The following is a 115,019-nucleotide window of genomic DNA, read 5'->3' as shown; positions in this document are numbered from 1 at the left end:
TCTTCAAGAACTTTGTCGAAGCATTCGGCTTTATGACTCGCGCCGCGATCTGGGCCGAAAAATGGAACCACCATCCCGAATGGTCCAATGTCTACAAAACTGTCGAGGTTACCTTGACGACCCATGACGCAGATGGCCTAAGCGCGCTTGACGCCAAACTGGGCGCAAAGCTGGACGCACTCGCCGGGGGATAACGTGCAAGAGTTGATGAATACCGTGATCTGGGATGGGCGCACCGTCGCAGAGATTCTGACGATTGAGTTTCTGGCCTCTGCCGTGGGCAGTGTGCTGGCCGCGATTGCGATCATCATCGTGGGCTTCGTCATCGGAGGCTGGATCCGGCGCAGGCTCGTCTCGCTCGGCGGCAAGCATGCGCATCTGGACATCACGCTCTTCAACTTCCTCGGCAATGTCGCGCGCTATGTCATCATCGGCTTTGCGTTCCTCTTTGTGCTCAATACGTTCGGGGTGCAGACAACCTCGGTCGTCGCGGTCATTGGTGCCGCGGGTCTCGCCATCGGTCTGGCCCTGCAGGGCACGCTGTCCAATGTGGCCGCCGGGGTCATGATCGTGTTTTTCCGGCCCATCAGGATCGGCGATTTTGTCGAGGTCAGCGGACAGATGGGCACGGTGAAGCAGATCACGTTGAACTTTATCGAGCTTGCTTCGGTCAGCAATGTGCAGATCATCATCCCCAACGCGCAGGTCTGGGGCAACACGATCGTCAACTATTCAAGCTATGATACCCGCCGGGCCGAATGGACCTTTGGGGTGGGTTACGGCGCCAATCTGAAACTGGCTGAAGACACGATCCGCGCCACGATCATGGCTGATCCACGCGCTAAGACAGAGCCTGCGCCGTTCATTCAGGTGAACAATTTGGGCGACAGCTCTGTCGATTTCCTCGTGCGGGTCTGGTGTGACAGTGCCGATTTCTTCGGCTTTCAGACCGATATGAAACGGCAGGTCAAAGAGGCACTGGATGACGCGGGCGTCGAGATACCCTTCCCGACGCGCACTGTCATTCAGGTGCAGGAGTAGGGGCGCTTAGCCCATCGCCTCTAGAAGCGTCTCACCCGCCGAAATCTCGCATTCGCCGGGATTCGTCTCGGCATTCAGGATCTTCACAACGCCGTTTTCGACCAGCATCGAATAGCGCTTGGAGCGGTTGACGAAACCAACTGGTGGCGCGCTGAAATTCATGCCAATCGCCGTGGTGAACTGGCTTTCCGCATCGGCAAGCATGGTGATGCCCGTCTCAATCGCACGGGTGCTGTCGCCCCAGGCCTTCATCACGAACGGGTCGTTCACGGCGACGCAGATAATCTCATCCACGCCCTTTTCCTTGAAGTCGTCAAACGTGATCATAAAGCTTGGCACATGGGCCGTCGAACATGTCCCCGTATATGCGCCGGGCAATCCAAAGATCACCACCTTGCGGTCTTTCAGCTTGTCAGCAAGCGCGACTTGTTGCGGTCCGTCTTCCGCCATCTGCAACAGCGTCGCCTCTGGCAGAGTGTCACCGGTCTTGATTGTCATGAACATAGCCCCTGTTCGGAATTGTATCCTTTGAGCCTTCCCATATAGAGTGCCGCAAAACAAGAGGCCTCGCAAAGCAAAGGGATGTCACCCATGACCCACGTTGTCGTCGTTGGCGCCGGACAGGCGGGTGCATCGCTTGTGGCCAAGCTGCGGGCTGACGGGTTTGACGGCAGGGTCACATTGATCGGGGCAGAGCCCGTGCCGCCCTATCAGCGCCCGCCGCTGTCCAAGGCTTATTTGCTTGGGGAAATGGCCGAGGAGCGCCTTTATCTGCGGCCAGCCACCTTCTACGCCGACAACGACATTTCCTTGCGGCTGGACACGCGTGTTGCTGGCATTGATGCGGGGGCGAAGGCGGTTCTGCTCGATACCGATGAGCGATTGATCTACGATGAACTGGTGCTGACTGTCGGCGCCAATCCGCGCATGTTACCCGACGCGATTGGTGGCGGCCTGAAGGGCGTGTTCGCGGTCCGCGATCTGGCAGACGCGGATGCGATGGCACCGGCCTTTGCGCCGGGCAAACGCGTGCTGATCATCGGGGGGGGGTATATCGGGCTGGAGGCCGCCGCCGTCGCCGCCAAGCGCGGATTGCAGGTCACTTTGGTCGAGATGGCGGACCGTATTTTGCAACGTGTCGCGGCCCCTGAAACCTCCGACTATTTCCGCGCCCTGCATGAGCGGCATGGCGTGACGATCCGCGAGGGCGTTGGTCTTGAGCGTCTGTTGGGCGAAGAACACGTGACCGGTGCGAAGTTGACTGACGGGACGGAGATCGCCATCGACTTTGCCGTTGTCGGGGTCGGCATCACGCCCGCAATGGCACTTGCCGAAAGCGCCGGGCTGACGGTGGAGAACGGGATCGTGACGGACGCGCAGGGCCGCACCTCTGATCGGCATATCTGGGCGGCAGGCGATTGCGCGACCTGCCAGTTTGACGGCCAGACGATCCGCCTCGAAAGCGTCGGCAACGCAATTGATCAGGCCGAGGCCGTCGCGGCCAATATTATGGGTGCTGACAAACCTTACATGCCCAAGCCATGGTTCTGGTCGGATCAGTATGATTGCAAGTTGCAGATTGCGGGACTGAACCTTGGTTACACAGATGTATATGTCCGCAAAGGGACCGAACCTGACGTGCAATCGCATTGGTACTACCGCGACAACACTTTGCTGGCTGTCGATGCGATGAACGACCCGCGCAACTACATGATTGGCAAACGTCTGATTGAGGCCGGGCGTAGCCCTGATCCCGCAGCGATCACCGATCCAGCCACAGACATGAAAGCTCTGCTGAAACCTTGAGGATCATTGGTGGCACCCATCGTGGCAGCGCCCTGGCCTCGGTTGGCAAAGGCGATGTGGCCGCGCATCTGCGCCCCACCTCTGACCGGGTACGCGAAAGCCTGTTCAACATCCTGCAAGGTGGCCGCTTTGGTGACCCGATCAGCGGTGCGCGGGCGCTGGACCTGTTTGCAGGGACAGGCGCGTTGGGACTAGAGGCACTTTCTCGTGGGGCGGCGCATGTTACCTTTGTTGATAGCGGGCGGGTGGCCCAAAAACTCATTCGAGAAAACATCGGCAAGTTAGGTCGGCAGGCTGACACGACATTGCTTCAGACCGACATCACTCGCCTACCACTCGGTGCACCTTGCCAACTCATCTTTCTGGACCCGCCATATGGGCAGGGCCTGGGCATCAAAGCCCTCACCACGGCGCGAGCACAGGGGTGGATCGCCCCGGATGCGTTGATCGTCTGGGAAGAAAACACCGCCCAACCTGCCCCTGACGGATTTACCAGCCTCGATCATCGCCGCTATGGCGACACGTGGATCAGCTTCCTGCGCCATGACGCGTAAGCTTGTGATCTTTGACTGCGACGGCGTGCTTGTGGATACAGAGATGGCCACGAATACAATCATAGCTGAAAACCTTCAACGCCACGGTCTGTCCATCATGCCGGACGAGGCGCATACACTCTTTGCAGGCGGGACGATGAAATCTGCCGGGGAGGAGGCCACACGCCGCGGCGCCACATTACCTGATAATTGGTTGAGCGAGATCTACGCCCAAGTTTTCAGCCGGCTGCGGCAAGGGGTGGATGTGATTGACGGGGTCTGGGAGTTGCTAGAATTGCTTGCGGATTGCCAAATCGCCATCGCATCGAACGGGCCAATGGAGAAGATGGCCATCACGCTCAAGCCGTCGGGTCTTTGGGATCATTTTGCGGGGCGCATCTATTCCGGCCACGATCATGGGCCAAAGCCCGCCCCAGATATGCTGTTCAAAATCATGCAGGACGCAGGTGTCACAGCTGCAGAAACAATCATGATCGACGACATGCCGTCTGGTTGCCGGGCGGCGCAAGCGGCAGGCATCCGGTGTTTTGGTTATGTGGCGGACGGTGATCCAACGCGGATTGCCGGCACGGGCGCCATCCCAGTGCAGTCCCTTTCGGCAATTGCCAGCGCATTGGATTTGCGCTGAAGGCTAGGCGCCATTACGCTTAGCTGCATGAGCGATGCGACTTATTTCACCCAGGCACCGCGCGTCGCGAAAGTGCCTGAGGCAGACGTCACCTTACCTGCACCGGTGCCTTTCAGCGCGCCGGTGTTGATAGGGGATTGTGTTACACCGCTGGCTGGCGAAACGGTCCTGAGCCTTTTGTGGAAACGTCTCGACGAGGCAATTCCTGCCACAGGAATTGATGACAAATAATCATCGATTATTTGGAATCAGACTTTCGCTGAAAGTCTGGCTACAGGACCATAGCGGGGGCCACCCACCAATTCATCTGTGACACTTGAACGATGCGCGCCACATGGCGGGCGGCAGCCATGTCTTTGACAAGGCCGAAGCAGGTGGCACCCGAACCTGACATACCGGCAACACTGACCGCTGGAAGAGACTTCAGCTTTGCAAGCGCCTCGCTCACTTCGGGGGCGATTTTTTCGGCAGGCGCTTGCAGATCGTTGCGTTGTCGCGCAAGCCAACGGGCAAATCCATCAAAGTCGAGCCCTTCCGGCAACGGCTCCATCGGGGAGCCGGCTTTGGTCTGGAGCGACTTGAAGACCGCCGCAGTCGGCACGTCGACGGGTGGGCGGACCAGAACCAGCGCGCATTCGGGCAACCGCGCAACAGCGGTCAGCACGTCGCCAATTCCCGACATACGCGTGGGTGTTGGCGCACGCAGGCAAACGGGCAGATCAGCACCCAAAGCCAGGACTTCCGGTGCGGTCGCGGGCAGCGGCGGCACACTCCATAATTCAGCGAGCATGGCCAAGGTCACCGCAGCATCCGAGGACCCGCTGCCAATGCCAGCCGCATGGGGCAGATGTTTTTCAAGCGTGAGCGCAGCACCTTGTTTCACACCGCGCACAGACCGCAACGCTTCCGCCGCGCGCATCATCAGATTGGTAGGGTCGGTTGGAATCCCACCTGAGAATGGACCGGAGACCGAGATGCGCAGATCAGGGGCAACAGTTGCTCCAAGCTGATCCGCCACATCTGCAAAGACAACCAGACTGTCGAGCAAGTGGTAGCCGTCGTCGCGTTGCCCTGTCACATGCAGGGTCAGGTTCACTTTTGCGGGTGCAATGGCCTTAATCGTTGCCACGGGCAACACGGATCGGGTCTTCGCCCTCGTCCTTGAGCACCAGATCCAAACCACGGGAAAGCTTGTCGCGGATCCGCCGGGCATCATCTGCTTCGGGATCAAAGGACAGGGCCCGCTGCCATTGGAACCGGGCCTCGGTCATGCGTCCGACGACCCAGAACACGTCACCCAAATGATCGTTGATTACTGGGTCAGTCGGAAGGAGTGATGAGGCGCGTTCAAGATGCACAAGCGCCTCGTCATAGCGGCCAAGTTGGAAATAGACCCAACCAAGGCTGTCGATGATCGCGCCATTATCGGGGCGCGCTGCGGCTGCGGTTTCAATCATCTCCAGCGCTTCGTCCAGCTTCTCGCCCCGCTCAACTAGCGAATAGCCCAGATAGTTCAGCACCTGCGGATGATCGGGGTTGAGCGCGAGGGCCGCGCGAAAGTCAGCTTCTGCTGCCGGCCAAAGGTTAAGCGCATGGTTGGTGATACCGCGTGTGTAATGAACAAACCATCGCGCGGCACTCTGGTCGTCGTAAAGATCAAGCGCGCGTGTGTAGGCTTCGTTGGCCTGGCTGTAACGCTCCGTCTGACGGAAAGTGTCGCCCTTGGTGGCCCAGACCTGCGGCAGATCGGGGTGCGTGCGCGTCAGCGCCTCCAACACCTCAATCGCGGCGTCATCGCGCCCGGCACTGCGCAGAGCCTCAGCACGGCCGAGTTCGGCGGCGTGGAAAGATGGATCAGTGGTGGCGACGCTGGAGAACGCCGCATTGGCCAGATCATATTGGCCCATATCGTCAAGCAAACCTGCCGTCATCAGAATGGCAGGCGTGTTGGTCGGATCAAGATACATCGCGGCACGCGCGTACATCAGTGTGAAGGCGGCGGGCGCCTCTTCCTCAACCAACCCTGCGATCATGTGATAGAGATCGGCCATCCCAGCCGATGGCGTGGGCACGGCGTCGTAGGCCACCGCGTCACCAGCCTCCAGCGCATTACGGATCTGGGCTACCGCCGGGTCCATTTGCCGCCCAAAGATCGCTTCGATGATCGCTAGCGCATCGCTGTTGCGGCCCAATTGGCTAAGGATCTGGGCATGCGCGATGGCACTCGTCCGGCTATACCGCATGCCACCCGCCACCGGACGTGCAAACAGGGCCGCTGCCGCTTCAAAATCACCGACTGAGGCCAGCGCATAAGCCTTATGCGTCATGCCATAGATTTCCATGCCGCGGCTTTCGATCACCTGATCAAAGCTGGCAAGGGCGCGCGTCATATCGCCTTCACCCAGATGGGCCCAACCTTGCGCCAGGCCATCGACCAGCGGACCGACCGTGCGCCCCTGTTCCAACGCACTGAAAATGTCTGACCAGTGACCGGTCTTCGCATCATCGACACTCAGCACCAAATGGGCGATCTGGCTGCTGAACCCCTGATCGACCATCACTTGCGCAACAGGTACTGCACGACTGAACTGGCCCAGCGCAATAAAGGACGTCATCGCGTTTTCCAGCATGTAGCTGTTCGAGGGGTCCCGCAGAAGAGCCTTGGTGTAGTAGCGCGCGCTGTTCGCAAAGTCGCTATGTGCGCCAGCCTGACGTGCGGCAAGATACGAACCCGCATCGATATCCGCGATCACAGAAGTTGCAGGGGTAATCATGCACAGACAAGCGACAGCGGACAGGGTACGTTTCAACACGAGTCAGAGATACCTTTGTAAGATTTTCATGCAGCGTAGATTGGCCGAGGCTTGCATGTAAATATGACAATGTCGGGGCGGCAAATTGTTGCGGATAAGGGGATGTGAAGGAAGGGGTCGCGACCCTGCGTTCAGACACAAGAAGACAGGCCCGAAAGCCCGCCCACTCGCCCTGCCAAGACTGCTCGCGCGCGCCTATTTTTATAGCGCTTTGCGTTGCCTGCGACACTAAGCGAAGTGGTGATTCGCAGTCAATAGAATGATTCGCGAATCGATCAACTTGAATTGGATTTGTGCGACCAAAAGGAGCAATCTCAGATCAACGACACGGCAGTGTGCATTCGAAAACGCTGACGCATGTCAATTCAGCAGGAGATCCGCGCGAAATCCACCCGTCCGCCAACCGACCAGTGCCAGTTCCATATCCTGGTTGAATGCACCATCGATCGGGCCGGCGTATTGATTTGCGGCCGTCAGGATTGTTTGCACGTCGCGCAGGGTCTCAGCGCTCCACTGACCAGCCTCTCCTTCTGCGAAGAAGGCGGTCACTAATCCACTGTCGCCTTCGGCAATGCCCATCAACAGCAATTGCGAAGCCCGGTTTGCGGCCTTTGGCATGATCTCACCATCATCGAGGATGGTTGCGGCCAGATAGTATCCCTGCGCATGACCAGCGACGCCTGCGCGTTCAAAATATCCCAGTGCCGCGGCAGGCGTGTCGCCCAGGTTTTCCAAGGCGAATGCGCCGAGATTGAACAGGGCGAGCCTATGGCCTTGTGCAGCTGCCCTTTGCATGAGTTCGACGGCCATCATCCGGTCCTGAGGGATGTTCTGACCGGCATAAAACTCCAGGGCCAGATTGACCTGCGCATCGGCGAGCCCGCCTTCTGCCGACTGACGATAATATGCAATCGCCTGATCAAAGTCGCGATCAACGCCAGTGCCGGTTTCATACAAGACACCCAAACTGAACAGGGCACGCAGATCACCCATGCCGGCGGCGGCGTTGTATTGCTCAAGCGCCAAGGCGTGATCCCCGCGCGCCAGATAAGCGCGCGCCAAAAGCGTGCGGTAATGGGGGAGTCTTGGAGACTGCGCTATCGCATCGCGGCAGGTATTGATGGCAAGCGATGCGTCATTGGCCAGCGCGGATAGGCTGACGCCCACGGTGTTGGCGGTCGAGTCGTCCGGATGTGTGGCAAGCAGTTCGCAAAGCCGGCCTGAACTGATGTCTTCCGCACGCGGCAAGGAATCCAGAAGAAGCTGTGCATCTTCGGCATTCTGCCCGTCCGGATATTGCTCCAGATAAACCTCAACAAGCTGCCGCATCCGGGTCCTGCGGGCAAGCGCCCAAAGATCGGCGGCCTGTGCGGCCACCCTGTCAGGCGAAGTAATGACGGATTGACGTGTTACCGGGCTTTGCAGGATCGCCTGGACCGAACCGGTATGTTTGCCTTCGGGGTAACGCTGCAAATAGATGTTCAGAAGCTTCGGATCGCGCCCGCTCGCCGCGACCTGCCAAAGCAGCGTTTCTTCCGACACGGTCTGCGGGCTTTGGTCAAAAAGGAACTGGCGTGTCAGCGATGAACTGTCCCAGGGGATCTGCCGCCCGCCAGTCGCGGCGAGCACATCGCGCCGCACGTTGATCATCATGTCCGAGATGTTTTGTCCGGGTGTGAAGATATGGCTCAGAACGGCTTCGGTAAAAAAGCTGTTCCGCCCGACACCGTCATAAGCGACATTGTCGGGCTGTGTCGCGTAAACGATCATCAGGTCGGCGTCGCTGCCCAATCGTGCCAAACCGTCATTGCCGTCCGGCAGATCATCCAATCCGCCGCCAAACGGGTTATCGCGGCAGGCATCCAGCATGATGATCTTGAGCCCCGGCGCCCCATCAAGCGCGTCAAGAACGGTTTGCATCGATATTGTCTGGGAAGGGACATCCGCCGTGGTCGCAATCGCCCCGTCCACCGGCAAAAGGTAATTGGTCCCCGACACCTGAAAGCCGTGGCCTGCATAAAAGACCAGTGCCACATCAGCACTTTGCGCCTGTGCGCCAAAATCCGCGATGAGCGCTGCCATGTCGTCATGGTTCATATCGAAGCCGGCGAGCACGTCGAAGCCCAGATTCTCAAGCGCCAATGTCATATCGGTGGCGTCGTTGACCGGGTTCGGCAAGGCGGCGGCGACGCTGTAATCGCCGTTTCCAATGACAAGCGCCACGCGTTCCTCGGCCCAGGCGGCGCCCGTACAGATCAGCGCCGTCAGAATTGCCAGATATCTTGCCAAAGCCCTGATCATGCGCCTGTCCGTTACAAGTCCGTCGCGCGGGCCAATTCCACACCAACCGTTTCAACCGCTGTCGCGACGACCGATATCGTTGCCTGTTGTACGGCAGCAAGATCGGGGTCTTGGGCACGCACAAGGGCCACACGCTGGCGCAGACGGTTCGCAGCAATATCAATCGATGCGCGCGCTTCGATCAAGGCCTCATTGCGGATCTGCGCGCGCTCTGCCTCGGTTGTTGCAGTCGCCAGGCGGGCCTGTGCACGGCGGCGCGCCGCCTCAACCCCATCGCGGGCATCTTCGATGATCCGCGCGACATCTCCCAGTTCCGGCGGCAGTTGCAACAGGATTGTGTCAAGCTCTGTCCCGAACGCATCAAGCGCATCCGAAAGACAGGCCAGCACCGTCTCAACATCTTCGCCGCCCGCACAGGCTTCGGCCACGGTGACAAGACCATTGGCCGCCACTTGCGCCTGCGCCTGACCTTCCAGTGCATCGGCAACCGCACCACCAGTCGCGGCACCGTCGCCGCCAGAGGAAGCAGCGGCGGCAGGGCTCAGATCCAGATCGCCGAGCGTATCGGGCGGATTGGGCAATGTGATGATGGTCACCGGCACGAGGTCGGGGATTGGCACAGGATCAGGGTCAGGCTGTGGAAGCGGATCGGCGATGGTAAATGTCGCGCCTTCGACGGTCACCTCATAGTTTTCGGAGCCGGAACCAGTGACCTCATCGCTGGCAAGCGTGATCGTCTCACCAGCCAGGATCGCATCGCGCAACTCACTTGGCCCGCTCAGGAGGATGGTTTCGATCTGATCCGTGCCGATCAACTCGGTCGAAAGCACGAAATCATCATCGAAGAGCACCGTCTGCTCGAAAGCAACAACCATATCCGACCCGGTTACGGAAACGGCCAACGGCGTAACCGTCAGGGTGCCATCCACGAATGTGATCTCATAATTGCCCAATCCGTCGCCACTGGCATTCGATGCGGTGACAACATAGGGAGAATCGGCGACGCCTGCACCGGCATCTGCCCCCGCACTGGTCAGAGTGACGGCATCAACACTGTCGCCTTCAATCAGACCAGATGCATCAACGCCATTGTCAATCTCGACCGTGATATCGCCCAGGCCGAAATCGAAGTTGTCGCCATAGGTCTTGTCGACATCATTGGCGGTAATGGTCAACGGACGTGGGGTGATCTCGGCATTTCCGACACCGCTGACGATATCGTAGACTTGGCCGGCATCATCGGTCACCGTTGCTTCAACATCGAAACCATAGGTTGTCTCACCGACATTTGTGTCTTCAAAAGTCAGGCCGCTGACCTCGGTATCTCCATCAAATGGTGTCGCTGACGGGTCTGCGAATGCATAAAGGTCTGGGCCACCCGTAATCGCCCCGGACGCCGCAGTTCCGTCAGTTTCGCCGTAAACAACTTCAATATCGACCGGCGCGATAAAGAGCACAGGCGAAGTTGCATAAAGCCGGGCATATTGTCCTTCGGTACCCGGTGCCCAAGTGGCGCCGCTCCCCGTGAACACCCACCCTTCAGCCTCGGCGAGGCGCAGGAACGTATCTGTGTCCTGGAACTGAGCGGTGGTGAGGCCCGTGCCAAACGCGCTCGTTGTCAATCCGGACGTGTTCACATCCCAGAAGTTTGACGCATCACCAGTTCCATTACCAGCAAAACCACCAATCGCAACAACCGCCCCCGTCGTATCGGAAACTGCCACTGCGCCAACCGAATAAGATCTTGAAATCGTTCCGCTGCGCTGATCGCCGACAAAACCGCCCGCGTTGATCTCATTCGGGATCGTCGGGCCAGTACCCATCGCATTAACAGAGACATCGCCAAGGGCATACGAATCCGAGATGGTGCCTGCATTGTTCCCAACAAAGGCGCCCGCATCCATACGCAGCGTGCCTCCTGACAAATCCCAATCGACACTCACATTGCCGGTGGAATGGCTTCTGCTGATTGTCCCGTTGTTCTGGGCGGCCAGTCCGCCGACAGACAAGTCTCCGACGGTCCTGTCACTCACGAATGACACATCGACCGATGCAATGCTGTTGGAGAGTACACTCCTGTTCTGCAATGTGATCCCGCCAACCTGCACGCTCCCGATCACTTGACCAGTCACCTCTACAGCGTCGATTCTGCCATCATTGAATGTGACGAGGCCCGCCGCCCTTTGACTCGTGACATCGACGTTCTGAAGGATAAGCGACGAGATCGTACCGCTACTGAACTCTATCATTGCACCATTTCTGACGGTGCCCGTGACAGAGTTATCGATAAACAGGTTACTGATTGAGTGCAGATCGCCATCCAGCGTGCCGACAAATACATTGGAGTTATCTCCGATGGGGTCGAAACCACGCACCACAAGCCCATCGTCATCGTCTATGCGGCTCCAATTACGTGTCCCACTGGCATCAATATCCGTGCCCAGTACAAAATTGCTTGACAGCATCCGGTCAGAAGAACCGATGCCCTGAAGGCCAAAGATATCAACAATCTCAAAGGGCGACGCCGCATCGCCGGTCCCGCCAGCGGCGCGCAGGAATTCCCCACTTTGAACAATGAAGTTGCGCGCGAAAAATACCGGCAGCGTGCCAACCTGTTGCCAGTTTCCCGATCGCTGAATGAACAAATCCACATTGACCGCATCATTAGCGATAATGTCTCCGGCGGCGCTCAGGCTAAGCGTACCGTTTACCCCATTCAAAGCGCCGTTCAAGACGATGTCATTATCCGCGATCAGGATCAAACTGGTCTGGTTGGTCCAATCAATGTCGCGTGAAATGATAATATTGCCGTCGTCCGCCCCGGCGGAGGCGGTGTTTAACGTCACATTGGTCGTCGCGAGATCGGCCTCAAGCGCCTCCTCTTCGGCCAAAGTGTCGATGATGATATCTGTGGGGTCGAGTAGCAATGTGCCGGTTTCGCCCAATGCGGCCGTGGTGTTGGTGCGCCCGGTGTAGTTCAGCGTCTGCGCGCTTGAGACCTCGACAAAGCCGCCATCGCCACCTGCACTACCGCCTTTCGCCGAAATGGTTCCGGCAAAATCTGTGCGAATGTCGGACCAGACGGCGATGCGACCCCCATCGCCGGCGTCTAGCGCGTCGGAGGTGATCGTTGTGGCCGCATCGACGACGACTGTTTCGGCGCGTTGCAGATCACCTGCTCCAGCAAAATCACCACCGATCCTGATCCGGCCGCCGCCATCGGCGCCGCTTGCATCGATCTCGGCGCCAGTGAGAGCGATATCCACGCCAGTGACCGTGATATCACCGCCGCGCGCTTGTGGACGGATGGATGTCTCTACCGCTGTGACAACTTCGGCGCGGGCGCTCACCCGGCCGGTAACCTGCACTTGACCGCCGGCGCCACCGCCAAGGAAAATCGTGCCGCCACGCTGCTGCACGGATGTCGCCTCGGCCACACCGCTCAGGTTCACGGCCTGGCGCACAGCCTCGCGCGCCGTGGCCGCCTTCATCTCGATCATGCCACCTTCGGCTGCGACCGACCCCGAATGCTCGATCAGGGCCTGACCTTCTTCGCTGATCGCATCGGTCGGCACAGCCACCTGCAAGAAGCCGTCGCCAGAGAGATCAAGCGTGATCCGCTCACCCGACCCAAAGGCCACGCGGCCCATCGGCACGGAAATCGTGCCGGAATTGTCAACATGGCCGCCCAGGAGCGCGGCATAGCCACCGCGCCCAACGGTGATCGTGCCCGCATTCTCGACCTTTGCCGATTGCCCGTTTCCCTCAAACCGGAGCCGCCCATTCTGAAAATCGTCATTGGATATATCAAGGGTGGAGGCCACAAAGCCGCCGCCGGTCTGAATATTGCCGTCAGCGCCGATAAAGATGCCGTTCGGGTTCACCACGAAGACCGAGCCATTTGCTGTGATCTGCCCGTGGATCTCGGATCCGGTTGATCCATTCACGCGGTTCAAAGTCGCACTTGACGTACTGGGTTGGTTGAACTGCACCTGCGCGCCGGAGCCGACATTGAAACTGTCCCAGTTGATCACAGCATTGTTTGTCGACTGGTTGATGGTCATCTGGCTGGTGGACGGTGAGGTGATCTGCGCCTGACCGGCAACCACGTTCCCTCCGGTCGGTAAATCCTGCGCCATCAGCGCGATTGGCGAGGCGCAAGATGCAAGGATCGCCAGCAGCCGAGCGCTGCGGCGGCCCCTAGAATCTGAGACTTGCCGAAATGCTGAGCCGGTTCTGATTTCCATCATTTTCACTAAACCCTCTCCCAAATTCGATGCGCATATTGTCCGCGCGGAACGGCGTATCGCCCAAAACAAAGTAATCAAATCCGATCCCGACGGAGGCAGCACTGTCTTCGCTTTCCTCGACCCCTGTCGGGTTGTTGAGCCGCAATGCACCCGCTGCCGCGAATATGTACGGTGCGATCACAAATGGCTCGCCACCCAGTTGGCCATTAAAGCCGCGGCTGAATTCCGTACGCAGGGTGGCGCCGCTGTCACCACGCAAAGACCCGCTATCAAATGTCGATAAATCACCGGCGCCAACAGCACTGAATTGCTCGGACGCGACAACGGTATCGCCGAAAGATGCCTGCGCACGGGCATTGATTGAAAGTGCATAGTCGTTGTCGAAACCACGCTGGAACCGGTACGACCCACTGAGCGTGGTGAAAACAGGTTCGGCCCCGTCGCGTGACAAAGGCAACTCCGTGGTACCTTCACGCGCATCAAGGATATCGAGACCCCGCGAGACCGTTAGCCCCGCCTCGGACGTGGTGCGGTCGTTATGTTGATAGCTGCCATTGGCCGTGAGGCGCAGGACGTTGATATCGTCCTCGTAAATCTGGGCAAACTCAGTCTCCTGCTCATCCGTCTGATGATCAAACGCGATTTGCGCATTCAGATTGATGTTGCGCGACCGGATCCATGGATAAATCAAACGGAGTGATTCCCGACCAAATGATGAACTGGTTGAGACCACGGTATCTTCTGTATCTTCAGGATTTGTGACACTGCGTGTGACTTCCAGATTGGCGGTCAGACCTGACCGCCCGACCGGAAAGATCGCTCCGACGGCGCCCACGCGATAAAGCGGGTCGTCCGAAAAACCGCGTTGTGGGGTCGCTGAAACTCTGAGGTATAATGTCTCGCCAAAACCCAGGGCCGAGTTGACCTCGGTGCCAAAGTTCAGCGTGGGTTCGCCCAGAGCCTTATCGGGAAAATTGTCGTAAGAGAAAAAGCTGGTGACGCGCTGGTATTGCACGTCCAGCGCCAGAACGGTCCCGCCTTGTGTCTCGCCCGTCGCCAGCGCCGTATTCAGTGCCACGCCAGAGACATCGCCTGCCAGAAGAAGCTGCCGCTCAAGCTCGGCCAGCGTCACACCGGGCCTGCCGACGAGCGGTTCAACAAGGCGGCCCACCCGCGTGCGCACCTCATCCGGCACGGCGACATCGTCAATAGTTTCGACAAACCCATTGACGACTTCGACACGCAGAACGCCGCCATCGCGCAAGGCTTGTTGCGGCAGAACCACGCGTGTCAGCACGAGGCCGGCATTTACATAGGCCTCTTCCAGATCAGAGGTCGCCTCAAACAGCTCCGAGACGGGGATCTGCCGTCCCGTCAACCGCTCTTCCAAGGCAGCGTTGGCTTCGGCAAGCTCAGCCCGCGCGCCTGTGATCTGCACGCCAGACAAAGTAATTCCAATGCTTTCCGAACCAGGAGGTGCTTGCGTGCCGGGCTCGCCGCTAAAGACAATCGCACCGGTCAGTGTGCGCAGCTCTGGGCGAAAACTACCCGGTGTCACTTCGCTTGCCGTTTGCGCAGCAGCCTGCGATCCAAACAGCAGGACGGCACCGAGAAATGCGGCTCTTCTTATGACACGACATGGCATGTTAGTCATTGAAAAGTCAGCCAAGTAAGAGATTAACAATATGTTAACACGCTAACGCGAATCCCTTTGACGGATCAAGTCAGACAAACCTTACCCAAGGGAATTCAGCGCGGCACGAAACCCGCCCTCTGTAGGCCCTGACAGGCAATATCGTTTGCGGTACACCCTGACTTCGCTTAGGCTTCCCGGCATATTGTACTTGAGACATTGCGGGGGCGTCATGCTTGCAAATGATACCGTCGGCGGCGTTGTTATCGGCATATTCATGGGGCTGAAGGACGGTCAGCCGCTAGTGGTGTTCGCGGGCAATCCAGCGCCCGAGGCGATCCCGGCGCGCTCTCTTGTCACACTCCCCAGTTCCGCGATTGGCTGTGAGGTGGCGCTCTTGTTCGAGGATGAAGCTCGCGACAAGCCGCTGATCATCGGGCGCATTTTGGCATCCGCGCCCCAGACCGATACACCGAAGGTGATCAGCGATGGAGAGACGGTGACGGTGAAGGCCGATGAGCGGATTGAGCTGCGCGTCGGCAAAGCCTCGATCATCATGGAAAAAGACGGGCATATCACGATCCGGGGGACGTATCTCGTCAGCCAGGCCTCAGCTAGCAACCGCATCCGTGGTGGATCGATCAATCTGAACTGAATGTCCGTCCCCATCCTCGAAAACATAGTGCGGCAACACGCCGAACAGGCTGCGTTCCTGTGGACGGTCTATGACCGCGCCCTCCTGTACCCCGACGAAAACCCCGACATGGACGCCGACAGGTTGGCGCGGGTGGTGGAACGGCTAGAGGCACATCTCGACGGACTAAGGGTCGCGGGTGCCGATGGTTTACGCATTGCCGAAGAACGGCTTGCGGAATACCGCGAGCCGGGTGAGCTGTTCGTGGTGCGGATGCTGCAGCCTGGTGCTGAGGGGATGACGGTGGAGGAGTTGGATTTGGAGAAGGTACGGGGGTACATTTCGCAGAGTCTATAGCGGCGTGAAGTCTAAAGGCACTCTAGTTACGATGTTTTCGATAGACGGAGACACGTGCAGTTGAATCCAGTCCGTTCCATCAAACATATAGACCTCGGCGCCCACGACGGTGCACATCACATTGTCTGTCGAATTTAGTTTAAAGGCACCCTCTGTCTCGAACTTCTCGGAGAGTTCGTCACCCTCGCGAATGTAGATTCCAAAATCGTCGTCGCCCCAATACTCGATGCCCTGAAATACCGTGATGGCCTGAATGCCTCCGTCCGCCTGACCGATGCGAACCACTTCGTCGTTTCGAAAAACAATTCCAGTGCCGTCATTCACCCCGAGAAGCAAGGTCCCATCATCCCTACTGAATACGGCCTCGAATTCATCATGACCACCAAGATCAATTGCCCGTAATTGCTGACCATCCCAGCTTACAAGCGCACCTCCTGTGCCACAGACATGGCCCTTGTCCGAGGCAATAAAGTGTCCATCGAGCATTTCGTCATCCAATGGGCTCGCTAGCTTTTGAGCATTGCCTGCATTGAACGAAAAGACTGCACCATCTTCTCCGAATAAGAACAATTCTTCCATCTTACCTTTTGCGAAGCCGCGTAAGTAGAGATCAGTTATCGGGTCGTAGAATTGCTCATTTCCGCCATGTATATGATGAATGAAACCACCACTTACTAACAGCCAATGATCATCAGCGCTGGACGCAACATAATCAAGAGCGCCAAAATCGATTGCCTGGATTGTTGCGACGACGGGGGTTTTTGAGGTCAAATCGACGCGCAGAAGTAGGGAAGCATGCTTGTCCGCCTCTTCACTTGCCATATCGAGATATAGAAAAACCTCATTCATGGAAAACGCCCAAGCGCTCGTCACTTCGCACCAAGAATCATTCGCTGAAAAAATCTCTCTAATCGTCTCCATCCGCTTTCCTTGCTAGCAACCGTGGCACTTCTTGCTCTTTGGCGCTCGACAGATCCCTTTGGTACATATTTTTTTCTTTTTTGCCGCTGCCACCTTCTTACGCGCCTGTGCAGGCGTATCGTCCTTCGTCACACCGGCCACGTAGGTAAGGTTTATCAATTCTAGGCACTCGGAGACCTGCTTCTGTTTTTTTGTCTTCTTCTTTGCCTTACTCTTTGTCTTTGGGTGTTCTTCAACCGTTGCATCGGCAGATTTCTTTGCCAACGCACCCACTGTTGGTACTTTGCAGTTTTGTGAACATTTGATTTTTGAGCCCGACTTGCAACCTGCGCGTCCTTTGTCCAAAAAATCATCTATTTTTTTGGTCTTATTGTAGTGTGGCATTCCCTTGATCGAAGGTTCCTTCTTCTTTTTCTTCATTCTTTTGGCTTCCATGCAAATGCAAGGTGCCTTTTTCTGATCGTAATTAGGGAAATTCGTACAAGCCTTGTTTGACTTACGCGTGTGCATCAAGGCTGATGCACGGGCGGTATGTTCAGATTGTTTGCCTGTCTTGGAGTAGTTGCATGGGCTTTTCCCATGGGGATGCCCTTCAAGCTCTTGATAGACCTTCTCGCAGTCACCACCGGCCTTGGAAAGTTTGGCAATATGCACCCATGGTGGTGTATTCCCCGCCGGTGATGCATGATTATTCGTTGCCAAATCCGTATTGCGGATAACCGGCTCGCCATCGAATTTGACATCATTTGACCAGGAGTTGAACTGCTCCTTCCCAGTGTTTTTTGACGTGACGATCCCTTTCTTCGCGGCACTGCCTGCTTCGGTCCCAGTTGTCTTCGTCAGGTGGCTCTTGTTCTTAATGTTGACCGTTTTCCCACCGATCTTGACCGTGCCGGTCCCTTTGTCTGTATCACCGGCCATCCCAAAACTGGGATAGGGGATGGGCACGCCGGTGGGTGTTGGGGGCGCTTCGGGTGGCGTAAAGCAGGTGTCCGGCATCGCTGCGATGGTTTTGGCATCAACCGCCTTGCCGGAAATCTCCAAACCGTTGGCGAAGACACCCATCTACGCAGCCTCTCTTGTGTGAAAGACCGCGGCACCGCAGGCGCCTGCATCCGATGATGCCTCGATCAGGACCGGGCTGCCGGGGGTATAGCCCTTTTCTGCGGCGCTCAGCGCCATGCCGATCATGACCGGCACAGTTGCAGCGCCGATATTGCCCAAGGATTCGCCGGGGCTCCAGAGATCCTGGAACTCCTTGCGACCGCGCTCCAGGCGCAGGCTGGCGAGTGCTGTTTGCTTGAAGAAATACTGTTCGCCAATCAGGTCTGCGATGCGGTATTCGACATCTGACAAGATAACGCCCGCGCTGTCCATCGCGGCCTTGTAAGCGGCCGTCATCCCGTCGCCGCGCAAGGGCAGGTCGAGCCCATCCTCATCCAACCCATTGTAAATATGTGCCTTTTCCCGTGACAGGCCTAACCCGGTCAGCACCAGGCGCCCGACGGGCTCTGCCGTGCACAGCACGGCCGCCGCCGCCTCACCGGGGATAAAGCCGTTGGGGTTATCGGGGCCAAGCAGGCGTTCACGGCCCAGATAATGCGCAATCGCGGGGCCGGTCAGATAGCTGTCGACGCCCGCGATCATGACATAGCGTGTCGTGCCCTCGGCCAGCATCTTGCGGGCACGATCCAGGGCGGCGAAACCAGCGGGCCGCCCGTGGGCCACGAGAAGGGTTCGCTCTGTGCTGCGCGCCTCCACAATCTCGGCCACCATTTCGGCAAAGGCGGGGCCGTCATGGGGTAGCCTGCCGGGGCGATCTTCCTCGGCCAGGCAGAGGATCAAAGCCGCGTCTTCAGCAGCTTCGGGCGCGGCGCGCAGCACCTCGACAATTGCACCTGCGACCAGATGTGCCAGCCGTTTGGCGCCGATCCAATTGCGCGGCAAAGGCACCGGCGCGCCGATCTGCCAGTCGCCGGACCCTGCAACAAATCGCGTCTCCTGAAACCCGTCAAGCCGCCCACGCATCGCTGCACAGGATGACGCCCTGTCGAGACCTACGGCTGTGGCCATGCCCGCAGCCACGATATCGAGCGTCGCGCTCATACGTCTTCATCCTCGGGCACGGCGACACCCGCCGCGCGGATATAGCCCCGTCCGGCGGCAATGGCGCGTAGCATCGCATCGGTCGGTGGGCCAACCCAGCATTCGGTGAACTCGGTCATATGACGATGGATCCGCACTTCTGCCCGCCAGACCAGCGAGAAGACCCGCGCCTCGCAATCAAAGATTAGGGTATCGGCCGTCACCGGCTGATCAAAGCACTTATCCCGCCCGCGAAAGATGGTGAGCGGCAATGCGGTCTCGGGCAAGCGGAACCGTTCGATGCCGTTTGGTGTCATATTGGCAATCGTCACCTCGGTCCCGGTGCGCGGCGGGGCGATCCATTGATCGGGGGGCGTGGATTGATAGTACCGCTCGTCAAAATCCGGCGGCAGGAACGGAAAGATATTGTCGACCCAATTGTCGTCGTAGGTCCCACCGTATTTGATGCGGTCGGGCCAGGCCCGGCTGACCGGGCCAAGGGCCATGGGCGCGTAGTCTTCGTAGGGTGAGCGGATGTCCTGCCCAACGGCCTGCGTGTTTGGCAGCGCCAGCCCATTGATCCGGTCCTGATTGCGCGGCGTTGCGAAGCCGCGCCCGACCGGGTTGGGCATATAGACATCCGGTTGCGGGTTATCGGGGTCGAGCCGGTCTGGCCCACCAAAGGCCGTATCGTAGGTGAAGGGCGCTCGTTTGAAGGGCACGGGCTGCGTTGGCACAATCGCAACACCCGCATTGCGCCATTCGCGGTAGCCGAGCACGTCAAACTGCTTCAGCCAGTCCCCAACCTTGATCCCCACCCGCACGCGCTCGACCGGTTTGCCCTGCGGCGCATAGGCGGCACCTTGGGCGATCACCTCTGCATGGGGTTTGCGAAAGGCGAAATCTGTTTCCCACAGTGTCGCGGAATGGCCCGGCTCGCCAGTATGTTCATCGGCCATGACCAGTGGGCGTTGTTCCTTGCTGGGTTGTGGCTCCGTGCCGGGATCATCGGGAAAATCAAACGTGCCGCGCACGACGAGCGAGAGGTATTCGCGGCCCGCCGGGTCCATCCCCATCGTGTGCTGGTAGACAAAGCGCGTCTGATTATAGGTTTGCATAGCGCCCCAACCTCACGCGAAATGATAGGCAAAGCCATTGTCGTCGCCGGTGACTTCGACCCGCGTCAGTGTGCTGCCATCCAGCGTTTTGTTCAACAATGCCCGGCTGAGCTCGGGCAGGAGCGTGTTGGTCAGGATCGCATCAATCATCCGTCCGCCGCTTTCAATCTCGGTACAGCGGGCCTTGATCAGGTCATGCACCCCGTCACCGATGACAAGCTCGGCATCATATTGCTTGGCCAGACGCCCCGCGATTGCGCGCAGCTTGTGGCCCGCGATCACCTCGATCATCTGGTCAGAAAGCGGATAGTAGGGAATAGTGACAAGCCGCCCCAGTAACGCGGCCGGGAAGACCTTCAGGAGTGGCGCGCGCAGGGCGGCAGTCAACTCATCAAGATCGGGTTTGACCTTACCATCCTCGGTCATCGCCATGATCTCGTCCGAGCCGACATTAGAGGTAAGCAGGATCAGCGTGTTTTTGAAATCGATCCGCCGCCCCTCGCTATCGTCCATCATGCCCTTGTCGAAGACCTGAAAGAAAATCTCATGCACATCCGGATGAGCCTTTTCGACCTCATCGAGCAGCACAACCGAATAGGGACGCCGTCGCACCGCCTCGGTCAGGATGCCGCCCTTGCCATAGCCGACATAGCCGGGCGGCGCGCCTTTCAGGGTGGAGACGGTATGCGCCTCTTGAAACTCGCTCATATTGATGGAGATCAGGTTCTGTTCGCCGCCATAAAGCATGTCGGCAAGCGCCAGTGCGGTTTCTGTCTTACCCACGCCGGAGGGGCCGCAGAGCATGAAAACGCCCATGGGTTTTTCGGGTGCGGATAGCCCTGCGTAAGAGGTCTGGATGCGCGACGCGATCATCTCGGCTGCGTGATCTTGTCCGGTGACGCGCGCGCGGATGGTCTCGACCAGTTCCAGCGCGCGTTCGGCCTGGCTGGCCATCATGCGACCCGTGGGAATGCCGGTCCAATCTTGCACAACCGAGGTCACCGCCGCCGTATCAACTGACGGCAGGATCAGGGGCTTTTCCCCCTGCGCCTCGGTCAACTCTGCCATCTTGGCTTGCAAGTCATCCATCACGGCGGACCGGTCAGCCGGATCGAGCGCAGGTGTATCGCCTTCCGTCTCATCCTCGCCCTCAATCGGCGCGCCGCTTTCACGCAGCTTTGCGCGCAGGGCGATGATATCGGCCACCAGCGCTTTCTCCGCATCCCAACGCTCGTTTTCCTCTTCCAGTTGGGACTTCGTTTCGTCCAGTTCGGCGGTAATGCCTTCGATGCGCTGAGCGGTGTCGATGCCGATGCCGGCCTCACGCTCTGCGATTGTCAGTTCCAGTTCGAGCGCAGTAGCGCGCCGCTCCAGATCCTCGACGGCACCCGGCGTGGCATGCTGTGAAATCGCGACGCGCGCGCAGGCGGTATCAAGCAGGCTAATGGCCTTGTCGGGCAACTGGCGCGAGGGGATATATCGGTGGGATAGCTCGACCGAGGCCGCAATCGCCTCGTCCAGGATTTCCACCTGATGGTGCTTTTCCAGAACGCCCGCCACGCCCCGACACATGCGGATTGCGTTTTCAACGCTGGGCTCTTCGACCTTAACCACCTGAAAACGTCGGGTCAGGGCGGGGTCTTTTTCAATGTGCTGTTTGTACTCGTCCCATGTGGTCGCCGCGATTGTCCGCAACTCCCCCCGCGCCAAGGCGGGCTTGAGTATATTGGCCGCGTCCCCCGTACCGGCCGCACCGCCCGCCCCGATCAGCGTATGCGCCTCGTCAATGAAAAGGATGATCGGCGTGGGCGAGGCCTGCACCTCATCTATCACCGATTTCAGGCGCTTTTCGAACTCGCCCTTCATGGATGCACCGGCCTGCATCAGACTGACATCCAGCATATGCAGCGCGACATTGCTGAGTTGCGGCGGGACATCGCCCCGCACGAGGCGCTGCGCAAAGCCTTCGACCACTGCCGTCTTGCCGACGCCAGCCTCACCCGTCAGAATCGGATTGTTCTGACGGCGGCGCATCAGAATATCGACGATCTGCCGGATTTCCGGATCGCGCCCAACCACAGGGTCCATCTTTCCGTCACTCGCCGCAGCCGTCATGTTGGTGGCATAAAGGTCGAGCGCTGTTTGCCCACCTGGTGCTGCCTTGGGCGCGGCTGGGGCCGTTGTCTGTCCCTCAATCGAATCCGCCAGCAGCTCGTCCAACTGGCCAGACATGCCCGGCACATCCACCTTGTCGAACTCGGTCGAGATCCGAAACAGCAGGGATTCAAGCACCGGCGTCTGCCGCATCGCCAAAAGCAGATAGGCGGACCGTACCGTCTCATCCCCGAAATCAAGCTGGCCCATATTCCACGCATCGCGGATGGCGTGAAACAGATGGTCGGAAAACTCCTCAACCGCGCTCGCCCCACGCGGAAGCGCATCAAGCGCGCGGGTCACATCCGCTGTCAGGGTGCCTTCATCAACCTCAGCCGCCCGCAACAAAAGCGCAAAATCCGACACATCCTCATCCAAGAGCGCGCGGATGAAATGCACCAGTTCCACGTAAGGGTTGCCCCGCGCCTTGGCAGTCGCGGCCGCTGCAGAGAAGGCTTTGAGACACAGCGGATTGAGCTTTCCGACCAGCTCTTTGCGCTTCACGGTTTCAGACGATCCAGTTTGGGCCAATGCCATCGCCCCCCATCTCAAAATCCAGCCGCAGCGCAACGGTTTAGCAAAAATGTGTCGCGCCTTAATGAAAGGTAGCCTATCCTCTCAGGTAACTGAAAGCGACATTTGATTTTCGTAAGCTCTTGTTTCTTGGAAGAACACGATGACGCATCCGCTGCCCGGTGATATTTTCAAGATCGGACAGGTGCTCAACAACACCTACGAAATCGACAGGATTTTGGGACGCGGCGGGACCGGCGAAGTCTATCGCGCGCGCAACAAGATCACCGAGCGACTTGTCGCGATCAAAGCGCTCAATCGTCAGTTTTCGGGCAATGCCGACTATATCGAGTTGATGAAGCGCGAAGAAGAAATGCGCGCCATCCAGCATGATGCCGTTGTGCGTTACACCGAATGCTCGCTTTCTGATGACGGTCATGTGTTTCTGGTCATGGATTACGTGGAGGGCACGCCGCTGAGCGACGTCATGACCCGGCGGCGGATGGATGAGCGCGAATTGCTGATTGTCGGTCATCGCGTGGCTGAAGGGTTGGTTGCAACCCATGCAAAGGGGATCATTCACCGCGACCTGTCGCCCGACAATATCATCCTGCGCCAAGGGGATCCGGCGAAGGCCACGATCATCGATTTCGGCATCGCCAAGGACACAGCGGTTGGCGCGCGCACGATTGTCGGGTCTGAATTTGCCGGGAAATACGAGTACTCGTCCCCTGAACAACTTGAAGGGCAGGTCAGTCCGCAATCCGATCTTTATGGGTTGGGTGCGACGCTTCTGGCGGCATGGCGGGGGGAAACGCCGTTTCAGGGCGCCACGCCCGGCGAGATCATTCGCCGCAAACAGGCGGCACTCGATACAGAAGGCGTGCCGGACATGCTGCGCCGGGTCATTGAGGCGCTGACAGCGCCCGATCCGCTCAATCGCCCCGAAGATGCGGCGGCGGTTGTCGCAAAGATTGACGCCGTGCTGCGCCCGGACAGTGATACGGTCGACACAACCAAAACGAAGGTCCGCCGCAGGCCGCCCTGGGTTCTTTTGGGTGGCACGGCAGTAGTGTTGGCGGCAGCGCTTGCGTGGTTTGGCGGCTTCTTCGACGACCTTTTGGCGCCGCCCTTACCTGTGGCAGACCCTTATAGGCTCGAGTTGGTCAATTCCGACACCGCCGCACCGATCCTCACAGGCAACGCACCCCACACCGCTGCAGAAGACGCTCTGCGCGCCGCCATCGCCAACAGCTTCGGCGCGACACCGACCGGCGAGATCGTGTTGGCGACCGGACTTCCCGAAGGTGATTGGCTGGGCGAAGCCCAAACGCTGATGGAATACGCTAGCGTGCTGGAAACCACGCAATTGTCGATCAGCGAACGCACCGCAACACTGTCAGGGTTCGCCGCTGATACGGCAATTCGGTCGGCCTTGATGGAGACAATAAACACCTTCGCCAGCACCTATGGATGGCGCATCAGCGCTGATCTGCAGGCAGGGCCCCTTACGCTCTCAAGTGCCGCAATCGCGAATGCATTGCGTGACGTGCAGGATTGCGGGCCGTTAAACGTTGAAGGCGACACGGAGGGGCAATTTGGTCTGCGTGATCCGGTCAGGATCACAGGCTATGTCTCTGACGAAGACGCGCGGTCGGAGATTGCGGAACAGTTGAAACCGATGGTCGGCGACCGTCCGATCACCGTGGTCACGCAGACCCTGAACCCCGGACATTGCTTGATCCGTCAACGGCTTGCCGATCTGCCCAACGATGTTGGTACGTTGGCGCTATCCAATGGCGAAACGGGTGCGCGGAACCTGTCTGGTGTCTTCACGGTTGGGCAGAATCCGGTCGTGGATCTTCTTGTTCCGGAGCAATACGGTGCCGGTGCTGTATGGGTATTTTTCGTCGATCCGCAAGAGGAAGTCTTTAGCGTGATCCCAAATCGCCTGGATGAGCGTGTGCAGATCAACGAACGGTCAGAGCTTCGGGATGGCATTCACAGGCTGCGTATCCTGCACACGATCAATGAGTTTCGAGAGGATAATCGCAAACTGGCCACACAGGTGAGCGCGGGCAGCCTCGGGAAAAGCGAACTCTTCGTAATCATGTCACATGAACCGCTTTTTGAAGGGCGACGACCCGGAGAAGAAAGCCCAGCCGCCGTAGTGCAGGCGCTCAGCGAGATACTGGAGCAGGACGGAGACAAAGTCATCGGTTTCGCTTCCGCCATTGTTGACGGACGGGAATAATGGCTGAAAGATGGTAAAAGTTTGTCAGAATCAATTTGTTGTGTGAGACTAATAATTCATTGATGAAAAACACTTAAGTTATGATGACACAGCTGGCCAGCTTCCAAGATGTGGTTGATCCTGCGGCACCGTCGGGCATCGACCTCAGGAATGTGCCGGAATTTCACGCGATTGAACGGATGCTTGAACCGGCGGCACGCGAAAGCCGCATTCAGCCAGACAATGATGGGCCACCCACCAGCGCCGATGTGGATTGGGGCGCGGTTCTGGACGCGTCTGCGGAACTCGCGAAGCAAGGGCGCGACTTACGTCTGCTTGTCATCGTGGTACGCGCGCTTGCCAATCAGGATGGTCTTGCTGGCCTGACTGCCGGGGTGACCCTGATCAACGAGACATTGGAGGCGCATTGGGACAGCGTGCATCCCCTCCTGCGCGAACGCGATGATCCAAAAGAGGCCGCGCTTAGACGTATCAACAGCCTCAAACAGATCGAAAATGATGATAACGGTCTGCTTGGCGATCTGGAAATGAACCCGATCATGACCTTGCCGGGTCTGGGGATCATCACCGGGCAAAACCTGTTTGATGCCGCACTTAGCGAGTTTGACGCGATGAACCGCGCGCCATCGGGGTTGAGCGCTGATGAACGTGAAAAGCTCCGCAGCGCTTATGAAGCCAACAAGAATCGGGTGACCGCCGCCTGCCGCGCTATTGCGGCAGAACAACCCGATCTTGCCAAGACGCTCAAAAAAGATGTGGGCGAGGCATTAGCTGCTATTGAGGCTTTGGAAAGCGGCTTTTCCGAAAAGGCCGGGCTCAGCAATGGTGGCGGCATCCGCTTTCCGGAACTGACGGAGTTTCTGAATAACGCAAAGACAATGATGGATACCGGCATGGTCAAGACAGACGTCGCCGAACCGCAAATACCTGATGACACTCAGGAAACGAACGCACCCACAAGCACCCCGAAAGCTGCTCCTTCGGGCAGCATCTCGGGCGAGATCAACTCCCGCGATGACGTGGAACGTGTCCTTGGAAAGATCATCGCCTTTTACGAACGCACCGAACCGTCCAGCCCGATCCCGCATTTGGCGCGTCGGGTCCAGCGGATGGTTCACATGGATTTCATGGAACTGATGTCTGAAGTCGCACCAAGCGGCATGAAAGAGTTCCGTAACGCGGCCGGCGTCCAAGACGACAAAGGCAAATAACAGGAAAGAAACGGATTATGGCAGACAGTAAACAGAAGGTCATTGAGCGCAATCGGGCCCCACGGGTGCAGATCGCCTATGACGTTGAGCATTATGGAAGCCCTACAACCATCGAGTTGCCCTTTGTGATGGGGGTCATGGCGGATCTTGCGGGCAAATCGGAGACGCCCGAAGCGCAAAAGCCGTTGGGCGAGCGTGAATTCGTTGAAACTGATGCGGGCCGCTTTCCGAAATTCATGGAGGCCCTGTCGCCCCGTGTGAAAGCGCGCGTTCCCAACAAATTGCCCAGCGCAGATGGAGAGGACGCCGAAGAAGAGCTGTTCGTGGACCTTACATTCAAGTCCATGTCGGATTTCGCGCCCGACAAGGTGGCCGAACAGGTCCCGGCTTTGGCGGAACTTCTGAAGATGCGCCAACAGCTTGAAGAATTGCTGGGCTACATGGATGGCAAAGTCGATGCCGAAAAGCGCATCGCGCAGCTTTTGTCCAACGAACCGCTACTGGCCGAAGCGGCAGAAGCCGCGATGAAAGCCAATGAAGAGAAAGGGGAGGGTTGATCATGGCCGATACCGAAGCCCAAGACGCCGGCAAGGAAACCGAAACCCTTGATCTGGGTGAATTTTCGTCACTTCTGGAAAAAGACTTCCGCATCAAGGAAAACGAATCCGACAAGCTGCAGACATTGGTTCAAAACCTGGCGGTGGCTGCCAAAGAACGCTCGGGCTCTGCCTCAATCTCGGGCAATGCGGTCAAGTCGATCAAGTCACTGATCGCCGGCATTGATGCAATGCTGACCGAGCAGGTCAATGAGGTCATCCATGCGCCTGAAGTCCGCGAGATCGAAGGCACATGGCGCGGCCTTCATTACCTGGTGAACAATACAGAGACCGATCAGAAACTGAAGATCCGCGTACTGAATGTCAGCAAGGATGAACTGGCAGACCACCTTGAGGATTTCGAGGGCCAGATGTGGGATCAGGCCGACATGTTCAAAAAGGTCTACACCGACGAATACTCCATGTTCGGCGGCGAGCCCTTCGGCTGCGTCATCGGCGCTTATGAGTTTTCGCACAAACCCAAAGATGTCGGAATGCTTCGCAATCTGTCGGGGATCTGTGCGGCGGCACACGCCCCCTTTATCGCGGCTGCGGCCCCGCAACTTTTCCGCATGGAAAGCTGGCAGGAATTGCCCAATCCGCAAGACCTCGAACAGATCGTCTCATCCCCCGATTACGCCAGCTGGCAATCGCTGCGCGAAAGTGAGGATGCGCGTTATATCGGCTTGACGATGCCCCGGGTTCTGGGCCGCCTGCCCTACGGGGCCGAGACGGTGCCCGTCAAAGGCTTTGCATTCGAAGAAGAGATTGACGGCAATCATGACCACTACGTCTGGATGAATGCCGCCTTTGCGATGGGCGTGAATATCAACCGCAGCCACAAGCTCTATGGTTGGGGCACGCAAATCCGCGGTGTTGAATCCGGTGGCACGGTCATGAACCTGCCCGTGCACACCTTCCCCACGGACGACGGTTCGGTTGCGATGAAATGCCCAACCGAGATCGCCATCGATGACCGGCGCGAGGCGGAATTGGCCAAGCTGGGCATGATGCCGATCCTTCACCGCAAGAACACTGATACAGCGGCTTTCATCGGTGCGCATAGCCTGCAGGATGATGAGGCGCGTGCAGGGCGACTGGTCGACCCCGACGCCCAGGCAAACGAACGCCTGTCGGCCAACCTGCCCTATCTTTTCCCCGTCAGCCGCTTTGCGCATTACCTCAAGGCGATTGCGCGCGACAAGGTGGGCACATTCAAGGAACGCGCCGACATGCAAGTGTGGCTCTCGGAATGGATCAACCGCTATGTGCTCGCAAATACGGCCATGGCTGATGACAAGGCCAAGGCCAAGCGCCCGCTGGCTGCTGCCGAGGTGCAGGTAGACAGCGTCGAAGGACGCCCCGGCTACTACAACGCCCGGTTCTTCTTACGTCCGCATTATCAGCTTGAGGGGATCAACGCGTCGTTGCGCCTCGTTTCAGAATTACCATCGGTCAAAGGCTCCTGATCAGAGCCTTTGCCACCCCAAACCCCGCAATTAAAAGGAAATTGATATGTCACTTACCGGTTATCTGCTCATCGATGACATCCCCGGTGAATCCAAACGTGCCGAGCATGAAGACGAAATCGATGTCCATGGTGTGCATTGGAACATCGAACAAATGAGCTCGGCCGCGCGTGGCAGTGGCCGCACACAGTCGCGGGCGCAGGTCGACAGTTTGACATGTTTCAAAGAAACGGATGCCTCATCTGTTTACCTGGCGCTGGCCTGTATGCAGGGCAAATCCATTCCGTCGGCGACCCTGGCGCTGCGCAAGGATTCCGGTGAAGCGCATCTCGACTACTTGATAATCACCATGGAAAACGTCGTGGTTACCAAGTTCGAGATGGAAAATGACGGCAGTGATGAAAACGATCAGGTTGTCACCGAAAAGCTGTCTCTGTCATTTGAGTCGGTCAATATGAAGTACACGATTCAGGCGGACGATCACTCAGCCGGTGATGAGCATGAGGTCGACTTCGATATCGTGGCTGGCGCCTAAATCATGAACCGCCGCACGGGACCTGATGTTATGCCAGTGGCCCGAAGCGAGGCGATCCAACCATCGCTTTGGGACCGGTTGGTGAACGATCTGCCCGGTCTTGAGGCGGAAATCGAAAGTCAGCGCCGCCAGCTTGCCAAAGAGCTTGGCGGCGACGATGCCCTTGCAGGCCTTCTTGATGACAGCAAACGCAATGCAACCATCGAAGAGGCGGACGAGGACACCAATCGCCTGCTTTACCTTTTGCGTGCCAATATGCAGCGCCGCAACAGATTGCAGACCAGCGGCATCGCCGTCACCCGCGAAGTTTTGCGCGAGGCTGTGCGGCGCGACATAGAAACGCTGTTCAACATCGACCGGATGGAAGCGCAGACGATGATGACGGACCGGGAGGCGCGCATGATCGAAACGCCTGCCGATCTGCTCGCCGATTTTCCACATGTCCGCGCAAGCGTCATCAATTACGGGGTGCCATCTTTTGCCGGGCGCAGCGGCTCTGATTTCGACAAAACCGCGCTGGCGCGCGAATTGCGTGATGTCTTGATCGCGTATGAGCCGCGTTTGAAACCCAACACCATTAAGGTCAAGATCGACCTGAGCGACAAAACGGGCATGAAAGTCACCGTTGACGCGGTGCTGATGCTTTCCCCCACACCAGAGCGGCTGAAACTGTCGACGACCATTGATCTGGACACCGGGGCCGCCGCCACCGTGCTGGAAGATGCGTAATGGACCGCACGTTCCTGCATTATTACGAGAGCGAGCTGGAGCATATTCGCGATCTGGCCAGCGAATTTGCAGCGCTGCATCCGGCCGTTGCGACGAACCTGTCTCTTGATACAACACCCTGCCCGGACCCATATGTTGAACGGCTTTTAGAAGGGGTCGCCTATCTCGCCGCCCGTACCCGGCTGAAGGTTGATGCGGAAAGCAGCCGACATGTGCGCAATCTGCTCGATGCGCTCTACCCCGATATGGTCGCTCCCGCGCCAGCCATGTCCATGGCAGCCCTGACCCCCGGCGATCAGGTAGAGGCCATGGTGGAAGGCTACACCGTTCCGCGCGGCACACGGATGATCTCTGGCCTGCGCGATGGCCTGACCACCCGCGCGACCTATACCACCGCGCAGGATGTGGCGCTCTGGCCGATAGAGGTTGCCGAGGTCCAGTATCTACAGGATATCGGCGCCTTACGCGCGGCGGGTTTTCGCGATGGCGCAGGGCCAAGACCTGCCGCAGGCATCCGCCTGACGCTGAAAAGCGCGGGGCCGACAGCGCTCAACACCTTGAAGCTCGACACGCTTGATCTTTACTTGGGTCATAAGGCACGCGGCGGGCAGCTTTTCGATGCGCTTCACGGACACGGCATGGGCGTGATGTCCCGCGCCGATGAGGGCCATTTCCAGACACTGGGCGACAGCACCATGGTCGGCATCCGTGATGCGGAAACCCTGCTGCCACAGGTGCGAGAGGCCTTTCAGGGTTATGGCCTGATCCGCGAATACTTCCTGATGCCAGAGCGGTTTCACTATATTCGCCTGCACGACCTGCAACACGTCATACCCGATGCCAAGGATCACGTTGACGTCCTGATCCTGCTCGACAAGGCGCAACCCGATATCGCCGATATCTCGCCCGCCGATTTCCAGCTTTTCGTGACCCCGATTGTCAACCTGTTCGAGCGGGAGTGTAACGTCGTTGACCTTGATCCGGGCCGCGCCTCCCACGTGGTGCACCCCGACCGCACGCGTCCGCTGGATTACGAGGTGTTCCGGCTGATCCGGGTCGAAGATATCGAAAATGACGGCCCCGGCGCGCAAATCCCACCGATCTTTGCCGCGGAGGGTGGCCATGCAAACCGCCTCTCTTACAGCGTCGAACGACAGGCCCGGCGCCCGAGCGCGGATGAGGTCAGGCGCGGCCAGATGCGCACCAGCTATGCGGGCGACAATGTCTTTATCGCGCTTAGCCATGACGGCTCAAAACGTGTGGGCAACGCGGTCCGCAGGCTTGATATCCGCGCGCTTTGCACGAACCGCGACCTGCCAATCCTTGATGACAATCCGCAACTGACGCTTGATTCCGGGGCCCCCGTCAGCGCGATCACCCTACTTCAGGCCATCAAACGCCCGCGCAGCAGCCTGCCTGCGGTGCTTCCCGCCGCTGGGCAAGAAGAGACGCGGCGGGATGAGTTGAACTGGCGCTGGATCAGTCAACTCTCGCTCAACCACGTCTCACTGGCCGAGTCTGGGACGGATGCCGCCCCGCTGCGCGCGCTTCTAGCACTTTACGCAGATCGGGGTGACCCAACGCTGGTGAGGCACGCACAAGCCCTGCGCGCGGTCAGTTCCGGGCCGCTTTTCGAACGGCTGCCTATCAAAGGGCCAATCTGTTTCGGCCACGGTACTGAAATCACGCTTGATATCGACGAGGGTGTGCTGAGCGGGCATAGCCAGCTGCTGCTCTCAGCGCTGCTTGCGCAACTGTTGCGCCGTCAGGCCGCGATCAACGCGGTGGTGCGCACCAAAACGCGCCTTGCCGGATCACAAGAGGAGGTGGCATGGCCGCTCACGCTCGGCAATCGCACGATGATCTGACCACGCTCGCAACAAAGGCGGGACGGGCGGATTTCTTTGCGCTTCTGCGCACCATCGAGGAGCTTGATGGGCGGCGCTTTGGGCGTGAGGGCGGGGCCGAAGAAGAACCGGCGCGGCTGGGCCAGCATGTGCGCCTGTCCTTTGCGACGACCGACGTGGCGGACATGCAGACCGATCCGCATGCCAAGGTGGCGGTGAATGTGCTGGGGCTGCTGGGGCCCGAAGGCCCCATGCCGCTTTATCTGACCCGCTGGGTCATGGCGCGGCTGTCGAACCGGTGGTTTGCCGGCGATGCGGAGGGTGTGACCTCTGACACCGCCTTCAAGGATTTCGCCGATGTGCTGCAGCACCGGCTGATCGCGCTTTACTGGCGGGCTTGGGCCGATGCGCGGGCTGAAATTCAGGTCGGCCACAAGGGTGGCGGGCCGAGCGTCGCCATCCTGCGGGCGCTGGCCGGGCTTGGCATGGATGCAGGTGACACTGCGCCGCATGACAATGCCAAGCTGCACCATGCCACAACGCTGGCCCAGCATATCAATCACCCGCAGCGGCTGACGCGCTACCTTGCAGATGCGGTCGGCGTTCCGGTCAGCCTGCAGGAATTCGTGGGCCACTGGGAAGAGATCCCCGCCCCGCTGCAATCCCGGCTGGGCCACAGCTATTGCGGGCTGAACGCGGATGCGGTTTCCGGCGCGCGCGTCTTTTCGCGCCAGAATCAGGCGGAGCTCCGGCTCGGCCCGCTCACCCATACGGAGTTCACCGCACTTCTGGACGATCCGGATACACGCGAAAAGCTCCGCCATGCGATCCTGTTTGCGGCTGGTCATGAGGTTTCGTTCCAGATCCGGCTTGTGCTGAAAGCGGCCGAGATACCGGCGGCGCGTCTTGGCGATTGCCGTCTGGGCGCCAATGCCTGGGTCGCGCCCCGCCGCGATAAGGATGCAGATGATCTGATGCTGGCGGACATGACAACGCCAAGGGAAGCGGCATGAGTGACGCGCAACTCATCCTCGAAAGCTCGCCGGGTCCGCAGGCGCGGATGAGCTATCCGATTGGCGGTAATTCCGTTGTCGTCGGGCGCGGCGATGATGCGGATTGGCAGTTGGACGATCCGGATATGTACCTTAGCCGCAAGCATTGCGTCATCGCGGTGATGGATGGGCGGCTGACGGCGACAGATACGAGCCGGGGCGGCACTTTTGTGGACGGCGCCGAGCAGCCGGTTGGCACAGGCAATGCCATCGCGCTGACGGACGGGATGCGACTGCGCATGGGTGATTTTGTCTTTCGCGTCGATATGGCATCGGCGACACCCACGCCCGAACCACGCCAAAAATTCAGCAGCAGTTTCACATTCGCCCCGGCACCTGCTGAGACGGCCGAGGCTGCGCCGCGCCCTGATACGCTCCCGCCGCCCTTCGACCCATTTGCCGAAAGCACGGCCAGCCAAACGGCGGCAAAGCAGGACACGACCCCGCCAAAGCCGCTGGACATGGATGACCCCTTCGGCCTTGACCTGCCGACGCGAGAGACCGAAGCCCCTGCCCCCACCGGCAACCGGTTCTTCGACACACCGCTGTCAGCGCCGCTAAAACCGGAGGCGCCGCCGCCAGAACCGACGCCGCCACCCATTGCCACCGAACCCGAACCAACGCCTCCGCCCGCGCCGCAACCTGTGGCAACGGATGATGCACTGCGCGCGGCACTTCTGCGCGGCATGGGCGTGGACCCAGACCGCATGCAAACCGCAGACCCGGTGGCGCAGATGGAGGCGATTGGCACCCAATACCGCTACCTAATCGAAGGCGTGATGCATCTGTTGCGCGCGCGTGCCTCGGAAAAGCAACAGGTCCGCGTGGCGCAAACGCTGATTTCCAGCGCGGATGTCAATCCACTGAAATTCCTCGCCACCGTCGATGATGCGATAACCACGATGCTCGACAATAACCGCCCCGGCTATCTGGACGGGCCAGCCGCGATCAACGGGGCCTATCGCGACCTCGCCGACCATCAGGTGCGTACGTGGAAAGCGCTGCAATCGGCGCTGCGGCGCATGATCGATCAATTTGACCCAACCGAGATCGAAAAGACGCTTGATGACAGCGGCATGCTTGAATCGCTTCTGGCGGGGGGGCGCAACGCGCAGCTTTGGCGCGCCTATGAAGAGCGCTATCAAGAGATCGCGCGCGCCGCCGAAGAACGCTTCCTTGGTGAAGTGGGCGAAAACTTTCGCGACGCATATGAAGGCAAAGAGGAGACAGGGCGATGATCCTGACACGGCGATACTTCATTCTCTCCGGCACAAGTGCCGCGGCGCTCGCCGCCTGTGGTGATGCTGGGCCGGGCACCATCAGCGTCGCTGCCAGCATGGCCGCAGGGGCCAATCCCGGCCCGGATGGCAGCGACCGGCCACTGACCCTGTCATTCTTTTCGCTAAACGCGCAGGACGCGTTTGATGCCGCCGACGTGCTGGCCCTGCAGGACCCTGAAACGGCGCTTGGCGGAACTTTGCTGCGCGCCGATCAACTGGCCCTAGCACCCGGTGGTGCGGGCACGCTTGATATCCCCGTCCCGGTGGGCGCGACCACCCTTGGCGTCATCGCGGGGTTCCGCGATGTCAGTGGCAAGACATTCCGCACCACCACTGCGATCCCCGCCTCTGGCGATCTTTCCCTGACGATTGCCGTCAGTCCCACCGGATTGGCGCTGTCGTAACGATTTGAAGGCCCGAAATACATGAGCGACACAAACCGCGTTGTCTGGTCGGAGGGTCTGTTCCTCCGCCCGCAACACTTCCAGCAGCAAGATCGGCACACCGATGCACTTATTCGGGGCGCGATGCTGGCGGCGTCGCATCAGAATTTCGGGTTTCGCAACCTGACGCTCGATAAAGCGGCGTTGGAGGCGGGCCAGATCGGCATCGATGCTGCTCAAGGTATCTTTCCCGATGGCACGCCGTTTTCGCTGCCCGAAATGACAACGGGGCTCAAGGCAGCAACCGTGTCTGCCAGCACCCATGCGGGGCTTGTGATGCTGGGCATCCCGGCGGTGCAAAGCGGTGCAGCAACAATGGATCCGGAAAGCACCGGTGCGGCAGGCGCGCGCTACACTGGCCAAATCGCAACCGTGCGCGACACGATCAAAGGCGGCGCCGATCCGACCGAGATCGAAGTCGCCCGCCTCGCCCCGCGCCTGTTCCTGCCGAAAGCGGCCACCGATGGCTATAGCTGCCTGCCCATCGCGCGCATCAACGGGTTGCATGCAGACGGCTCGGTCGCCCTTGATCCGGCTTTTCTGCCGCCAGCGCTCGTCACCTCCGCGAGCCCTTGGTACGCGACCTTCCTGCAAGAGGTGCTGACGGGGCTTGACCGCATCAGGCAGGCCCATGGCGATATCGTGATGCGCGGGGCGGGGGCGTCGGTTGAGAACCTTCTGATCCTGGAGCTTGCCAACACCGCACATCCCCGCATCGCCCACATGATGACGCAGGACATGTTCCACCCCTCCGAGCTTTTCTTCGAACTCGCGGGTCTCGCCGGGCGCATGGCGACCTTTGGCAGCTCATCCCGACGCATGTCGGAACTGCCCGCCTATGCCCATGATGACCCGCAGGCCGGTTTCGCCGCCATTGCGGATACGCTGCGCTCCCTCATCCTGTCGCTGCGCCATGTGGAGGTCAAAAGCCAGGCGCTGCAGGTCGCCAACCATGCCGAAAATGTCTGGACCGTGCGGATCGACAACACCGATATCATCAACAAACACCGGATCGTTCTGCGCGTGGGTGGTGAGATGTCGGAAGAGATGCTGCGCAAGATCTTTGTCGAACAGGCCACCATCGGGGCGGCTGACGAATTCGATGCGCTGTGGAAATCCAAGCTGACGGGCATTCCTCTCAAACCTTTGCATTCGCAACCGCGCGAAATCCCCTATGATGGGGATAGGCTGTGCCTAGAGCTGGACCGGACATCGGATCATTGGGCGAAACTGGCCGATGCGCCGGGCTTTGTGATCGGGGTTGCGGGCAAGCTGGAAAAACCGCCGCTGATTGATTGCTACGCCGTGAAACGATGACTAAGGACGATCCCTTCGGTCTGGAAACAGACGCCGGACGCACCCGGATCAGGCCCGCAAAGGCCAATCGTCCTGCGCCTGCACCCACGCAGGCACCTGTCGCACAAACAGCGACCTACGCTGACACATCCGCGCGCATGCGTGCCACACGGGCCAGCGACAATCCCCTGATCGCGGCGTTCTCGTTGCTTCTGGGTCTCGCCCCGGAACTTGAGTCGGCCACCATGGTCGAAGATCCCGAAACGCTGCGCGCGCGGCTTCTCGACAATCTGACCTACGCCCGTGATCAAGCGGTATCTTCCGGCGTGCCGCTGTCGCGCGCTGATCAGGCAGCGTGGTTCGTTGCGGCGCTGCTGGACGACATCGCGCTCAACACGCCCTGGGGCGGACAATCCTCCTGGCCCCGGCAGCCGCTGGTCGCAGCACTTTATGGCGATGTGGATGCGGGTGAGAGGTTTTTTGCCCGGACCGATGAGCTCTTGCGTTTTCCCGACAGCGACCGCGACATGCTGGAACTGGTATTCTTATGCCTGTCGTTCGGTTTTCGCGGCATGCACCGCGTCACCGGCAGCAATGGCGCAAGCGCGCTGAGCAGCCTGCGCGCGCAGATCTCGCGCTATGTGCGCGACGCGGAAGCCGATGACAAACCGCTTTCCCCCAATTGGAAAGGCGTCGATGCGCCCCCAGAAAAACAGGCCTTTGCCGTGCCCTATTGGGCCATCGCGATTATCGCCGCAGTGGTCATGCTGGCCATCTATGTTGGCCTTTCGATGCGCCTGACAGGCCAGTCAGAACGGCTTTACGCCCTTGCCAATGTCCTGCCCCCGCCCGAGCGCGCGGCGATCTTCCGCCCCGTCCGCGACACCGAACCCGCGCCCGAGATTGAGCTTGAGACTGTTTCGCTCGACCTTCTGCCACTTTTCGCCGACGCGGCCCCGCCCGATGATCTGCCCGCACTGACCGGGCGAGAGGACGTCTCGCTTGTCGTGATCGCCGTGCAGGCCACAGAGCCAGAGGTTTTCCGCTCGGCCCAGGCGGACATCAATGAAGAGTATCGCGATCTGATCGCCTCTATCGCGCGCGTGATTATCGAAAATGGGGACTTCATCGGCGGCGTCTCGGTCGTTGGCCATACCGACAGCATCCCTGTGCAGCGCAGCAATCCTTTCGCGACCAATCAGGGGCTGAGCGAGGCACGGGCGCAAACCATCGCCGATCTTCTGATCGCATCAGGCGTTGCGGCTGATCTGATCACTGCCTCCGGCAAGGCCGCGACCGAACCCATTGGCGACAACGCCACCCGCGAAGGGCGCGCGCGCAATCGCAGGGTCGAAATCATCATCGCCAAAAGGTTCTGATCCATGGGCTTTGTCAAAACCATCTTCGGCTTTCTGTTTTCCCGGCTTCTCTGGACGCTGATTGGGATCACACTGCTATGCCTGGTGGTCTGGTTTTATGGCGCACTGCTTCAATTCGGCACCGCCGTCCCGCTGGCCTCGCCCATCGCGCGGATCATCCTGATCGGGCTGATCGTCATCGCCTGGCTCGTCTCGATGCTGTTGCGACAATTGCGCGCGGCGCGAGCCAACCGGATGTTCGTGACCGAACTCGCTGGCCCTGAAGAACCCGCACCTGCCGCCCCGGGCGAAGAAAATGTAGCCGAGGTGCAGGAGAAGTTCCAGAATGTGCTGAGCCAGGTCAAACGCTCGAAACTCGGCGGGCGCAAGTTTGTGCGTGACATGCCGTGGTACGTGATCATCGGCCCGCCCGGCACTGGCAAGACCACCGCCCTCAAGCAATCGGGCCTGCATTTCCCCCTTGATCTGACCGATGACCTCAAGGGCATCGGCGGCACCCGCAATTGCGACTGGTTCTTTACCGAAGATGTCGTGCTGATCGACACGGCAGGGCGCTATGTTGAACAGAAAAGCGATCCGGATGTGGATTCCACTGAATGGTTCGGCTTCCTGCGTGTGTTGAAGAAACACCGCGGGCGGCGCGCATTGAATGGCGTCATCCTGACCCTTTCGGTGCAGGAGCTGACGGACGACGAAGCGGAACTGCGCGAACATGGCCGCCAGATTCGCAAGCGACTCGCAGAGTTGCGCGATGAGCTTGGGATCGACCTGCCCGTCTATCTGCTCATCACCAAAGCCGATCTGATCGTCGGGTTCGAGGCGTTCTTTAACCACCTTTCTACCCGCGAGCGGGAGCAGGTTTGGGGGGCGACACTGCCCGTCGGCGCGCGCGTCCACGGCGACACGGTTGAGCAAGAGATGAAGGCGCTGCTGGGCGCGTTGGAGCATCGCACGACCAACCGCGTGGCCGATGATATCCCCGTCGCCGACCGGGCCGCCGCCTTCCGCTTTCCCGCGCAGCTTGAGGCGCTCACACGTCCGCTGAAACAGCTAATCGAAACGGTCTTTGGCGAAAGCCGTTTTGACGATCCGGGAAATTTGCGCGGATTCTATTTTACCTCTGCCACGCAAGAAGGATCTCCGGTGGACGTGCTGGTCGGCGGGATCGCCGCCAATTTCGGCCTGCCACGACCTGCGATCAGCGCGCGCCATAGCGGTGAAAAGCGGTCCTTCTTTCTGCGCAACCTCCTGACCGATCTGATCTTTCCAGAAGCTGGTTTGGGCACCTTCGATCCAAAGTCGGAAGACCGCCGCCGCTGGATCTGGCAGGGCACGCTTGCCGCGGCCTGCGTCACAACATTGGTGGCGGGTGGCACCTTCCTTGCATCCTACGTACAGCAAAACCGGGCGATCACGGCCTATGGCGAAACGCTCACGGGTCTGAGCGCGCGGCTCTCCAACATCGCCTCGCGGCAGGCCCCGACCGATCCGCTGGATATGCCGCTCGCCCTGGATGCGATGGGTGAGATCAGCCGCGCCAGTGGGGGTGAACCGGCAGGCTTTCTCGCCCGGATCGGCCCGACAGCATTGGCAGAGCGCGCTTACGCCCAGAACATCGCCTATACACGCGGCCTCGATCACATCCTGCGTCCGCGCATGGTGGCGCTGCTAGAGGCCACAATGTGGCGGCAAATCCGTGACCCGGAGTACCTCTTGGGGGCGCTCAAGACCTATCAGATGATGACAGGACTCGCCCCCTTTGACGCGGATTTCGTCACCGGCTGGTGGCAAGACGGGCTGCCGCAATACGCCCCGCTTGACCCCTTCCCGGATGCAGAGGCGCTAGAACATCAAGTGGCGGCGATTGAGGTGATGGCGCTCTCCACCGAGTGGCCCGAACCTGACCCTGCTTTGGTGACCGCAGCGCTCGAAAGCGTCTGTTCCATCCCCATCAGCCTGCGCGCCTATCGCGCCCTCTTGAGCGATCCGGCGGTCGCTGGCCTGCAAGACTGGACACCAGCCGCACATGTGGGCCCCAATGGCGCACAGACCTTTACGCGTCTTTCTGACAAGACCCTACGGATCGGCCTGCCGGGCGCCTTCACGTATTCTGGCTTCCATGAGACTGTTGCGCCGCGCATCGGCGCCGTTGCGGTGCAGGCCGCCGTGGACAGAACGGTCTTTGCGGGCGGCTGTCCGGAAAGTGCCGACGCCTCTGCCGACAGTATCGAGGCGGATATCGCCAAGCTTTATTACGACGAATACATCGCCCAGTGGGACAGCCTTTTGCGCGATCTGCGCATCGCGCCTATCACCGATCTCCAGACGGCTACCCGCAATCTGCGCGACCTGTCGTCAGCTGATTCCTCGCTGCAACGGCTGCTTACTGCTGTGGTCGCCGAGACCGATCTGACGCGGCCCTCTAACGCTGAGGCCGCCGCCGACGCGGCGACCGACTCCGTGCTTGCCGCCGCTCAACGGCGCCTCGCCGGTTTGACGAAGCTGGGCAAGAATACCGGCCTGACCGCACAGCTTGGCGGCGCTGGCGCGGAAGAGGCGACAAGTGGCGCGCGTGTGGCGGAGCATTTCAAACCACTGCGCGCCACAATCGCCGAAATCGACGGTCAGCCCCCCTTGCTGACGAATACCCAAAACGCACTGGTGGCCCTCTCCAACGAATTGCAGATCGTGTCGGCCAGCCCCAATCCGCAGGCTGCGCTGCTTTCCTCGGGCGGCTTGCCGGTGCTCACGGGCGCCATCGCGAATGAGGCCGCAATCCTGCCTGACCCGATTGACGATTGGATCACCGGCATCGCAGGCGACACGACCGCCGTGACCCGCGACGCAATCGTTGCACAGCTTAACGCGAAGTGGCGGTCCGATGTTCTGCCTTTCTGCACATCGGCGACGAGGGGGCGATATCCGTTCGATCAATCCAGCCGAATTGATGTAAACATCCTCGATTTTTCACGCCTTTTTGGCGCTGGCGGTCTGATCGACAGCTTTATCGAAAACAGCCTTGCGCAATACGTCGATACCAACACGCGGCCTTGGTCATGGCGGGCCGATTTCGGGCTGAGCCCCGAGGCACTGGCCCCATTCGAAAACGCCCGCGCCATCCGCGATGCGCTCTTCCCCGGCGGTGCCGGGCCCGTGATCGGATTTATCCTTGTCCCCAATGACCTCAGCCCTAACGCATCACGCGTCACGTTGAATGTGGATGGCCAAACGCTCAGTTATTTTCACGCCAACGCCGCCGCTCAACCGATGACCTGGCCGGGTCCGAACGGCACCAACATGATCTCCCTCTCGTTCACGCCGCTCGAAGGGGGGCCAGAGGCGATCCGCACCGTGACTGGTGCCTGGGCGATCCTTCGGCTCATCGGCGAAGGGCGACTGCGCCCCACCGCGCTCCCCGAGGTGTTTGACCTAACCCTCGCGGGCAGCGGCTACAGCGCCACATTTCAGTTGCAGGCAAACAGCGTGGTTAACCCGTTTGATTTGCAAATATTCTCTGGCTTCCGCTGCGCCGAAGGATTCTGAGGATGGGCGTTGGCCTTTTTGGCAAACTGCCCGCCCATGGCGATTTCATCAGCCGCAACCTGCCCGGCCCATTGCGCAAATCGCTCGACCTGTGGATCACCCATAACATCGGACAAGAGACACTCCCGGATGGCGGATTATGCAAAAACCTGACACTGTCAGGCACTCCGATCACTGCGGTCATCCTACCCAGCCGTGACAAGTCGGGACGTATTTTTCCGGTTGTAGCGGTGATACCGGAACCCGCAGGCGAGGCCACTGGCATGGATGAATGGTACGATCAGATTGCCGCTCTCCTCCGCGATGCGGTGAGCACAGCAATTGATGTCGATACGTTGTTGGCATCACTACCAGCAGCGCCAAAAGCGACCTGATCCACACTAAAGAGCCGAAGGGCTGCTTAGCTCAACGCCTGGAACTCGACCCTGCGGTTTTCATCCGCGCGCGTATCGCTTGCATTGATCGGGAAACGTTCGCCCATTCCCAACGTTGTCAGCCGATCCGCTGCAATGTCACAACTACCGACCAGGTAGCGTGCTACTTCCTCTGCGCGCAGGCGCGACAACCGCTCGTTATACGAATCCGACCCGGCGGTGTCGGTATGGCCCACGATCTGGAAGACGTTGATGTCGCTATCGCGCATCACGACGCACATGCGGTCCAAGGTTGGTTTTTGATCATCAGCAATGGCGGCTGAGTCAAAGTCAAACTTCACGAAAAGGTTCACCTGCAGGTTCGGATCAAGCCGTCCGAACATCACACTGTCGGTCGTCGGCGCGACGGGCGCTGTCGGTGCGGTCTGGGCAACGGTCGTATCCGTGGTCGGCTGAAGGGGCGCCAGCTCCGCGCCGACGCTTGGGCTTTCGGGCGTTTCCACCTCTTCCAGCCCCGATGGCTCTACATCATCGACGGTCACCAGTGTCAGGCCACGTGTGCGCAGCTGCCCACCTTCACGCAATTCGGTAAAGGCAGAGCGCTGTGCCTCGAACAGCGACAGAATTTCGCTTTCATCAATGTCCTGCGCCGCAGCAGGCAAGGACATCGCACCTATCATCAAAGCAGTCACAAAATGAAGTTTTTTCATATCAATCCCCATCAGAAAAAGGATTAGTACCTCTTTCAGTATTGCGGTAAACTTGGGCTATTGCAACGTTTGGTCGGTACCGCATGGCCTATTTCAACCATCCTAGCTGCAGCGTTTTCACCCCTTCTCTGGCCCTTGAGCAATGACCTCGCCTGCGCTTCGATTTTCCGGCGCGGGCTATACCCATGTGGGCCATGTGCGCGAACGCAATGAGGATGCCATATTGCTTGATCCGGCGGGACAGCTTTGGGTCGTTGCTGACGGTATGGGCGGGCATGGCCATGGTGACATAGCTGCCGACATGGTGGTTGATGGCCTCGCCAATCTTGCGGACGGGGACGAGCCGGAGGTGATCCTGTCCGAGCAGATCACGCGGATCAATACCGACATTCATGCCATGATGATCCGCAGGGGCCGCACGATTGGCGCCACGCTGGTGGTGGCCTTTCTGCAGGACAATGTGTCGTATCTGGCCTGGGTCGGGGACAGCCGCATCTATCTGTCGCGCGGCGGGCGCCTGCGGCAATTATCGCATGATCATTCACGCGTGCAGGAAATGGTGGATGAGGGCCTGCTTGGACCGGAAGAGGCAGCCACCCATCCCGAACGCAACGTGATCACCCGGGCCATGGGGGTGGAACCGACGGTTGCCATCGACAGCGCCACGTTGCCAATGCTTGCCGGTGACCGGATCATGCTGTGTAGTGACGGTCTGACGACATGTGTGTCCGACCATGCCATCGCGCAGATCATGAACGCACATTCGGATCCTAAGGAAACGGCAGCAGCCCTCATGCATGCAGCACTTGATGCGGGCGCGCCCGACAATGTCTCTGTCATCGTGATTGGCGCGTCGGAGGGTTAGGGCATGCGCGGAACCGGTCTGGCAGGCCCCTTGATCGTTGCGATTGGTCTGGCGCTGGGTGGTCTGGTCTTTGCCATCGTCTCTGTTCTGTTGCAGACCGATGATGGCGGCGCGCTGGTGCGGTTGAACCGGGCCGAGGTTGAATTGCGTGCTGCACGGGCTGATCAGGTGGCCGCTGAACAGGCGCTTGCGACGGCGCAAGAAGAGATCGCCAGACTGCAATCCGCACTCGAGGCTGCAGCCACCGCCCAAAGCGCCCAGGTGACAACATCGATTATCCCAGACACGGTCGATGATCCGGGTGATCATGGCGAAGTGGTTGAGCTGACAGAGGAAATGATCCTTGCACGGGATCGGTTCAACCTTGGCGTCACGCAGCCCGGCAACCGCGTGATGCTTGAACTGCTCGGCCAGCCCCGCGGGCAATATGACAGCACGTGTCGCAATGTGACGAACCCCGAACTGCGCGCCTTGCTTGAGACACGGCAGATCGGCCCGATCCGCGTGACCATGATCAAACCGGCGCTCGACTCGCTCGAACGGATCATGGGCCGGCTGCAAGAGACCGAGCCGGATATCTATGCGGCTGTCGGGACAGCGGGGGCGCTTTGCGTGCGGCTGATCCGCGGCTCCAGTTCGTCGATCTCCAATCACAGCTGGGGTACAGCCGTTGACATCACTCTGGCCAATGATCTTGACGATTTCGCCGATGGCAGCACGCAATTTGGGCTGCTGCTTATTGCCGAGCTTTTCAATGAAGAGGGCTGGTATTGGGGCGCGACCTATTCGCGCGAGGATTCGATGCACTTTGAGGTGGGCGTCGAAACCCTGCGCCGCTGGGCGGCGGACGGGCAAATCTGATGCAGTCGGGCGATGAGGGCGCGGTTTTCCGGGCGCAAGCGGCACCGTTTGAAGAGTTTCTGACACATCTCAGCCCGAAACAGATGCGCAACCTGGGCAGGTTGTCCGATGAACTGGCAGTGCGGCTCGACCGGTTTGCCGCCGATTGCGCGGACAACAATGTGCCGAATGTTCAAATACGCCCCGCAAGGCTGGCACTGGCCACTTGGGCCGATCAGGTGGTCCGCCAACGCAGCAAAGCTGACCTGACCGCCTGGTCAGGTCATGCCCGGCAAAGCCTGTTTGAAGGTCGCAATATCGGCAAGTCAGAGATCGCGCATTTTGCAGATGTGGCGAAAGAGCAAGGTCCGGATTTCGCCGATCTGGCCGCGTTTCTGGACTACTGCCTGCGGCAGATGTCAGATATGCGGCAGGCAACACCACTGAAGCGGGGCCGCACCGGCATTTCTGCGGTGCTTGTCATGCTGGTTTTGCTAACCCTCGGCGTTGGGTCTTACGCGGCCTATCTTGAAGCACGCTTTCACCGCCAAGCGCTTGACGCCTACGCGGCACTCGAAGACGAGCTGACCGGCGGAATTACGGGGCAAAGCGCACAGGTTGTCGAGATACTGAACACGCTTTCGGGCGATCTGGTGCATGTACGCGCTGCAGCTGCCAAGGCACCCTTGCGCGGCATGATCACCCTGCCCTTTGCCGACGCGGTAGGCAGCGCACAGACGCGGTATCAAGAGACGGTCAGCGAAGTGGCAACACCACTGCTTGGTGAGGCGATTGAGCTGGCACTGGCCACCGAAGGGCAGGGACTGGCACTTTACGACACGGTCCGGGCACATGGCATCCTGACGGGGCTCACCGCGTGGGAGCCGCACTTTCTCGCCGGATGGGTCGCAGCACGGGAAGAGGCGCTTGGCCTGCAAGGCTTTGCCGATCATGTGGCGCTGATCCCCGGCCCGGTGACCGATCTGCCGCCACCCGATCCACTGATCATGGAGCAAGCGCGCGGTTTTGCCGCCGAAACCGAAGAGGCGGACCGGGCCTGGCTTGAGATGCTCCGCGCGCCCGACATCGCCGAACTGCCGGTCTGGGATGCGCAACAATCCGTGCCACGGCTTGGGCAGGTGGCTTACCGTCGCTCTGGCGCGCCATTGCAGGTGGCGGGGCTGTATACCATCGCTGGGTGGGAGGCCGCGCGCGATGTCGCGGCAGGTGTGGCGGTGCAGAAAACCCGCGATCTGGCCTTACCGCTTTTTGGGCAAGATTTGCCGCGCCTCAACAACACGCCAGATCTGGTGCTGGCGCGCCAGCAGGCCGAGACGATCCGCGTCTGGCAGGACTGGCTCTCTGATCTGCGTGTGATCCCCTTTGATGAACCGCAGACCGCGATCATCGTGTCGGGGACACTGTCGCAAGCGCAATCGCCCCTGCCCGCGCTTCTCCAAGAGGTCTGGTTGCAGGTTGGCGGCGCCGACCGCACCCGTCCGCGCCCCCTGCTGCAAGACGTCGCCCGCACCTTCGGCCCGATGATCCAATATGTCGAGCAGGGCCGGATGGAAGAGATTGCCGCGCTCTTTGCCAGCGTCAATGTCGCCCTCAGCACTCGTGATCTGGATCAGGCGCGCGGCGATGATGCGATCATGAGCGTGACGACCCGCGCCCAATCGATCCAATCGCTGCGTGCGGCGCCACGCGTCGTCGCACTTCTGGTCGAGGATACTTTGGCACAGATCAGCGGTGGCAATGCCGACGACACACCGCTCGGACGCGCCTGGACCCGCGTTCATGCGCAATGCACGCGGGCGCTCGCGGGTCGGTTCCCGTTTGGCGAAGGGCCACCGGTCACGCCATCCACCGTGGAACAAATGCTAGGACCGGCAGGCGCGATCCCGGTCTTCTTCCGTCAGTTCGCCGCGCCCAACCTCGATACCGAAATCAGTCCATGGCGCTGGAAAACCGAAGCACGCTTTGCCGGTTTGTCCCCCGACACAGCCGCCTTTCTAGAACAAGCAATGACGATCAGCGCAGGCATGTTCGAGGGTGGAACACTGGGCGCGGATGTAACGATCACAACGCTGGCCGAGCGTGGGTCTGCCACGCTGCGCCTTGGCGGGGTCGAGGTGCCGATGGGCGCAAACACCACTCCCGCTCCGGTCGACTGGCCCGGCCCCGCCGCCGCGCAGGGCATCGCCTTGCAATTCGTAGGGGCTGAACCCAGCGACACGCTCACACGTACCGGACCCTGGGGGATGCTGCGGCTGCTGGACGATCTGCGCTTGCGCCCACGCGACGAAGGGCGCCGGTTTCTGGTGGATATGCGCGATGCTACGGGGCGGCTTTTTGTTGAGCTCAGCTTTGCCGACCCGATCAATCCGGTCTCTGTTCGCTCGTTGATGCAAACACTGCATTGCCCAGATCAATTGTGACGGGGGTGACTTACGCCGCGCCCGAATTCGGTTATGTTACAAGGGTATTGCAAGCAATGACGATAGTTGCGACGATTTTTGAATGAAAGCGATCTGACCCATGCCTCAAGGACGCGAATTCACGATCACGACGCCACTTGGCCCCGATACGCTCTTATTCTCGCGGATGCAGGGCCATGACGCGATAGGGGAATGCTTTGCCTTCGACATCGACATGATTAGCGAGGATCTGGACATCGCCGCCGCCGATCTCTTGGGCCAGGGGATCACGCTGCGCATCGGGCATGAAGATGAGGAGCCTGCATTTCTGCATGGTCTGGTCGACAGGCTGAGCATGATTGAGATCACCGACAGGGAAGCGAGCTATCGCGCGCAATTGCGGCCCTGGCTATGGTTTCTTTCGAAATCCACCGACAACCGCATTTTCCAGAACCTGTCGATCGTGGAGATCATTGAAGAGGTCTTTGCGGCCTACCCAGCGGCAAAGTTCGAAAATCGCCTGCAGAACACCTATGATCCGATCCCCTATTGCGTCCAATACGGGGAAAGTGACCTCGATTTCCTTATGCGCTGGATGGAGCATGAGGGGATATTCACCTTCTTCGAGTTTGAAGATGGCGCGCATACGCTAGTTCTGGTCGATACGCTTAGCGCGCTGGCTCCGGCGGAGGGGCAAGAACAGATCGCCTTTTCACCCGATCTCCCTCCGAGCTTTGAGAACCGCGATTTCATCACGCGCTGGACCTGGGATGCACAGGTTACGACGGGGGAATTCACCCATACGGATTACGACTTTACCAAGCCCGCCGCCGATCTGATGGGCAAGTCGGTCAATCCCGGCGAACACGATCTGGGCGACCTTGAAGCCTACCACTATCCCGGCACCTATACCGAGCTTGACCGGGGCGATGCGCTGGCGGTAGTCCGCATGCAAACCCTGAAATCACCCTGCGCCCGCGCCTTCGCCCAAGCGACAGCACGCGGCATCCATAGTGGCCATCTTTTTGAATTGACGGATTTCTGGCGCGAGGCCGAGAACGCGGAATATGCCATCCTGCGCACCGATTATGACATCTGGGACGGCCAATATGCAGCGCTGGGCCGCGATGTCGAAGAGGGGTTTCAGGTCACCCTCGCCCTGACCCCTACAACCGAAGAATACCGCCCGCCCCGGATCACGCCGAAACCGGTGATGCGCGGGCCACAAACGGCGGTTGTGGTCGGGCCTGCGGGAGAAGAGATTTTCACGGATGAATATGCCCGCGTGAAGGTGCAGTTTCATTGGGATCGTCTGGGCGCGAAAGACGAGAACTCGTCGTGTTTTGTGCGCGTCAGCGCGGCCTGGGCAGGATCGGGCTACGGCTTCATCCAGATCCCCCGCATCGGGCAGGAGGTCATCGTCGACTTCCTCGAAGGTGACCCTGATCAGCCGATCATCACGGGTCGCGTCTATAATGCAGCACAGATGCCCCCCTATGGCCTGCCGGGCAGTGCGACCCAATCAGGCTGGAAATCCGACAGCTCGCCCGGCGGGGGCGGCTATAACGAGTTGCGGTTTGAGGACAAGGCGGGTTCGGAAGAGGTCTATTTCCAGGCGCAAAAAGACCATAACGAACTGATCAAGAATAACGAAAGCCGCCTGATCCAGAACGACTTTTCCGAACGCGTCGACAACAACGCAACCCAGTCAATCGGCGTGGACCGGGCCGAGGATGTAGGCAACAACAAGACGACCGAGATCGGCGTCAATCGCACGGTGACCATCGGCAATGACGACACCGAAAGCGTTGGCGCGAACCGGTCACTGAGCGTCGGCGCGGACGAGACAATCAGCGTCGCCGCCAATAGCAGCGAAGATATCGGCGCCAATCACAGCCAGACCGTGGGCGCCAATCAGACCATCAATGTCACTGTCGCGCGCAGCGACAACGTGGGCGCCGCCGAAAGCCGCATTGTCGGCGCCGCTCAGTCGCAGGTCGTCGGCGCCGCACGCACCGTGACCGTGGGTGCGGATCAAAGCCACACGATCGGGTCGGATAATTCCTGGACCGTTGCGGGAAATGAGAGCCAGACAATTGCTGGAAATCGGACCGAAGATGTGGGCGGCAATGAAACCATCACCCTGAAGGGCGACCAAAGCTGGACCGGCCAGGGCGGCAGGACGGTGAAGGTCAGCAAAAGCCAGGCCCACGATGTGACCGAAGATGTGATGATCAAGTCTGGCAAATCGATGTTGCTAGAGGCCGCCGACAGCATTGTGCTGAAATGCGGATCGGCCGTCATGACGCTCAAAAAAGACGGTACAATCACAGTTGAGGGCAAGGACATCAGCTTTGACGCATCGGGCAAGGTCAATGTCAAAGCCGATGGCGAGATCACGATGAAGGGCAGCAAGATCAATCAGAATTAGGCGGTTTCTGCCGCATAGATTGCATTAGGACGAGCATTTGTGCCCTTGGCGTGCGGAACACTCCACCAGATATGCTCAAAAATGCAGCACATTTGCCAAAAAAATGACCATCTGATAGGTGCAATCCGCTGCCTCATCTTATCGCCGTGTCACTTGGCTTTTCATCCAAGTGCGTCTTTGATCAACATGCGGAGGTTTGAAATCCGTGAACTTCAGATGATTGCGAGGCCAGTTCCATGAAACACTATACCCAATTTGCTGCCGCCTTGGCGCTCACCGCCACTGGCGCATTTGCCGATGGTCATGCGACCGAAGTGCCCTTTGCGCTTGATTGGAAATTCGAAGGCCCTGCCGCCCCCTATTTCGCCGCGATCGACAATGGCCATTTCGAAAGCGCCGGTCTGAGCGTCGAGATTACGGCGGGTTCCGGCTCTTTGGATGCGATTCCAAAGGTCGCGACCGGGGCGTTTCCTATCGGTTTTGCCGATATCAACAGCCTGATTCGTTTCCTTGATCAGAACCCTGACGCGCCGGTCACTGCGGTGATGATGGTGTATGACAAGCCGCCCTTTGCGGTTATCGGCCGCGCCTCGCTGGGCGTGTCGGAACCATCCGACCTGGAAGGCAAGATCCTTGGCGCGCCGCCACCCGATGGCGCATGGGCGCAGTTCCCGATCTTTGCCGCTGAAAATGGTCTCGATTCCGATTCGATCACTGTTGAGCCTGTGGGCTTTCCCACTCGCGAACCGATGCTGGCCGAAGGCAACGTGGCGGCCATCACCGGCTTTTCGTTCAGTTCCTACCTGAACCTCGTTCGCCTCGGTGTGCCAGAGGATGACATCACGACGCTGCTTATGGCCGATTACGGGCTCGACCTTTATGGCAACGCGATCATCGTGAATACGGACTTTGCCGCCGACAATGCGGACGTCGTCTCAGGCTTCCTTGAGGCCGTGGCTATGGGCTGGAAAGACGCCATCGCCGACCCGGCCGCTGTCATGCCCGCGCTCATCGACCGTAACCCGGCGGCTGATGCAGGTCTCGAACAGCGCCGTCTGCAACTGGCCATTGATGCCAATGTGCTGACCGACCACGTCATGGCAAACGGGATGGGAACGATCGACCCGGCCCGGCTGGATGCGGCCATCGAACAGATCAAGATGGTTTATGAGTTCCAGAATGAACCCGACGCGAGCCTCTATTTCACCGATGCCTACCTGCCAGAGGGTGGCTTCCCACTCAATTAACAGGCACGGTTTGTGGGGCGGCCTTGTCGCCCCGCAAGGTAGACCAGAATGACCCCACTCATCGACATCAAGGGCGTGCGGCATGCCTATGAAACGGCCAGCGGCCCACTGCCGGTGCTGGACGGTCTTGATATCACCGTTGCTGAGGGCGGCTTTTGCGCGGTGGTTGGGCCGTCAGGCTGCGGAAAATCCACGCTGACCCGGCTGATCGCAGGCCTGATGCGCCCCGATGAGGGCGAAGTCTGGCTGCATGGTGAACTGGTCAAAGGGCCACGCTCGACCGTCGGCATGGCCTTTCAGAACCCTGTGCTGCTGGAATGGCGCAGCATCCTGCGCAATGTCATGCTGCCGCTCGAAATCGTGCCGGGGGGGTTAAAAGGCAAAGCCGCCGAAGATCGCGCGCGGTCGCTCCTTGCGTTGGTCGGTCTTGAGGGCTTTGAAGACAAACGCCCGTCCGAACTGTCGGGTGGCATGCGCCAGCGCGCCTCACTCTGCCGCGCCTTGGTGCATCAGCCGGATGTGCTGATCCTCGATGAACCCTTTGGTGCGCTCGATGCCTTCACCCGCGAAGATCTTTGGCAAACGATGCATGACGTGAAGGCGAAAGAACCCTTTACCGCCGTTCTGATCACCCATGATCTGCGCGAATCCATCTTTCTGGGCGATCAGGTTGTCGTTCTGTCAGGCCGCCCGGCACATACCCAATATGTCATGGACATCCCCCGTAATGGCATCCCCAGCCTTGATGACCTTTACACACCCGAAGGTGCCGAACGCTTGGCAACACTGCGCCATCAGATCGAAATCGCCCAGGGTCGCGCGCCGGAAGAGGCCGCATCATGAACCCCACCTTGCGCAAAATCCTCGTCCCTACCGCAGCGATGGTCATCTTTCTGGTACTGTGGGAGGCGCTGGTCTGGGTCATGGGGTGGCCGAATTTCAAGATGGCCTCTCCCAGTGACCTGATCCCGGCCTATCAGCGCTATTGGGATCTGTTCCTGATCATGGGCTGGCAGACGCTTTGGCGCACGGTGCTTGGTCTGCTGCTGGCCATCGTGGTAGGCACAGCCATCGGCATGATCATGGGCTTCTCGCGCACAATGCGCGACGCGCTCTATCCGCTGCTGGTTGGTTTCAACGCCATCCCCAAGGCGACCGTTGTGCCCATCGTCGCGCTCATGTTCGTCGGCGCGCATGATTTCAACACCGTGCTGATCGCCTTCATGATCTCTTTCTTCCCGATTGCGGTTTCGGTCTCCATCGGTCTCTCAACACTCGAACCGGAATACCGCGATATTCTGCGCGCGCTGGGCGCCTCGCAAACCACGATCTTCTGGAAGATCGCGCTGCCCAAAACGCTGCCCGAGTTTTTCGGGGCGCTCAAAGTCTCGGTCACGCTCGCCTTCATTGGCACCAACCTGATGGAGATCGTCAGCCCCCATGGCCGCGGCCTTGGCGCACTTTTTGACAGCGGCAAGACGAATTCCGACTATCCGCTGATGTTTGCGGTGCTGATCGCCTTGGCCGTGCTTGGCATCGTCCTCTACTACGTCGTCGTCGCACTGGAACGTATTTTCGCAGGCTGGGCCGAGCGTCAGCCGGGCTAACTTAACTTGTCGGCGCGTAAACCCGGCATTGCGGGTCAACTGGCGTGGGGCTGACCAGAAATGTGGTCTCGGGCGGCATGCCGCTTTCCTCGATCCAGACACCGTTCAGGCAGAAATCCTGCGCGTAATTGCCGAGGTTGAAACCAAATCCGGGGTTGCCGCAATCCTCTGCCGTACCATCGGCGTTCCACGCCTGGCTGACGCCCAGGCCCACATCGCCGGGGGTCATGAAGGCGTTGCGGGACGGATCAAAATGCAGGATCCAGCTGTCATCCGGCTCACGCGTTGCCATATCCCATTTGCCAAGCAGCGTGCCTTCGAGATATCCGGCGATGCGGAACTCGGTCACATCATCCTGCGTAACTAGCGGTTTGTTCAATGCTGAAGGGCTGATCGTCATCTGCCCGACCATCGAGTAGTCATTTGCGCCCAGCCAGCAGAAATAGAATTGCGCGGCCTGCGCATTGCTGGCCAAGACACTCAAGATCATCGCACACAGCCGGATCAAACCGCATTCTCCCGCATCACATGGCCTGCCAGATAGAGCGACCCGCAAATGAGGATACGCGCATTTGGGCTTTGGGTGGTAATCTGGCGAATTGCCGCAGCGACGCTGTCGGCTGTCGTGGCAGGCAGTCCCACGGCCTCTGCCGCATCCGCCGTCTCATCCGCCGTCAAAGTGGCGCGTTCGTCGGGGATCGACACGGCCGTCAAGCTCTCGACCACCGCGGCCAATGGAGCCAGATAGCCACCCACATCCTTGGTCTTCAGCATGCCACAAATCAGATGTGTTGGGCGCGGGGGCAAATCTTTGAGGGTCGCCGCGATCGCCCGCCCCGCCGCCGGGTTATGCCCCCCGTCAAGCCACAGTTCCGCTGTGCCCGCCAAATCGCATAAAGGCCCGCTGCGCAGCCGCTCCATCCGGGCAGGCCACTCGGCGCGGGTCACCGCCGCTTCACACGCGGCCTCATCCCGGCCCAGTGCCCGCAAGGCGGCAATCGCGGACCCCGCATTCATCACCTGATGTGCGCCCGGCAGATTGGGCATCGGCAAATCCAAGAGCCCCGTCTCATCCTGATAGACCAGCCGCCCACGTTCTACGCCCACATGCCAGTGCTGCCCATACGCGAGAAGCGGAGCGCCGAGCGCCCCCGCCACCCGCTCAATCACATCCATACTCTCGTCATGCTGTGGACCCACGACACAAGGCACGCCGCGCTTGATAATCCCTGACTTTTCACCCGCAATCTGAGCCAGCGTATCACCCAGAAACCGCTGGTGATCCATGTCCACTGGCGTGATCACCGTCAGCAAGGGCTTGTCGACCACATTGGTGGCATCGAGCCTGCCACCCAGACCTACCTCCAACAGCGTGTAGTCCGCTTCCGCCTCGGCAAAGGCGAGCAGCGCGGCTACGGTCGTGATCTCAAAATAGGTGATCGGCTTGCCGTCATTGGCTACATAGCAGCGGTCGAGAACCTCCGTCAGCGCCTCTTCGGAAATGAGCGTCCCCGCCAGGCGGATCCGCTCATGAAACCGCGCCAGATGCGGTGACGTATACGCATGCACTCGCGCGCTGCCCTGCTCCAGCCCCGCGCGGATCATCGCTTGCGTTGACCCTTTGCCATTGGTGCCCGCGATGTGGATGACCGGGGGCAAGCGCCGCTCCGGATTGCCAACAGCCTCCAACAAATTCCAGACACGATCCAGTACCAAATCAATGACCTTGGGATGCAAGGCCATCATCCGTTCCAGGATCACGTCAGAGCGGGCGGTCACTTCGCCTCTTCGGGGGCAATCGGGTTTTCGAGCTGCAATGCGGCGTCCGATGTGATTTCGGGCGCGGGCAGATCCCCTTTGACTGGGGCGGGCTGCTGCATCAGCAGCCGCACAATCGTGACCAGTTCGTCCTTCAGATCTGTTCGCTTGGTCACACGGTCAAGCATGCCGTGATCGAGAAGGTATTCAGCGCGCTGGAACCCCTCGGGCAGTTTTTCCCCAATCGTCTGTTCAATCACCCGCGCACCGGCAAAGCCGATCAGCGCATTGGGTTCGGCGATCTGCACATCGCCCAGCATCGCGTAAGAGGCTGTGACCCCGCCGGTCGTCGGATGGGTCAGGACCACGATGTAAGGCAGCCCCGCCTCTTTGAGCATCTGCACCGCAATCGTTGTGCGGGGCATTTGCATCAGGCCCAGTATCCCCTCTTGCATCCGCGCACCACCTGCAGCGGAAAAAAGGATCATTGGGCGTTTCAGCTCAATCGCGCGTTCAGCGGCAGCAACAATCGCGTTGCCCACATAGATCGACATCGACCCGCCCATAAAGGAAAAGTCCTGCACGGCGACCACAACAGGCGTCCGACCCATCTCGCCCTCGGCCACCAGCATCGCGTCTTTCTCACCGGTCTTCTTGCGCGCCTCTTTGATCCGGTCGGTATAGCGTTTCTGGTCGCGGAAATGTAGCGGATCGGGGACGGCATCGGGCACCGGCACCTCAACAAACACGCCGCCATCAAAAACCGAATGCAGCCTGTCCCGCGCCCCGATGGGCATGTGGTGGCCGCAATTGGTGCAAACATTCAGGTTCTCGGCCAGTTCGCGGTGAAACAGCATGGTCCCGCAATTGTTGCACTTGGTCCACAGGTTCTCCGGCACCTCACGCCGCGAAAAGAGCGAGTTGATCGTAGGGCGGACGTAATTGGTGATCCAGTTCATGCGGGGTCCCTGTGTTATTGCCTGTCAAATATGCCGCAGGCGGGGGAAATGCAATCAGGCGCGCAAGAGGCGGCGCAGGATGGCCCAGGTCAGCACCAGCATGACCACGAAGCCCAGATAGGCCAGCGGCGGGGTATCAACGACGTCATAAGGCGTCACTCGCAGCGCAAGCCCATCCATTTCGCCCGGCGAACCAAAAACGCCAAATACGATGAGGTTATTGGCAAAATGCCAGCCCCAGGCCGCCCCTAGATTTCCCGTCACCCGGGCAAGGTCCGCCCAAAGCATCGCGAGGATGAAAATCACACCGATGATCAGCCACGTGATCGGCCCATAGCTGGTCGGGTTGAAATGCAAGAGCGCGAACAGGATTTGGGGGATCGCCATCCAGATGATCGGGGAACGAAAGCGCGCTGCCATCTGCTGCATCAGGTAGCCGCGAAACATCAGCTCCTCCGCGCCGGTCTGAAAGATCAGGGCAATGACCAGAACCGGCAGCCAGGCCAGAAAAACATCCCATGAGACATTCGGGGTGCTGTCGTAAAACAGATGCCACACCCCGATATTGATCGCCTGCAACGTGAGGAACAGGCCAGCGCCAATGGCGAAATTGCGTGCGACCTTGCCTTGGCCCATCAGACTGCGCCAGCCGCGTTTATGTAACACGCGCGCCACGAGCCAGACCGCAAAGAAAGCGCCCATAAAGACGCCCAGGAAAGACACGACGCCAAGTGGGGTCCCGCCGTCAAAGATCGCCCGATCCGCCACCAGGGCTGGCGCAAGATATGTGACAGCTGCCGATAGCGCGATGGCGAAGGCAAAGGTCAGCACAACCCAGGCCACCACCCCGACGATCACCCGCCAGAGTGCCGGATAAGCGCGGGCAGGTGCTACAAAACTTTCAAATGGGTCCGAAAAGGTTGGTGTTGTCATCGTTTCAAACTGATCCGCGCGCTGAGCCACATAATCAACACCGAAAGTCCGGTGGTCACCATGCTGAAAGCCATCCAAATCCCTGCAACAGCAGCGATTTCCGCGCTGATGATGTCAGGGTCCTCATAAGGGTATATGATCAGGGCGAGCCCCGACATGGGCCAGCCTTCGATCCCGACAAACAGAACCGCGGCGAGGTTATTGGCCAAGTGCAGGCCGATGGCCGCACCCAGATTGCCCGTGCGCGCCGTCAGATCCGCGCAGGCAAGACCCAGAAGCGTGGCCCAGAAGACATAGACAAGCCCCTCTGCAGTGCTGTTGGCGTTCCAGAAATGCCAGATCCCAAAGAGAAGCGATGGCAGGCCCATCCAGACCCATGGATTGGTGGAAAGACAGGCGAGCTGCTGCTGGAGATAGCCGCGAAAGATGATCTCTTCGGTTGTGACCTGGATCAGGATGACAAAAACTGCGGGCATCAACAGCGCCAGCCATAAGGTGATGTTGCGGATTTCGGCCGGCTCGCCCCATGATCCCAGCGGCATAATGACCTGTGTGATCAACAGGATCATGCCCACCGCCACCGTCGTTTTGCGAAAGTCGAACCAGGCGGCGTGATAAGGCCCGATCAGCGACCAGAAACCGCGGCCGTGCACGCGACGCAATGCCTTGACAAAGACCCAGGCCGAGACCCCGAAAATCGCAAATTGCGCGAGGGCTGCGACCGGGGTGATCGCGTCATAGAACGCGGTCTGTGCCCGTTCCGGCAGAAAGGCCATCAGAATGACCGGGAAGGCGAAGAACGCCGCAAGGAACGTGGCCCCGACCGTGACGATATTGCTCGGGTGGGTCACGTTTTGCGCAGGGCGGATAAAGTCGCGATGCGGTGCGTAAGCGTCGGCCATGCCGGACCCTATGCCGCGTGGGCATCACCCTGCAACCGCGACTTCAACCTTGCACCCCGGCCACCCACTATTTAGACCCGAACGCAGCAGTTTTCCGGGAGAAGTTCAGATGCTCAAAGGCAAGGTCGACAAAACCAATCTGCCCAGCCGCCACGTAACCGAAGGCCCATCGCGCGCGCCGCATCGGTCCTATTTCTACGCGATGGGTCTGGATGAAGAGGCGATCCAGCAGCCTTGGGTCGGCGTTGCGACTTGCTGGAACGAGGCGGCACCCTGCAACATCGCCCTGAACCGGCAGGCGCAGTCGGTGAAGCTGGGTGTCAAAAAGGCGTTTGGGACACCCCGTGAGTTCACCACCATCACCGTCACCGATGGGATCGCGATGGGGCATGAGGGGATGCGCTCCTCGCTGGCATCGCGCGAAGCCATCGCCGATACGGTTGAACTGACGATGCGCGGGCATTGCTATGACGCGCTTGTGGGGCTGGCGGGCTGCGACAAGTCCCTGCCTGGCATGATGATGGCGATGGTGCGACTGAATGTACCATCCGTCTTTATCTATGGCGGGTCGATCCTGCCGGGTCGCCTTGAAGGCAAAGACGTGACCGTACAGGACGTTTTTGAGGCGGTCGGCAAACATCAGGCGGGCAATATGTCGGATGCAGAGCTTGAAGTTCTGGAACGGGTCGCCTGCCCCAGCGCCGGTGCCTGTGGAGGCCAGTTTACGGCCAACACCATGGCCTGCGTGTCCGAGGCTGTGGGGCTTGCCCTTCTCAATTCCTCCGGCGCGCCCGCCCCTTACGAAAGCCGCGACCAATACGGCGTGGCCTCGGGCGAGGCGGTTATGAACCTGATCGAAAAGAACATCCGCGCCCGCGATATTGTGACCCGGAAGAGCCTGGAAAACGCTGCACGGATCGTGGCCTGCACCGGCGGGTCGACCAATGCAGGTCTGCACCTGCCCGCCATCGCCGCCGAGGCCGGGATTGATTTTGACCTCTTCGACGTCTGCGACATCTTCCGCGACACGCCCTATTTCGTCGATCTGAAACCGGGCGGGCAATATGTGGCCAAGGACCTTTACGAGGCGGGTGGCGTGCCCATCGTGATGAAGGAACTCCGCAAGGCTGGCCTGATCCATGAAGATTGCATGACCGCATCCGGCCGCACCATGGGCGAAGAGCTCGACATGATCAAAGGCGAGGCGGATGGCCGCGTTGTCTATCCTGTTGAAACACCGCTGACCCCGACGGGCGGCGTTGTCGGCCTTAAAGGCAACCTCGCCCCCGATGGGGCCATCGTGAAAGTCGCGGGGATGAGCGAAGAAGAGCAAAGCTTCTCCGGCCCCGCCCGCGTTTTTGAATGCGAAGAAGACGCGTTCGAGGCGGTCAAGGCGCGCCAGTATGAAGAAGGCGAAGTGATCGTCATCCGGAACGAAGGCCCCTCTGGCGGGCCGGGCATGCGCGAGATGCTGGCGACGACCGCCGCCCTGTCCGGTCAGGGCATGGGCAAGAAAGTGGCGCTCATCACCGATGGCCGCTTTTCGGGCGCCACACGCGGGTTCTGCGTGGGCCATGTGGGGCCAGAGGCCGCCCATGGCGGGCCGATTGGCCTTTTGCAGAATGGCGACATGATCACGATCAACGCCATCACTGGCGAATTGAAAGTTGATCTCAGCGAAGAAGACCTCGCCCAGCGCAAAGCAGACTGGAAAGGCCCGAAAGAGACGATCTATGCCTCCGGCGCGCTCTGGAAATACGCGCAGCTTGTGGGTGGGGCGCGCAAAGGCGCGCTGACCCATCCCGGTGCCAAGGGCGAAAAACACATCTACATGGATCTCTGAACAGAATGCTGCGCCTTTTTGCAGGCCTTGCGCTGGCTTCCGCCTGCGCGGCCTGCACGCCCACCGCACCCGCCAAAACCGTGGCACTCGCCGATGGTACCGTCATCGCGACGACACCAGAGGGCTACTGCGTCGATGGCCCATCCAGCCAGCTGCGTAACGGTTTTGCCGTCCTTGCACCTTGCGCAACGCTTGGTGATCCCGGCCCGGCGCCCAAGGTGGTTGGCGTTGCGACGATCCAGGTTGGCCCGCCCGATAGCGGCGCCGTAAAAGACGCCGAAATCCCGCTGCGTGACTTCCTGATCACCGATGCCGGGAACGCGCTTCTCAGCGCCGATGGCAAGGACAGTGACGTGACAATCCTGTCAACCCAGGCGTTCAACAACCGGGTCATGGTCCACTTTGTCGACAAGGGCACACCGCCCCTCCCCGGCCTGCAGGGCGAGGAATGGCGCGCCTTTACGGATGTAAACGGGCGTCTGGTGACGATCGCGGTGCGCGGGTTGACCTCTGCGCCCTTGCAAGATGGCCCGGGGGCGGGGCTTTTGAAGCTTGTGCTTGGCGGAGTGAAGGCACCACCAGATGAGCCGACCGAGACGCCGGCGGACGACCCCGAAGCTTAGGCTATTTGCATTGCAGCGCAGGCTTGGCACACTGGGCGGCAGGAATAAGGACACAACCCGCAATGCCCCTCAGCCCGCAAGGCCCCATCGGACACTTTCTGCATCGACGGATGTTGAAGCGGTGGCGCTTGGCAGCGCGGGCGGCACACGACACCGACCTGGGCACCTTGAAAAACCTGCGCCAGCAGGCCCGTCAATTGCAGCGTCCCTTGCAAGAAATTGTGCACACCGCAGAGGCGCGGATGGCGCTGCCATCTGTCGAAGCGACAGCACCACCTCGCCCTACCGGCACCGACTGGTCCTGGCGCCCCAAAGCCTGGCAAGCGGCCTTCGCCGCGCCCGGCGCCGCCAATGCGCAGAACAGAACGCCGCTTGGAAACGAGCTCACGCTCTTTCACGACTGCCCATTGGCCGAAATTGCGATCCGGCAGGTGCGTAACACGCGCAAGCAGAATGCAGCACCTTTTGGCGTGCAGATCGACATATTTCATTTCCAGGGCAGCTATCTGTCGCTGGTTATCGAGATCCCGACCGAGGCTTGTGCCGACCTGCGCAGGCGCCATGTCATCCAACTGGCAGGCGTTATCGAACGGGAACAGCCAATTACCATCTATGCCCGGATCAACGTCCTCAATGGACCCAATACCGAGCAGATTCTGCTGACCCTGCCCGATGACACGCCCGAAACCATGGTGGAGTTCGACCTCGCCTACAGCCAGCTCAACGAAAAACGGGCAGAGCGGATGTGGGTCGACCTGATGTTCGAAAGCCCAAAGATGAACCAGATCACCCTGCGCGATCTGACCTTCTGCCGCCACCCGCGCGCGGACATTTGAGGATCATGAGATGAGCGACCTGATACTCACCAAAACACAGCTGCAGGGCGGCATCTGGGAAGGCGAGATTGCGGGTTCAGTTTCTGATGAGCCGAGGATATCGGTTATCCATCAGGGGGCCGAGATTGAAGGCGTCACCGTCAGTCAAGGAGACGAAATCGGCACCTGGCGGGTCACATTTCCAGTGCCACTGCACCTGATCAGCGACGGCATCCAGACGTTTGTGGTAAGCGATGATCATGGGCGTCGGCTTGGCAGTCTGGACCTTTTGGCGGGCGAGGCGCTGGCCGGTGATATCCGCGCGGAACTGAACCTATTACGCGACGAATTGGATATGCTGAAAAAAGCATTCCGGCAGCATTGTCGCGAAACATGAGGCGTCCCTACGCCAAGTGCGACACTTCGGATCACTATAATACAGCCCATAAACTCATTGTCAGAATGACAACCAGTCTGGCTAAGCCCTCGTAACAATGGCGTTAACAGGGACTTGAAAGGACACTCCCATGAACCGTCGTTTTGCATTGAAGTCAGTCATCCTCGCGGCAGGCGTGGCCGTTGCCGCCGCTTGTGCGCCGATGGAGAGCGAACCTGATATCGTCGATATCGCCGCCTCCAATGGCAACTTCAACACGCTCGTTGCCGCTGTTACAGCGGCTGGCCTCGTCGATACGCTAAAAAGCGAAGGGCCCTTCACCGTCTTCGCCCCAACTGATGAGGCGTTTGCTGCACTCCCAGCCGGCACGGTCGACAACCTGCTGCTGCCCGAAAACAAGGACCAGCTGACAGCGATCCTGACCTATCACGTTGTCCCCGGCGCTGTGACATCCGACCAGCTTGCCGGTCAGCGCCTCTCGGTTGCGACCGTGAATGGCGAAGAAGTGCATATTGACGGCACCAACGGTGTGAAGGTTGACGATGCCACGGTGACGACTGCGGATATCATCGCCTCAAACGGTGTGATCCACGTGATCGACAGCGTGTTGCTGCCATAAGAACATACTGCATCACTGCAGTTCCAAAGGCCCTGCCGCGCATCGCCCTATCGCGCGGCAGGGCTTTTTTGTAACCTATCCAAAGACCTTAACTGTTTGCAGAAAACGTCCGCCCGACCAGGCGCCTCATGACTTTGCTGCCGATCCGCGCTATCCAAAACCCGTCATGGCTTTGGCCTCCATGCGAAAGGATCGTTGACGATGTCGCAATACCCGCTCGACCCCGCTTATCTGATCAATGATGAGGAGGCGTTGCGGGCACTCTTTCCGCAAGTCACACCCATCGCCGCGAAGAAAAGCGTGAAGCAGCTCGACAAACATGCGCGGGAACTCATTGCACGTGCGCCGTTCCTCTGTATCGGAACGCAGCGCCCTGACGAGCAGGCCGATGTCAGCCCACGCGGTGATGCTCCTGGCTTTGTTCAAGTGCTCGACGAGACCACGCTGCTGATCCCCGACCGGCCCGGCAACAACCGCCTTGATACGCAAGCCAACATCCTCGCCAATCCAGCCGTCGGCCTGCTTTTCATCATCCCCGGCTTTGACGAAACGCTGCGCGTGAACGGCACCGCCAGGATCACGCGTGACCCCAAGCTGCTTGCGGACAGCGCGGTGAACGGGCGTGTGCCCCTGACCGCGATCATCGTGAGTATTGAAGAGATCTTCATCCATTGCGCCAAGGCCTTTCGCCGGTCGAAGCTGTGGGACCCCAGCCAGCACCAAGACCGGCGCGAGATGCCGTCGCTCATCGAAATCGTTCTGGATCAGACGAGTGGCAGGCCGGATGATCCTGATGAGATGCGGCGGCTCAATGATCGGCTTGAGGAAACCTACCGCACGAAGCTTTATTAGCTTTCCGATAGCAGCACGTTGAGCGCTGCAATCTCTGTCTCGGCCCAGACCCGCACACCGGCTTGCCGCAACGCCGCAGCGGTCGTGCCCATTCCGGCTTTGGTCACGCCCGTAAAACTACCGTCATAGATAAAGCTTGACCCACAAGAGGGCGAGCCATCCGTTAGCACCGCATGGCGACACCCATGCCGGGTCGCCAATTCGACGGTATCGCTGGCCGCCCGCCGGTAGAGGTCCGACACATCGCGACCGGTCTTTTCCACCACAGCCGCCTGCCCCGCCAAAACATCCGCGCCCTGCGAGGCCGCATTCCGTCCATCGCCCAGCGCAGCAATCTCCGCTGGCGGGCGAGGTGTCGGAAAACCCACCGCAACCTCCGGACAGATTGCCACCAGCCGACCCTTTGCTTGCCACGCATCAAGGATCGCATCGGAACCTGACGCCTTGGCCGTGCCGTTATATCGCAAGGGCCGCCCGAGCAGACAGGCTGAGATCAGGATTTTGTCCATGTTGCGCTGATAACGCGCCATCTGCTGACAACCAAGCACCACATCCTGTCGAGCGCATATTGCGCTGCCATAAATGGGAGCCACGCAAAGGCAACCGCACAAATCAAGCGAATGCTCGCTACACACTCTGCAATTTTGCACAGTGCAGTCTTCACGTTATTCCTCTTTTCCTCTGGCAGACGGCACACTAGGTTCCCCGCACCCAGCCAAAGGCCCACTCCATGTCCGCAATCGTTTCTGTCCAAAACCTGCGCAAAGCCTATGAGGGCGGTTTTGAGGCATTGAAATCCGTCAATATCGATATCGAAGAGGGTGAAATCCTCGCTTTGCTTGGCCCGAATGGCGCGGGGAAGACAACGCTGATCTCAACGATTTGCGGCATCACGGTGCCCACGTCGGGAACGATCACCGTGGGCGGGCATGACACACAGACAGACTTTCGGGCAGCCCGCAATCTGATTGGGCTGGTACCGCAAGAGATCAATCTTGAACCGTTTGAGACGGTGATGAGCACGGTCAGCTTTTCGCGGGGTCTGTTCGGTAAGGCGCGCAACGATGCGTATATCGACGGCATCCTTGAACAGCTTTCGCTGAGCGATAAGAAGAACAGCAAGATCATGACCCTTTCGGGAGGCATGAAGCGGCGCGTGCTGATCGCCAAGGCGCTTAGCCATGAGCCACGGGTGCTGTTTCTGGACGAACCGACTGCTGGCGTCGATGTGGAACTGCGCAAGGATATGTGGGAGGTTGTGGCAGGCCTCAAAGCCTCTGGCGTGACCATCATCCTGACCACGCACTACATTGAAGAGGCCGAGGCGATTGCGGACCGCATCGGCGTGATCAACAAAGGCGAAATCCTGCTCGTGCAGGACAAGGCCGATTTGATGGCGCAGATGGGGCAAAAGCAGTTGCGCATTGATCTGGCGGAGGCGGCGGCGGACATCCCCGACACGCTCAACGCCTACAACCTGACGCGCGCCGATGACGGGCTGAGCCTGACCTACAGCTACGACACATCCGGCGAACGCACCGGCATCACAACCTTGCTCAACGACCTGCAAAAGGCCGGGCTGCAAATGAAAGATATCCAAACGGCGCAAAGCAGTCTCGAAGACATCTTTGTCGGTCTGGTGAAGGAAACGTCATGAACCTGCAAGCGATCTACACGATCTATATGTTTGAGATGAAGCGGTTTTTCCGCACATTGACGCAAAGCCTGATCTCACCCGTCTTGTCCACATCGCTCTACTTTGTGGTCTTCGGCGCAGCCATCGGCAGCCGGATCGATCAGGTCGAAGGGGTGAGCTACGGCGCCTTCATCGTGCCGGGCCTCATCATGCTGTCGGTCATGACGCAGGCGACCTCAAACGCCAGTTTCGGCATCTATTTCCCCAAATTCATCGGCACGATTTATGAGCTTCTGTCGGCACCTGTGAACTTCCTCGAAATTGTCATGGGTTATGTCGGGGCCGCGGCGACCAAGGCATTGTTCATCGGGGTAATCATCCTGATCACGGCGTTTTTCTTCGTCGAAATCCAGATCGCCCACCCCCTCGCGATGATCGCTTTTCTCATTCTGACCTGTATCAGTTTCTCCCTTCTAGGGTTCATCATTGGCATTTGGGCGGGCAACTTTGAGCAACTGCAATTGATCCCGCTTCTCGTGATCACACCGCTCGTCTTCCTTGGAGGGTCGTTCTACTCAATTACGATGCTGCCGCCGGTCTGGCAGACGATCACGCTGTTCAATCCGGTCGTCTATCTGATCAGCGGTTTCCGCTGGTCATTCTTTGGCACCGCAGATGTGGGGATTGGCATTTCGCTGTTTGCGATCGCGCTTTTCACCGGCATTTGTCTGGCGACGATCTGGTGGATTTTCCGTACAGGCTGGCGGATCAGGCAGTAGGCCTTGTGTGCCCTGACAGAAGGCCTAAGTAGGGGCGCATGAAAAGATTCATCCCCTTTATGCAATCTGATCCGCTGGTTGCCGTTATACGGCTGCAGGGTGCGATCATGAATTCGGGCCGGGGCCTTGATAACCCCAGCCTTGCACCCGTCATTGAGAAGGCCTTCAGCCGGGGCAAACCCGCTGCGGTCGCATTGGAGATCAACTGCCCTGGTGGTTCTCCTGTCCAATCTTCGTTGATCGCCTCGCGTATCCGGCGTCTGGCGGATGAGAAGAAGGTGCCGGTTTTCGCCTTTGTCGAAGATGTCGCGGCCTCGGGCGGCTATTGGCTGGCCTGTGCTGCCGATGAGATCTTCATCGATAGCTGCTCCATTACCGGCTCCATCGGTGTGATCAGCGCCGGGTTCGGCGTGCATGAGGCCATTGAGAAGGTTGGCGTGCAGCGGCGCGTCCATACGGCTGGAAAGTCAAAATCGTTGCTTGATCCCTTCCGCCCCGAAAAGCCTGCAGATGTGAAAAAGCTGAAAGGCTGGCTCGAAGATCTGCACGCGACCTTTATCGAATACGTGAAGTCACGGCGCGGGCTGAAGCTTTCTGACAACCCCGAGCTTTTCACAGGCGAAGTCTTCATCGGCCAGAAAGGCATCGATGCGGGGCTTGCGGACGGCATCGGTCATCTGGCCCCGGTGATGAAAGAGCGCTTTGGCGAGAAGGTGAAATTCCGCCGCTACGACCAGAAGAAACCACTTCTGGCACGGTTCGGCGCGCGCTTTGTCGATGACACGCTTGCGGGCCTCGAAGAGCGGGCGGCCTTTGCGAGGTTCGGCCTGTGATCCTCAAGGCGATCTTTTTCTTTCTCGCCTTCATGATGGTGCTGGGCATTTTCGGCAAGCTGCGGTTTCCAGGGCAAGACCGGCTGGCCAGCGCCAAATGCCCCAAATGCAACCGCTATCGCATCGGCAAGGGCCCGTGTAATTGCGAAAAGGGCGGCAAATGAAGGCACTTGTGACCGGCGCAGGCGCAAGACTGGGGCAAGCCATGGCGGTTTATCTTGGCCAGCGCGGCTATGATGTGGCCGTGCATTACGCCGGATCGCAGGCAGGCGCGGAAGAGACCGTGGCGAAACTGAAAGCCATGGGGCGCGACGCCATGGCGCTACAAGCCGACCTGTTGGATGAAGCCGCCACGCAAGACCTGATCCCACGCGCCGTAGACGCCCTTGGCGGCCCGCTCACTTGCCTGGTCAACAACGCTTCGATCTTTGAATATGACACGATCCAGACCGCCACGCGGGAAAGCTGGGACCGGCATCTGGAATCGAACCTGCGCGCGCCCTTCGTCCTGACCCAGCATTTTGCGCAGCAAGCACCAGAGCCGATCCATGACGAAATGAATGAGCCGGTCGCCCAAGCTCTCGTCATCAACATGCTCGATCAGCGCGTGCATAAACTCACGCCCGAATTCATGAGCTACACGATCGCCAAGATGGGCCTCTGGGCGATGACACGGACGACGGCGCAGGCGCTTGCCCCGAAAATCCGGGTCAACGGCATCGGCCCGGGGCCGACATTGCAGGGCCATCGGCAAAGCAAAACGCATTTCGACAGGCAGCGCGCGGCGACGGTGCTGAAACGCGGCGCGAACCCTGCCGACATCACCGCCGCCCTTGGATATTTCCTCGACGCGCCTGCGGTAACAGGGCAAATGCTGGCCGTTGACGGAGGGCAACATCTGGCCTGGGAAACCCCCGATGTGCTTGGGGTTGAGTAACCGCGCGTCAGACTTACGCACGGGCGTCGTCAAAGGTTCACAAACTGTTTACAAATGCTCTATTTATCAATGTGTTACCAAAACGTGAAGAAAAATACTGAATGAAATCAGTATCTTGAGTTACTGCCTAATTTTTAGGCAACTCGACGAAGTCAGCCAAATACAAAGGAAAATCCACGCTGCCCGCAATTCACCCACGGACTTATCCACAGAAAAAGTGGATGCCTTTCCTCTTGTACCCGCTGCGTTACCATTGCAGCCAAACCAGAATCACGAGCCAGGCATGAGCGACACCACATCCACCGGATATGACGTGATCCATGGCTATTTGCGTACGCTGGATTCCTCGCCCGGTGTCTATCGCATGCTCGATGCCGAGAGCCGGGTGCTATACGTCGGCAAGGCGCGGAATCTGAAGAACCGCGTCAGCAGCTACAGCCGCCCCGGCCAGCACTCGCCCCGGATCGCGCGGATGATCCGCGAGACCGCGTCGATGATGTTCCTGACCACGCGGACCGAGACCGAGGCGCTGCTTCTCGAACAGAACCTAATCAAACAGCTCAAGCCGCGCTACAACGTGTTGTTGCGGGACGATAAGAGCTTTCCGAATATCCTCGTCGCCAAGGACCACCCCTTCCCGATGATCAAGAAGCATCGCGGCGCGAAGAAACAGAAGGGCGACTATTACGGCCCCTTTGCTGGCGCGGGGGCTGTGAACCGGACGCTCAACCAGTTGCAGCGCGCATTTCTGCTGCGCAATTGCTCCGATTCGGATTTTGAGACCCGCACGCGCCCCTGCCTGCAATACCAGATCAAGCGCTGTTCCGGCCCCTGTTGCGGGCTGATCAGTGAAGCGGATTATGCGGCCTCCGTCCGCGACGCCGAACAATTCCTGCAAGGCCGCACCAAGGGCATTCAGGAGGCGCTGGCCCAACAGATGCAGGACGCCGCCGCCGAGATGGAGTTTGAGCGCGCCGCCGCCTTGCGCGACCGGATCAAGGCGCTGACCCAGGTACAATCGGCGCAAGGCATCAACCCGCAATCCACGGCAGAGGCCGATGTGATCGCACTGCACCGTGACGGCGGCCAGGCCTGTGTGCAGGTCTTTTTCATCCGCGCCAACCAGAACTGGGGCAACCACGACTACTACCCCCGCATCAGCGGCGACGAAGACCCTGCCGAGGTGATGGAGGCATTTGTCGGCCAGTTCTATTCCAATCGCGAACCGCCCCGGATGCTGATCCTCTCGCACGGGCTCGATAACGATGACCTGATGGCCGCCGCCCTGTGCGAAAAGGCAGGGCGCAAGGTCGAGATCGTAATCCCCCAGCGCGGTGAAAAGGCGGAACTGGTGCAATCGGCCTTGCGCAACGCCCGCGAAAGCCTCGCCCGCAAGATGTCCGAGACGGCAACGCAGACCAAATTGCTCAAAGGCGTGGCCGAGGCATTCGACCTCGCAAAGACACCTGAACGCATCGAGGTCTACGACAACTCCCACATCCAGGGCGCGCATGCGGTGGGGGCGATGATCGTGGCGGGGCCGGACGGGTTCGATAAGAACCAGTACCGCAAGTTCAACATCAAGGACACAAAGATCACGCCGGGCGATGATTTCGGCATGATGAAAGAGGTGCTGACCCGCCGGTTCCAACGCCTCTTGAAAGAAGACCCTGAAAGGGCGCAAGGCACGTGGCCCGATCTTCTCTTGATCGACGGCGGCGCGGGTCAGGTGAGTGCCGTGCAAGAGATCATGGATGACCTGGGCGTCGCCGACATCCCGATGGTCGGCGTGGCCAAGGGTGAAGATCGCGATGCCGGGAAAGAGGAATTCTACCGCACAGGCAAACCCGTCATGGCACTGCGCCACAACGACCCGGTGCTCTACTTCATCCAAAGGATGCGGGACGAGGTCCACCGTTTTGCCATCGGCACCCACCGCGCGAAACGCTCCAAGGCCATCGGCGCTACACCGCTTGATGACATTCCCGGCGTCGGGGCCACGCGCAAACGCGCATTGCTTGCACATTTCGGATCAGCCAAGGCAGTGGCGCGCGCCAACCTTGCCGATCTCAAGGCCGTCGACGGCGTCTCAGCCAATATGGCACAGACGATCTATGACTTCTTTCACGAAAACGGCTGACTGCTAGCGGACTCAGCTACGTCCGAAGGGCGCATTGCGTCCGGCGAAGAGCAGCAAAACGAGAACGAAAAGAACAGCGACGGCGACCTGACTGATCAGCCTTTGCGCCGCAAAGGTCACTGTAACTACGCCATCATCAATGCGAACCTCATCCAGAACCAGGGCGGCCAAAGCGATATTGCCGCCCGCCGACCTCAGATCATAGATCGGGAAGGCGTTCAGAAACGTCTGCAAGATACGGCCAAAAAGCTCTTTGAGCGCAGAGGTCAGTTCGGGGTCGAAAGCCGTGGTCGCCACAGCGTCATCCGTTACGGCCTGCAAAGCTGTCCGGGCACCTTGCACCAGAAGGTCACCCAAATCCCTACGCGTCGTCTCGGTCGCACCCTCTTCTGCAAAGTCAAGCGCAATCTCCCGGTAGTCCAGATCCCGCAAGTAGAACGCCCCGTCCTGATACTGAATCTGCAAGGCGGCTGAGATGGCAACATCGCCGCGATACATGGGCGAGGTTGCTGTCACCGCCCACTCGGTCTCGACACGGTTGCCTGCGCTTAACGTAACCGTCCCCGCATTGATCACTGCAGAACCGACATCTTGCTGGGTCTCAAAAGGCAACCTGTCCGCAATGGCCGTGTTGATCTGCGCCTGCGTGACCGTGATCGGCAAGGGCGGCAGCAGGAAAAACCCGAGCGCGAGCAACGCCAGAAGAACGGAAAACACAATGATACCAAACCGCCGCATCACGCTGGCCCTTACAAACGCCCCTGCGATGCACCTTACTGCAGGTGACGATGTCCCGCCAACGGTCCCGGCCCTGTCATGACTGTCCTCGGCACTGGGGCAACCTGCCGCAGCGCTAGGCCGACGCATGTATGGTCTGGCATCCGCTCGCAGGCCACGCTACGACTTTGGATATGACGCTGAACCTGCCCAATATCCTCACCATCCTGCGCCTTGCCGCAGCGCCGGGCGTGGTGGTGATGTTTCTCTATTTCCACCGGCCCTGGGCGGATTGGTTTGCGCTGGTTCTTTTTGTCGTGGCCGCGTTGACGGATTTTCTTGACGGCTACCTCGCCCGCGCGTGGAAGCAGGAGACCAAGCTGGGCGCAATGCTGGACCCGATTGCTGACAAGGCGATGGTGATCATCGCGCTGATCGTGATCACCGGCTTTTCCGGCATGAACCCATGGATCCTGCTGCCCGCCACCGTGATCATCTTTCGCGAGGTATTTGTCTCTGGCCTACGCGAGTTCCTCGGCGACACTGCAGGTACACTGAAAGTCACCAAGCTTGCGAAATGGAAGACCACCGCGCAGATGGTCGCCATCGCCATGCTCTTTGCCACCGGCGCGTTTGAACACTACTTTGGCATGCAGTCGCTCGCCATGACCTCTGAAATGGTGGAGGCGGCGATCACAGGGACCGGCCCGGATGACCTGGGCCTGCGGTGGAAGTACCAGGGCATGAATATCAGCTGGTGGGGCGGCATAATCATGCTGTGGCTCGCCGGGGTGCTGACATTAGCCAGCGGCTGGGACTATTTCCAGAAGGCGCGGCCCTATTTGAAGGATGGTGCGACATGAATGTGATGTATTTTGCCTGGGTCCGCGAACGGATCGGCATCCCGCAGGAAACGGTCGAGACAGAGGCCGCCACCGTCAATGATCTGATCGCTGAATTGCGGGGCCGCGAAGAACGTTATGAGGCCGCATTCGCGGACATCAGTGCCTTACGGGTGGCGCTTGATCAGGAACTGTCGGATTTCGATGCGTCACTTTCAGGCGTGCGCGAAGTGGCGTTCTTTCCACCGATGACTGGTGGTTAGATGCTCGTCCGCGTACAGACCGAGCCATTTGACGCGGGCGCGGAACTGAATGCCTTTGCGCAAGGCCACACGGATGTCGGCGCGGTGGTCAGCTTTACCGGAGTGGTACGCGATACTAACGGCGATCTGACCGAGATGCAGATCGAACATTACCCCGGCATGACCGAACGCGCGATTGGCAAGATCGTGGATGAAGCCACGGCGCGTTGGAACCTCGCCGATGCGCTCGTTATCCACCGGCATGGCACGCTTTCCCCCGGCGCCCCGATCATGATGGTGGCCACCGCCGCCGCCCACCGCGCCGCCGCCTTTGCCGCAGCCGATTTCCTGATGGACTACCTGAAATCCCGCGCGCCCTTTTGGAAGAAAGAGATCACATCTGACAGCGCCGATTGGGTAGCCGCTAAAACTGCAGATGAAGATGCGCTCAACCGCTGGTAAACAAGACCACCCAACTCCTGTGACAGTCATGCGACATCAAGGTGACGTATTGATGTTAATCAGGCCGAACTAACGTGGCCCGCGACCAAATCGCAGCATAATCTTCATCCAAATATCAAAATCCTTTTGCATTTGACCATCAGTTTGCGCGTGCGGGATCCATTTGGCCCGAAAAACACAGGCAAACGAGCTGATTCAGCGTATTCGATCATTCTCAGCGCGAAACGGCAGCGCGGCTTGATCTTCATCAAAACGCGTCGTGATCACCATTTCCTTTGCCTTTCTTCTTGGCGAAAGGAACTTGACCTTGCAGTTGAAATCGACAGAACAGGCGAAAGACAATGGGCTGCAAACGCACTGCGATCATGCATTTGTTCAAAAAGATGATGCCGATCTAGATCGACATTTCCTAGCTTCTGCGAGGCTTCCCGAGAAGCATGGTTCCACTCAAATATTCAACATCGCTCCTCTTTCAAACGAGGCCCGGGTTCTGATCCGTGGTCATAGCCGTGATCGCATCAATGCGCTTCAGCAAGCCCTTTGCGGGCCACGCACGACCCATATTCATATGCCCCATACGGGCGCCCATTTGTTTCCGCCACGTGAGTTTCGTCAAAAGGAAAAAACGCGGCGTGTGATCGACGAATTGGTAGCGTCGTATCGACCCTCCACTAAGCGAGCAGTCAAACGTGTCATTTATCGCGGCCAGGCCTGGTATATAGCATCGCTAATGATGCAAACGCGCCCCGATATTTGTGTATGTTGGAATGGCGTTCGAGGGCATCGGAGGCTGTTTATGGATGTCGCGCAGGATCTGGGTATCCCGCATCTATATATGGAAGAGTCACCGGTTCCGGAACGGATCACCTGTGATCTAGCCGGTGTCAATTTTGAGAATTCTCTGCCGCGGCGGATGGACTATTATCGCCTGTGGCAAGCCCGGGCTGCAGGTGTCGCGCGTAAAGAATGGCGATCTCTTGCAGACAGGCTGGCCGCAAGAGTGACAGAGCGCACCCATACGTCCCAATTAACGCGAGATTTGGGAGACGAGGGCAAGTACATCTTTTGTCCCCTGCAGGTACCAACGGACAGTCAGGTAGTTAGCTTTGGCGGTCGCTTCAAATCAATGGAGCAATACGTCGAGACCTTATGCAATGCAGCCAAGGCTCTCCCGCGCGGGTGGCATTTGCGGATCAAAGAGCATCCGTCAAGCCAAGTCACCTTCCGGGATATGATCAAGCGGCATGTCGGCGAGAAGCTTAAGCTCGACAACTCCACCGATACGTTCCTGCAGGTAAAGCATGCAAAAAGTGTTCTGACGCTCAACTCGTCAGTCGGAATCCAAGCATTCTACTTTGACAAGCCAGTGATGACACTTGGCCATGCCTTCTGGGATTTTGGTGGTTTGGCAGAACATCTGGCGACCAGCGAGGCACTCATGGAGGCTCTGGCGAACCCCACACGATCCTGGTTCTCTGAGCGGGACCGCGCCGCCTTCATGAACTATCTGACGTTTGTCTATTACGTCATCGAACAAGATGTAGCGGATGGGAAGATCGGCTTGAACGATATCATAGGCCGCGCGGCTGATCGTGATGCCCTTCTGGCCGAGGTTCAACGCGACGATGCGTCTGTCGCAGTAACGCGCGCGAGTGCGGCACATTCATCATGGCGAAAACAGCCTGTGACATGATTGTTCATGAGGCCTGTCGCCTCCATGAACGCAAAGACAATTGTGGGGCCGCAGAAGCGGAAACCAGCTTTCTTGAGATCCTTTGAGATTTGTACTGATAGCGGCGATTGTGTTGGGACGTCTTTGCGGTGTACGGCATTGGTCCGGAGTGGCACGCCATCAACGTAATTCCACAGGAACTGATCGAATCCTTCGCGCACCTCAATCTCTTGCCACGCGCGGGCATTGCCGATTGTGGCCTCGATCTTGCCGCGATGGCGGATGATGCCAGCATTGCCCAGCAGGCGCTGCACGTCATCCTCACCCCATTCCGCGATCACATGCGGGTCGAACCCGGCAAAAGCCGCCCGGAAGTTATCGCGTTTCTTGAGAATCGTGATCCAGCTCAACCCAGCCTGAAATCCATCAAGGATCAGCTTTTCCCACAAGGCCCGGCTGTCATATTCGGGCACGCCCCATTCGGTGTCGTGATAGTCGACATAAATCTGCTCGGGCCCAGCCCAGCCACAACGCTCAACCATCGCTGCGTCCTTAATGTGTTGTTAGGCCGCTTTGGGCATCTTGCGTGCAAAGTATGGAGCCCTTGGATGCAAAACGCCACACTTGCCCGCGTCGAGATGGATGAACAGGCGCTGATCGATCCGCTGCATTATGCGATGGCGAGCCGCGATGCGGATGTGATGCTTTTGGTGAATGAGGCTTTGGATGCGGGTCGCGCACGTCTTGCCTTCCATCCGATTGTGACGGCGGATGCCGAGCCGCGTGTCGCGTTCTACGAAGGGCTGGTACGCCTGATGGATGATGCGGGGCGAATCATCCCTGCTGCCCATTTCATGCCATTGGTCGATGAAACCGGCATGGGGCGCCAGATTGATTGCGCCACGCTGGACCTTGCCCTGAAGTTCCTGCGCCAGAACCCAAGCGTGCGACTGTCGGTCAATGTCTCTGCCCGGTCGATTGGCGACGGCGAATGGCGGCGCATCCTGGATGCGGGTCTCTTGCACCGCAATGATCTGGGTGACCGGCTGATTTTCGAGATCAGCGAAACCTCCGCGATGATGCTGCATGAGAACGTCATCCGCTTCATGGCCGAGATGCAGCCCAAGGGCGTTGGCTTTGCGCTGGACGGCTTCGGGGCCGGGATGACGGCGTTTCGTTACCTCAAGGATTTCTTTTTCGATCTGGTCAAGATCGACAAATCCTTCATCCGGGGCATTGAAAGCGATCCGGACAATCAGGTCCTCGCCGAGGCGCTGATCACCGTCGCCCATCAGTTTGAGATGTTCGCAGTCGCCGACGGGGTCGAAACAGCGGCCGAAGCCGCTTTCCTACGACAGGTCGGTGTGGATTGTCTGCAGGGGTATTACTTCGGCGTGCCGAAATTCGATCTCTAGTTCGGTTGCACCACATGCATAGGGGATTTGATTTGCCCTGCGTCAACTGACCGAATACACAAGGATACGAGCCGCAGTGGGGGCTGACTCGTACCTTATGACGTATGACTGGCCTCGTCCTGCCAAGGGAGCAACCTAAAGGGACTATTCCATGACCAATGTCGTAATCGCATCAGCCGCCCGCACCGCCGTGGGCAGCTTTGGTGGATCATTTGCCAACACGCCCGCCCATGATCTTGGCGCCGCGGTGCTTGAGGCGGTCGTCGACCGCGCTGGCGTCGATAAGGCGGAGGTGAGCGAGACGATCCTTGGTCAGGTGCTCACTGCTGCACAAGGTCAGAACCCCGCGCGGCAGGCCCATATCAATGCAGGTCTGCCAAAGGAATCCGCCGCCTGGGGGATCAACCAGGTCTGCGGGTCGGGACTGCGCGCCGTGGCGCTGGGTGCCCAGCATATCCAGCTTGGCGACGCCGAGATTGTGGCTGCCGGTGGTCAGGAAAACATGACGCTTTCACCCCACGCGGCCGCTTTGCGCGCGGGCCACAAGATGGGCGATATGAAGTACATCGACACGATGATCCGCGACGGTCTGTGGGATGCGTTCAACAACTACCATATGGGCCAGACGGCCGAGAACGTGGCCGAGAAATGGCAGATCAGCCGCGACATGCAGGATGAATTCGCCGTTGGATCGCAGAACAAGGCTGAAGCTGCGCAGAAGGCAGGCAAGTTCGATGACGAAATCACGGCCTATACAGTGAAGACCCGCAAGGGCGACATCGTCGTCGATAAGGATGAATATATCCGCCACGGCGCGACCATGGAGGCGATGCAGAAACTGCGCCCAGCCTTCACCAAAGAGGGCTCGGTCACGGCCGCCAATGCCTCTGGCCTGAATGACGGTGCCGCCGCGACGCTGCTGATGTCCGCTGACAATGCCGAAAAGCGCGGGATCGAACCGCTGGCCCGGATCGCCTCTTATGCAACCGCTGGCCTGGATCCATCAGTCATGGGCGTCGGCCCGATTTACGCATCACGTAAGGCGCTCGAAAAGGCGGGCTGGTCGGTCGACGATCTGGACCTTGTTGAAGCCAACGAAGCCTTCGCCGCACAAGCCTGCGCCGTGAACAAGGATATGGGCTGGGACCCTGAGATCGTGAACGTGAATGGCGGTGCGATCGCGATCGGTCACCCGATTGGCGCATCGGGCTGCCGCGTGCTGAACACGCTGCTCTTTGAAATGAAGCGCCGCGACGCCAAAAAAGGTCTCGCCACGCTGTGTATCGGCGGCGGCATGGGCGTCGCGCTCTGCGTCGAACGCCCCTGATCTAGATCAAGGCGGTGCAACGGCGCGCCGCCTAACACCATCAAAGCAATACCTGTGGAGGAGACTAATATGGGACGTGTCGCACTCGTCACCGGCGGCTCGCGCGGAATCGGCGCAGCCATTTCGACAGCATTGAAGGATGCCGGCTATTCCGTCGCCGCGACCTATGCGGGCAACGATGAAAAGGCGGCGGCCTTTACGTCCGAGACCGGCATCAAAACCTACAAATGGAACGTCGCCGATTACGACGCCTGCACTGCGGGCATCAAACAGATCGAAGATGATCTGGGCCCCGTGGAAGTGCTGGTCAACAATGCGGGCATCACCCGCGACGCGCCGTTCCACAAGATGACGCCCCAACAATGGCACGAATGCATCGACACGAACCTCAACGGCGTCTTCAACATGACCCACAACGTTTGGGGCGGCATGCGCGAGCGCAAGTTTGGTCGCGTTGTAACGATCAGCTCGATCAACGGGCAGAAGGGCCAGTTCGCCCAGGCCAATTATGCCGCGACGAAGGCGGGTGATATCGGCTTTACGAAGTCGCTGGCACAGGAAGGCGCGCGAGCTGGCATCACCGTCAACATCGTGGCCCCCGGCTACATCAATACCGAGATGATGAGCACGATCCCCGAAAAGGTCATGAACGAAGTGATTCTCCCACAGATCCCGGTGGGCCGCCTAGGTGAAGCGGAAGAGATCGCGCGGGCCGTCCTGTTCCTTGCCTCGGATGAGGCCGGGTTTGTGACGGGTTCGACGCTGTCGGCCAATGGCGGCCAATACATGTCCTGAGGTTTACTGCTTTGAAAAAGCAAGGGCCGCGCTGATCAGGCGCGGCCCTTTATCGTTCGGCTACATCAGCAGCCGCAGCGAAATCTCTAGCGGCGTCCGCTGATCCAGCGCAACGCGGCGCGGACAACCTGCGCCCGTTCTTTATGGGCACTCTGAAAACCTTGGCGGACGCGGGGGTTTGTTGTGATCTCTAGCATGGCAGAACTCCTTGCTGCGTGTGTGTCTTGATGCCCTCAATATGCGCTTTCGGACCGGGTCCGACAAACGAGACTTCCTATCACTTCAGTTAAGCTGTATTAAACTGAATTATGAATGAACGGTTACCTCCCCTCACAGCTTTGCGGGCGTTTGAAGCGGCTGCGCGGCATATGTCCTTCGCCAAGGCGGCGGAGGAGCTGAACGTCACGCCGGCGGCATTATCATACCAAATCAAAGCGTTAGAGGCGGATTTGGGCATGCCTGTCTTCCGCCGCCTGAACCGCGCGGTTGAGTTAACCGAAGCCGGGCGCGCGCTGGCACCGGGAATATCGGACGCATTCGCGAGCCTTTCGGCCGCCTGGCGCAATACAAAACGGCTGAACAATAATGACGTGCTGACGGTCACCGCGGGGCCTGCCTTCACTTCGAAATGGCTCGCACCCCGTCTTTACAAATTCGCGCAGGAACACCCGGAAATCGAACTGCGCTTTCATGCAGGCCTTCGCGTCGCGGATTTTGACCGCGATGAGGTCGATGTCGCTATCCGGTTCGGGATCGATGTTGCCGAGGGCCTGTTCGCCGCACCGCTACATCAGGAATGGATGACCCCGATGATGACGCCGGAGCTGGCACAGACAATCCAAACGCCCGAAGACATCGCCAAGACCATGCTGATCCACGACGATTCCGTCGCGTTCCTCAAGATGGATTGGGATTGGCCGTCCTGGTGCAGAGCGGCAGGTGTGACGCTGGATACCGAACATGGGCTGCGCTTTTCACAGGCCGACCATGCACTGGATGCAGCGATATCCGGTGCGGGGGTTGTGTTGGGCCGCATCACTCTTGCGACCCGCGCGCTTGAATCGGGCCGTCTGGTGGCACCCTTTGATGTCGGGATTATCGCCGATGCGCAGTTTCGTTTGGTTTGTCCCGCCGGGCATGAAAAGCGCCCCAATATCAAGGCGTTTCATGATTGGGTGATGAACGAAATTGCGTCTTCACGGCGGTTCGAAGACGGGCGGCGTCTGGTCTATGCAAAGGACCTGTCGGCGTAAGGCACCGGCGCCGCGCGCCAGTGCCGTGCGTGGCTTAATGCGCGCTGAGCCGCGTGATCTCTTCCTTGATCATCAGCTTTTGCTTTTTTAGCTTCGCGATTTCGAGGTCATCAGTCGCAGGGCTGCGCTGGAGCATCTCGACCGAGTCCGAGAGGTGCTGGTGCTTCTTCTTCAGTTCCTGCAAATGTGAACTCAAGCTCATGATCGTCCTCCTCTGGGATATGTGTGGATGCGACAAGTGCATCACAGATTTCCGGCCGAGTCACGCCGCAAAGCAGCAATCGGGCCGTTCTGTCACGGTCGCCCAGAGGTATTGCCAAAAGGTTAAAGGCCGATGGCCAATTCCGCGCCGTTTCGCAAAATGGCCTGAACGGCGGGCGTATAGCTTTCGTGATCGCCCTGATGGGCAGTGCCTTCGTGCATGACGAGGGTCGGTGCCATCCGAAAGGCTGCCCGCCCTTCTTGCCGCGCTTGAAGCAGGAAAAGTTCAGGCGCCCGTGCCGCCCGCCCCGCGACAGGTTTGACGATGATCGAGCCCAAGCGCCCATCGATATGGCGCAGCACCTCTGGCAGGCGTTCGATCCTTTGGATCAGGCTCAGATATCCTTTCGGCGCAATCCGCCGGATGCCGATATCCAGCCAGTCGGACAGCGGCGTCGGACCTCCTAAAGCCGTATCTCTTCCCACATCATCTGACGCGGTTCCGGCGGTGCGATCAAAATAGGGCGGGTTCATGATCACGTGATCGAACCGTCTTTGGCGCAGATCGGCGGGGAGCGCGCGCAGATCGGCAATGATCACGTCGAAGTCGGCTTCATTGGCGGTCGCGTTGCGCCGCGCAAGCGCGGCGTAGGCCTCTTGCACCTCAACCCCCGTCAACGACAGCCCCGGCACACGTGCTGCCAAACAGAGCGAGGCCACCCCCACACCGCAACCAAGCTCCAGCACCGATTGCCCCGATTTTGCTGCCGTGAAGGCCGCCAGCAGAACCGGATCAACGCCTGCCCGATACCCTTTGCGCGGCTGCCAAGCCCGCACCTTGCCGCCCAGAAAATCGTCGCAGGTGATGTCTTCAGTCACGGCCCAGATCAATCTCGGCATCGCGCATCACGGCCTCGGCCATGAACAAATCGCGGTCCAGCACCATCAACCGCCGTGGCATTATGCCTATGCTACCTTCCAGGACGCTCATATTTACGTCAAAGGTGAACCAGTCTATACCCTCGCTGTCCAACAGGGCGGTTGCAAAGGCGATCACAGTGGGGTCGTTGGTGCGCAAAAGCTCTTTCATAACAGCAGACCTATGACGGGGCGCGCACCTTGTCTATTCACATGACGGAAACTTCAATGAGCCTCGATATCGCCGCCACCAAGCCGCATGAACAATTGGCCGCGGCGCTGGCGGATGATCTGGCGGAGGTGAATGAGATGATCCGAGACCGCATGGCGTCGGAACATGCGCCACGCATTCCGGAAGTGACCGCACACCTGGTTGAGGCCGGCGGCAAGCGCCTGCGCCCGATGCTGACCTTGGCGGCGGCGCGGATGTGCGGCTATGACGGCCCCTACCATATGCATCTGGCCGCGACAGTGGAGTTCATTCACACTGCGACATTGCTGCATGACGACGTGGTGGATGAAAGCAGCCAGCGGCGCGGTCGACCGACGGCGAACCTGTTGTGGGACAATACCTCTAGCGTTTTGGTGGGCGATTACCTTTTCGCGCGGTCTTTCCAGTTGATGGTTGAGACGGGGTCGATCCGGGTCTTGGACATTCTGGCCAATGCAGCCGCAACCATTGCTGAGGGTGAGGTGCTGCAACTGACCGCTGCGAGCGACCTCGCCACGACCGAAGAGATCTATCTGCAGGTCGTTCGCGGGAAAACCGCCGCGCTCTTCTCTGCTGCGATGGAGGTTGGGGGCGAGATTGCGGGCCAGGATGCGGCCACCAAACAGGCGATGTTTGATTATGGCGACGCGCTGGGGATCGCGTTCCAGATTGTCGACGACCTGCTGGATTATGGCGGCACGAAAGCCACCGGCAAGAATGTGGGTGACGATTTCCGGGAACGGAAGCTGACCTTGCCCGTGATCCGCGCAGTGGCGGCAGCGGATGCAGAGGAACGGGCCTTTTGGGAGAGGACCATCGCCAAAGGCCGGCAGGAGGCGGGCGATCTGGATCACGCCATAGCCCTCATCGCCAAACATGGCACGATGGAAAGCACCCGGGATGATGCGATCGCCTGGGCGGGCAAGGCGAAGGCGTCACTTGACGCCCTGCCCGACCATCCTTTGCGCACGATGCTGATCGATCTGGCCGATTACGTGGTGGCCAGAATTACCTGATCAGTTGGCTGCCCGCGTGGCCTCCACGGCAGTTTGGGCAGCTTCAACCAGCGCGGCACCGTCATAACCCCTGGCATCCATCTCGGCGATCCAATCGGCTGTGACTGTTTCGCCCAGCGTCTTGATCCGGTCGGTCTGTTCAACGGACAGTTCCGCGATCTCATTGCCATCTTCCGCCATCAGATCACGCCCAACCACATCACCCGTATCATGTGCCCGGCCTGCCCAGCGGCTGGCCATCATCCCCGAATTGGCATCGATAATCGCACGCAAGTCTTCGGGCATACCCTCGTAAACATCCTTGTTCATCGCCCAGATGAAATAGAGGTTATAGAGCGCGCGGTCCCCGGCCACATCCGTATGGCTGTCGGTGAGTTCATTAAGCTTAAGCGAAGGCGACATCTCCCATGTAATTACGCCACCATCGACCACGCCTTTGGACAAGGCTTCGGGGAATTGCGGGACCGGCATGCCAATCGGCGTCGCGCCGAGTTCTTCGAGCAGTAGCGTTGCAGGGCGCGAAGGACCGCGCAGTTTTAGTCCGGCGAAGTCCTCGACCGTGCCTACAGCCGCTCCGCGCTTATGTACGATGCCGGGCCCATGCATATGGGCGGCGATGACATGCACATCGGCGAAGTCATCCATCAGGTAGTCTTGCGTGAATGTCCACGCTGCGGCAGAGGCCTCTTCGCCCGATTTGGTCGTCATAAAGGGCAGTTCCAGCGCCTCAGCCTCCGGGAAGCGGTTGGGCTGATAACCCGGGATCACCCAGCCGCCATCAATCGCGCCATCGCGGATCAGGTCGTATTGGTTCGCGGCAGAACCACCGAGTTGCATAAATGGGTAAAGCTCGACTTTGATCCGGCCTTCGGATTGCTCCTCAATCACATCGGCCCACGGCTGCATGAAATAGGTGGGGTTGGCACTGGCCGGAGAGACGAAGTGTTGAAAGCGCAGCGTCACCTCTTGCGCGGAAAGCGTGGTTGCAGAGAGGCCAAACGCGGCCAAAAGGGCGGCAGATTTTACGAATTGCATCAGGTGCATCCTTTTCTTGAAGATGTAAGGGGAAAGGCGTCACCGCTAGCGACACGGAGTATGTCGGGGTTTAAGGCCCGGATTACAAGCAGATTTCTCAGGGGGAATTTTCGCCGTTTTGCGTCAGATCGCGAAAAGCGGAAATGTCACGCCCAGTGCCCAGCCGAGGAAGACGCCAAGGCCCAACCCTGCTGCGACAGGGCGATGCGTGGCGCGCCCGACCCACCCGGCGAGCGTGCCAAAAAGTAAGAAAAACAACAGGATAATGGGCATGATGAGCAGGAGAAAGAAGAGCCCCTCAAGGTCCAGCGCAGTCGCGATACCGAGGGATGCCAGCGCGCATGTCCGCACGACCATCACTCGCCAAAGTGGTGCACACCCGCCTTCCGTCAGGTAGCCGTCAGCGAGCATGAACGGGATCGCACCCAGCGCGATGGCGGCGATAATCCCGATCCGCGCCTCGAAAGCGAGGAAGGAAGTGACGTAGCGGTCCAGCATGCCGCCGAAAATCAGGATGCAGAAAAGCGCGATGGGGAGGGAGAGGATGAGGCCGACTCGCTCCCAATGCAGCGCGTCGGCGCGCCAGAGGACGGCGAGGCTGAGGAGGCCGTAAAGGGCGAAATGCACGGCGAGGTAATCGGCGACGAGGACAGGTAGAAAGCCGATCTCGATGGGCCAAAGCACAAGCGGCGTGATGATCATCGGGCCAAGGGTGGCCATCCAGAACTTGCGCCCAGGCAAACGCATCGGAGGCGCGGAGGCCCGCAAGGGCCGTGCAAGCCGCGCAAGCGGCCAGGCCAATGCGGTGACGCTGACGATCAGCAGGACGATCCAGCCGCCGCGTTCTTTGATGGGCGTATCGCTTTGCCGGTCAAAAACAGCGTCCAGCCAGTCACGCGCCTCGCGAAGGGTCGTCGACGCGTAGAGCACGCCGACATGCTCCACATTCGGCGCATTCACAGCGCGCCGCCCGGTGCCAAGCGCAGGATCGCCCAGGGTCTGGCCGAATTGCGCATCCCGGTCGGTCAGCGCGATAACGCGCGCTGCCTCGGTCACCAGCCTGTCCTCCCAAGCGCCATTAATGATCAAGAGATTACCGGGCGCGTCCGCCGTCACAGCACCCGAGAACATCGACACCGCGACCGTCGCCTGCACGCGTGGATCAACTACCGCTTGGCGCACGATGATGTCGGTCGCCATGGAATGACCTAACAGAGCAACACCCTCAGCCCCCGGCAGGGCGAGGCTTGCATCGATCACACGGTCCAGCTCTTCGATCAAAAGCCGGGTCGTGCCTTCGGTCGAACTCACATCACCGGACATAGGCACCGCGTTGCGCCCGTGCCCCTCCAAGTCATAGGCGACGGCGATGTACCCCGCCCGCGCCAGCGTTTGCGAAAAGCCGAGCATCAGTTGCTGTGATCCGGCAAAGCCATGGGCGATCACAACAACCGGTCCGGGCTGTTCACCCGGCAAACGCCAGATTGTCGCGGGGGTAGTGCCGATGCTGATCTGCGATGCGACCAAACCGGCGCGGCCCTGTTCCAGTTTGAAGATCGACACGCCCGCCAGCGCGAGCGCGACCATAAGGAACAAAATTGGCCACAGCCGCCCGCGCATCAGAGGGTCAGGCGGAATAGGTCGGGTGGAACATGTCCTTGGGCGAAAGGGTGAAAATCTCACACCCGTCAGCGGTGATCCCGATGGAGTGTTCGAACTGCGCCGAAAGGGATTTGTCGCGGGTCACAGCGGTCCAATCATCGGCGAGGACCTTGGTGTCAGGGCGCCCCAGATTGATCATCGGCTCAATCGTGAAGAACATACCCTCTTCGAGCACGGCCCCGGTGCCCGGACGCCCGTAATGCAGCACATTGGGCGGCGCGTGAAACACCCGGCCAAGCCCGTGGCCGCAGAAATCACGCACGACCGACATGCGGTGGCTTTCGGCGTAGGTCTGGATCGCATGGCCGATATCACCAAACGTGTTGCCGGGCTTTGCCGCTTCGATCCCCTTCATCAACGCGTCATGTGTGACCTGCACAAGGCGCTCTGCCTTGCGGGGCATCTTGCCCGCCACATACATGCGGCTGGTGTCGCCGAACCAGCCATCGACGATCACGGTCACGTCGATATTCAGGATATCGCCATCTTTCAGCTTCTTGTCGCCGGGGATGCCATGGCAGACGACGTGATTGACCGAGATGCAGCTGGCATGCTGATAGCCCTTGTAACCGATCGTGGCAGAGGTAGCGCCAGCGTCCGAGACCATCTGCGTGATGATCCGGTCAATCTCGCCCGTTGTCTGGCCGGGGAAAACGTGTTCGGCGATATCATCAAGAATGCGCGCGGCGAGTGCCCCCGCTTTGGCCATGCCTGCGAAATCACCGCGTTCATAGATGCGGATCCCGTCCTTGGTCAGATGGCCCTTATTTGTTTCCACGTTGCGCGTCCTTTCGCCAATATCGGGGACATAGGTGAAATCGGGGTTAAGTTCTAGGGCCTCACCGGAATCGGATCGGCCAATGTGATCGCTTTCGGGGTGATGGCGCAGGTCTGCGCGAGTGCCGTCACACCTGCTGCCTGTGCCGCAGCGAAAGCGGTGCTGTAGGTCGGATCGATGTCACTGGCAATCGTGACCTGCCGACAATCGGTGCGTTGGACCAGATAGAACATGATCGCGCGATGGCCCTGCCGGACCATGTCGGCGAGTTCATCAAGATGCTTGGCCCCGCGTGCTGTCACGCTGTCAGGGAACTCGGCCAGCCCCGCCTGCCGGGACAGGGTGACGCTTTTGACCTCGACATAGGTGTCAGGCCCGTCGCCGCTGAGCAGGAAATCGATACGGCTGTTTTGCCCGTATTTCACCTCAGCCCGCACAAGGTCATAGGGCGGCAGGCCGGGCACTTGGTGAGCCAGCAAAGCGGCCTTGAGCGCCTTGTTGGGGACCGAGGTATCGACGCCTGTGAAATGACCATTCTCGTGATCCACAAGCCGCCAGCCGAACTTCAACTTCTTCTTCGGGTCGTCATTCGGCTCAAGCCACACCTTCATGCCCGGCTCCGCAAGACCCATCATTGAGCCGGGGTTCGCGCAATGCGCTGTCACCTCGCGCCCGTCCTCAAGCCGGACATCGGCGAGAAAGCGTTTGTAGCGGCGGATCAGGCGGGCTGGGACAAGAGGCGTGGCAAATTCCATTTCCGCCCTATAACCTGTCTGCCAGAGTAGGAGAACCGCCAGATGCCAAACCCCACAGCCGCCATGCTTGTGATCGGGGATGAGATCCTTTCAGGGCGCACACGCGATGCGAACATGCATTATCTGGCGGGGCAACTGACCGAGGCCGGGATCGACCTGAAAGAGGTGCGGGTGGTGAGCGATGACGCCGACGCGATCATTGCGGCGACGAAGGCGCTGTCAGCGGCTTACGCGCATGTCTTCACCAGCGGCGGCATTGGACCGACCCATGACGATATCACCGCTGACTGCATCGCGGCGGCATTCGAGACGCAAATTGATGTCCGCGACGATGCCCGCGCGATCCTGCAGGCACATTATGACCGTTCGGGGCAGGAGTTGAACGCGTCCCGATTGCGGATGGCGCGTATCCCGGATGGCGCCACCTTGATCGACAACCCGGTCAGCGCCGCACCCGGATTTACCCTTGGGAACGTACATGTGATGGCTGGGGTGCCGTCAGTCTTTCAGGCGATGGTGGCAAGCGTGTTGCCAACGCTGACCGGTGGCACACCGCTTGTCTCGCGCAGCTTGCGCGTGATGCGGGGTGAGGGTGACATCGCCGGCCCGTTAGGCACGTTTGCATCAGATTACAGCGACCTCTCGGTTGGCTCTTACCCGTTTCAGAAGGACGGGATCTATGGCGCAAATGTCGTGGTGCGCGGCACTGACGCAGCGCGGCTGGATGCGGCCATGGCGAAACTGTCCGAGATTTTCCCCACATGACATTGCCCAGCGCGCAAAAGCTCTACGCCATCATTGACGGCACCTGGCCGCCATCCGCCAAACAGGCGCTGGGCCCCTGGATGATCCGGCTGGATGACAGCGGCAGCAGCCGGGTGAGTTCCACAACGGCCGAGCAGCCGCATGATGAGGCCGATATTCCGCTGGCCGAAGCGGCGATGCGCGAGGCGCATCAGACGCCGCTTTTCATGATCCGTGAAGGGGAGGAGGCGCTGGATGCGCAATTGGCCGCGCGGGGCTATGTCATCAAAGACCCGGTCAACATGTATGCAGCACCGATTGATGCGCTGGCGACCTCGCGCCCGCCCGCTGTCACAACGTTCGAAACATGGCCACCGCTGGCCATCCAGACCGAGATCTGGGCCGCTGGCGGCATCGGCCACGGACGCATCGCGGTGATGGACCGTGCCCGCCCGCCGAAGACGACCCTTTTGGGGCGGATCAACGACCGACCGGCGGGCACGATCTATGTCGGCATCGCGGCAGATTGCGCGATGATCCACGCACTGGAAGTCGCACAGGAAAACCGACGACAGGGGCTGGCCAAGCATCTGACGCGTGCGGCGGCATTCTGGGCACGCGACAACGGTGCGGCCTACATGACTCTCGTGACAACGCAGGCGAATGAGGCGGCAAACACGCTCTACTCTTCCCTCGGAATGACGCTTGTGGGACATTATCATTACCGAACCTTGCGGGAGTGATCTTTTGACCGAACAGCCCACCGCCCTTGATCTGCCGATGGTCGATCCCCTGCCCGAGCCGACGCAGAAATACTTTGACATCTGCCAGGAAAAGCTGGGGATGATCCCCAATGTGTTGCAGGCCTATGCGTTCGACATCGACAAGCTGAACGCGTTCACAGCGCTTTATAATGACGTGATGCTGGCGGATTCTGGGCTGTCCAAGCTAGAACGCGAGATGATTGCCGTCACCGTCTCGTCCATCAACAAATGCTATTATTGCTTGACGGCTCATGGCTCCGCAGTCCGACAGCTTTCGGGTGATCCGCAATTGGGTGAAATGCTGGTGATGAACTGGCGGGTGGCTCCCCTTGATGCACGGCAAAAAGCGATGCTGGAATTTGCGGAACTGATGACCGTGGCCAGCGCCAAGATCGAGGAAAAGGATCGAGCTGCCTTACGCAAAGTGGGTTTTTCGGACCGGGATATCTGGGACATCGCGGCGGTGACGGGATTTTACAACATGAGCAATCGCATCGCCTCTGCCACGGATATGCGACCCAACGACGACTACCACGCGCAGGCACGATGATCCGGCGGCTTTGTCTGGCCCTTCCGCTGCTTGCCAGTCCGGCACAGGCGCAGGTGCTGGACTTTCCCAGCAATGCAAACTTGCAGACAGAAATCACCGAAACTCTTGACAGTTACGATCTGCCAACCGGCATCTGGGATGGTACCGCGATCCCGACCAAGACGGTCGAAGGGGCGCTGACCCGGCAAGCCTGGCGGATTGAGGCGCCGTCGCTGACCACCTTGCAGTTGCTGCGGCCCTTGCGTGAACAATTGCGCAACGCGCAGTTTGATATCCTGTTTGAGTGCCAGACCGAAGCCTGCGGCGGCTTTGACTTTCGGTTCGGGACAGAAACGTTGCGTCCACCGCAGATGCAGATCAATATCGGTGATTTCCGGTTCCTGGCCGCGGAGCGTTTGAGCGATGGTGGGCCTGAATACATCAGCCTGTTTGTCAGCCGGACAGCACAGGCGGGATTTGTCCAGGTGACACGGGTAGGCTTGGCGCAAGAGGAGGAAGAAGCGCTCGCTGTGACCACTGCACCGCCGCTGCGTGCGGTTGGAGCCGCGGAGCCATTGGACCTTGCCACCCGGCTAGAACAAGACGGCCATACCATTCTGGACGATCTGACCTTTGAAACAGGGTCGGCGCAGCTGGCACCGACACCCTTCGCATCACTGACAGCTCTGGCAGAGTATCTGTTGGATAATCCCGACCGCACGGTTGCTTTGGTGGGTCATACGGACAGTTCCGGGTCCTTGGCCGGCAACATCGCCCTGTCAAAACAGCGCGCGGGTTCGGTCCTTGAGCGATTGGTGAGCGATTACGGCATCAGCCGCGCTCAGTTGGAGGCGGAGGGTATGGGATATCTCGCACCGATCGCGAACAACGTGACTGAAGAGGGGCGTCAGGCGAACCGGCGGGTCGAGGTGATTATCACATCAACGGAATAAAAAAACGCGGCCCGAAGGCCGCGTTAGTTAGGTGTACTTACACCCAAGGGAAATCACCATGTATCAGGGCCTTTTTCAGCAAAGGCGTGCACTAGAAAATCGATGAACGCGCGGACTTTTGGTTGCGTGAACCGGCCCGGCGGGTAGACGGCGTAGATGCCTTGCGTTTCAACCGGCAGATCGGGGATCGCCTCCTCAACCAGCCCGTCGCGCATGGCGTCCGCGTAAAGAAAGCTGGGCAGGTAAGCGATGCCGAGGCCACCGATGCACGCATTCAGCAACGATTGTCCGTCATTAACTGTCAGCCACCCCGCTGTGCGCACCTGACGCTTTTCACCCGAAGGCGCGGTCAGTTTCCAGACGGCGGAGTTCGCCTGATTGGAATAGTGCAACAGCTTATGTTCGTTCAGATCGTCGATTTTTTCAGGGCGGCCATACTGCTCGAAGTAGGCGGGACTTGCGATCATCCGTTTTGTTGTGTCGGTCAGTTTGCGGGCGCGCAGGGTGCTGTCCTCCAGCTCTCCAATGCGCACGGCCATGTCGAATCCTTCTGAGATCAGCTCAACATAGCGGTTGTTCAGCACCATATTCACGGTGATGTCGGGAAATTCGCTCAGGAAATCGCCCAGGACGGGCGAAAGATGGTTCACGCCGAAATCGGTGGCGACGCTGATCCGCAACAGACCGGAAGGGGCGGATTGCATCGACGTGACAAGGGCGTCGGCCTCGCCTGCGTCATTCAGGACACGGCGCGCGCGGTCATAATAAGCCAGGCCAATCTCTGTCGGGCTGACGCGGCGGGTCGTGCGGTTCAGCAGGCGCGCGCCGAGGCGCGCCTCTAGCGATGAGACATGCTTGGACACGGCGGATTTGGAGATGCCCATCTTCTTTGCGGCATCTGTGAAGCCCCCTTGGTCAACGACCGTGGCAAAGGCCTCCATTTCCGTCAAACGATCCATACGCTCATTCCAACTTCTTGATACCGACAGGGAATTGATGCCGGGCAATTCGGGCAGGAATAGGACCAATGCCTGACAATACCGGGGTATGAATCAGTTTGATGCAGATGCGGAAACAGCCATTTGGCAGCTCTTCGCCTGTCAATGGGCGATGTTTCGCTACAGAGTGGCGGCCAATCTTGTGCCTTGATCGATAGCGCGCTTGGCGTCCAATTCAGCTGCCACATCGGCGCCGCCGATCACGTGGACGTTGCGGCCAGCTTCAATCAGCGCGTCCGCGAGACTGCGTTCGGGCACCTGCCCGGCGCAGAGAACAACCGTGTCGGCGGCGATCACTTTGGGGTTTTCGCGTGCTTCGCCATGGCTGATATGTAGACCATCCGCGTCGATCCGCTCATAGTTCACGCCGCCGATCATCTCGACATTCTTCATTTGCAGTCCGGCGCGGTGAATCCAGCCCGTGGTCTTGCCGAGCCGTTTGCCCAGCTTTTCGGACTTACGCTGCAGCAGCGTCACCTGACGTGTGGGTGCTTCAGGCTGTGGGCCTTCGGGGCGCAACCCACCGCGAACTTCGCCGGGATCGCCGACACCCCATTCAGTCAGCCATTCCTGCAGATCTTCGGTCGGGCTGTCGTCGGTCACGAGGAACTCGGCCACGTCAAAACCGATCCCGCCTGCGCCGACAATGGCGACGGATTGACCAACCGTGGCCTTGCGACGAAGCACGTCGATGTACGACAGCACGTTCGGGCCATCCTGGCCAGGGATTTCCGGGTCGCGCGGTGCGACGCCGGTGGCGATGATGATGTCGTCGAATTCAGCAAGCAGATCGGGCGTTGCGGTCGTGTTGAGTTGCAGGGTGATGCCCGCCTTGGCAACCATGGTGCGGTAGTAATCGACCAGCCCCCAGAACTCTTCCTTGCCAGGCACCTGCTTGGCCATGTTGAGCTGGCCACCAATCTCATCGGCCTTATCAAAGATGGTCACGCTGTGCCCACGCTCTGCCGCAGTGAGTGCAGCGGAAAGGCCTGCAGGCCCAGCGCCGACGACAGCCACCTTTTTGGCCATGTCAGCCGGTGCGATCACCAGCTCTGTTTCGTGACAGGCGCGGGGATTGACGAGACAGGACGACAGCTTGCCGCTGAATGTATGGTCGAGGCAGGCCTGATTGCAGGCGATACAAGGTGCGATTTCAGCCGCCTTGCCCTCCGCCGCCTTAGCCACGAAATCCGCGTCCGCCAGGAATGGCCGCGCCATGCTGACCATGTCCGCGCAACCATCGGCCAGCACCGCCTCGGCCACATCGGGCATGTTGATCCGGTTGGAGGTGATGACGGGGATTTGGACCGTGCCCATCAGCTTTTTCGTCACCCATGTAAACGCGCGACGTGGGACGGAGGTCGCGATCGTTGGGATGCGTGCCTCGTGCCAGCCGATGCCGGTGTTGAGGATCGTGGCACCTGCCGCTTCAATGGCTTTGGCCAGTTGCACAACCTCTTCCCAGGTTGAGCCATTAGGGACCAAATCAATCATAGAAAGCCGATAAATCACAATGAAATCAGTGCCTACGGCCTCGCGGACGCGGTGGACGATTTCGACGGGCAGACGCATACGGTTCTCATACGAGCCGCCCCAGCGATCCTGACGCTTATTGGTATGCGTGACGAGGAACTGGTTAATGAAATACCCTTCGGACCCCATCACTTCGACCCCGTCGTAGCCCGCCTCTTGCGCGCGGGTGGCGGCGGTGACGATATCGGCGATCTGCTTTTCGATCCCCTCCTCATCCAGTTCTTTCGGCGGGAATGGCGAGATGGGGGATTTGATGGCTGAGGGAGCCACACAATTGGGCGCGTAGGCATAGCGCCCGGCGTGGAGAATTTGCATGGCGATCTTGCCATCCGCATCATGCACGCGGTCAGTCACCACCTTGTGGTTGGCAATGTCTTCGTCCGTGTAAAGCCCTGCGGCACCTGGAAAAACGCCGCCTTCGGGGTTGGGGGCCATGCCGCCGGTAACCATCAGGGCGACACCTCCGCAAGCGCGTGCGGCATAGAATTCAGCGACGCGGTTCCAGTCTTTCGTTTCCTCCAGCCCGGTATGCATGGAGCCCATCAGCACACGGTTTTTCAGCGTCGTGAAGCCGAGATCAAGCGGGGCCAGAAGATGTGGGTACTGGGTCATAATGCGCCTCCCTTTGCGCCGGCGAGGATGGCCAAAGTTGACGCGCGCGTCACCCCCGAACGCGGCGTCATCATGTGGCAGAAAGCCATTTACGCACGCGACCCGGCATAGCCGACAGGCATCTCGCCGCCGTCAGAGTTTCCTTGGCTTTTGACAAGCCGCGGTCATTTTGCTGTGCTCAGCCCATAAGGCTCTTTTCCAGACCACATCCAACGATAAGAGATGTCAGCTATGACGGATCGCAAGCTCTACCTCGGCCCGCTGACCGATAACAGACGTTGGGATATGGTGAAGATCCGGCCTGACGATGTGATCGTCGCAAGCCCGCCGAAATGCGGGACGACCTGGATGCAGACGATCATCGCGCTTCTGCTGTCGGGTGACGTGGAGGTCGAAACCGAGCTGTCGTTCAAGATGCCCTGGGTCGATATCCGTGTGCGCGAGATGGATGAAGTGGCCGAAAGGCTGGAAGCGATGACCCATCGCCGCTGCCTGAAAAGCCACACGCCGATGGACGGCCTGCCTTTGGATAATCAAGCGCAATACATCTGCGTCTTTCGCCATCCGCTTGATGCACATTTTTCCTATCGCGACCACCTGCGCAACACTCCCCTGCTCTGGTTTGACCTTTGGTATCTGGAGGATGATCCCGAGCGTGTCACCTTTCGCCGTTTTCTGGACGGCGGGGCAGAGGGGTTTGACACCGACGCGATGCCGCTGGCCCATATCCTGCGGCACTACAAGGCTGCCAAGGCGCTGGCTGACCGACCGAATGTCACCCTCTTTCACTACGCCGATATGAAGCGCGATTTGCCCGGCACGTTTGCCCAGGTGGCGGCTCTGCTGGGTGTGTCCTATCCGGCAGACATGATGGCGCAGTTCGTGCAGGTCGCGCGTTTCGACAATATGAAGACAAACGCCGACCGGTATGCGCCGTCAGCCGGAAAAGGGTTTTTCAAGTCCGACGAAGCGTTCTTTCAAAGCGGCAGCAGCGGCAAGTGGCATGGGCAACTGACGGATGACGAGCTTGCAGCCTATGATGCCATGATGAACGCAAAGCTGACCTCCGCCGAACGTAAGTGGTTGGAGTTCGGCGCCGCGTCGTAAAGTGGATCTTGATGCACGTTACCTGCCTCAAAGCGGCGCGAACCGGCAGGTGAAATGCCGCATAATCGCGGGTTCCTGCGTGATCCGAAACCCCTTCAAATCATCGATCTCGGCCTGTAATTCGCCAAAGGCCTCGATCACGTAATCCGCGTGGCTCTGCGTGTAGGTCCGACGCGGGAAGGCGAGGCGGACGAGTTCCATTGCGGCGGCTTTTTCGCTGCCATCGGGTTGGCGGCCAAACATGACGCTGCCGATCTCACAGGAGCGGATACCCCCGATCTCGTAAAGCCTGCAAGCGACGGCATGGGCGGGGTAATGGAGCGGATCAATCTGCGGTAACCAGCGTTTGGCATCAATGAAGACCGCATGGCCACCAGCGGGTTTCACAACAGGGATGCCCATCGCATCAAGCCGTTCGACGATGTATTCATTCGTGCGGACGCGGTAGCGGAGATAGTCCTCGTCCACGATCTCGGTCAGACCCTGGGCAAGCGCATCGAGGTCACGTCCGGCAAGGCCGCCATAGGTGGGAAAGCCCTCGGTCTGGATCAGCCTCACGCGGGCCTGTTCGGCAAAGCCGTCATCATTCAGCGCGAGCCAGCCGCCGATATTGCCGAACGCATCCTTCTTGGCGCTCATCGTCATGCCGTCGGCCATGGCAAAGCAATCGCGGACGATGTCAGGAATGCTGCGGTCGCCCTGCCCCGGCTCGCGCTGTTTGATGAACCAGGCATTTTCGGCAAAGCGGCAGCCATCGATGATGAAGGGTTTGCCATGTGCCTTGGCGACCGCAGCCACGGCGCGGATGTTCTCCAAGCTGACGGGCTGACCGCCGCCTGCATTGTTGGTGATCGTGAGCATGACGATGGGCACGCTGTCGCCATGCTGGTCCATGAACGCCTCAAGCGCGGCGATATCCATATTGCCTTTGAACGGGTGATTGGATTGCCCGTCGCGCCCTTCGGCGATGACGAGGTCATGGGCGAAGGCGCCGCTCGCCTCGATATTCCCACGTGTCGTGTCGAAATGGGTGTTAGACGGAATGTTCTGGCCATGCCCGCCAAAGATCGCCATCAGGATCGCCTCTGCCGCGCGGCCTTGATGGGTTGGGATGATGTGTTTGAAGGGCATCAGGTTCTGTACGGCTGCCTGAAACCGTTCAAATGACGGCGATCCAGCGTAGCTTTCATCGCCGCGCATGGTGGCGGCCCATTGTTCCGCGCTCATGGCTCCCGTGCCGCTATCGGTCAGAAGATCGATCAGGACATCATCGGCGTGCAGGCCGAAGAGGTTGTAAAGCGCAGCCCTCAACTTCGCCGCACGCTCCGTGCGCGTGGTCATGCGGATGGGCTCAACAGATTTGATGCGGAATGGTTCGATTATCGTTTTCATCAGGTCCTCCGGGTTTGAGGGCCCGGTTGTCTGACGAGGACGTTTCCGGGCCATGCGCCGCGGTTGCCCCCTTGCTTTGGGATGCCGCGCTCAGCGCCGAAAATCTGGGCGGACCGTATTTTCGAGTGCACGGCGCGTCAAGAAGTGTTTGCCCGTGCGTCGCGCGCCGCTAGTGTTTTGGGGGAAAGGGGAGGAAAGATGGATGCGAGCTTTTCACGGCGTGATCTTCTGACACCAGCGGAGTTGCGTCGCTTGTCGGAAAGGTCGGACCTGCGCGGCGCGCTGCAGATGGGCAGCCATGTGGGTGCGATCTTGGTGGTTGGCCTATTGCATGCCATGGCCCTGGGCACGTGGTGGGTCCTGCTGACCGGCTTCGCGCTCGGAGTGCTGTTGAACTTCCTCTACGCGGCCCAGCACGAGTTGAGCCATGCCACCGTGTTCAAGACCCGCAAACTGAACGAAGTCTTTGGCCGCATCATGGGCTTCATCCAGATCTTTCCGCGTGATTTCGACCAGATCATGCATTTTGCCCATCACCAATACACCCAGGATTGGGAGCGGGACGGCGAATTGGTGCGTGAGCCTTATACCCTGACCACTTATCTGCTCTGGCTGAGCGGGATCACCTACTGGCGCAACCGCATCGTCGGCGTGATCCGCCGTGCGCGGGGGATCATCATTGAACCCTATATTCGGGTTGAGGAAGAGGCGCGTGTGATCCGGGAAAGCCGGATACATCTGGCAGGCTATGCGCTGATCGCGCTGGTTTCGGTGGCCACCGGGTCATGGGCCGCATTGACGTTCTGGCTGCTCCCGATGGTGCTGACCAAGCCGGTGCATCAGCTGCAGAACACGATTGAGCATCTGGGGCTAAGCCATGAAGATGACATTCTGGAAAACACCCGCTCAACCCGTGCCAATGCGCTGCAGCGATGGCTCTGCTGGCAGATGCCGTACCATACTGCGCATCACACCTTTCCCGCCGTCCCCTTCTGGAAGCTACGCGACCTTAACGACCGGATCGAAGCGAAGGCGGGTGACGTCCATCGGATGGGCTGGATTGAGTTTCAGATTGCGGTGGTCGGCAAGCTCATGGCCAAGGACGAAAGCCAGTATCCGATGGATGAGGTCTGGGTCATCCCGCGCGAAGGCGGGCGGGTCAGCCGCGTTCCGGCAGAGTGAGGCGACTGCAGGTCTACACGTCGCTTTGGGCGATGCAGCCGCATGATCAGACTGGCGTCAAGCTGCCTTTGGATCAAGTCTGTGAGATGGTGGCGCAGGCCGGATTTGACGGGATGGCGATTGATCTCGGCGCCTCGGACATCGCGGTCGCCCATGCTGTCCGCCCACATATGGAGGCGCATGGCCTGACCCCGCTGATCGTGGCCTTTCCGAAAACTATTGAGAGCCTGGAAGACACATTGCACATGGCCGCCGACTTAGGCGCGCCTTTTGTCGATGTCATCGGGCAGGTAATGCCGATAGCACTCGACGATATGGTGCCGGTGATTGAGGCATGGATGGACATGGCCGACCGTATTGGTGTCCCCATCCAGTTCGAAACCCATCGCAATTGCATCACCAACGATCTGTTTGTGACCCTGCAATTGCTCGATCGCATCCCGGATATGCGGCTTTGCGCGGACCTGTCGCACTACGTCGTGGATCGCGAGTTCTGGTTTCCGCTCTCTGATCATGACATGGGGCTGATCAGCCGCATCCTGCAACGCTCTGACAGTTTTCAGGGACGTGTCGCCAGTCGTCAGCAAATCCAGCTACAGCTGGATTTTCCGCAAAACAAGAAATGGGTCGACTTGTTCAAAGGCTGGTGGCGCGAGGGGCTGGCCGACTGGCGCGCGCGCAATGTGAGCGGTGACTGCATCTTTGTCTGCGAGCTTGGCCCGCCGGAATATGCGATGACCGACGCGCAAGGTCGCGAGATGTCGAACCGTTGGGAAGAGGCGCAAGTGATCGCGACCTGGGTGCGCCAGATGTGGGATGAGTTGGGGGGCGACGGCTGACCCGTCAGCATCTGTCGGCAACCCGCGCTTTGGGGCTTGTGTGACACCCGTTTCGCGTGTCGTGTGGCGCCATGAAACTCAGCGGTCCGTTCCTGTTTATTCTTGCCACCCTGATGATCGATGCCATCGGGATTGGCATCGTGTTTCCGATCATGCCGGACCTGATGGATCGCGTGGGTGCGGGCAGCACGGCGGAGGGCGCGTTCTGGGGTGGGATCATGATGTCCGCCTATGCGGCAGCGATGTTTCTTTTCGGTCCGATTATCGGCAGTCTCTCAGACGCTTATGGCCGCAGACCGGTGCTGATCGCCGCACTCGTCACGCTGACCATCGATTATGTGATCATGGCGGTCGCGCAGACCTATTGGGTGCTGCTCGTGGGCCGGGTCGTCGCAGGCATGGCGGGGGCGACCTACATCACGGCCACGGCCTACATCGCCGACATCGCGAAGCCGGAGGAGCGCGGGGCTGCCTTCGGCATGATCGGTGCGGCGTTCGGGATCGGCTTTGTGCTGGGGCCCGCGATGGGGGGCCTTGCCTCGGGCTGGCATATCACTGCGCCATTCTGGATCGCTGCTGGCCTGTCAGCGCTGAATGTGGCGTTTGGAGTTTTCGTGTTGCCGGAATCGCTGAAGCCCGAAAACCGCAGGCCGTTCGGGCGGCGTGATCTGAACCCATTTGGCACAATTCTGCGTGCCTTCGTCATTCCCGGTCTGGCCATCCCGCTCATCTGCCTCTTTGTCTTTGAGTTTGCGAATATGGTCTATGCCACGCTCTGGGCGTTCTGGGGGCGGGAGGTTTTTGGCTGGGATGGTTTTACCATCGGGCTGACATTGTCGGCTTATGGGGTGCTGATCGCCGGGGTGCAGGCGGGTATCCTGCCGCAGCTGACCAAACGGCTGGGCGATTTTGCGACGCTGAAGATTGCGGTCGCCAGCGGGATCGTCGCGATGGTCGGCTTTGGGTTGGGGAATGCCGTCTGGGCGGTCATCGTCTTTCTTCCGCTCGCCGCACTCTCGGACATGGCTCCGCCCTTGATGACCGCATTTGCAGCCAACCGCGTGGGCGAAGATCAGCAGGGGCTGGTGCAGGGGGTGATCGCCTCATTGTCTTCTATAGCGGCCGTAGCAGCACCCCTTGCGCTGACCCGCGTGTTTGAGCGCTTTGTAAGCGGTGACGGCCCGTACCTGCCCGGCGCGCCTTATCTGCTGGCCGCAGTACTCATTGTCGCGATCATTCCGCTGATCTTACGGATGAACGCGCCGCTCGAACGGTAAAGCGCTGCAGCTACTCTGCATGGACTTGCGATTGCCGCCCTTGGCCTGCTTTGCCTTCTATGGCTTTTCTCAGCAGTTGCATCATTTGTTCACGCTCGCCGGTGGTTAGGGCGGCCATGATATCGGCATTCGCCGCATTTGCCGCCGCCATTGCACCCGTTTGCTTCGCGCGCCCGACCTCCGTCAGGAATATGCGCTTTGATCGGCCGTCGTCTGGGTCTGGACGGCGCAAGATCAATCCGTCCCGTTCCATGCGTGCCAGCGTATTGGCCATCGTCGCTTGTTCGATCCCGACAAGGGTGACCAGATCACTTTGTGTCAGACCGTCCTTTTGCCAAAGGTGCAACATGATGGGAAACACACCGGTTGACAGACCAAGCGGCTTGATACGGTCCTGCAACGCCGCAGCGAAGAGGCGTGCAAGGTGATTAACAAGATATCCAGCGGATGAGCCCGGCGTCAGCGACATAGGCCAACATAACTTTAGATAGCAGGCTATTCAACATATAGATAGTATGCTATTAAAACCGCGCGAGACCGACTCACTTTCGTCACGCATAGGAAAATACATAGCATACTATGGATAAAGCTTATGAAATCAGTTCTGTTCGCAGCCACCGCAGTGCTTTTCGGTATCAGCAGCGCAAATGCAGATGTCACCCTGATCAACGCGTTTGAAGTGCCTGAAGGCCAGCGCGACGCCACGATTGACGCCTGGGAGCAGGCACGCGCCTTTCTATCCCAGCAACCAGGCTATATCGACACCGCGCTTCATGGCGCATTGGCACCCGACGCGCGGTTTGAACTGGTCAACATCGCCCGCTGGGAAAGCCCCGCGGCCTTTCAGACAGCGATTGCCGCGATGCAGGAAGCAGGCGTTTTCCGGCCACCTGAGGGTGTTTTCGCGAACCCGGCCCTTTACACGGTGATTGCATCAGACTGAGTTCTGCCATGATCAACCCAACCGCGCGCCCATGATATCTGCCACATCCAGCATCCGGCAGGAAAAGCCCCATTCGTTGTCGTACCAGCCAAAGATGCGCACGAGCCCGCCTGCGGTGACGCGTGTTTCGGGAAGCGAGACGATCACGCTTTCCGGGCGCGCGCGCAGATCGGTCGAGACAAGCGGTTTGTCAGTCCAACCGATGATACCGGATTGTGCGCGCAAGACCGCATGTACATCGTTCAGATCAGCCGGGTGATCGAGCGTCACCGTCAGGTCAACGGCAGAGACCGAAGCGACAGGGACACGCACCGCCGCCGCCTCGATCCGGCCTGCAATGTCGGGGAGGACCTTGTTGAGCAATTGTTGCGCAGAGGTTGTGGTGGGCACCATCGACAGGGCCGCCGCCCGGCTGCGCAGCATATCGCCCCGCGGCGCATCAATGCTTGGCTGGCTACCGGTGTAGCAGTGGATCGTCGTCATCCAGCCGGTCTTCAAGCCCCATGTATCGTCAATTAGCTTCACCAGCGGGGCCAGTGCGTTGGTTGTACAGGATGCGTTTGACACGACGGGCTGATCCGCCAACAGATCTTCATTTGCGCCAAGGACCATCGTCAGGTCGGCGGTTTCTGATGGGCCAGAGATCAGGATGCGTCCCGCACCCGCCTTCAATCCCCGTTCAGCAAAAGCGCGATCCCCCGCGCGACCGGTGCATTCGAAAACGATATCGACATCCGAAAGATCAATCGTGCTGAGATCGGTGCGCTGATGAAGCGGGATCGCCGTTCCGCTGATCATCAAGGCGCCGTCCTCAAGCACAGCCTCACCCGGAAACGGGCCAAAGACACTGTCATAGGCAAACAAATGCGCGCAAAGCTCCGGCGCGGCGATGTCATTGATTCCCACAATGCGAATCTGCGGCCATGATTTCGTGGCCCAGGCGCGCAAAGTCGTCCGCCCGATCCGCCCAAATCCATTGATGAACACATTGATCATCACCGCAACTCCCTAAATGTCGTTGCGCAGATGCTGCATCGTTGCGTCACTTGCCACAAGCGGGGTTTCGCTTGGTGTTTGTCTGCTTGTATAGAACAATTGGTAAGGGTGCATGGGGCAGCATTTACCAACGGCACAGAGAATCGGTGCCGAATCCATTTAATAAGTGGTTAAATTAGTGGCCAGTCGCCAAAAGAACGACAGGTTGGCGAAGGATGTTGTGCGTTAATGCCACAATGCTTCGGAAACAACCGCCTGATGTGGCAGAAAGTATACGTAAGCAGTGAAAACAGGTATTTATCGGCGGATTATTGCCAAATACTGTTTCACAAAACGACTGTAATGCCGGACAAAATCCGGGATTAAGAACCATGAAACAACAAGTTAGCGTCACTTTTTGGCCTAATTTGAATGAGACTAGACAATGAAGGGTGTGTGGGTGCTCTCCACATGGCCGCAAAGTTTGAAAGCTGGATGTGAAGATGGCGAAGGCGCAAGTACAAGACAACGCGGACGACAAGGACAGTTTCGTCGATGAGCTGAAGCCGGGCACCAAGTTGATGCACGGTCAGTACACGATCGAAAGCTTCCTGAACGCTGGTGGTTTTGGCATCACTTATCTTGCCAAGGACAGCCTCGACCGCAAGATCGTGATTAAAGAGTGTTTCCCCGGTGCTTTCTGCCGCCGCAGCCGTTACGTGGTGCAAGCCCGTTCGCGTGCGCACCAGAATGAGCTGAAATCCATTGTACGGCTGTTCGTGCAAGAGGCGCGCAGCCTTGCCAAACTCGACCACCCCAACATCGTTGGTGTGCATCAGGTCTTTGAAGACAACGACACCGCCTACATGGCACTGGACTTTGTTGAAGGCCGCGACCTGCTCGATACGATTGAAGACCCGTCGACAAAGCTGACACCGCCTCAAATCAAGAACATCCTCAAAGAGGTTCTGGGCGCCGTTGGGTTTATCCACGACCAGGGTATCCTGCACCGCGATATCTCTCCCGATAACATCCTGATCAACCAAGATCTGCATCCTGTGCTGATCGACTTCGGCGCTGCACGCGAAGAAGCCACCAAGCAAAGCCGTGTGTTGTCGGCGTTGCGCGTCGTCAAAGACGGCTACTCGCCTCAGGAATTCTATATTGCCGGATCCGAGCAGAGCCCAAGCTCTGACCTTTATGCGCTGGCGGCGTCGTTCTATCACTTAATCAATGGGGACGTACCGCCAAATTCGCAGGCCCGACTGGCCGCGATCGCGTCCGGCGACACTGATCCTTATGTACCGCTGTCCGGTCGCTTCCCGGATTACGAAGATAACTTCCTCGCCGCCATCGACAAAGCGCTCGCCGTTCTTCCCAAAGATCGCTTGCAGTCTGCCAAAGACTGGATCGACATGATGGAAGGCAATAGCGGCAATGTGACGGCGCTGAATGTGGCACCTGCCGCAACTGCAGCCGCAGCACCAGAGGTTGCCGAACCGGTTGAGGCGAAGAAATCAAAGCTTCCGCTCTTGCTGGGATCAGCCGCTGCTGTCGCCCTTCTTGTCGGCGTTGGCGTGCTGACGATGACTGGTGGTAGCGAAGACACAAATGCAACCGCGGACGCCACACCACAACCGACCGCAACAGTGCCAGTCGAAACTGCCGCTGCACCTGCAGCGCCAGCAGTGGAAGAACCTGCACCTGTCGCTGAAACACCCGCGCCGGTGGAAGAGGAACCGACGGAGCTTGCCGTTGCAGAGCCTGCGGTGACGGAACCCGCACCTGAGGTTGTTGAAGAGCCGGCACCGCTTGTTGTCGAAGAGCCGACGCCCGTTATTCCAGAGGCAACCGGCCCCGTTGTGGTTGAAATACCCGGACCCGTTGTTGTCGAAGACCCCGCACCGGTTGTCGTCGAGACCCCGACACCTGAAATCGTGGGCGAACCTGCGCCAGTGATCGCCGGTGATCCTGCACCTATCGTCGAAGGCCCGGTCATTATTGACGAACCAACCCCAACGATCCGCCCAAGCGCTCGTCCGGAAAGCGTTGAGTTGGCCGCAGTGCCAGAGCCAGAACCTCTGCCAGAGCCTGTTGCAACACCACAACCTGTTGCAGATGCAAGCGCCGCCACAGCGGCATTGCCTGATGTCACCGCCAACCGCCCGGTTGCTGATGGCGATACGGCACAGGTGGACCTGCCGTCAGCACCTGATGTGGTTGCAGCAGTCGGCACTGGCCCGAGTGTTGAGATCGATGCCGTCACACCTGGTAACGAGTTGATCCCGGAACCAGAGGGTGTCGCTGCGTCCTGGACTGTGCAATTGCCGTTCAGTGCTGCTGGCGACCAGTCGAACATTATTGCCCAGGCGGCAGCCGTCTCACCCGTATGGGTTCAACCGGGCCTCGTGATTACGTCGATTAACGGCACACCAGTCGGCGCGATTTCGGACATCCCGACGGTACTTAACCAAACCGTACCTATATCGGACCTCGAAGCCACGCTACCGGTGACATTCGGCACGCTTAATCCAGCATCAGGCGAACAGGTTGAAGAAAGCTGGGTTCTGCCGGTCATACAACAGTTGGAACTGTTGAATGGCGTTGCGTTTGAAACCACTTTTGCAGGCAATGAATGGCGCACGGTCGTCGCCGAGCTACCTGAAACCTTGACTGGCGGTTTAGAGGTTGGTGATGTGATGAGGTCATACATCCCAACGGCTGAACTGATTCAGGAGCAGGATAGCCTGCAGACAATTCTTGAGCGCGAACTGAGCGTCGGCACTGACCAGTTCATGTTTGCGGTCGAACGTGACGGCGGCATGTGGGTCGCTTCGCTGAATTACGATGGTGTAGAGGAGTAATCTAACGACACGCACCCTGAGGGAACAGGAGTGTCGTTGAGTTTGGAAGGTAGGCAAGATGAAGTTTATTCGTGATCTCTTGGGTAGAAAAAAGCGCAATGCTGATGCGCCAAAGTCCCGCGAAACGGTTGAGTCGCTGGAACAATCCTATCGCGACACGATTGGATCGATTGTCGAGGATAATGAAGGCGCGTCTGTCTCTGATATTCTGACCGATGTTGCGCAAAAGACGAGTACGGCAACCGAAGAGCGTGTCATCAAACCCGAAGAAACGCCTGCGGTGAATATCTGGGATCTTGAGGATGACGGTACGTCAACCGAGCTGCCAATGACCGCGCCCGAACTGCCCACGCCAGCACCTGCGCCTGCCCCCGCTGCGGCAGCGAGTGCTGCAGCACGGTCGCCCAGCCGCTCGCGCCGGACGAAGACCCGTTTGATCGGCTTTGAGAAGTCAGATGGCGACGTGGTCGATCTGTTCAACGACGCGCCGCGCGCCGCACCAGTCAAAAGCGTCAAGTTCCCGGTGGGCTGGATTGTTGTTGCTGAAGGCCCTGGTCGTGGTGAAAGCTTTTCCTTGATGGCCGGCATGTCACAGATTGGTCGTGGCGAAGATCAGGCCGTGCAGCTTGATTTTGGTGATAACTCCATCTCCCGGACCAATCACGCCGCTATCGTCTATGATGCCGACAGCAAGGAATTCCTGCTGGGTCATGGCGGCAAATCCAACATCGTACGCCTGAACGACAAGCCCTTGATCAGCAATGAGGCGCTGAAATCAGGCGATGTAATCCGTATTGGTGAGACTGTTTTACGCTTTGTGGCGCTTTGCGATCAGACGTTCAGCTGGGACGACAACGCAAGCGGGGAGGACGAAGATGTGGCGATCGCCTGAACCACGCTTTGACGTCGCTTCGGCGATCTGTCAGGGCGGACGTGACTATCAAGAAGACGCAATTGTTACTGATTTTCCGTTTGGCATGGACAGTGGCGTCGTGGTCCTTGCTGACGGTATGGGCGGCCATGCTGCTGGCGACGTGGCAAGTAAGATTGTTGTCACCGAAGTTTACAGCGAACTGAAATTTCAATCCGCGAATTTCGCCGATTTTGAAGCCGAGATCCCGCAATACCTGACATCGTCGGCGGTCAACGCCAACAATGTCGTGCGGGAATATGTGATGGCGCATCCCGAGACCCGCGGCATGGGTGCGACCCTTGTGTCGCTGGTTCTGATCGAAAACCGTATGTTCTGGATGTCGATCGGGGACAGCCCGCTTTACCATTATCGCGCCGGCAAGATGCAGCAGTTGAACGAGGACCATTCGATGGCGCCTCAGATCGACTTCATGGTCAAGCAGGGCCTGATGGACCCTGAAACGGGTAAGAACCACCCTGACCGCAACTGCCTGACATCCGTGATTCTGGGTGATCGCGTGGCGAAGTCCGATTGTCCAAAGACGCCGTTTGAGTTGCAAGTGGGCGACATCGTCGTCGTATCATCTGACGGGCTGCAATATCTCGAAGACGAGCGTATTCAAAAGATCCTTCACCGTTATCGCCGCCGCAAGAGTGCGGAGATCTGCGGGCATTTGCTGGAGGCGATTGAAGCGCTTGCCGATCCAGACCAAGACAATTGTTCTTTCTCGGTAATCAAGCTGAACCACAACAAGCCTGTGATTCGTGCGATCCGCGCCAAGCCTGTGGATTACGTGGAAACTCCAACTGCAACGACCACACGTGTTGTTGAGCTTGATGATGACGACTCGATCGCCGCGAAGCTGCGCAAGGACGCCGCGTCCATGCAAAAGGCGGCGACCGGGCAGGGCCAGCCGGCAGCGCAACCGCAAGCCGCCCCGAAAGAGGCAGCGCCGAAGCCTGTCATCAAGGAAGTGAAACCCGTCCAGAAAGTCGACGACATCGACGCTCAGGATAAGACAGAGGAGGTTGATGAGGCGACGCCCCCGGCTAAAGTAGCCGCCGGAGGTAAGTAATGCCGAATCAATCGCTGGGGGCTCAGGTCCAGGAACGGCTCACACAGGCAGTGGCTTCTGAGTTGCTGCCCGCTGACGTTCTTGATCGGGCCAAGCAAATCCTCAACAGGTTGCAGCAGCCTGTCCGTCTTGCCGTATTGGGTCGCCCCAAATCAGGTAAATCCGCCCTCGTGAACCTGTTGATCGGGCGCGAGGTGCTGCCCGATGATATGCGTATGCCGACGACACAGATCGTCTATGCCGACAAAGCAGGCGCCACATGCACCTTGTCTGACGGCAGTAAGAAGGATCTGGACACTGCCAACGCTTACGACATTGCGGAACTCAATCCCGTTTTTGTTGAACTGCGCCTGCCGCTTGCCGCACTAAAAAAGATCTCTGTCTTGGAAGTGGTCACGCCCAACGACCCCAACGCCATTCACAAGGCCAGCCAATGGGCGTCAAAGCGTTGTGAAATCGCGATCTGGTGCACCGAGACCTTCGATACAAACGAACAGGCCATCTGGGCGCAGATGCCCGACGTGCTCAAGGACCATGCGTTCCTGATGCTGACCAAGTCCGACGTTCTAGCTGCCAAAGGGACGTTGGAGCAGATCCTTGATGCGACCAAAGCGCTGGTTGGGCATGAATTCAACGATATCCTGCCAATCGCCACGCTTGATGCAACGGCCGCCCGCCATCTGGATGGCACGGTGGACAAGGAACTGATGCGTCGCAGCGGTGGCTCTGCACTGATTTCGGCCGTGCTGAAACAGGTGGACCAGGGCCGCCAGTCGGATGTGGATATGGCCGATGTCCTACTGCATCAACATGCGGACCTCTTGAATGGTGGTGCGGCCGCAGAAGTTCCTGAAGAAGACAGCGAAGTTCTGCAGGCCGTTATCGGCGCGGCGTCCTCAAGTGAGGCAGGTGATGATGAAGCCGGCCCGGCCGAAGCAGAAGCGACGACAGCCGAGACAGGACCCGCAGAGGCCGCAGGCGAAGCTGCTACGGAACCTGTGAAAAAGGTCACCCCCTTACACCCGGCGACACGCGATGCCTATGCGCATGTCGTGAGCTACATCACCGAACAGGCCAAAACATTATCCCAGATGGCCGCCGAGCTGGGCGATGCCGCGCCCGCACAAATCATTGCCGAGACGGTTGAACACACGCAATGGATGAGCGATTATCTTAGCATGCATGGTGATGACGCGGACGAAGCATTGCAGCGCGCTCGTGACGCAGCGTTTGATGCTGCGGATCTGGTACAATTGATGCAAATGGAAAAGCGTGACAGTGCGGCTATTGAAGCTGTCAGCGTCATGCTCCAGATTAAGCATGAACTGCAGGCGGACCTGGCCGCCTAACCCACGGCAACACTTGCAATTTTTATGAAAACAGCGCCACACTTTCGCCGTGCTGCCCTGTTTCCATTATGGCAATAAATCAGTGTTATGACCCGTATTTGGCGACGGGACCAACAACTGATAAAGGTGAAGCCAGCACGACTGAGTGAGGACGGACACGAATGAAGATGGAAGAGCTGACAAAAGGGGATGGTTACAAAGTCCCGGCAGCGCAGCACCCGTTCATGCGCATCGGCTTGGAGAAGCTGGACGACTTCCACGAGGATATCCTGGATCTGGAGGCGACCATGGCTGACGTGGTCAAGCTGGGCGGACAGGATGCTGAAAAGAAAGCTGCGAGAGTTATCAAGCAGTTACGCTCTTTCGAGCCCAGCGTGACGATGATCGGACAGATCAAATCGGGCAAGACGTCTTTGGTGAATGCGATGATCGGTCGCCCTGAATTGCTGCCTGCGGATGTGAACCCGTGGACCTCTGTTGTGACCTCATTGCACCTCAACGCGCCTCTGCCTGCGGACGCGCCTACCGCCACATTTCAGTTCTTCAGCCAGGGTGAATGGGATCATCTGGTGGAGAATGGTGGCCGAATCGGTGAATTGTCCGCGCGCGCCGGTGCAGATGATGAGCTTGAGAAAGTTCGGCAACAGATCGCCGAGATGCGCGAAAAGACCAAGACACGTCTGGGCCGCAAGTTTGAGCTGCTTCTGGGCCAAAAGCACAATTACGCGGAACTGACGGACGATCTCGTTCAGCGCTATGTCTGCATGGGCGACGATTTCGAAGATCTTGATGAAGAAGATCAACAGGGTCAGTTCGCGGATATCACCAAATCCGCTGACTTGTATCTCAAGGCGCCCTCGATCCCCATGCCGCTTTGCCTGCGGGATACGCCCGGTGTGAACGACACGTTCATGATGCGCGAGCAGATCACGATCAATGCGCTCCGTGACAGTCGCATCTGTGTCGTGGTCCTGTCGGCGCATCAGGCGCTGAGTTCGATGGATATGGGGCTCATCCGCCTGATCTCGAACGTCAAAGCGCGCGAGGTGATCATCTTCGTAAACCGGATCGACGAATTGTCGAACCCGGCTGAGCAAGTACCCGAAATCCGCGACAGCATTCTGCAGACACTTGCGGATCACAACGGGCCGGAAAATCCGCAACTGATCTTTGGCAGCGCTTATTGGGCCAATATCGCGCTTTCCGAGAACCTCGACGATATCGTGGCGGAAAGTGCGGCGGCTATGTTCAACTGGGCCGAGGCATCACTGGATGCCGAGACCGCCGGTATGGAAACCAACGAGCTCGTCTGGCATCTGTCCGGTGTGCCGCAACTCTACAAAGCGATCTCTGAACGCGTGGCCGAGGGACCGGGCACGGAAATCCTGTCGGCCTCGCGCAAGCGTGCGCTTAACCTTGTCGGCGGTGTTCGCGCTTCAAATGCGATGGTGTCCATGCGTCTGGACGGCGATCAGGTCAAGGTGATGGCCAAGCCGGAACTGATGGCCCATTTGGACAAGCTGGAAAAAGACAGCAAGAAATTCCTGAACGACCGTTTGGACATCGTGTTCCAGCAATTCGGTTCGCGCGTGGATCAGTCACATAAACGATTCCTCGACCGCGCGCTGGAATCGCTGCTACAGCACCTTGAAACCAATGGTGAGGATGAGGTTTGGCAATACAGCCCCGATGGACTGCGCATGCTGTTGCGCACGAGCTATCAGGTGATGCGCCGTAATGTCTCGTCATCTTGCGAACAAGTCTTTGCTGCCGCCGCGACCGATCTGGCTGAAACCTATCGCACGGCTTTTGGGGTGGAGGTTGAGAATTTCTCGATTACCCCGCCTGCGGCACCCGAAATCCCCGCACCGGTGTCGCTGGGCCAGACCATTGCGCTTGATCTACAGACGTCGTGGTGGAAGGGCTGGTGGAAGCGCCGCAAGGGCTACCGTGCCTTTGCCAGCGGGTTCTATGATCTGATTGAGGCCGAAACGGCACCCATTGTCGATGAACTGAAAATTCGGCAGGCCGAGGATATACGCACCATGGCCGAACGCGAGTTGAGTGAATTCCTTGCCGAACAGCGCGGTCTGCTCGGCGACATGAGCGACAAGTCCGAGTTGAGCGTCAACGATTTGAAAGACATTTTTGGTATTACCGCCCAGCAGGAGCGCGAAGAGCTTTTCGATTACATCTTCGAAGAGCTGAGCGATAATGCCCCTGTTGAAGCGATAGGAAACGGGTAATGAGTGAGAACGACCCCACCGCCGGTGGGCCGCGCAAGCCGCGGGTCGCCTTGATGGGCGAGTTCAGTGCGGGCAAAAGTACACTGTCAAATCTGCTGATGGGCGCGCGCCCCCTGCCCGAAAAGGTGACCGCCACGCGGCTGTCCCCGGTCTGGATGTCGCAAGGCAGTGACACGCCCTATCGCATTGATGTGGACGGGACGACCGAACCGATCACGCTCGACCAGCTTGAATCCGTTCCGGTGGAAGAGACCTTTGCGATCCGGCTGTTTCTAGATGTCGATATCCTGAGCGTTTGCGACCTCATCGACTTCCCCGGCATCTCGGACCCGAACATGTCTTCGGAAGTGTGGGAGCGTGTCCTGCCCGAGGTTGACGCGGTAATCTGGTGCACCCATGCCACGCAGGCCTGGCGCCAGTCAGAGGCTGCGGTTTGGGAGAATATGCCGAACGCCGTTAGGGAGCATTCGATCCTGCTGATCACACGCTTCGACAAGCTCACCACTGAGCGGGATAAGACCCGGGTGATCAAGCGCGTCACACGCGAAACCGAAGGGCAGTTCAGCGGCATCTACCCTGTGTCGCTTTTGCAGGCGATTGCTGCCGGCGAGGATCAGGATAAATGGGATGCAAGCGGCGCCGGCCCATTCGTCTATCGTTTGATTGAAACAATCGAAAAACTGACGAAGATCGCCGAATGCACTGAGCGGCCGCTTTACAACATTCCAAATGGTGAACCCATTCCAACCCGCGTCTTGCGGTCAGTTGCCCCACGGCGGGTTGTGCGCAGCCGTGATAGTGATGCGCCAAAACGCGAGCGCCCACAGGCCGAGCCTGAGGCTAGTCAGGACAACCCGCCCGGCCCGATCCTCCGATCTTCCTGATCACGACGTTGCCACCTGGGCTTTTCCCTTCGCTCATTTTGTCTTAGTCAGAGTGGCACCGTAAGTAAGAGCGAGCCCAAACATGGTCGTCGACGCATTGGACACTTTGCAAAGCGATTTCACAGGTTGCGAGACCTTGGCTTTTGCCGATCTGTCGACACAGATGATCCTTGTCACGAACTCGACCACCACATCGCCACGCGAGACACTCGATGCGCTTTGCGCCGAGGCCGCGCTAACCCTTGGGATCAAAGGAAAAATTGCGATTGGGTCAGATAAAAGTGCCACCGCTATCGTCGCAGGGCAGGACCAGTTGCGCGTTTTTCTACGCGCGGAAAGTGAACCATCAGATGTTTTGTGCTGCGTGTGCCAGCCAGATGTCGATATTTCAGGATTTTTACCCGCAGCGCGCGCCTGCCTTGAACAGATAAGCGGTGGCGCGTAAGCCGGTACGCATGGATTACCCCGCATTGGATTGCCGAAATTGAGCGACATGACCGCCCTGACAGAAAAGCTCGCCGCGCTCGCCGCAGAGGATGAGGTTTTTGTGGCTGGCGCCCGGGTCATCGCGCAGGACGGTGGCGCAGTTGGGCTTGCAGCCATCCTGCGTGAGATTGATGTGACTGTGCTTGAGCGGACGCTGGTCTTTGGCGTTGGGGATGTGACCGCCTCGTTGATTGTGGCGGGACGTCGCTTGCGCGGGATTGCGGCAGTGTCGGACCGGGATGATCAAGCGATTGGCCAATCCCTGTCGCGTGAAGAGCCGGACACATTGCAGGCGGCAGGCGCGTTGATGAAAGCTCTTTGTGACAATGCAAGTCGGGTGACCGTGCGGGCTGAGCCGATCCAGCCTTTTGGTAAAGGTGGCGATGCGGGCATTTCGGCGAAGGGGCTGGCCGAGCTTTGGCAGGTTGATCTTGATGCCAAACCCCTGCCGCCCGTCGCTCGTTTTCTGGCGGCCAATGCGTCATCGTTTGGTGGCCATCTGCTGATCGTCGCTGGCAACACCACCGAGACAGCTGGCGAGACGGCGGCGCTGAAACTCATTTGGGATGAGCAGGTCATGGCCTTGCGCAAAGCGCAAAAGGCAATTGCCAAGCGTCAATCCGGGGCGCAGATGATGTGTTTTGACGGCGCAATGGGCGCAGGTACAGCCGTGGCTATCGCCATGGCGGGCGACGAGGCCTGCATTTGCGCGTTCGCCTCGGATCAGATCGCCCCGCTGACTGCGTCTTGGCAATCCATCATCAGTTGATCCCGGTTCGTGATGCACCCTTCCGTTGCAAAGGCCCCGCAAGCCGCGCAGTTTTTCGAAGGGTTTGAAGAGCGCTATTTCGAAACAAGCGCGGGTCCGATCTTCTGCCGGATCGGCGGTGAAGGGCCGCCGCTTGTCTTGCTGCACGGATATCCGCAGACATCGGCGATGTGGCATGCCGTGGCCGCTTCATTAGCCCAAGATTATCGCGTGATCTGCCCCGATCTGCGCGGTTATGGTCGATCCGCCAAGCCGGAGACAGACGCGAGCCACACACCTTATTCCAAGCGGGCGATGGCAGGTGATGTGATCGCGATCATGGACGCATTGGGACATGAGCGGTTCTTGGTTGGCGCCCATGACCGGGGCGGTCGCGTCGCGCACAGACTCGCCGCGGATCACCCGGATCGGGTTGTGGCCTTGTCCACCTTGGACATTGCGCCCACGCGTGAAATGTATCGCGAAGGCACCAGCGCCTTTGCCCATACCTATTGGCATTGGTACTGGCTGACCTTGCCGCATCCCTTTCCCGAAAGACTGATTGGCGCTGATCCCGTCTATTTCTGGCTGCATAAATGCGGAGCCGGTTCAGCCGGTCTAACCCCATTTGTCAGACAGGCGCTGGATGAGTACCTCACCGCTTTTTCTGATCCTGCCGCCATTCACGGCGCTTGCGAGGATTATCGGGCCGCCGCGACGATTGACATCGCGCACGATGATGCAGATTCGTCAAAACTTACCATGCCGCTGCTGGCGCTTTGGGGACGTGACGGGGCGATTGAGGCGCATTTCGACTGTCTGGCGCTTTGGCGCGAGCGGGCAGAGGATGTGCAGGGATGGGCTTTACCGGGAGGGCACTACGTCGCCGAAGAATGCCCTGACGAGGTGATCGCCGCTTGGCGACCCTTCTTTGCCAAAGCTGCCGCCAACCTCTAGGTCAGCCGTGCAGGAAAGCCGTCCGCACGCAAATCAGTTTCCAACAGATCTTCCAGCAATTTGACGATCATTGGTGACTGGGCATCGCCACCATAGGCTGCCCGCGCGGCGATGTAGGTCTGCTCGGTCGCGGCTGCGAGATCGAGCGGGACTTCGAATTCGCGCCCAAACGCCTGTGCAAAACCAAGGTCTTTCAGCGCAAGATCGATGTTGAACGCCACATCATACGACCCGTTGAGCACCAGTGCCCCTTCGGTTTCATGCACAAATGAGTTGCCTGATGAGGCCTTGATCGCATGCCAGGCCTGCCCCAGATCAAGCCCGCCGCGTTTGGCAAGCATCAGCGCCTCACCACAGGCCTTCAGATGAATGAAGGCAAGCATGTTGGTGATGACCTTGATGATCGCGGCAGAGCCGAGCGGCCCCATATGAAAAACCTGATCGCCCATCGCCTGCAAGGCTGGCAGATGCAGATCGAACATGTCCTCGTCACCGCCCGCAAGCATGGTGATCTTGCCTTGCGCAGCGAGATGCACACCGCCCGTGACGGGCAGTTCCATGGCCCGGACGTCATGAGCACAGGCCTTGGCCGCAAATGCCAGCATCTGATCGCGTCCAAGTGTCGACATTTCAATCCAGTGGCTGCCTGCCCGCATCATCGGCAGGATACGGTCAAGCACCTGTTCGGAAATGGCCGGTGAGGGCAGACAGGTGATCACATGATCGGCGGCCTCCGCGACCTCTTCTGGCGTATCAGCCCAGTCACATCCGAGCTCCAATAGAACGTCGGCCGCCTCCCGGTTCAGGTCCGTCACGGTGAGTTCCATGCCCGCCCGGCGCAGACAAGCGGCACAATTGGCCCCGAGGTTTCCAAGGCCAATGTAACCGTAGTGCATAGCTGACCCTCACTTGAAATAGATGTTGTAGTCGGCACGAATGGCCGCGTCGAATTCGGGCGACAGCTGAATTTGAGCTTCTTTCAATATCTTGTTTTTCCGTGCGATGGCTTGCGCAATCAACTCAGGCTGCCCGGCTTCGGCCCATTCCTTGGGGCTCATCCGGTTACCTAAGCTGGGATAGATGTATTCGCTCTGCATCAGATTAAGCGTCTGTTCCGACCCCAGATAATGACCCGGACCATCAAGGCAGACGGCCTTCATCGCATCAATGGAGGTACTGTCTTCGGTCACATCAATGCCCCGCACGCAACGCAAGACTTGACCAATGATGTCATCGCCTAACACCAGCGATTCAAGGCAAAAGCCCAGAAGCGACGCGTGCATGCCAACGGCCTCATAGGCCATGTTCAGCCCTGAAAGCCCGGCAAGGACATTCGTGATCCCCTGCTCCCACCCGGCTTGCATGTCGGGGAGTTTGGCATCGGATATGCCCGCCGCCGCGCCTCCCGGTAAATCGTAGAACCGGTGCATCTGCGCGCATCCTGCCGTGAGCAGCGCCTGTTCTGCCGATCCGCCCGACATCGCGCCGGTGCGCAGGTCAGACACAAAGGGCCATGTACCAAAGACCGCCGGATGACCCGGCGCCATGGCGTTGACGTAGACGACGCCCGCCAGACATTCGGCCACCGCCTGCACAATGGCAAGCGCGATGGGCGCCGGCGCGGTCGCCCCCGCCTGCCCCGCCGACAAGAGCAGGATAGGCATCCCGCCGCGAATGCAGTGTTCCATCGCGACACAGCTTTCTTCGGCGAATTTCATCGGCGGCACGACAAAGCAGTTGGTGTTTGAGATGAAGGGCCGCGCCCTGAACGCTTCCTCACCCCCCGCGATCCGGTAAATCAGCTCAAGCCCAGGCGCCACATGGTCCGGCTCGCTAAAGTTCGTGCCAATATGTTTGGTCGTCCCGGCACAGCAGGCGTAGATCGTGTTGAGATCAAGTTCGAGATTGTCGGTGATGTCGCGCGCGACCATCGCGCGCTGGAAGAAATGCACATTGTCCAGCGCATGGGTGATCTTGGCCGCATCATGCAGGTCTTGCGCCGTGCTGTCGCGATAGCTGTTGGTCTCCACATCCACGATATGCACCGCCGCACCCGCCGTCCCGAAATGCACATTGGTCCCGGTCAGGTGCAGGTCATATTGCGGATCGCGCCCATGCAACGTGATGTTGCGCGCGGCCTTGGCGAGCATATCTTCAACCAGTCCGCGCGGGAACCGGACGCGACCATCATCGCCAAGAATAGCGCCCGCGCCGGTCATGATATCGATGCCGGATTGGGGCGCGTTGGCCAGCCCAATCTGTTCCAGCGCATCAAGGGCGGCGTGGTGGATGCGCGTGACGTCCGGCTCTGACAATGGTTTGTACTGCCCGCCCGGCAGGCCCGGACGGACGGGGCGCAAATCCTTGGCCAATGGCGCATTGCGCAGCGCCACGCGGGCGGCGCGCCCACCGCTGCGTCGGACGGGTTTGTTCATCGGCACGACCTCCCTTGACGTGGGAGCAAGTATCGCGCCCGCGCTTTTGGTGATCAATTGAGCGTTACGGTCATTATTGATCGGGTTTGCCGATTAGTTCAGACTGGCCTCATGCAGATTGAACTGATCGAAACCTTTCTTGATCTCTGCGAAACGCGCAGTTTCAACAAAACCGCCGAGCGTCTGTCTGTTACGCAATCCACGGTTTCGGGCCGGATCAAGGCGCTTGAGGCGATCATCGGCCGTGCTCTGTTCCAACGGTCGCGGGCAGGCACGGCCTTGACCACAGAGGGTCTGCGTTTTGAACCACATGCTAGGAGCTTGCGCCACAACTGGGTCACCGCACTGAATGCGACCCGCGATGGCGGGATGACCGGTGTCACGATGCGGATTGGTTTGCAGCACGATCTGGTCAGCTTTGAAATCAGCCGCCTGATCGGCGCCTTTCGGGATACCTTGCCTGACACGGTATTCCTGTTCGAGGCGGATTACTCGACCCAGATGTGCGCCGATCTGATTGCCGGTATGCAAGACATCGCGGTGCTCTATTCCCCTCAGACACACCCGGATCTGCATTTCGAAGGATTGGGAGAGGTGAGTTACGTGATGATCTCCACCCAACCTGAAACGCTGCAAGAGATGTCGCGAGACAGATACATCCTCGCCAATTACTCACCCGCTTTTGCCCATGCGCATGCGGCGTTGCTGCCCGATCTCGCGCAAGTCTCGCTCTCCATCGGGCAGAATGCAGCGATGGTTGATCTGCTGACGTCACTGTCCGGCGCGGGATATGTTCTGCGGCATTCTGCCAACGCCTTGATCGCCGCTGGAACATGCCATCCGGTTGCCAACGCCCCGGTGATCACCCAAAGCGTCTTTGCTGGTATCAATGCACGGAACCGCCATCGGAGCGTCTATCGCCGGATGCTACGCATTCTGATGGAGCATTACGCCCACGACCGCCGCCAAGTGACTGGCACACCATAGAGCCAAAATACAAACACCCAGACCGTGCAGGTCTGGGTGTTTTGTGATTGGTTGCGGGAGCAGGATTTGAACCTGCGACCTTCAGGTTATGAGCCTGACGAGCTACCGGGCTGCTCCATCCCGCGCCAAGTTTGGATGACATAAAAGGAGTCGCCGGGGACTACAAGCCCCCGGCGATGGGAAAGTTTAAGAAACCGTCACAAAAAGCTGATCGCTATTCGTCTTCCCAGAACGACGCCTGCCAGGTCATTTGCGGAAGCTCTGCGACCACCTCAAACGGGATCGTGTCTTCGAAGATCCGACCATGCGGATCGACCACATGCACGTGTAGTTGGTGCGCGCCCACGGGCAAATCGGTGGGCAGATCCGCACGCCAAAGGTGGTGACTGTTATCCGTCAGCATCCAGCGCTGGAACGGTCCCGGCACGCCCTGCCAAATGGAGCCCTGCCACATGCTGAACCCTGCCGTGTCTTCACCGCCATCAACCGATTGCGCCGCGACACGGCCTTGCGTGGCCTGTTGCGCAAGCGCGAGCGGGTCGGCGAATTCAACGCCACGGTTCTTTGCTTCGCCCGTGCCGGACTGGGTGCGAGTCGCAACAATTGTGTCCATGTCATTGATCTGAGCGGTCACCATTGTCCGACCTGCACCGTTCCAGACATTGATCGCGGCCCATGTCCCGTCAGCGAGGTCTTCTTGCGTGATCATGTACATATCGCCCAGATCGTTGCGCGTGACCGGCGGAGTTTGATCAAAACTGCGCTCATAGAGATCGCGATAAGCAATCAGGCGCTCGGCCCATTCACGGAAACGCGGGGTGTTGAAGGAAGCGTGGAACTGCTCGTTCTCTTCGCCGTTAAAGGTTTTGTAGGTATCCACGTAGTCGCTTCCATTGAAATCAAGCTGGTAGTAGCCGCGCGGACTGCCCAGGCGCTGCGTGGCATGCGGCACGCCGTCATCGTTCAGATCACCTGCCCACCAGCTGCCTGACAGCGCGCCAATGACAATCTGATGAAACGGCGACGGGCCGACATTGGTGTTTTCTTCCCAGCCTTCGAAATGCTCACCCGGTTCGATGTTTTCGGTCGTGTGCGTGTGCCCGGCAAGGGTCAGGACCGGACGGTCGCCCAAGACCGCGACGAGCTCATCTAGATTGTCGGTTTGATGCTTAGCGGCAGTGTTATCGGTAAAGGTCTGGAAAGGAATATGGGCGGTCAGGACGATCAGCTTGTCTTCGGGCACATTGGCCAGATCGTTGGCGAGCCATTCAAGCTGCCGCCCGGTGATGACACCGTTATAGGTGTGGTTGCGGTCGGTGGCGCAGAAGGGATGCTCATCGACACCGTTGCAGGGATAGCGGACGTTATCGAGGCCCACGAAATGCACGTTGCCGATATCGGCAGACCAGTATTCCGGTCCCCATTCACGGCGGAACGTGTCAAAGCTGTGCTGGTCGCTTTCCGCGTCAAAATCGATGTCGTGATTGCCGCCCACGAAATAGATTGGCACGCCACCCACCGCGATGATGCTTTTGAAGCGGGGGTAAAGCGACAGGTCATCGCCCATCACATCGCCCGCGAAGATCAGGCATTCGGTGTCTGAATTGTCGCGCGTCGCCAACAGCTTGCCGGCCGTTTCGCGGACGTAAGTTACTTCCTGATTGGTGTAGGGCTGCGCATCGCCAAAGGCGAGGCAGTTGAAGCTGTCGCCGACATTGTCTTCGATCAGAGGGAAGTTGATCGCCTCGGGTAGTGGGCCGGTCGGGGCGATGCCACCAAAACGCAGCGGTGGCGAACCTTCGACCTTATGCACATAGGCAAATTGCGGCACCATATCGGCGCTGACAGGCGTGATATGGGTCGATGGTTTGGTGATAAAGAGGTTCATGTCGTCATAGGCGGGCAGCTCATAGGTGCCATCCTCGGCGGTCAAAACAACCTCACGCCCGTTTGAGACCTGAACGCCCGCAATGCCAACCTCGCCCGGATCAAGCGTGGAATTGCGGTTTGCATCCAGAAAAACGGTGCCGCGCGCGGTGTCACCACCGTCGCCCGCACCGCGCACCACGTCTACTTGTCCGATGTAACTACTGTCTTTGGCAGAGGCGGCGCTGCAGGTAATCAGCAGCACAGCCGTTGCATTCAAAAGCGTCTTCATCACGAGACCTCCGATTGACTGAGGCCCTCACGGTCGCGTGACTTTGTAAATGCTGGCAGACCATTGCATGACGTTCATGCAACAGGTTTGTGACGCAGATCGTTATGTTGGGGGTAAGTCATCGTTAGAGAGATACATGTCGAAAGCAAGCTTCCGACAGAGATGTTCCTTATTAGATTTGGCGGTGACTTACTCTCCCACGTCTTAAGACGCAGTACCATCAGCGCTGTGGCACTTAACGGCCGAGTTCGGGATGGGATCGGGTGTTTTGCTCACGCTATGACCACCAAATCAAATAAAGAACATCTCCGGTGAATGCCGAAACATTCACCGTCGTTCCAAGTCTGCACATCTATATGTGTGCACTTGTTCTTCCAGTCTTACTATTACTGGATCAAATCAAGCCTATCGAGCAATTAGTACCAGTCAACTGAACGTATCACTACGCTTACATCTCTGGCCTATCGACGAAGTGGTCTACTTCGGCTCTCAGGGATACCTTGTTTTGAGGGGGGCTTCCCGCTTAGATGCCTTCAGCGGTTATCCTGTCCGATCATAGCTACCCTGCACTGCCGTTGGCACGACAACAGGTCCACCAGTGGATCGTTCACCCCGGTCCTCTCGTACTAGGGGCAACTCCTCTCAAGTATCCTACACCCACGGAAGATAGGGACCGAACTGTCTCACGACGTTCTAAACCCAGCTCACGTACCTCTTTAAACGGCGAACAGCCGTACCCTTGGGACCTGCTCCAGCCCCAGGATGAGATGAGCCGACATCGAGGTGCCAAACGGTGCCGTCGATATGGACTCTTGGGCACCATCAGCCTGTTATCCCCAGCGTACCTTTTATCCGTTGAGCGATGGCCCTTCCACTCGGGACCACCGGATCACTATGGCCGTCTTTCGACTCTGCTCGACTTGTCAGTCTCGCAGTCAGGCTGGCTTCTGCCATTGCACTCAACGAGCGATTTCCGACCGCTCTGAGCCAACCTTCGCGCGCCTCCGTTACGATTTGGGAGGCGACCGCCCCAGTCAAACTACCCACCACGCAGGGTCCCGGACCCGGATAACGGGCCGCGGTTAGACATCAAGCAGAATAAGGGTGGTATCTCAAGGGAGGCTCCACGATGACTGGCGTCACCGCTTCAAAGCCTACCACCTATCCTGCACATACTGTGCCTGATGCCAATGCGAAGCTGTAGTAAAGGTGCATGGGGTCTTTCCGTCTAACCGCGGGTATCCTGCATCTTGACAGGAAATTCAATTTCGCTGAGTCCACATTTGAGACAGCGGGGAAGTCGTTACGCCATTCGTGCAGGTCGGAACTTACCCGACAAGGAATTTCGCTACCTTAGGACCGTTATAGTTACGGCCGCCGTTTACCTGGGCTTCAATTCGGAGCTTGCACTCCTCCTTTTAACCTTCAGGCACCGGGCAGGCGTCAGACCCTATACGTCGTCTTGCGACTTCGCAGAGCCCTGTGTTTTTAGTAAACAGTCGCCACCCCCTGGTTTGTGCCCCCGCCCAATAGTTGCCTACTAAGCGGGCCTCCTTCTCGCGAACTTACGGAGGTATTTTGCCGAGTTCCTTAAATGTGGTTCTCTCAAGCGCCTTGGTATTCTCTACCAGTCCACCTGTGTCGGTTTAGGGTACGATCTCATGGAGGGCTATTTCCAGGAACCTCTCAACGGCCCGACCAATCCGATAAGGTCGAACAATCTTCGAGATCCGTCACATCCTCCTGGCCCAGGAATATTAACCTGGTTCCCATCGACTACGCCTTTCGGCCTCGCCTTAGGGGTCG

At 59.1% G+C, this 115,019-nt stretch carries 104 protein-coding genes, 1 tRNA gene and 2 rRNA genes (2 of these 107 cut by a window edge); 69 read left to right on the top strand and 38 right to left on the bottom strand.

The genetic code is table 11. From position 1 onward, the window contains the following. A protein-coding gene (locus tag SLH47_RS10205; protein ID WP_320239388.1) for a 4a-hydroxytetrahydrobiopterin dehydratase crosses the window boundary here: on the top strand, positions 1-194 show its 3' portion. The gene continues 106 nt to the left of window position 1, outside the view; the window shows 194 of its 300 coding nt (coding positions 107-300); its start codon lies off the left edge, out of view; its stop codon occupies positions 192-194. A gap of 13 nt (positions 195-207) precedes the next feature. Further along, positions 208-1,041 (top strand): mechanosensitive ion channel family protein, encoded by an 834-nt coding sequence (locus tag SLH47_RS10200; RefSeq protein ID WP_320239387.1) that lies wholly within the window; start codon positions 208-210, stop codon positions 1,039-1,041. A gap of 6 nt (positions 1,042-1,047) precedes the next feature. On the opposite strand, the gene SLH47_RS10195 is transcribed toward SLH47_RS10200, so the two are convergent. Then, the gene (locus tag SLH47_RS10195) at positions 1,048-1,539 is read right to left on the bottom strand and encodes a peroxiredoxin (RefSeq protein WP_320239386.1); all 492 of its coding nucleotides are present in this window, start codon (positions 1,537-1,539) and stop codon (positions 1,048-1,050) included. Between the two features lie 93 nt (positions 1,540-1,632). On the opposite strand from SLH47_RS10195, the gene SLH47_RS10190 reads away from it, so the two are divergent. From SLH47_RS10190 to SLH47_RS10175, 4 genes are read left to right on the top strand one after another with little or no spacing between them, the layout of a single operon-like run. Continuing rightward, positions 1,633-2,847 carry an NAD(P)/FAD-dependent oxidoreductase gene (locus SLH47_RS10190; RefSeq protein ID WP_320239385.1) on the top strand — a complete coding sequence of 405 codons (1,215 nt, stop codon included), beginning with the start codon at positions 1,633-1,635 and terminating at the stop codon, positions 2,845-2,847. Next, positions 2,844-3,401 (top strand): 16S rRNA (guanine(966)-N(2))-methyltransferase RsmD, encoded by a 558-nt coding sequence (gene rsmD, locus SLH47_RS10185; RefSeq protein ID WP_320239384.1) that lies wholly within the window; start codon positions 2,844-2,846, stop codon positions 3,399-3,401. Before SLH47_RS10190 ends, rsmD begins: the two co-directional genes overlap by 4 nt. Then, positions 3,391-4,029, top strand: coding sequence for an HAD-IA family hydrolase (locus SLH47_RS10180; protein WP_320239383.1), 639 nt, complete (start codon positions 3,391-3,393; stop codon positions 4,027-4,029). Before rsmD ends, SLH47_RS10180 begins: the two co-directional genes overlap by 11 nt. A 27-nt stretch (positions 4,030-4,056) precedes the next feature. Further along, complete coding sequence (locus tag SLH47_RS10175; protein ID WP_320239382.1) at positions 4,057-4,260, top strand: hypothetical protein; 204 nt, start codon at positions 4,057-4,059, stop codon at positions 4,258-4,260. A gap of 40 nt (positions 4,261-4,300) precedes the next feature. On the opposite strand, the gene SLH47_RS10170 is transcribed toward SLH47_RS10175, so the two are convergent. The 5 genes from SLH47_RS10170 to SLH47_RS10150 all read right to left on the bottom strand — a co-directional run bounded on the left by SLH47_RS10170 (position 4,301) and on the right by SLH47_RS10150 (position 15,038). Next, positions 4,301-5,158 (bottom strand): 4-(cytidine 5'-diphospho)-2-C-methyl-D-erythritol kinase, encoded by an 858-nt coding sequence (locus SLH47_RS10170; RefSeq protein ID WP_320239381.1) that lies wholly within the window; start codon positions 5,156-5,158, stop codon positions 4,301-4,303. Next, positions 5,145-6,803 carry a tetratricopeptide repeat protein gene (locus tag SLH47_RS10165; RefSeq protein WP_320239380.1) on the bottom strand — a complete coding sequence of 553 codons (1,659 nt, stop codon included), beginning with the start codon at positions 6,801-6,803 and terminating at the stop codon, positions 5,145-5,147. The genes SLH47_RS10170 and SLH47_RS10165 overlap by 14 nt, the downstream gene beginning before the upstream one ends. 399 nt (positions 6,804-7,202) lie before the next feature. Then, a complete protein-coding gene (locus SLH47_RS10160; RefSeq protein ID WP_320239379.1) occupies positions 7,203-9,143 on the bottom strand; it encodes a caspase family protein in 1,941 nt (646 codons plus the stop codon). Between the two features lie 11 nt (positions 9,144-9,154). Continuing rightward, positions 9,155-13,282, bottom strand: a complete 4,128-nt coding sequence (locus SLH47_RS10155; RefSeq protein WP_320239378.1) for a filamentous hemagglutinin N-terminal domain-containing protein — start codon at positions 13,280-13,282, stop codon at positions 9,155-9,157. A 61-nt stretch (positions 13,283-13,343) separates the two neighbouring features. Then, positions 13,344-15,038, bottom strand: a complete 1,695-nt coding sequence (locus tag SLH47_RS10150; RefSeq protein ID WP_320239377.1) for a ShlB/FhaC/HecB family hemolysin secretion/activation protein — start codon at positions 15,036-15,038, stop codon at positions 13,344-13,346. Positions 15,039-15,258: 220 nt separating this feature from the next. On the opposite strand from SLH47_RS10150, the gene SLH47_RS10145 reads away from it, so the two are divergent. After that, a complete protein-coding gene (locus tag SLH47_RS10145) occupies positions 15,259-15,681 on the top strand; it encodes a DUF6484 domain-containing protein (protein ID WP_320239376.1) in 423 nt (140 codons plus the stop codon). After that, positions 15,682-16,017 (top strand): hypothetical protein, encoded by a 336-nt coding sequence (locus SLH47_RS10140; protein ID WP_320239375.1) that lies wholly within the window; start codon positions 15,682-15,684, stop codon positions 16,015-16,017. On the opposite strand, the gene SLH47_RS10135 is transcribed toward SLH47_RS10140, so the two are convergent. From SLH47_RS10135 to tssH, 5 genes are read right to left on the bottom strand one after another with little or no spacing between them, the layout of a single operon-like run. Next, positions 16,012-16,938, bottom strand: a complete 927-nt coding sequence (locus tag SLH47_RS10135; protein ID WP_320239374.1) for a hypothetical protein — start codon at positions 16,936-16,938, stop codon at positions 16,012-16,014. The genes SLH47_RS10140 and SLH47_RS10135 overlap by 6 nt on opposite strands. A 12-nt stretch (positions 16,939-16,950) precedes the next feature. Beyond that, the gene (locus tag SLH47_RS10130) at positions 16,951-18,003 is read right to left on the bottom strand and encodes a DUF4150 domain-containing protein (protein WP_320239373.1); all 1,053 of its coding nucleotides are present in this window, start codon (positions 18,001-18,003) and stop codon (positions 16,951-16,953) included. Continuing rightward, complete coding sequence (locus SLH47_RS10125) at positions 18,004-19,044, bottom strand: 3-oxoacyl-ACP synthase (RefSeq protein WP_320239372.1); 1,041 nt, start codon at positions 19,042-19,044, stop codon at positions 18,004-18,006. After that, the gene (locus SLH47_RS10120) at positions 19,041-20,141 is read right to left on the bottom strand and encodes a DUF2169 domain-containing protein (RefSeq protein ID WP_320239371.1); all 1,101 of its coding nucleotides are present in this window, start codon (positions 20,139-20,141) and stop codon (positions 19,041-19,043) included. The genes SLH47_RS10125 and SLH47_RS10120 overlap by 4 nt, the downstream gene beginning before the upstream one ends. A gap of 12 nt (positions 20,142-20,153) precedes the next feature. Next, entirely contained in the window at positions 20,154-22,832 is a 2,679-nt protein-coding gene (gene tssH / locus SLH47_RS10115; RefSeq protein ID WP_320239370.1) for a type VI secretion system ATPase TssH, read from the bottom strand. A gap of 139 nt (positions 22,833-22,971) precedes the next feature. Between tssH and SLH47_RS10110 the strand changes: the two genes are divergently transcribed. The 14 genes from SLH47_RS10110 to SLH47_RS10045 all read left to right on the top strand — a co-directional run bounded on the left by SLH47_RS10110 (position 22,972) and on the right by SLH47_RS10045 (position 40,816). Continuing rightward, positions 22,972-25,062 (top strand): serine/threonine-protein kinase, encoded by a 2,091-nt coding sequence (locus SLH47_RS10110; protein WP_320239369.1) that lies wholly within the window; start codon positions 22,972-22,974, stop codon positions 25,060-25,062. Between the two features lie 83 nt (positions 25,063-25,145). Continuing rightward, entirely contained in the window at positions 25,146-26,273 is a 1,128-nt protein-coding gene (gene tssA / locus SLH47_RS10105; protein WP_320239368.1) for a type VI secretion system protein TssA, read from the top strand. Positions 26,274-26,290: 17 nt separating this feature from the next. After that, on the top strand, positions 26,291-26,830 hold the full coding sequence (gene tssB / locus SLH47_RS10100; protein ID WP_320239367.1) for a type VI secretion system contractile sheath small subunit: 540 nt from the start codon (positions 26,291-26,293) through the stop codon (positions 26,828-26,830). 2 nt (positions 26,831-26,832) lie between these two features. After that, the gene (gene tssC, locus SLH47_RS10095) at positions 26,833-28,338 is read left to right on the top strand and encodes a type VI secretion system contractile sheath large subunit (RefSeq protein ID WP_320239366.1); all 1,506 of its coding nucleotides are present in this window, start codon (positions 26,833-26,835) and stop codon (positions 28,336-28,338) included. A gap of 46 nt (positions 28,339-28,384) precedes the next feature. Continuing rightward, positions 28,385-28,873 carry a type VI secretion system tube protein Hcp gene (locus SLH47_RS10090; protein ID WP_320239365.1) on the top strand — a complete coding sequence of 163 codons (489 nt, stop codon included), beginning with the start codon at positions 28,385-28,387 and terminating at the stop codon, positions 28,871-28,873. A gap of 3 nt (positions 28,874-28,876) precedes the next feature. Beyond that, positions 28,877-29,602, top strand: coding sequence for a type VI secretion system baseplate subunit TssE (tssE, locus tag SLH47_RS10085; RefSeq protein ID WP_320239364.1), 726 nt, complete (start codon positions 28,877-28,879; stop codon positions 29,600-29,602). After that, the gene (gene tssF / locus SLH47_RS10080) at positions 29,602-31,470 is read left to right on the top strand and encodes a type VI secretion system baseplate subunit TssF (protein ID WP_320239363.1); all 1,869 of its coding nucleotides are present in this window, start codon (positions 29,602-29,604) and stop codon (positions 31,468-31,470) included. The genes tssE and tssF overlap by 1 nt, the downstream gene beginning before the upstream one ends. After that, positions 31,434-32,462, top strand: coding sequence for a type VI secretion system baseplate subunit TssG (tssG, locus tag SLH47_RS10075; RefSeq protein WP_320239362.1), 1,029 nt, complete (start codon positions 31,434-31,436; stop codon positions 32,460-32,462). Before tssF ends, tssG begins: the two co-directional genes overlap by 37 nt. Continuing rightward, a complete protein-coding gene (tagH, locus tag SLH47_RS10070; RefSeq protein WP_320239361.1) occupies positions 32,459-33,739 on the top strand; it encodes a type VI secretion system-associated FHA domain protein TagH in 1,281 nt (426 codons plus the stop codon). Before tssG ends, tagH begins: the two co-directional genes overlap by 4 nt. Beyond that, the gene (gene tssJ, locus SLH47_RS10065; RefSeq protein ID WP_320239360.1) at positions 33,736-34,185 is read left to right on the top strand and encodes a type VI secretion system lipoprotein TssJ; all 450 of its coding nucleotides are present in this window, start codon (positions 33,736-33,738) and stop codon (positions 34,183-34,185) included. Before tagH ends, tssJ begins: the two co-directional genes overlap by 4 nt. 21 nt (positions 34,186-34,206) lie before the next feature. Further along, positions 34,207-35,541, top strand: a complete 1,335-nt coding sequence (gene tssK, locus SLH47_RS10060; protein WP_320239359.1) for a type VI secretion system baseplate subunit TssK — start codon at positions 34,207-34,209, stop codon at positions 35,539-35,541. Further along, on the top strand, positions 35,538-36,899 hold the full coding sequence (gene icmH / locus SLH47_RS10055) for a type IVB secretion system protein IcmH/DotU (protein ID WP_320239358.1): 1,362 nt from the start codon (positions 35,538-35,540) through the stop codon (positions 36,897-36,899). Before tssK ends, icmH begins: the two co-directional genes overlap by 4 nt. Positions 36,900-36,902: 3 nt before the next feature. After that, positions 36,903-40,442: a type VI secretion system membrane subunit TssM gene (tssM, locus tag SLH47_RS10050; RefSeq protein ID WP_320239357.1), complete on the top strand. Its 3,540-nt coding sequence runs from the start codon at positions 36,903-36,905 to the stop codon at positions 40,440-40,442. Between the two features lie 2 nt (positions 40,443-40,444). Continuing rightward, positions 40,445-40,816, top strand: a complete 372-nt coding sequence (locus SLH47_RS10045) for a TagF domain-containing protein (RefSeq protein WP_320239356.1) — start codon at positions 40,445-40,447, stop codon at positions 40,814-40,816. 26 nt (positions 40,817-40,842) lie between these two features. On the opposite strand, the gene SLH47_RS10040 is transcribed toward SLH47_RS10045, so the two are convergent. Further along, positions 40,843-41,526: an OmpA family protein gene (locus tag SLH47_RS10040; RefSeq protein ID WP_320239355.1), complete on the bottom strand. Its 684-nt coding sequence runs from the start codon at positions 41,524-41,526 to the stop codon at positions 40,843-40,845. A 142-nt stretch (positions 41,527-41,668) separates the two neighbouring features. Between SLH47_RS10040 and SLH47_RS10035 the strand changes: the two genes are divergently transcribed. From SLH47_RS10035 to SLH47_RS10005, 7 genes are all read left to right on the top strand, one after another. After that, positions 41,669-42,391 carry a PP2C family protein-serine/threonine phosphatase gene (locus SLH47_RS10035; RefSeq protein WP_320239354.1) on the top strand — a complete coding sequence of 241 codons (723 nt, stop codon included), beginning with the start codon at positions 41,669-41,671 and terminating at the stop codon, positions 42,389-42,391. Between the two features lie 3 nt (positions 42,392-42,394). Continuing rightward, a complete protein-coding gene (locus SLH47_RS10030; protein ID WP_320239353.1) occupies positions 42,395-43,252 on the top strand; it encodes a M15 family metallopeptidase in 858 nt (285 codons plus the stop codon). Beyond that, positions 43,252-45,672, top strand: coding sequence for an ImcF-related family protein (locus SLH47_RS10025; RefSeq protein WP_320239352.1), 2,421 nt, complete (start codon positions 43,252-43,254; stop codon positions 45,670-45,672). Before SLH47_RS10030 ends, SLH47_RS10025 begins: the two co-directional genes overlap by 1 nt. 100 nt (positions 45,673-45,772) lie before the next feature. Then, on the top strand, positions 45,773-48,082 hold the full coding sequence (locus SLH47_RS10020) for a type VI secretion system Vgr family protein (protein WP_320239351.1): 2,310 nt from the start codon (positions 45,773-45,775) through the stop codon (positions 48,080-48,082). A gap of 236 nt (positions 48,083-48,318) precedes the next feature. Next, the gene (locus SLH47_RS10015) at positions 48,319-49,329 is read left to right on the top strand and encodes an ABC transporter substrate-binding protein (RefSeq protein WP_320239350.1); all 1,011 of its coding nucleotides are present in this window, start codon (positions 48,319-48,321) and stop codon (positions 49,327-49,329) included. 48 nt (positions 49,330-49,377) lie between these two features. Continuing rightward, entirely contained in the window at positions 49,378-50,172 is a 795-nt protein-coding gene (locus tag SLH47_RS10010; RefSeq protein WP_320239349.1) for an ABC transporter ATP-binding protein, read from the top strand. Then, on the top strand, positions 50,169-50,936 hold the full coding sequence (locus SLH47_RS10005) for an ABC transporter permease (protein WP_320239348.1): 768 nt from the start codon (positions 50,169-50,171) through the stop codon (positions 50,934-50,936). The genes SLH47_RS10010 and SLH47_RS10005 overlap by 4 nt, the downstream gene beginning before the upstream one ends. 1 nt (position 50,937) lies before the next feature. Here SLH47_RS10005 and SLH47_RS10000 read toward each other — a convergent pair whose 3' ends face one another. From SLH47_RS10000 to SLH47_RS09980, 5 genes are read right to left on the bottom strand one after another with little or no spacing between them, the layout of a single operon-like run. After that, positions 50,938-51,426, bottom strand: coding sequence for a hypothetical protein (locus tag SLH47_RS10000; protein WP_320239347.1), 489 nt, complete (start codon positions 51,424-51,426; stop codon positions 50,938-50,940). Between the two features lie 14 nt (positions 51,427-51,440). Then, positions 51,441-52,715, bottom strand: coding sequence for a folylpolyglutamate synthase/dihydrofolate synthase family protein (locus SLH47_RS09995; RefSeq protein WP_320239346.1), 1,275 nt, complete (start codon positions 52,713-52,715; stop codon positions 51,441-51,443). Continuing rightward, on the bottom strand, positions 52,712-53,653 hold the full coding sequence (gene accD, locus SLH47_RS09990) for an acetyl-CoA carboxylase, carboxyltransferase subunit beta (protein WP_320239345.1): 942 nt from the start codon (positions 53,651-53,653) through the stop codon (positions 52,712-52,714). The genes SLH47_RS09995 and accD overlap by 4 nt, the downstream gene beginning before the upstream one ends. Positions 53,654-53,707: 54 nt before the next feature. Next, positions 53,708-54,586, bottom strand: coding sequence for a type II CAAX endopeptidase family protein (locus SLH47_RS09985; RefSeq protein ID WP_320239344.1), 879 nt, complete (start codon positions 54,584-54,586; stop codon positions 53,708-53,710). Further along, on the bottom strand, positions 54,583-55,488 hold the full coding sequence (locus tag SLH47_RS09980; RefSeq protein ID WP_320239343.1) for a type II CAAX endopeptidase family protein: 906 nt from the start codon (positions 55,486-55,488) through the stop codon (positions 54,583-54,585). The genes SLH47_RS09985 and SLH47_RS09980 overlap by 4 nt, the downstream gene beginning before the upstream one ends. 109 nt (positions 55,489-55,597) lie before the next feature. Here SLH47_RS09980 and ilvD point away from each other — a divergent pair, with 109 nt between their 5' ends. The 6 genes from ilvD (at position 55,598) to SLH47_RS09950 (ending at position 60,637) form a co-directional block, all read left to right on the top strand. Continuing rightward, positions 55,598-57,331 (top strand): dihydroxy-acid dehydratase, encoded by a 1,734-nt coding sequence (ilvD, locus tag SLH47_RS09975; RefSeq protein ID WP_320239342.1) that lies wholly within the window; start codon positions 55,598-55,600, stop codon positions 57,329-57,331. Positions 57,332-57,336: 5 nt separating this feature from the next. Further along, positions 57,337-57,954 (top strand): dihydroxy-acid dehydratase, encoded by a 618-nt coding sequence (locus SLH47_RS09970; protein WP_320239341.1) that lies wholly within the window; start codon positions 57,337-57,339, stop codon positions 57,952-57,954. 62 nt (positions 57,955-58,016) lie between these two features. Then, complete coding sequence (locus SLH47_RS09965) at positions 58,017-58,790, top strand: DUF6478 family protein (protein ID WP_320239340.1); 774 nt, start codon at positions 58,017-58,019, stop codon at positions 58,788-58,790. Between the two features lie 10 nt (positions 58,791-58,800). After that, the gene (locus SLH47_RS09960; RefSeq protein ID WP_320239339.1) at positions 58,801-59,166 is read left to right on the top strand and encodes a hypothetical protein; all 366 of its coding nucleotides are present in this window, start codon (positions 58,801-58,803) and stop codon (positions 59,164-59,166) included. Positions 59,167-59,296: 130 nt separating this feature from the next. Beyond that, positions 59,297-59,785 (top strand): fasciclin domain-containing protein, encoded by a 489-nt coding sequence (locus SLH47_RS09955; protein WP_320239338.1) that lies wholly within the window; start codon positions 59,297-59,299, stop codon positions 59,783-59,785. A gap of 201 nt (positions 59,786-59,986) precedes the next feature. Then, positions 59,987-60,637, top strand: coding sequence for a pyridoxamine 5'-phosphate oxidase family protein (locus tag SLH47_RS09950; protein WP_320239337.1), 651 nt, complete (start codon positions 59,987-59,989; stop codon positions 60,635-60,637). Here SLH47_RS09950 and SLH47_RS09945 read toward each other — a convergent pair. Next, positions 60,634-61,167 carry a DUF523 domain-containing protein gene (locus SLH47_RS09945; RefSeq protein WP_320239336.1) on the bottom strand — a complete coding sequence of 178 codons (534 nt, stop codon included), beginning with the start codon at positions 61,165-61,167 and terminating at the stop codon, positions 60,634-60,636. The two genes, SLH47_RS09950 and SLH47_RS09945, sit on opposite strands and share 4 nt — an antisense overlap. A gap of 200 nt (positions 61,168-61,367) precedes the next feature. Here SLH47_RS09945 and SLH47_RS09940 point away from each other — a divergent pair, with 200 nt between their 5' ends. The 6 genes from SLH47_RS09940 to uvrC all read left to right on the top strand — a co-directional run bounded on the left by SLH47_RS09940 (position 61,368) and on the right by uvrC (position 66,962). After that, positions 61,368-62,294: an ABC transporter ATP-binding protein gene (locus SLH47_RS09940; protein ID WP_320239335.1), complete on the top strand. Its 927-nt coding sequence runs from the start codon at positions 61,368-61,370 to the stop codon at positions 62,292-62,294. Then, the gene (locus SLH47_RS09935) at positions 62,291-63,052 is read left to right on the top strand and encodes an ABC transporter permease (protein WP_320239334.1); all 762 of its coding nucleotides are present in this window, start codon (positions 62,291-62,293) and stop codon (positions 63,050-63,052) included. The genes SLH47_RS09940 and SLH47_RS09935 overlap by 4 nt, the downstream gene beginning before the upstream one ends. Positions 63,053-63,090: 38 nt before the next feature. Beyond that, the gene (locus tag SLH47_RS09930) at positions 63,091-63,885 is read left to right on the top strand and encodes a S49 family peptidase (RefSeq protein WP_320239333.1); all 795 of its coding nucleotides are present in this window, start codon (positions 63,091-63,093) and stop codon (positions 63,883-63,885) included. Next, the gene (locus tag SLH47_RS09925; protein WP_320239332.1) at positions 63,882-64,049 is read left to right on the top strand and encodes a hypothetical protein; all 168 of its coding nucleotides are present in this window, start codon (positions 63,882-63,884) and stop codon (positions 64,047-64,049) included. Before SLH47_RS09930 ends, SLH47_RS09925 begins: the two co-directional genes overlap by 4 nt. Then, positions 64,046-64,822 (top strand): SDR family oxidoreductase, encoded by a 777-nt coding sequence (locus SLH47_RS09920; protein WP_320239331.1) that lies wholly within the window; start codon positions 64,046-64,048, stop codon positions 64,820-64,822. The genes SLH47_RS09925 and SLH47_RS09920 overlap by 4 nt, the downstream gene beginning before the upstream one ends. 283 nt (positions 64,823-65,105) lie before the next feature. After that, positions 65,106-66,962 carry an excinuclease ABC subunit UvrC gene (gene uvrC / locus SLH47_RS09915; RefSeq protein WP_320239330.1) on the top strand — a complete coding sequence of 619 codons (1,857 nt, stop codon included), beginning with the start codon at positions 65,106-65,108 and terminating at the stop codon, positions 66,960-66,962. 12 nt (positions 66,963-66,974) lie between these two features. On the opposite strand, the gene SLH47_RS09910 is transcribed toward uvrC, so the two are convergent. Beyond that, on the bottom strand, positions 66,975-67,700 hold the full coding sequence (locus SLH47_RS09910) for a hypothetical protein (RefSeq protein WP_320239329.1): 726 nt from the start codon (positions 67,698-67,700) through the stop codon (positions 66,975-66,977). Positions 67,701-67,873: 173 nt separating this feature from the next. Here SLH47_RS09910 and pgsA point away from each other — a divergent pair, with 173 nt between their 5' ends. From pgsA to SLH47_RS09890, 4 genes are all read left to right on the top strand, one after another. Next, positions 67,874-68,542, top strand: coding sequence for a CDP-diacylglycerol--glycerol-3-phosphate 3-phosphatidyltransferase (gene pgsA / locus SLH47_RS09905; protein ID WP_320239328.1), 669 nt, complete (start codon positions 67,874-67,876; stop codon positions 68,540-68,542). Next, complete coding sequence (gene moaD / locus SLH47_RS09900; protein ID WP_320239327.1) at positions 68,539-68,784, top strand: molybdopterin converting factor subunit 1; 246 nt, start codon at positions 68,539-68,541, stop codon at positions 68,782-68,784. The genes pgsA and moaD overlap by 4 nt, the downstream gene beginning before the upstream one ends. Further along, a complete protein-coding gene (locus SLH47_RS09895; RefSeq protein ID WP_320239326.1) occupies positions 68,785-69,225 on the top strand; it encodes a molybdenum cofactor biosynthesis protein MoaE in 441 nt (146 codons plus the stop codon). 259 nt (positions 69,226-69,484) lie between these two features. Then, on the top strand, positions 69,485-70,918 hold the full coding sequence (locus SLH47_RS09890) for a hypothetical protein (RefSeq protein ID WP_320239325.1): 1,434 nt from the start codon (positions 69,485-69,487) through the stop codon (positions 70,916-70,918). Here the strand turns inward: SLH47_RS09890 and SLH47_RS09885 are convergent. Next, positions 70,840-71,439 (bottom strand): DNA-3-methyladenine glycosylase I, encoded by a 600-nt coding sequence (locus tag SLH47_RS09885; protein WP_320239324.1) that lies wholly within the window; start codon positions 71,437-71,439, stop codon positions 70,840-70,842. The two genes, SLH47_RS09890 and SLH47_RS09885, sit on opposite strands and share 79 nt — an antisense overlap. 66 nt (positions 71,440-71,505) lie before the next feature. Between SLH47_RS09885 and SLH47_RS09880 the strand changes: the two genes are divergently transcribed. From SLH47_RS09880 to SLH47_RS09865, 4 genes are all read left to right on the top strand, one after another. After that, complete coding sequence (locus SLH47_RS09880; RefSeq protein ID WP_320239323.1) at positions 71,506-72,312, top strand: EAL domain-containing protein; 807 nt, start codon at positions 71,506-71,508, stop codon at positions 72,310-72,312. Between the two features lie 151 nt (positions 72,313-72,463). After that, complete coding sequence (locus tag SLH47_RS09875) at positions 72,464-73,639, top strand: acetyl-CoA C-acetyltransferase (RefSeq protein WP_320239322.1); 1,176 nt, start codon at positions 72,464-72,466, stop codon at positions 73,637-73,639. A gap of 69 nt (positions 73,640-73,708) precedes the next feature. Further along, on the top strand, positions 73,709-74,434 hold the full coding sequence (gene phbB / locus SLH47_RS09870) for an acetoacetyl-CoA reductase (protein ID WP_320239321.1): 726 nt from the start codon (positions 73,709-73,711) through the stop codon (positions 74,432-74,434). Positions 74,435-74,742: 308 nt separating this feature from the next. After that, complete coding sequence (locus SLH47_RS09865; RefSeq protein ID WP_320239320.1) at positions 74,743-75,687, top strand: transcriptional regulator GcvA; 945 nt, start codon at positions 74,743-74,745, stop codon at positions 75,685-75,687. A gap of 34 nt (positions 75,688-75,721) precedes the next feature. Here the strand turns inward: SLH47_RS09865 and SLH47_RS09860 are convergent, their stop codons facing one another. The 3 genes from SLH47_RS09860 to SLH47_RS09850 all read right to left on the bottom strand — a co-directional run bounded on the left by SLH47_RS09860 (position 75,722) and on the right by SLH47_RS09850 (position 76,978). Continuing rightward, positions 75,722-75,889 (bottom strand): YdcH family protein, encoded by a 168-nt coding sequence (locus SLH47_RS09860; protein WP_320239319.1) that lies wholly within the window; start codon positions 75,887-75,889, stop codon positions 75,722-75,724. 122 nt (positions 75,890-76,011) lie between these two features. Continuing rightward, positions 76,012-76,788, bottom strand: coding sequence for a tRNA1(Val) (adenine(37)-N6)-methyltransferase (locus tag SLH47_RS09855; protein WP_320239318.1), 777 nt, complete (start codon positions 76,786-76,788; stop codon positions 76,012-76,014). Beyond that, the gene (locus SLH47_RS09850; protein WP_320239317.1) at positions 76,760-76,978 is read right to left on the bottom strand and encodes a DUF2007 domain-containing protein; all 219 of its coding nucleotides are present in this window, start codon (positions 76,976-76,978) and stop codon (positions 76,760-76,762) included. Before SLH47_RS09850 ends, SLH47_RS09855 begins: the two co-directional genes overlap by 29 nt. A 56-nt stretch (positions 76,979-77,034) precedes the next feature. On the opposite strand from SLH47_RS09850, the gene SLH47_RS09845 reads away from it, so the two are divergent. Continuing rightward, entirely contained in the window at positions 77,035-78,033 is a 999-nt protein-coding gene (locus SLH47_RS09845; protein WP_320239316.1) for a polyprenyl synthetase family protein, read from the top strand. Here the strand turns inward: SLH47_RS09845 and SLH47_RS09840 are convergent, their stop codons facing one another. From SLH47_RS09840 to sfsA, 4 genes are all read right to left on the bottom strand, one after another. Continuing rightward, complete coding sequence (locus SLH47_RS09840; protein WP_413785634.1) at positions 78,034-79,068, bottom strand: TRAP transporter substrate-binding protein; 1,035 nt, start codon at positions 79,066-79,068, stop codon at positions 78,034-78,036. It abuts the gene before it with no gap. A 123-nt stretch (positions 79,069-79,191) separates the two neighbouring features. Then, on the bottom strand, positions 79,192-80,655 hold the full coding sequence (locus tag SLH47_RS09835) for an alpha/beta hydrolase (protein WP_320239521.1): 1,464 nt from the start codon (positions 80,653-80,655) through the stop codon (positions 79,192-79,194). A gap of 40 nt (positions 80,656-80,695) precedes the next feature. After that, positions 80,696-81,508, bottom strand: coding sequence for a type I methionyl aminopeptidase (map, locus tag SLH47_RS09830; RefSeq protein ID WP_320239314.1), 813 nt, complete (start codon positions 81,506-81,508; stop codon positions 80,696-80,698). A gap of 53 nt (positions 81,509-81,561) precedes the next feature. Then, positions 81,562-82,263 (bottom strand): DNA/RNA nuclease SfsA, encoded by a 702-nt coding sequence (sfsA, locus tag SLH47_RS09825; protein WP_320239313.1) that lies wholly within the window; start codon positions 82,261-82,263, stop codon positions 81,562-81,564. A 42-nt stretch (positions 82,264-82,305) separates the two neighbouring features. Between sfsA and SLH47_RS09820 the strand changes: the two genes are divergently transcribed. The 4 genes from SLH47_RS09820 to SLH47_RS09805 are packed head-to-tail and all read left to right on the top strand — an operon-like array spanning position 82,306 to position 85,253. Further along, positions 82,306-83,028, top strand: coding sequence for a competence/damage-inducible protein A (locus tag SLH47_RS09820; RefSeq protein ID WP_320239312.1), 723 nt, complete (start codon positions 82,306-82,308; stop codon positions 83,026-83,028). Then, entirely contained in the window at positions 83,025-83,750 is a 726-nt protein-coding gene (locus SLH47_RS09815; RefSeq protein WP_320239311.1) for a GNAT family N-acetyltransferase, read from the top strand. Before SLH47_RS09820 ends, SLH47_RS09815 begins: the two co-directional genes overlap by 4 nt. A gap of 4 nt (positions 83,751-83,754) precedes the next feature. After that, on the top strand, positions 83,755-84,321 hold the full coding sequence (locus SLH47_RS09810) for a peroxidase-related enzyme (protein ID WP_320239310.1): 567 nt from the start codon (positions 83,755-83,757) through the stop codon (positions 84,319-84,321). Beyond that, the gene (locus SLH47_RS09805; RefSeq protein ID WP_320239309.1) at positions 84,318-85,253 is read left to right on the top strand and encodes an OmpA family protein; all 936 of its coding nucleotides are present in this window, start codon (positions 84,318-84,320) and stop codon (positions 85,251-85,253) included. Before SLH47_RS09810 ends, SLH47_RS09805 begins: the two co-directional genes overlap by 4 nt. Before the next feature lie 53 nt (positions 85,254-85,306). Here SLH47_RS09805 and SLH47_RS09800 read toward each other — a convergent pair whose 3' ends face one another. Continuing rightward, positions 85,307-86,212: a LysR family transcriptional regulator gene (locus SLH47_RS09800; protein ID WP_320239308.1), complete on the bottom strand. Its 906-nt coding sequence runs from the start codon at positions 86,210-86,212 to the stop codon at positions 85,307-85,309. 159 nt (positions 86,213-86,371) lie between these two features. After that, positions 86,372-88,396, bottom strand: a complete 2,025-nt coding sequence (locus tag SLH47_RS09795; protein WP_320239307.1) for an NADPH-dependent 2,4-dienoyl-CoA reductase — start codon at positions 88,394-88,396, stop codon at positions 86,372-86,374. Between the two features lie 231 nt (positions 88,397-88,627). Here SLH47_RS09795 and SLH47_RS09790 point away from each other — a divergent pair, with 231 nt between their 5' ends. Then, positions 88,628-89,503 carry a sulfotransferase domain-containing protein gene (locus SLH47_RS09790; RefSeq protein WP_320239306.1) on the top strand — a complete coding sequence of 292 codons (876 nt, stop codon included), beginning with the start codon at positions 88,628-88,630 and terminating at the stop codon, positions 89,501-89,503. Positions 89,504-89,530: 27 nt separating this feature from the next. Here SLH47_RS09790 and SLH47_RS09785 read toward each other — a convergent pair whose 3' ends face one another. Further along, positions 89,531-90,895, bottom strand: coding sequence for a tryptophanase (locus tag SLH47_RS09785; RefSeq protein WP_320239305.1), 1,365 nt, complete (start codon positions 90,893-90,895; stop codon positions 89,531-89,533). Between the two features lie 198 nt (positions 90,896-91,093). On the opposite strand from SLH47_RS09785, the gene SLH47_RS09780 reads away from it, so the two are divergent. From SLH47_RS09780 to SLH47_RS09770, 3 genes are all read left to right on the top strand, one after another. After that, positions 91,094-92,077 carry a fatty acid desaturase gene (locus SLH47_RS09780; RefSeq protein WP_320239304.1) on the top strand — a complete coding sequence of 328 codons (984 nt, stop codon included), beginning with the start codon at positions 91,094-91,096 and terminating at the stop codon, positions 92,075-92,077. Continuing rightward, positions 92,074-92,916, top strand: coding sequence for a sugar phosphate isomerase/epimerase family protein (locus SLH47_RS09775; RefSeq protein ID WP_320239303.1), 843 nt, complete (start codon positions 92,074-92,076; stop codon positions 92,914-92,916). The genes SLH47_RS09780 and SLH47_RS09775 overlap by 4 nt, the downstream gene beginning before the upstream one ends. Before the next feature lie 71 nt (positions 92,917-92,987). Continuing rightward, a complete protein-coding gene (locus tag SLH47_RS09770) occupies positions 92,988-94,193 on the top strand; it encodes an MFS transporter (RefSeq protein ID WP_320239302.1) in 1,206 nt (401 codons plus the stop codon). 10 nt (positions 94,194-94,203) lie between these two features. Here SLH47_RS09770 and SLH47_RS09765 read toward each other — a convergent pair whose 3' ends face one another. Continuing rightward, the gene (locus SLH47_RS09765; RefSeq protein WP_320239301.1) at positions 94,204-94,662 is read right to left on the bottom strand and encodes a MarR family transcriptional regulator; all 459 of its coding nucleotides are present in this window, start codon (positions 94,660-94,662) and stop codon (positions 94,204-94,206) included. A 123-nt stretch (positions 94,663-94,785) separates the two neighbouring features. Between SLH47_RS09765 and SLH47_RS09760 the strand changes: the two genes are divergently transcribed. Beyond that, a complete protein-coding gene (locus SLH47_RS09760; RefSeq protein ID WP_320239300.1) occupies positions 94,786-95,136 on the top strand; it encodes an antibiotic biosynthesis monooxygenase family protein in 351 nt (116 codons plus the stop codon). A gap of 12 nt (positions 95,137-95,148) precedes the next feature. Here the strand turns inward: SLH47_RS09760 and SLH47_RS09755 are convergent, their stop codons facing one another. Beyond that, complete coding sequence (locus SLH47_RS09755) at positions 95,149-96,132, bottom strand: type I glyceraldehyde-3-phosphate dehydrogenase (protein ID WP_320239299.1); 984 nt, start codon at positions 96,130-96,132, stop codon at positions 95,149-95,151. A 482-nt stretch (positions 96,133-96,614) separates the two neighbouring features. Between SLH47_RS09755 and SLH47_RS09750 the strand changes: the two genes are divergently transcribed. The 9 genes from SLH47_RS09750 (at position 96,615) to SLH47_RS09710 (ending at position 107,633) form a co-directional block, all read left to right on the top strand. Then, entirely contained in the window at positions 96,615-98,975 is a 2,361-nt protein-coding gene (locus SLH47_RS09750) for a serine/threonine-protein kinase (RefSeq protein WP_320239298.1), read from the top strand. Between the two features lie 58 nt (positions 98,976-99,033). Beyond that, entirely contained in the window at positions 99,034-99,867 is an 834-nt protein-coding gene (locus SLH47_RS09745) for an FHA domain-containing protein (RefSeq protein ID WP_320239297.1), read from the top strand. Next, the gene (locus SLH47_RS09740) at positions 99,851-100,963 is read left to right on the top strand and encodes a PP2C family protein-serine/threonine phosphatase (RefSeq protein ID WP_320239296.1); all 1,113 of its coding nucleotides are present in this window, start codon (positions 99,851-99,853) and stop codon (positions 100,961-100,963) included. The genes SLH47_RS09745 and SLH47_RS09740 overlap by 17 nt, the downstream gene beginning before the upstream one ends. Continuing rightward, positions 100,963-102,312 (top strand): hypothetical protein, encoded by a 1,350-nt coding sequence (locus SLH47_RS09735; protein WP_320239295.1) that lies wholly within the window; start codon positions 100,963-100,965, stop codon positions 102,310-102,312. The genes SLH47_RS09740 and SLH47_RS09735 overlap by 1 nt, the downstream gene beginning before the upstream one ends. A 161-nt stretch (positions 102,313-102,473) precedes the next feature. After that, positions 102,474-104,558 (top strand): dynamin family protein, encoded by a 2,085-nt coding sequence (locus SLH47_RS09730; RefSeq protein ID WP_320239294.1) that lies wholly within the window; start codon positions 102,474-102,476, stop codon positions 104,556-104,558. Next, a complete protein-coding gene (locus SLH47_RS09725) occupies positions 104,558-105,442 on the top strand; it encodes a dynamin family protein (RefSeq protein ID WP_320239293.1) in 885 nt (294 codons plus the stop codon). The genes SLH47_RS09730 and SLH47_RS09725 overlap by 1 nt, the downstream gene beginning before the upstream one ends. 82 nt (positions 105,443-105,524) lie before the next feature. Continuing rightward, complete coding sequence (locus SLH47_RS09720; RefSeq protein ID WP_320239292.1) at positions 105,525-105,887, top strand: hypothetical protein; 363 nt, start codon at positions 105,525-105,527, stop codon at positions 105,885-105,887. Positions 105,888-105,935: 48 nt separating this feature from the next. Beyond that, positions 105,936-106,697, top strand: coding sequence for a hypothetical protein (locus tag SLH47_RS09715; protein WP_320239291.1), 762 nt, complete (start codon positions 105,936-105,938; stop codon positions 106,695-106,697). Between the two features lie 12 nt (positions 106,698-106,709). Further along, a complete protein-coding gene (locus tag SLH47_RS09710) occupies positions 106,710-107,633 on the top strand; it encodes an alpha/beta hydrolase (protein ID WP_320239290.1) in 924 nt (307 codons plus the stop codon). Here SLH47_RS09710 and SLH47_RS09705 read toward each other — a convergent pair. Beyond that, the gene (locus SLH47_RS09705; RefSeq protein ID WP_320239289.1) at positions 107,630-108,529 is read right to left on the bottom strand and encodes an NAD(P)-dependent oxidoreductase; all 900 of its coding nucleotides are present in this window, start codon (positions 108,527-108,529) and stop codon (positions 107,630-107,632) included. The two genes, SLH47_RS09710 and SLH47_RS09705, sit on opposite strands and share 4 nt — an antisense overlap. Positions 108,530-108,538: 9 nt before the next feature. Next, positions 108,539-110,068 carry a trimethylamine methyltransferase family protein gene (locus SLH47_RS09700; protein WP_320239288.1) on the bottom strand — a complete coding sequence of 510 codons (1,530 nt, stop codon included), beginning with the start codon at positions 110,066-110,068 and terminating at the stop codon, positions 108,539-108,541. 111 nt (positions 110,069-110,179) lie between these two features. Here SLH47_RS09700 and SLH47_RS09695 point away from each other — a divergent pair, with 111 nt between their 5' ends. Next, on the top strand, positions 110,180-111,055 hold the full coding sequence (locus tag SLH47_RS09695; protein ID WP_320239287.1) for a LysR family transcriptional regulator: 876 nt from the start codon (positions 110,180-110,182) through the stop codon (positions 111,053-111,055). Positions 111,056-111,103: 48 nt separating this feature from the next. Here SLH47_RS09695 and SLH47_RS09690 read toward each other — a convergent pair. The 4 genes from SLH47_RS09690 to SLH47_RS09675 form a co-directional block, all read right to left on the bottom strand. Beyond that, a tRNA-Met gene (locus SLH47_RS09690) sits at positions 111,104-111,180 on the bottom strand. An 89-nt stretch (positions 111,181-111,269) separates the two neighbouring features. Continuing rightward, positions 111,270-113,213 (bottom strand): calcineurin-like phosphoesterase C-terminal domain-containing protein, encoded by a 1,944-nt coding sequence (locus tag SLH47_RS09685; RefSeq protein WP_320239285.1) that lies wholly within the window; start codon positions 113,211-113,213, stop codon positions 111,270-111,272. Positions 113,214-113,389: 176 nt separating this feature from the next. Continuing rightward, positions 113,390-113,504, bottom strand: a 5S ribosomal RNA gene (rrf, locus tag SLH47_RS09680). 104 nt (positions 113,505-113,608) lie between these two features. After that, positions 113,609-115,019: ribosomal RNA gene (locus SLH47_RS09675) — 23S ribosomal RNA — on the bottom strand; it runs 1,423 nt beyond the window's last position.

Origin of the sequence: Cognatiyoonia sp. IB215182 (genome assembly GCF_033963905.1) — a bacterium.
Taxonomy (GTDB): Bacteria; Pseudomonadota; Alphaproteobacteria; order Rhodobacterales; family Rhodobacteraceae; genus Yoonia.
The sequence above is the reverse complement of the archived record's forward strand: the minus strand, read 5'-3'. Positions and strand labels throughout refer to the sequence as shown.

Excerpts from the sequence above, each read along its gene's own strand:
- SLH47_RS09860 (WP_320239319.1), bottom strand. The coding sequence starts at position 75,889 with ATGAGCTTGAGTTCACATTTGCAGGAACTGAAGAAGAAGCACCAGCAC.
- SLH47_RS10200 (WP_320239387.1), top strand. The coding sequence starts at position 208 with ATGAATACCGTGATCTGGGATGGGCGCACCGTCGCAGAGATTCTGACG.
- SLH47_RS09765 (WP_320239301.1), bottom strand. The coding sequence starts at position 94,662 with ATGTCGCTGACGCCGGGCTCATCCGCTGGATATCTTGTTAATCACCTT.
- SLH47_RS10130 (WP_320239373.1), bottom strand. The coding sequence starts at position 18,003 with ATGGGTGTCTTCGCCAACGGTTTGGAGATTTCCGGCAAGGCGGTTGAT.
- SLH47_RS09945 (WP_320239336.1), bottom strand. The coding sequence starts at position 61,167 with ATGGCGCGTTATCAGCGCAACATGGACAAAATCCTGATCTCAGCCTGT.
- SLH47_RS10030 (WP_320239353.1), top strand. The coding sequence starts at position 42,395 with ATGCGCGGAACCGGTCTGGCAGGCCCCTTGATCGTTGCGATTGGTCTG.
- moaD (WP_320239327.1), top strand. The coding sequence starts at position 68,539 with ATGAATGTGATGTATTTTGCCTGGGTCCGCGAACGGATCGGCATCCCG.
- SLH47_RS09800 (WP_320239308.1), bottom strand. The coding sequence starts at position 86,212 with ATGGATCGTTTGACGGAAATGGAGGCCTTTGCCACGGTCGTTGACCAA.
- SLH47_RS09960 (WP_320239339.1), top strand. The coding sequence starts at position 58,801 with ATGAGCGACCTGATACTCACCAAAACACAGCTGCAGGGCGGCATCTGG.
- SLH47_RS09985 (WP_320239344.1), bottom strand. The coding sequence starts at position 54,586 with ATGACAACACCAACCTTTTCGGACCCATTTGAAAGTTTTGTAGCACCT.
- tssF (WP_320239363.1), top strand. The coding sequence starts at position 29,602 with ATGGACCGCACGTTCCTGCATTATTACGAGAGCGAGCTGGAGCATATT.
- SLH47_RS10000 (WP_320239347.1), bottom strand. The coding sequence starts at position 51,426 with ATGATCTTGAGTGTCTTGGCCAGCAATGCGCAGGCCGCGCAATTCTAT.
- SLH47_RS09930 (WP_320239333.1), top strand. The coding sequence starts at position 63,091 with ATGAAAAGATTCATCCCCTTTATGCAATCTGATCCGCTGGTTGCCGTT.
- SLH47_RS10035 (WP_320239354.1), top strand. The coding sequence starts at position 41,669 with ATGACCTCGCCTGCGCTTCGATTTTCCGGCGCGGGCTATACCCATGTG.
- SLH47_RS10150 (WP_320239377.1), bottom strand. The coding sequence starts at position 15,038 with ATGCCATGTCGTGTCATAAGAAGAGCCGCATTTCTCGGTGCCGTCCTG.
- SLH47_RS10190 (WP_320239385.1), top strand. The coding sequence starts at position 1,633 with ATGACCCACGTTGTCGTCGTTGGCGCCGGACAGGCGGGTGCATCGCTT.
- SLH47_RS09895 (WP_320239326.1), top strand. The coding sequence starts at position 68,785 with ATGCTCGTCCGCGTACAGACCGAGCCATTTGACGCGGGCGCGGAACTG.
- SLH47_RS09720 (WP_320239292.1), top strand. The coding sequence starts at position 105,525 with ATGGTCGTCGACGCATTGGACACTTTGCAAAGCGATTTCACAGGTTGC.
- SLH47_RS09965 (WP_320239340.1), top strand. The coding sequence starts at position 58,017 with ATGCCCCTCAGCCCGCAAGGCCCCATCGGACACTTTCTGCATCGACGG.
- SLH47_RS09725 (WP_320239293.1), top strand. The coding sequence starts at position 104,558 with ATGAGTGAGAACGACCCCACCGCCGGTGGGCCGCGCAAGCCGCGGGTC.
- SLH47_RS09815 (WP_320239311.1), top strand. The coding sequence starts at position 83,025 with ATGACATTGCCCAGCGCGCAAAAGCTCTACGCCATCATTGACGGCACC.
- SLH47_RS09875 (WP_320239322.1), top strand. The coding sequence starts at position 72,464 with ATGACCAATGTCGTAATCGCATCAGCCGCCCGCACCGCCGTGGGCAGC.
- SLH47_RS10015 (WP_320239350.1), top strand. The coding sequence starts at position 48,319 with ATGAAACACTATACCCAATTTGCTGCCGCCTTGGCGCTCACCGCCACT.
- SLH47_RS09920 (WP_320239331.1), top strand. The coding sequence starts at position 64,046 with ATGAAGGCACTTGTGACCGGCGCAGGCGCAAGACTGGGGCAAGCCATG.
- SLH47_RS09950 (WP_320239337.1), top strand. The coding sequence starts at position 59,987 with ATGTCGCAATACCCGCTCGACCCCGCTTATCTGATCAATGATGAGGAG.
- SLH47_RS10020 (WP_320239351.1), top strand. The coding sequence starts at position 45,773 with ATGCCTCAAGGACGCGAATTCACGATCACGACGCCACTTGGCCCCGAT.
- SLH47_RS09940 (WP_320239335.1), top strand. The coding sequence starts at position 61,368 with ATGTCCGCAATCGTTTCTGTCCAAAACCTGCGCAAAGCCTATGAGGGC.
- SLH47_RS09710 (WP_320239290.1), top strand. The coding sequence starts at position 106,710 with ATGCACCCTTCCGTTGCAAAGGCCCCGCAAGCCGCGCAGTTTTTCGAA.
- SLH47_RS09755 (WP_320239299.1), bottom strand. The coding sequence starts at position 96,132 with ATGATCAATGTGTTCATCAATGGATTTGGGCGGATCGGGCGGACGACT.
- SLH47_RS10175 (WP_320239382.1), top strand. The coding sequence starts at position 4,057 with ATGAGCGATGCGACTTATTTCACCCAGGCACCGCGCGTCGCGAAAGTG.
- SLH47_RS09705 (WP_320239289.1), bottom strand. The coding sequence starts at position 108,529 with ATGCACTACGGTTACATTGGCCTTGGAAACCTCGGGGCCAATTGTGCC.
- SLH47_RS10125 (WP_320239372.1), bottom strand. The coding sequence starts at position 19,044 with ATGAGCGCGACGCTCGATATCGTGGCTGCGGGCATGGCCACAGCCGTA.
- SLH47_RS10155 (WP_320239378.1), bottom strand. The coding sequence starts at position 13,282 with ATGGCGCAGGATTTACCGACCGGAGGGAACGTGGTTGCCGGTCAGGCG.
- SLH47_RS09885 (WP_320239324.1), bottom strand. The coding sequence starts at position 71,439 with ATGGTTGAGCGTTGTGGCTGGGCTGGGCCCGAGCAGATTTATGTCGAC.
- SLH47_RS10140 (WP_320239375.1), top strand. The coding sequence starts at position 15,682 with ATGTCCGTCCCCATCCTCGAAAACATAGTGCGGCAACACGCCGAACAG.
- SLH47_RS10145 (WP_320239376.1), top strand. The coding sequence starts at position 15,259 with ATGCTTGCAAATGATACCGTCGGCGGCGTTGTTATCGGCATATTCATG.
- tssK (WP_320239359.1), top strand. The coding sequence starts at position 34,207 with ATGAGCGACACAAACCGCGTTGTCTGGTCGGAGGGTCTGTTCCTCCGC.
- tagH (WP_320239361.1), top strand. The coding sequence starts at position 32,459 with ATGAGTGACGCGCAACTCATCCTCGAAAGCTCGCCGGGTCCGCAGGCG.
- SLH47_RS09955 (WP_320239338.1), top strand. The coding sequence starts at position 59,297 with ATGAACCGTCGTTTTGCATTGAAGTCAGTCATCCTCGCGGCAGGCGTG.
- tssG (WP_320239362.1), top strand. The coding sequence starts at position 31,434 with ATGGCCGCTCACGCTCGGCAATCGCACGATGATCTGACCACGCTCGCA.
- SLH47_RS09865 (WP_320239320.1), top strand. The coding sequence starts at position 74,743 with ATGAATGAACGGTTACCTCCCCTCACAGCTTTGCGGGCGTTTGAAGCG.
- SLH47_RS10005 (WP_320239348.1), top strand. The coding sequence starts at position 50,169 with ATGAACCCCACCTTGCGCAAAATCCTCGTCCCTACCGCAGCGATGGTC.
- SLH47_RS09835 (WP_320239521.1), bottom strand. The coding sequence starts at position 80,655 with ATGGTCGCGCTCGCGCTGGCGGGCGTGTCGATCTTCAAACTGGAACAG.
- SLH47_RS09795 (WP_320239307.1), bottom strand. The coding sequence starts at position 88,396 with ATGACCCAGTACCCACATCTTCTGGCCCCGCTTGATCTCGGCTTCACG.
- SLH47_RS09735 (WP_320239295.1), top strand. The coding sequence starts at position 100,963 with ATGCCGAATCAATCGCTGGGGGCTCAGGTCCAGGAACGGCTCACACAG.
- SLH47_RS09685 (WP_320239285.1), bottom strand. The coding sequence starts at position 113,213 with ATGAAGACGCTTTTGAATGCAACGGCTGTGCTGCTGATTACCTGCAGC.
- SLH47_RS09715 (WP_320239291.1), top strand. The coding sequence starts at position 105,936 with ATGACCGCCCTGACAGAAAAGCTCGCCGCGCTCGCCGCAGAGGATGAG.
- SLH47_RS09910 (WP_320239329.1), bottom strand. The coding sequence starts at position 67,700 with ATGCGGCGGTTTGGTATCATTGTGTTTTCCGTTCTTCTGGCGTTGCTC.
- SLH47_RS09850 (WP_320239317.1), bottom strand. The coding sequence starts at position 76,978 with ATGAAAGAGCTTTTGCGCACCAACGACCCCACTGTGATCGCCTTTGCA.
- SLH47_RS10045 (WP_320239356.1), top strand. The coding sequence starts at position 40,445 with ATGGGCGTTGGCCTTTTTGGCAAACTGCCCGCCCATGGCGATTTCATC.
- SLH47_RS10025 (WP_320239352.1), top strand. The coding sequence starts at position 43,252 with ATGCAGTCGGGCGATGAGGGCGCGGTTTTCCGGGCGCAAGCGGCACCG.
- tssB (WP_320239367.1), top strand. The coding sequence starts at position 26,291 with ATGGCAGACAGTAAACAGAAGGTCATTGAGCGCAATCGGGCCCCACGG.
- SLH47_RS09700 (WP_320239288.1), bottom strand. The coding sequence starts at position 110,068 with ATGAACAAACCCGTCCGACGCAGCGGTGGGCGCGCCGCCCGCGTGGCG.
- uvrC (WP_320239330.1), top strand. The coding sequence starts at position 65,106 with ATGAGCGACACCACATCCACCGGATATGACGTGATCCATGGCTATTTG.
- sfsA (WP_320239313.1), bottom strand. The coding sequence starts at position 82,263 with ATGGAATTTGCCACGCCTCTTGTCCCAGCCCGCCTGATCCGCCGCTAC.
- SLH47_RS10090 (WP_320239365.1), top strand. The coding sequence starts at position 28,385 with ATGTCACTTACCGGTTATCTGCTCATCGATGACATCCCCGGTGAATCC.
- SLH47_RS09745 (WP_320239297.1), top strand. The coding sequence starts at position 99,034 with ATGAAGTTTATTCGTGATCTCTTGGGTAGAAAAAAGCGCAATGCTGAT.
- accD (WP_320239345.1), bottom strand. The coding sequence starts at position 53,653 with ATGAACTGGATCACCAATTACGTCCGCCCTACGATCAACTCGCTCTTT.
- SLH47_RS10160 (WP_320239379.1), bottom strand. The coding sequence starts at position 9,143 with ATGATCAGGGCTTTGGCAAGATATCTGGCAATTCTGACGGCGCTGATC.
- SLH47_RS09855 (WP_320239318.1), bottom strand. The coding sequence starts at position 76,788 with ATGCCGAGATTGATCTGGGCCGTGACTGAAGACATCACCTGCGACGAT.
- SLH47_RS10195 (WP_320239386.1), bottom strand. The coding sequence starts at position 1,539 with ATGACAATCAAGACCGGTGACACTCTGCCAGAGGCGACGCTGTTGCAG.
- SLH47_RS09740 (WP_320239296.1), top strand. The coding sequence starts at position 99,851 with ATGTGGCGATCGCCTGAACCACGCTTTGACGTCGCTTCGGCGATCTGT.
- SLH47_RS09730 (WP_320239294.1), top strand. The coding sequence starts at position 102,474 with ATGAAGATGGAAGAGCTGACAAAAGGGGATGGTTACAAAGTCCCGGCA.
- icmH (WP_320239358.1), top strand. The coding sequence starts at position 35,538 with ATGACTAAGGACGATCCCTTCGGTCTGGAAACAGACGCCGGACGCACC.
- SLH47_RS09805 (WP_320239309.1), top strand. The coding sequence starts at position 84,318 with ATGATCCGGCGGCTTTGTCTGGCCCTTCCGCTGCTTGCCAGTCCGGCA.
- SLH47_RS09695 (WP_320239287.1), top strand. The coding sequence starts at position 110,180 with ATGCAGATTGAACTGATCGAAACCTTTCTTGATCTCTGCGAAACGCGC.
- SLH47_RS09980 (WP_320239343.1), bottom strand. The coding sequence starts at position 55,488 with ATGGCCGACGCTTACGCACCGCATCGCGACTTTATCCGCCCTGCGCAA.
- tssM (WP_320239357.1), top strand. The coding sequence starts at position 36,903 with ATGGGCTTTGTCAAAACCATCTTCGGCTTTCTGTTTTCCCGGCTTCTC.
- SLH47_RS10180 (WP_320239383.1), top strand. The coding sequence starts at position 3,391 with ATGACGCGTAAGCTTGTGATCTTTGACTGCGACGGCGTGCTTGTGGAT.
- SLH47_RS09880 (WP_320239323.1), top strand. The coding sequence starts at position 71,506 with ATGCAAAACGCCACACTTGCCCGCGTCGAGATGGATGAACAGGCGCTG.
- SLH47_RS09770 (WP_320239302.1), top strand. The coding sequence starts at position 92,988 with ATGAAACTCAGCGGTCCGTTCCTGTTTATTCTTGCCACCCTGATGATC.
- SLH47_RS09785 (WP_320239305.1), bottom strand. The coding sequence starts at position 90,895 with ATGAAAACGATAATCGAACCATTCCGCATCAAATCTGTTGAGCCCATC.
- tssJ (WP_320239360.1), top strand. The coding sequence starts at position 33,736 with ATGATCCTGACACGGCGATACTTCATTCTCTCCGGCACAAGTGCCGCG.
- SLH47_RS09750 (WP_320239298.1), top strand. The coding sequence starts at position 96,615 with ATGGCGAAGGCGCAAGTACAAGACAACGCGGACGACAAGGACAGTTTC.
- SLH47_RS10010 (WP_320239349.1), top strand. The coding sequence starts at position 49,378 with ATGACCCCACTCATCGACATCAAGGGCGTGCGGCATGCCTATGAAACG.
- SLH47_RS09935 (WP_320239334.1), top strand. The coding sequence starts at position 62,291 with ATGAACCTGCAAGCGATCTACACGATCTATATGTTTGAGATGAAGCGG.
- SLH47_RS10165 (WP_320239380.1), bottom strand. The coding sequence starts at position 6,803 with ATGATTACCCCTGCAACTTCTGTGATCGCGGATATCGATGCGGGTTCG.
- SLH47_RS09760 (WP_320239300.1), top strand. The coding sequence starts at position 94,786 with ATGAAATCAGTTCTGTTCGCAGCCACCGCAGTGCTTTTCGGTATCAGC.
- tssE (WP_320239364.1), top strand. The coding sequence starts at position 28,877 with ATGAACCGCCGCACGGGACCTGATGTTATGCCAGTGGCCCGAAGCGAG.
- SLH47_RS10040 (WP_320239355.1), bottom strand. The coding sequence starts at position 41,526 with ATGAAAAAACTTCATTTTGTGACTGCTTTGATGATAGGTGCGATGTCC.
- SLH47_RS09820 (WP_320239312.1), top strand. The coding sequence starts at position 82,306 with ATGCCAAACCCCACAGCCGCCATGCTTGTGATCGGGGATGAGATCCTT.
- phbB (WP_320239321.1), top strand. The coding sequence starts at position 73,709 with ATGGGACGTGTCGCACTCGTCACCGGCGGCTCGCGCGGAATCGGCGCA.
- SLH47_RS09845 (WP_320239316.1), top strand. The coding sequence starts at position 77,035 with ATGAGCCTCGATATCGCCGCCACCAAGCCGCATGAACAATTGGCCGCG.
- SLH47_RS09790 (WP_320239306.1), top strand. The coding sequence starts at position 88,628 with ATGACGGATCGCAAGCTCTACCTCGGCCCGCTGACCGATAACAGACGT.
- SLH47_RS10110 (WP_320239369.1), top strand. The coding sequence starts at position 22,972 with ATGACGCATCCGCTGCCCGGTGATATTTTCAAGATCGGACAGGTGCTC.
- tssH (WP_320239370.1), bottom strand. The coding sequence starts at position 22,832 with ATGGCATTGGCCCAAACTGGATCGTCTGAAACCGTGAAGCGCAAAGAG.
- tssC (WP_320239366.1), top strand. The coding sequence starts at position 26,833 with ATGGCCGATACCGAAGCCCAAGACGCCGGCAAGGAAACCGAAACCCTT.
- SLH47_RS10120 (WP_320239371.1), bottom strand. The coding sequence starts at position 20,141 with ATGCAAACCTATAATCAGACGCGCTTTGTCTACCAGCACACGATGGGG.
- tssA (WP_320239368.1), top strand. The coding sequence starts at position 25,146 with ATGACACAGCTGGCCAGCTTCCAAGATGTGGTTGATCCTGCGGCACCG.
- pgsA (WP_320239328.1), top strand. The coding sequence starts at position 67,874 with ATGACGCTGAACCTGCCCAATATCCTCACCATCCTGCGCCTTGCCGCA.
- ilvD (WP_320239342.1), top strand. The coding sequence starts at position 55,598 with ATGCTCAAAGGCAAGGTCGACAAAACCAATCTGCCCAGCCGCCACGTA.
- SLH47_RS09780 (WP_320239304.1), top strand. The coding sequence starts at position 91,094 with ATGGATGCGAGCTTTTCACGGCGTGATCTTCTGACACCAGCGGAGTTG.
- SLH47_RS09840 (WP_413785634.1), bottom strand. The coding sequence starts at position 79,068 with ATGCAATTCGTAAAATCTGCCGCCCTTTTGGCCGCGTTTGGCCTCTCT.
- SLH47_RS09970 (WP_320239341.1), top strand. The coding sequence starts at position 57,337 with ATGCTGCGCCTTTTTGCAGGCCTTGCGCTGGCTTCCGCCTGCGCGGCC.
- SLH47_RS10135 (WP_320239374.1), bottom strand. The coding sequence starts at position 16,938 with ATGGAGACGATTAGAGAGATTTTTTCAGCGAATGATTCTTGGTGCGAA.